The organism is Pseudomonas songnenensis, from assembly GCF_003696315.1.
GTDB classification, from domain to species: domain Bacteria; phylum Pseudomonadota; class Gammaproteobacteria; order Pseudomonadales; family Pseudomonadaceae; genus Stutzerimonas; species Stutzerimonas songnenensis.
Genome location: NZ_RFFN01000006.1, coordinates 54,146 through 167,309, shown reverse-complemented (window position 1 = coordinate 167,309; position 113,164 = coordinate 54,146). Strand labels below are relative to the sequence as shown.

Below are 113,164 nucleotides of genomic sequence, written 5' to 3'. Positions count from 1 at the left end.
GCTGAAGGTGGAGAACGACATCATCGCCAGGGGCAGCGATGGTCATTACAGCAATGGGCTGGAAGTGATCTGGGGCTTCGAGCCGGACGACCAGAGCTGGACGCGGCGCTTCGCCGATCTGCTGCCCGGCTGGTCGGGCGCGGCAGTCGACAACGTCGCCTATCGCTTCGGTCATCAGATTTACACGCCGGAGGAAATCGAAACCCGAGCGCTGATCGATGACGACCGTCCTTATGCCGGCCTGCTGTTCGCCGGCATGTCGATGTTCTCCGACACCCAGCACGACGGCTGGCGGGGCGCGCAGAGCCTGCATCTGGATGTCGGCATCGTCGGCCCGGCCGCCGGAGGCAAGCGCCTGCAACGCGCCGTGCACAAGGCCACCAACAGCGACGAACCCAATGGTTGGGACAACCAGCTGGAAAACGAACCCTTCGTCAACCTGGGTTATCAACACCGCTGGTGGTTGCAGGAACGCTTCGCCGGGCTGGAGCTGGAATATGGCCCGAGCGTGGGCTTCGCCCTCGGCAACCTCTATCGCTATGGCTCTGCCGGGCTGGGCCTGCGCCTGGGGCAGAACCTGCAGCGCAGCTTCAGCATTCCGGCAGTGACGCCGGCGCAGAGCGGCAGCCAGTTCTTCCGGCCGGGTGGGGATTTCGCCTGGTACGGCTTCGCCAATCTTGAAGGCCGCTACATGGCGCACAACATGCTGCTCGACGGCAACACCTTCGAGGACAGCCATTCGGTTGACCGCCGCGAGTGGGTCGGGGATGCCAAGGTCGGCGTGGCACTGACCTGGAGCCGCTGGCAACTGGCATTCGCCAACGTCTGGCGCACCCGTGAATTCCAGAGCCAGCGGGAACACGACCAGTTCGGTTCGATCACCCTGTCCACCGCGCTCTGACACCGTGACGGCGGGCGTTCGCGCCCGCCTTTCAGTTGCGCGAGATGCCGTGCTTGCGCAGCTTGCGATAGAGCGTGTTGCGGCTGATCCCGAGCTGTTCGGCAACCCGGCTGACCTGCCAGTGCCGCTCGCGCAGCACGCTCAGCAAAGCCTCGCGCTCGGCCGACTGCAACGGATCGCGCATTGCATCCACCTCGCCGATCTCGGCCGGCAGCACAGCCAGTACCTCATCGACGGCGATGCGGCCCTGCTCGCTCAGCGCTACCAATGTGCGCAGCAGGTTGCGCATCTGCCGAACGTTGCCCGGCCACCTGTAAGCGAGCAACGCCTGCCGCGCGGCCGGGTCGAGGCAGATCGATTCGCCCTGGGCTTCTTCGCTCAGCAGATGGTCGAGCAGTTGCGCCTTGTCGCTGCGCTCGCGCAGTGGCGGCAACGCGATCATCAGCCCGCCGAGCCGGTAATACAGGTCTTCACGGAACGCGCCGCTGGCGACCAGTGTGCGCAGGTCGTGATGACTGGCGCTGATCAGGCGGATGTTCAATTCGGTCGGTGCGGCTGCCCCCAGTGGCGTGACCTTGCGCTCCTCCAGCACCCGCAGCAAGCGCGTCTGTAGCGCCAGCGGCATGTCGCCAATCTCGTCGAGAAAGAGAATGCCGCCGTTGGCCTGCTCCAGCTTGCCGACCATGCCCTCGCGCCGCGCGCCGGTGAAACTGCCACCGCGATAGCCGAACAGTTCGCTTTCGATCAGCGTCTCGGGAATCGCCGCGCAGTTGAGCGCCACGAACGGCCGGCCGGCGCGGCGGCTGGCGCGATGCAGCGCGCTGGCGAACGCCTCCTTGCCGGTGCCGGTTTCGCCTTGCAGCAGCACCGGCACGTCCCGCTCGAGAACCTTCAGCGCGCGGCCGAAATCTGCGCGCATTGACGGGTCGAGCAGGCACAGACCACCCACCTGCGCTGCCGCTTCTTTCGGCGGCGCGGCCACCACGCGCATCTGCGGTCCGCGCAACTGGCAGTACAACCGCTGACCGTTGTGGGTATGCAGCGGCCAGCAGGTGCCGGGCTGCGGTCTGGCGCGCTGCAGCAATTGCTCCAGACGCACATCCAGAACAGTTTCCAGCGGTTGGCCCAGTAGTGCTTCGCGGTTGCTCGCCAGCAGGTTCAGCGCGGTTTCGTTGATGGTCGTGATGCGCCCGTCGCCATCGAACGCCAGCAGGCCTTCGCTGAGCAGGCCGATGTATTCGGGCTGGGCATGGAAGCGCAGCAGGTAGTCGCCCTCGCAATGCTGCAGGAAGAAGCAGCTCTCGATGAGTTTGGCCGAGAGATTGGTCAGCGCCATGGTGTGAAAACGCCGCTGGCGCGACAGGTCTTCGCGCGCCGACGACACATTGAGCACGGCGAGCAGGCCACCCTCGGCATCGAACACCGGGCTCGCCGAACAGGTCAGCGCCGCATGCCGGCCGCGGAAATGCTCGTCACGCCGGATGGTCAGCGCCTGGCGTTCCAGCAGGCACAGGCCGACGCCATTGGTGCCCTCGGTCGCCTCGTTCCACACCGCCCCGAGCCAGAGCCCGGCGCGCTGGAATTCCGCGCGCTCGGCCTGATCGGCCACGCTGTCGATCACCACACCGCTGGCGTCGGTCAGCAACACCGCATGGCCGCTGCTGCCCAGCTGTTGATGGAGGCTGTTCATCTGCCAGTGGGCGACGGCAATGACCCGATCGAGGCGCTCGCGGTGCTCATTCAGTCGCGGACGCTCGATCACGCAGGGCGCACGCGGGCTGGTCGGGTCGAGCTGATGCTGTTCCAGGCAACGGCGCCAGGAACGCGCAATGGCGGGATCGGCAGCGGGGCCCTGGCTGGCTGCGGTGCCTTCACCGAAGCTGAGGACCTGGTGCGCATGCTGACTGAGGCGAGAGGTCATTCTTGTTGTTCTCCGCAGTGTTTCGAGGCGGTTTCGCGCCCAGCATAGGCCAATCGCCCGGCCACCGCATGCTGTGCCACGGCTGGTACAGAGTGTCACCCCCGCCGCGCCAGGGATGGCGCAGCGCAGTCTCGACCGGCCAGTCCCGATACGACTCCAGGCCAGCCACGACGCGGTGCGCCGCTTGCTGGCCCGCCGCTTGCTCTGCTGCAAGCACGGTATCCCCGTGAATAACAACAATGACCAGGAGAACCACCATGCGTCCCAGCAACGACGTTCCCTTCGATCTGAAAACCGATTACGGCAGCGACCTCGGCGGCGACAGCCAGGCCAGCGTCACCCGCACACCTACCGAACAACTGGCCGCCTGGGTCGAACGCCTCGGCCAGCGACTGGCGCAGCGCGACATCGACGGCACGCTTGAGCTGTTCGCCGACGACTGCCACTGGCGTGACCTGGTGCTGTTCAGCTGGAACCTGGTCACCCTCGAAGGCAAGGCCGACATTCGCGACATGCTGGAAAGCCGTCTGCAAGCCACCCAGCCGGACAACTGGAAGCTCGAAGGCGAGGCGAGCCTGGCTGACGGCGTGCTCGAAGGGTGGATCAGCCTGGAAACCGATGTCGCCCGCGGCAAGGGTTATGTGCGGCTGAAGGACGGCCTGTGCTGGACGCTGCTGACCACCATGCGTGAACTCAAGGGGCACGAGGAACCGCTCGGACGCCGTCGCCCACTGGGCGCCGCACACGGCCACGGCCTGGCCGACAAGCGCAACTGGCTGGAAAAGCGCCGCGACGAGGAAGCCGCGCTGGGCATCACCGAACAGCCCTACTGCCTGGTCATCGGCGGAGGCCAGGGCGGCCTCGGCCTCGGTGCGCGGCTCAAGCGCCTCGGCGTGCCGACGCTGATCGTCGACAAGGCCGAGCGCCCCGGCGACCAGTGGCGCGGCCGTTACAAATCGCTGTGCCTGCACGACCCGGTCTGGTACGACCACATGCCCTACCTGCCCTTCCCCGACCACTGGCCGATCTTCACACCCAAGGACCAGATCGGTGACTGGCTGGAGATGTACGCCAAGGTCATGGAGCTGAACTACTGGGCGAAAACCGAATGCGTGAAGGCGAGCTTCGACGAAGCCGAGGGCCGCTGGACGGTCGAGGTGCTGCGCGACGGCAAACCAATGACGCTCAAGCCCGCGCAGCTGATCCTTGCCACCGGCATGTCCGGCGTGCCCAACGTGCCGGTCTATCCGGGTGCGGAAACCTTCGCCGGCCAGCAGCACCATTCCAGCCAGCATCCCGGCGGCGACGTTTGGCGTGGCAAGCGCGCGGTGGTCATCGGTGCCAACAATTCGGCTCATGACATTTGCGCAGACCTGGTGGAGAACGGCGCGGACGTCACCATGGTGCAGCGCTCCAGCACCCATATCGTGCGCTCCGATACGTTGATGGACGTGGTCTTCGGCCCGCTCTATTCGGAGGATGCGGTCGAGAGCGGACTGACCACCGACAAGGCCGACATGCTGTTCGCCTCGATCCCCTACAAGGTGCTGCCGCAGTTCCATCGCCAGGCCTTCGAGCAGGTCAAGGAGCGCGACAAGGCCTTCTACGATCGCCTGGCTGCAGCGGGCTTCATGCTCGACTTCGGCGATGACGAATCCGGCCTGTTCCTCAAGTACGTGCGCCGCGGATCGGGCTACTACATCGACGTCGGCGCCTGCGAGCTGATCGCCGACGGCACCATCAAGCTGAAAAGCGGGCCTGGCCTCGGCGTCGATCACATCGAGCCGGATGCCGTGGTACTCAACGATGGCAGCCGCCTGCCGGCCGATCTGATCGTCTATGCCACCGGCTACGGCTCGATGAACGGCTGGGCGGCGCGGCTGATCTCCCAGGATGTCGCCGACAAGGTCGGCCGCTGCTGGGGACTGGGTTCCGGCACCACCAAGGACCCGGGCCCGTATGAAGGTGAACTGCGCAACATGTGGAAGCCCACCCAGCAGCAGAACCTGTGGTTCCACGGCGGTAACCTGCACCAGTCACGGCACTACTCGCTGTACCTGGCACTGCAGCTGAAGGCGCGCTTCGAGGGGCTGGATACCTCGGTCTACAAGCTCGCGCCGAGCTATCACCAGGGCTGACAACTCACCCGCCGGACACAACAGGCCCGCGATTGCGGGCCTGTTTGTGCAAGCCGCTAAACGCCCCAGATCCGCACGCACCAGCCGGAGAGGCATGCATCACAGCCGCCGCGCGCAGGCTTCAGCCATGTATGATTCGATCCAGCAGCGCCTGGCTCGCACGATCGACTGGCATTTTCAGCCGGCCGATGCCACGCATGCCTTTCAGAGTACCGGACGCGTTCATGTACAAGCTGGACCTACAGAAACTCACGCTGTTGCTGGCTTTGCTTGCCGGCTTCCTGACGTTCGGCAACAGTTTCTTCGCCGGCTATTTCACCCAGCGTGATCAGCTGTTCGAGCAGACCCTGGAGGCCAACCGCGCCTACGCACGCAAGCTGGCCGACATCACCGACCGCTTTTTCCTCAACAGCCGCCGTGAGCTGGCCTACGCGGCGGAATCGCTGTCGACGCGTTTCGACGACAAGGACTGGCGCGACGCACAAACCGCGCGCCTCAAGCTCAAGGGCGACCAGTTCAGCAGGGCCGTCATCATCAGCGCCAACGGGCAAATCGTTTCGGCATCGCCCGAGAGCGCCTCGCTGGTCGGCATCACGGTCAACAGCGTGGGTGCGACGCAAGCGCTTACCCTGCGCGCTCCGTTGATAACCGACCCCTACGTAGCCACGGATGGCACCTACCTGCTCGCCGTGACGCACCCGATCTTCGCACCGGACGGCAGCTACCTCGGTTACATCAGCGCCTCGCTGTTCCTGCGCGAACGCAACGTACTGCATGAGCTGCTTGGCGTGCATTACCACCGCGATGGCTCGTACCTCTATGTCGTCGATACCCAGGGCAACCTGATCTTCCATGAAGATGGGCAGCGGGTCGGGCAGAACGTGTCGAGCAACGCCGTGGTGCAACGCGTGCTGCTGGGTCACGAAGGGGGTCAGCGCGTCATCAATACGCTGGGAGTGGATATGCTCGCCGGCTATGCGCCAATCCAGAGCACCGGCTGGGGCATCGTCGCGCAGCGACCGACCGCGGCCATCACAGCAAAGCTCGCAGAGCTGGCACGCACGACCCTGCTCAACGCCGTGCCCTTTGCCCTGTTCTCGCTCGCGGTGTTCTGGTGGCTGTCCAGACTCATTTCCGCACCGATCCGCGCACTGGCCGATACCGCCGAACATTGGGGCGCACCGGAGGCAGCAAGCCGGATATCAACCGTCAACTCCTGGTACTTCGAGGTATCGCGATTGAAGGTCGCGATGCTTGCAGGCGTCTCCCTGCTGCAGCAGAAGATGGTCGCGCTGGAGGCTGCATCCATGACCGATCCACTGACCGGCCTGCGTAACCGTCGGGGCATGGCGTTCGCGCTCAAGCAGTTCGATCTGCTCGACCAGCGCTACGCGGCCGTGACGCTGGATATCGATCACTTCAAGCAGGTGAACGATCAGCACGGCCATGACGTGGGCGACGCGGTGCTGCGCTTTCTTGCCGAAATCATGAGGGAATGTTCGCGCCCCACCGACGTGCTGTGCCGAATGGGCGGCGAGGAATTTCTCATGCTGCTGCCCGAAACCGACGCCAGCGGCGCCAGCATCGCAGCAGAACGTCTGCTTGCCCGACTGCGACAGACCGTCAGCCCGACCGGAACCCCGGTAACGGCATCCATCGGCATCGCCTGCAGCGGCAACCATGCATCGCCCGAGGCGACCTTCAAGGCCGCGGACGAAGCGCTCTATCGGGCGAAAAGAGCCGGGCGCGATCGTATCGTCATCGCCGCCACCTGAACACCGGGCAGACGCCGGATCGGACGCCCGAGCCGCTGGGCAGCAGCCTCGAACCCGGTGTGCCTGCGGACCTGAGCTCGCGCTGATCGGCGCCCACCGTGCCCTGCCGCAACCCGCCAAACAGGCGACCAGTTGAGATCACCTTCTATTTGATAATCGTTTTCGTTGCGATTAGGATGCCCGCCCTCGCTCCCTCCGTTCAAGGATCATTCGATGCGGCGCCTTCTCGTCCCGATGCTCGCGGTTCCCGCCCTCACCTGCCATATCACCGCTTCTGCCAGCGACGAGGCGACGACGCCCCTGGCGCTGGAGGAGATGCAAGTCACCGCATCCGCCGAGCGCGCCGACGGGCCTGTGCAGGGTTACCGGGCAACTCGCTCGGCCAGCGCCACCCGCACCGACACCGCCATCCATGAAACGCCGCAATCGATCAGCGTCGTGCCGGCGCAGGTCGTCGAAGACATCGGCGCAACGCGCCTGGAAGACGCGCTCGATTACGCTGGCGGAGTGGAACGCGGCAACAACTTCGGTGGCCAGGGCCTGACCGAGTTCCTGGTGCGCGGCTTCAGCACCCAGGAGTTCTACCGAAACGGTTTTGCGGTGAACCGCGGCTATCCCAACATGCCCGACGCCAGCACGCTGGAACGCATCGAAGTGCTGCGCGGCCCGGCCTCTATGCTCTACGGGCGCGGCGATCCGGGTGGCACCTTCAACATCGTCAGCAAGCAGCCGCAGGCGGAGCGGCGCACGGTACTCGGCAGCCAGGTGAACACCGACGGCCTGCGCCGCGGCACACTGGACACCACCGGGGCACTGGACGAAAGCGCAGCCTTTACCTATCGCCTCAACCTGGTCGCCGAAGGCAGCGACAGCTTCCGCGACCACGTCGAAAGCGAGCGCTACAACATTGCGCCAGTGCTGCGCTGGCAGCTCAGCGACGACACCGCGCTGATCCTCGAAGGCGATTATCTGCACAACCGCCATCCGCTGGACCGCGGTCTGACCCGTTACCCCAACCAGGCCGGCGACCTGTCGCGCGATCGCTTCCTCGGGGAGGAAAGTGCCGGCAAGCTGACCAACCAGAACGCCACCACCCAACTGCGCCTGGAACACCAACTGGATAGCCAATGGATGTTGCGCGGCGGCATCCAGTACCTCGACGGCAGCCTGGACGGCGGTGCAGTGGAGAACAACGGTCTGGCCAGCGATGGTCGAACGGTAGGCCGCAACTACAGCGAGCGCTGGCTGAACTGGAATGACCTGGCGCTGCAGGCCAATCTGGAAGGGCATTTCGACGCCGCCGGTCTGGCGCACACGCTGCTGCTCGGGGTGGAGTTCGATGAATACAACTACGACTCGCTGATCCGTCGCTCCGGCGGCTTGACCAGCGACTTCCCCATCGACCTTTATGACCCGGTCTATGGCCAGCCGCTGCCGGCGCTGACCCGCACTACCACCTACGATGACGAGAACCTGAAGTCCTACGCATTCTTCGTGCAGGATCAGATCGCCCTCACCGAGCGCCTGAAAGCGCAGATCGGAGCGCGTCTGGAGCGCTTCGAGCAACGCTACGACAACAAGCTCACCCCCGCCGGCAGCTGGGATCAGGCGCACAACGCCGTCTCCCCGCGTTTCGGGCTGATCTACGACCTGACCGAGGAGCTGGCCGTGTACGCCAACACCTCGCGCTCGTTCAAGCCCAACCGCGGCGCTGACCGCAGCAGCCAGGCGTTCGACCCGGAAAAAGGCATCGCCCACGAAGTCGGCATCAAGTACGAGCTACCGGAGCATGACCTCAGTGTCACCGCGGCGCTGTTCCATATCACCAAGGAAAACGTGCTGACCAGCGACCCGCTCGACAGCAATTACCAGGTCGCCGCCGGCGAAGCACGTAGCCGTGGCTTCGATATCAGCGTGGCAGGCAACATCACCCCGCAGTGGCGCGTGATCGGCGGCTACGCCTATGTCGATGCCGAGGTTACCGAAAGCTCGAGCGCATCGATGCCGGTCGGCACCCGCCTGGCCAACGTGCCACGCCACAGCTTCAACCTGCTGGACACCTACGAATTCGCCGATGGTCCGCTGGCAGGGCTCGGTGTGGGCATGGGCGTCAAATACGTCGGCGACCGCAAGGGCAGCGCCTCCACTACGGCCTTCGACATGGATGCCTACACCACCGTCGATCTGCTCGCTTACTACCCACTGACCGAACGGGTTCGCCTGAACCTGAACTTGAACAACGTGTTCGACGAAGAGTACGAAGAGCGCGCCTGGGGCAACATCTGGGCCTACCCAGGCGCACCCCGCACGCTGCAGGCAGGCATCTCGGTCACTCTGTAAAAAAGATCGGGGCGCAGCCAGTGCGGCTGTGCCCCGGTCAGGTGTGCCGGTTCCGGCATCCGATTCTCTCCTGCATCGCAGGTAGGCCAGCAACTCACTGCGTCGTGGTCGGTGCTCGGCTCACGCCTCGGACCTGCCAGGCACCCGCGCGCTTCTTCCGTATCGCCCGCTGCCGATCAGGCGGTCAGCTGTCCGGGCGGACCAGCGCGGCAATGTCGCTCATGACATCCGCCCATTCCTCCTCGCCTATATCCATCAGGCGAAAAAAGCGCAGCGTGAAAATCCCTTCCGTAGCGAAAAAGGCGAGCCGGGCACGGCGACCTTCTTCGGTGGAGGTATCGAGCCCCGCAAGACGTTCCTGATACCACGCCTGAGTCGATACCAGGTGCTCGGGGGTCTGCAGTAACGCAGCCATCAGACTCGCCGCCTTGGCGTGCGATCCGGAGTCAGAAGCACGTGTCGCCTCCACGTGAGCACGCACTGCTGTCAGCGCATCGGGCGCATCCCCGGCGATGCGCTGGAACTGCTCGGTGTAACCCTTGCCCCACCGCTCGAACATGGCGTTGATCAAGTCGTCCTTGCTGCCGAAGCTGTACTGCACGCCGCCTTTGGTAATACCCGCCGCCTTGGCGACAGCATCGATGGTCAAGGCTGCAGCGCCCTGGCGATTGACGATGCCTTCGGCCACATCCAGCAGTGCCTCGCGATCGATCGTTTTCTTTCTACCCACGCGCGCCCCTTTCAATTCAATACGTATGTATTTATATTATGCCGCAACGTGTTCCTTCCGCCAATCGAGCTTGTAGCACCAAACCGAGGATTGCACCGTGAACTCCCCTCTTCGCTGGCTGGTCCTGGGCATCCTGTCCAGCGCGCTGCTGCTGATCGTCATCGACATGACGGTAATCTACCTGGCCCTCCCCAGCCTGACCTACGAGCTGCAAGCATCAGCCAATGAAAAGCTGTGGATCGTCAACGCCTACGCCCTCACCGTTGCCGGCCTGCTACCCGGGATGGGGGCACTGGGTGACCGCTTCGGCCACAAACGCATGTTCATCGCCGGCCTGGTGGTATTCGGCTGCGCCTCGCTCGGCGCCGCCTTCTCCCCGACGCCCGAGTTGCTGATCGGCGCCCGTGTCGCGCTAGCCGTAGGTGCAGCGATGATGATGCCAGCAACCCTGGCAATCATCCGCCATGTTTTCGTAGACGCCCGCGAGCGCGCCCTGGCCTTCGGAATCTGGGCGGCCATCGCGTCGGGCGGAGCAGCTTTCGGCCCAGTAGTTGGGGGTGTATTGCTGGAACATTTCTGGTGGGGCTCGGTGTTCATCATCAACGTGCCCATCGTCCTGCTGGCGCTGGTGCTTGCCGTGATCTGGGTGCCGGCCCGTCCCGGTAATCCCGGGCGACCGTTCGATCTTCTGGCCTCCTTGTGGGTCATGGGCGCACTGGTCGGGCTGACGCTGGCCATCAAGGAAGCCGGCAAGGCCGACCCTTCCGCACTGCAAGCCGGCATCGCGGCGATCACCGCTGTCGTTTGCGCCCTGGCCTTTCTGCGCCGCCAGCGCCAGACCGCCGTGCCGATGATCGATTTCGCGCTGTTCCGCGACCGCAGCTTCTCGGCTGGCGTAGTCGCCGCTTCGGTTGCTTCGGCAGCGCTGATGGGCATGGAGCTTGTCGTCAGCCAGCGGCTGCAGCTGGTGGTCGGTCTGTCGCCCCTGCAAGCTGGTCTGACCATACTGCCAATCCCACTCGGCGCCTTCATCGCTGGCCCACTCGCCGGCCTGGCGTTACCGCGCATCGGTGCCGAACGGATTCTGAGCGCGTCCCTCGCACTGTCCGCCGCTGGCGCCCTGCTCTACCTGCTGGGCTATGGGGCTCAGCAATGGGTACAGATACTGTCGTTCAGCCTGCTCGGCTTTGGCGTCGGCGCCGCAATGACTGCTGCCTCCAGCGCCATGCTGCTGCATGCCCCACCCGACCGTGCCGGCATGGCTGCATCGATCGAAGAAGTGTCGTACGAGCTGGGTGGTGCGCTAGGTATTGCCATTCTCGGCAGTCTGATGTCCGCGGTTTACACAGCAGCCATCGTTACGCCGAAGGCGATGGCACTCCCCGATCTGGCACGCGACAGCCTCGACGGCGCACTGATCGCCGCCGAATCCCTCCCCGACGCCATCGCCGCCCCGCTGATCAGCCTGGCGCAAGGCGCGTTCGACAACGCCTTTGTCGCAGTGATGATTGCAGTGGTCGCCCTGCTCGGCATCACCTCGGGCGGCATCGCCCTGTGCACTCGCAGGCCGCGCTAGCGCGCCTGACCACCGGAAACAAAAAAGGCCCGCAGCGATGCGGGCCTTTCAATTTCATTGGTGCCGGAGACAGGAGTCGAACCTGCGACCTTCGCATTACGAATGCGCTGCTCTACCTACTGAGCTACACCGGCGCCGGTGGCGGATTATCGGGGGTTATGCGGTTGGACTCAAGCCCGTGCGCCAGCCTCCCGAAACGGCAATCCGCCTCTCATGCCCTATGCCCTTAGTGCGGCCGCGAAGCCGGTTGGCCGTGGTCGCGCTCGAGGTCGTGCTTGACCTGACTGGCCAGCTGTTCACCCTCGGCAGTGGCCATTTCATAGCCTTCGCGGGCCTTGGCCTTGAGCTTGCCGGTAAGCTCGTCGCTTTTCTGCCCCATGAGTTCGTCTTCGCGACGGGTTGGCGGGACTGATGCGGCGAGCAGAGCGCCCAAGGCGATGCCCATGGCTCCCAGGGCCAGCGGTTGCTCATTGAGCAGCTGCGAAAAGCCGCCACGGGCTCGGTCGGCGGTGTGCCGCAGGCTTTCGGCGGCATGCCGACTGGAGTCACTGACCCGATGACGGGCATTGCCCAGCGTGCTGGAGGCATCGTGGCTCATCTGCGCTGCCTTGTCCTTGAGCCCGGTGCCCTGCTGCTTGAGGCCCGACGCCTTGGCGGACAGCTTGTCGGTCATGGACGGGCCGGTGGACGTGATGCTGGCGCTCTGTTCCGGACGACGGTTCTGCCCGGCCATCAGCCAGACCAGTCCGATGGAGGTCAGCAGAGTCGGCACCGGATTGGCCTTCACCGTATCGGTGAGGTTGTGCAGAAACTCGCCACCGCCGCCTTTGGCATAGCCCAGCGCGGTATCAATCATCTGCCCGGGCGACAACTTGCTTTCCAGTGCATGGACGATGTTGCCGATCTCGGCACGCTGCTGGTCGATCTCCCGCTCCAGGGTGCTCGGGTCTTTCTGCGCTTCTAGGTCTACCTGATTATGTGTACTCATGCGTGCCCCCTGACGGCTTCTTTATCCTTCTGCAGCGAATGGATGGTGCGGTCGGGCTTGAACGAAGAAGCTTCGAACTTCTTCTTGCCGGCCGAAACCATGATCATTCCGATGACCACCACGACGACGCCGACAATCAAGGCGGCGAGCCACAGCTCCATCATCGTGGCGAGGAAGTAAACGGCCGACATAAGCAGAACGATGAAACCCGCCAACAGCACAGCACCGCCTGTGGCGACGCTCGCCGCACCTGTTTTGGTAGCGCGCAGCGATTCGCTCAGTTCGGCTTTGGCCAACGCCAGTTCTTTGGTGAAAAGAGACGGGACTTCCCGGGTCAGCTGCCGCAGCAGCCCGCCGATGGAGCTGTCCTGCTCGGGGTTTACCGGCTCGTAAGGCGTGTTGAGGTTACGTTGCTCGTTCATCGATTTAGCCCTCCGGTTGTGCCCTTGCCATTGGCGCCGATGCCGTTGGTGCTGCCAGTGGTCGACGTCATGTTCGCGTTGCTGACACTGCCGACCGTGCTGCCAGGCGTGCCGCCGGAAACACGCGAATCGATATCAGCCTGGCTAGGCAGGGTCTCGGCAGTGACATCAGCCGGGACGCCCAGTGGCGAAGTGGGATGTGGTCGACTGGCGTCGGAATGGCCGTAGTCGGTCGTGGGCTCGCGAGCGCCGGCGGTGTCTGCGCGATGGCTCGACGCACGGGCGAATCGGGTCAGCCCGAAGCCGAGCGCCACGCTGCCGGCAATGAACAGCGCGGGATTGTTGCGGGCAAGGCGATTGACCTCGCCTACCAGCTCATCGACGCTTTTGCCGCGCAGATTGTCAGCCAGGTTCACCATGCTCTGCGCGACGTCGGAGACGTAGCTGGAAAGTCCGGTACTGTCCTGGTTCTCCAGCTCTGCTGCTGCAGCCTTCGCGCTCTGGGCAACTTTCTCGAGCTCGTCGGCTGCGGTACCGCGGTAGCTGTCCAGCTGCGCCTTGCCCTGGTTCTTGACCTGTTCACCGGCGTCGCGCGCCTTGGCTTTGATGTCTTCGGTGCTGGGCGCGGAGCCGGAAGTGGCGGTACCGGTGGTGTTCGTCTGGGTGGATGGCTGGCCGGACGGAGAGCCCGTCAGCGGGGAATCGGTTCTGGCTTGGCCGCCGTAACCTGTGATCTCTTCATCGGGTGTCGTCATTTTGTCCACCTTTATAGGTTCATAGGATTTGGCCGGATGACCACGGTCCGTGAAGCACAGCAATGCGGGGTTGCCGCGGCCGTGCAGTTTCAGTGCGCACACTAATGGTGACCGGACCCCCAAAATCGAGTTCCGTGATTCTGGCCAGGTGGTCGTGGGCGTTGACGCCAGGTTTACGTGACTGCTTCGAGCGAGACGAAACACCGGGTCTCAGTAGCGGTTGATAGCCATGTGCCTGCGATCAGCGTGCAACCTGCACGCCGCGCGGGTTGCGGGCCGGGCGACTTTCAACAAGCGAAACGGCGAAGGTGACAGGCTGATTGACCGTTCAGTCAGCAGGAGAGCAAAAGCGCCTCATCGGCCAGCCGACGAGCTGCACTGCGCTTGGCAGGCAGAACGCAAAAACGGGCCCGAAGGCCCGTTCCTGTTTTGCTGGGTAGTCCTTACAGCGGACCGATGCTGGTGCAGTTATGTGCAGTCTTGGCGTGCTTCTGCAGTACCGGCAGCTGCGGGCGGTGCTTGCCACTGGTGACGTCCAACGACAGTGCGTACTCACCCCACCAGGGACCAGCAGCCCAATAGGTGCTGGGGATGCAGTTCTGACGCAGGTAGCTCATCAGGTTGTCAGTTGCGACGATGGCCGACGGGGAGAAGTCTGGTACGCCGTGCTCACCGATGTAACCGCGCAGCTTGTTCTGCTTCAGCCATTCAACGAAGGGCTTGACGCGATTGACACCAATCATCGGATCGAACTGCTCGGTCTTGTCGAAGTAGTTACCCGAGAAGTCCTTGTCGACATACATGTGCGCTTCGTACACCAGGTTGTTCTTCGGATCGCGCATCCACGGATTGGTGATCAGCTGAGTGTTGTAGTGCGGCCAGTGGAAGGCACTCGACCAGCGATCACCCGCCACGTAGATCCAGCGCTTGGCGTCGACCGTGCGGATCGCCTGAGCAGCAGCCAGGGCGGCCTGCGGCCAGAGTCCATTGGTGGAGTGCGGCTCGTTCATCAGGCCGTAGCCTTCGACCGCCGGATGGTTGACCACTTCCTGCGCGATCTGCTTCCACACTGCGGCGAAGGAGCTGATGGGTACCTCATTGGAGCCGATCAACTTGCCAAAGTAACGGTAGTAGTTGTGCAGGTCCAGAATCACCTTGACGTTGTGCTTCTGGGCAAAGTCCAGCGACTGCTTCAGGCGCCCCAGCTCTACGGTGTTGAGCGGAGTACCCAGCTTGGGCTGGATGCGCTCCCAGAGGAAGGGCAGGCGAACCAGCGGCATGCCCAGGTCGGCGTACTTCTTGTAGTAGGACTCGGCCGGATAGGTGTAGTTGGTGCCGTGCGTACCCGGAACTACCGACGGACCAAAGCCTGCACCGGAGAGGTTGACGCCGACCAGCAGCGGTTTGCCATTGGTAGTGTCCGGAGCAGAAGGCGCCGGAGCCGGCGTTACAGCAGCGGGCGGCGTGGTGACCGCGGGTGCCGAAGGCGTGGCGGAGGCGCTGACCACGGAGACGGTCTTCGGATAACCGACGGCCGCGCCATTGATGGCCGAACCCTCCAGGAACACGCTCATGTTGCTGCCGACCTGCTGGGCACGAAGGATCTTGCGCACCTGACCGTCAGCGAGTTTTACCGAAGCACCCGCCTTGAACGCTGCGATGTTGGCGCTGGTAGCCTGAATCGAGAAACCCGCAGAAGCGCGGTACACGCCGTTCAGCCACTCGGTGTTGGTAAAGCTGTTCAGATTGCTGGTAGCGACAACTGAAGGCGCTGGAGCAGTGGGTGCAGGAGCGGTCGCAGTAGTAGTAGCCAGCGACAACTTGTTCGGTGCCCCGACCACACTTCCATTCACCGCAGCGCCATCGAGATAGACACTCATATTGGCGCCGGCAACTTGTACTTGAGTAACTTTGCGAACCTGGCCATCGGCCAGTTTTACCGAAGCGCCCACTTTGAATGCATTTTTGTTGGCGTCATTGGCTGGAATGGAGAAACCGGGCGACTTGCGCCATACACCATTGAGCCAATCGGTGTTGGTGAACGCATTAATACTGGTGGAGTGGGAAGCGACCGTGGACGGTGCAGTAAGCGTAGGCGCGGAAGTAGCCGGCGCGGAAGCCGTGGTGCCAACAGTGCTGACCATCTGCGGCGCACCAACCTTGTTGCCGTCCAGCTTGGCGCCTTCCAGGAAGACGCTCATGTTGCTGCCGACGATCTGCTGACGGCTGATCTTGCGAACCTGACCATCCGCCAGCTTCACCGAAGCACCTGCCTTGAATGCCGCCTGGTTGGCAGCGCTGGCCGGAATGGAGAACCCGGCGCCGGTGCGCCATACACCATTAAGCCAATCGGTATTGGTAAAGGCGTTGACCTTGGTGGAGACGGAGGCGGCTGCGACAGCGGTCGAAGCAGCGGCATAAGGAGCCGTTACAACGGTGACGCCACCCATCAGGGCAGCCATGGCGATGGAAGCAACGAGTGCCTTGCGGGCACCGGAAAACAGGTTGGTGGACATTGAGTCTCTCCGGAACTTACTACTTCAAAGGCGGAGCCTTTAAAAAGTGACGGGAGGTCGATAAGTCGTGGGCGATGCTTGAAAGGAAGCCGCGGTGTCACAACAAACGAACCGTTCTACAAGAAAATTCCCGCCGTCCACCCCCTGAACAAACCGGTCAATCGTCTTGCGTGGCGGATTTATAATAGGTTCGAAAAAATAATGGAAATTTTTCTGCCGTTATTAGATCGCCAGAAAATCGGCACTAACGTGCAAATAACATTAGCTTGCCACTATGCAAACAGGGGTAGCTGTCGATCTGATATTACGCTCAGCCCCCCTAGTTTGTATTTTGGCGATATGAAAGCGCCGTTATTTTGAACTTCTGGATCCGGATCCAGCGTTAAGTCCTATGAATTTATCCCGACGAACGGTACATATAAAACCCGGTATTAATCCCCACCTATCCATGCCGTGACGCAAACCGCAGCGCGTCGATCTTCGGAGGCCTGTCGAGGTCCAATTCCGTGAACCCGACACAACGGAGGCCACCATGAGCCAGCGCTATAAAGTGGGCGATCACGTCAGCTGGAATTCCGAAGCGGGACGAGTGAGCGGAACGATCACTCGCGTGCACACGGCAGATACCGAGTACAAGGGTCATCGCCGCCGGGCCAGCCCGGAGGATCCGCAGTACGAGATCAAGAGCGACAAGACCGACCATGTGGCGATGCATAAAGAGTCGGCACTGAAGAAGCTGGGCTGATCCATGAATCAGCCACTGACGATCTGGAGCATCGGTCACTCGACGCGCTCGATCGGTGAGCTCATCGAAGTGCTACACCACCATCAGATCGAAGCCATCGCCGATGTCCGGCGCTTTCCTGGCTCGCGGCGGTTGCCACAGTTCGGCGAGGACTCACTGCGCGAGGCATTAGCCGCCGATGGGCTTGATTACCGCTGGATCGAGGAGCTCGGCGGCCGCCGGCGACCGATCAAGGATTCGCCCAACCTCGCATGGCGCAACAGCTCCTTTCGCGGCTACGCCGATCACCTGCAAAGCGCCGAGTTCGACCGAGGGCTGCATTGCCTGCTGGAGATGGCGGCACGAAGGCGTACGGCGATGATGTGCGCCGAGGTGCTCTGGTGGCGCTGTCATCGCTCGCTGGTATCCGACGTATTGAAAACGCGCGGCATCGAAGTGCTGCACATCCAGGATGACAAGCCGCCCGTGGCCCACCCATTCACCGCGCCCGCCAGACTGCTGGATGGTCAGCTGAGCTATGCGGCGGGTAAGGGCGAGTCGCTGCGCAAGGACGCTGGAAGCCGGCAGATCGATCTCGACCTGTAACAGCGTGTGCTGCATGCGGGGCGGCCATTGCAGCCGCCCCGCTTAAGTTCAGCTGCGCTCGATACGATCCGGATGGATGACGATACGGCCCTGTTTGTACAGGCCGCCGATGGCCTTCTTGAAGTTGCCCTTGCTGACGCCGAAACGGCGTGCGATTTCCTCGGCCGGGCTCTTGTCGCTGACATCCAGTGAACCCTGATTCTCCTCCAGCTTCTGCAGGATCAGCGCCTGCAGGGCGTCGGTCGCCTCGCTGCCGACCGGCTGCAGGCTCAGACTGATCTTGCCGTCGGCACGCAGCTCCTTGATGTAGCCACGCTCGCGCATGCCGCCGCGAAGGAACTTGAAGGCCTCGTTCTTGTGAATCAGGCCCCAATGCTGGCCGTTGATGATGGCCTTGAAGCCCAGATCGGTCGCCTCGACGATCAGCAGGTCCACCGCCTCGCCGACCTTATAGTTGGTCGGAGTCTTGTCCAGATAGCGATCCAGGCGTGCGGTGGCGGTGATGCGCCGGGTGCGCTTGTCGATGTAGACGTAGACCACACAGTAATCGCCGACCTGCAGCGGCCGCTTCTCTTCCGAGTGCGGCAGCAGCAGATCCTTGGGCAGCCCCCAGTCGAGGAACAGTCCCACGCGATTGATCTCGGCGACCTTGAGACTGGCGAACTCGCCAACCTGCACCTTGGGTTTCTCCGTGGTGGCGATCAGCTTGTCCTCGCTGTCGAGGTAGATGAAGACGTTCAGCCAGTCATCCACCTCGGTCGGCGTGTCCTTGGGGATGTAGCGGTTGGGCAGCAGGATCTCGCCGTCCGGACCACCGTCGAGATAGAGGCCGAAACCGGTGTGCTTGACGATTTGCAGGCTGTTGTAGCGTCCGATTGCGGCCATGTGGGCGGTCCCGAATATAAAGGCGGCGATTCTAGCGCCAGTCAGCGTGGCAATGCATAGGCGATCACCGAATCACCGGCCTTGGTCCCCAACGATCCGTGTCCGCCGGCGACCACCACGACCATTTGCCGGCCGGAGCGGCTCTGGTAGGTCATCGGCGTGGCCTGCCCCCCTGCCGGCAGACGCGCCTTCCACAGTTCGCGTCCGGTCATCACGTCGTAGGCGCGCAGGTAGTAATCCAGCGTGCCACTCAGGAACGCGACACCACCAGCGGTCAGCATCGGCCCGCCGAGGTTGGGCACGCCCATCTTGAAAGGCAGCGGAATCGGCGCGCGATCACGCACGGTGCCGTTCTTGCGCAGCCAATGGGTCTTGCCGGTGCGCAGATCGGCCCCGGCCACATAGCCCCACGGCGGCGCGGTGCATGGCAGGCCGAGGGGCGAGACGAAGGCCTTCAGCTCCACCGCAAAGGGCGAACCGAAATTCTCGTTGAGGAATGGCTCCTCCTCGGACACGTAGGTCGTCTCAGCGTCCTCGCGGGGGATCAGTTTCGAGGTGAAGGCCAGATAGGCCGGGGTGCTGAAGACCATCTGCCGCACCGGGTCGACGGCCACGCCCCCCCAGTTGAACACGCCGAAGTTGCCAGGATGCACCAACGTGCCCTGGGTTGAAGGGGGCGTGTAGCGGCCCTCATAGCGCAGGGAGTGGAACTGGATATGGCACATCATCTGGTCGATCAGCGTGGCGCCCCACAGGTCCTTGCCCTGCAGCTTCGGCGGCTCGTAGGACAGCGCCGAGGCCGGCTGCGTCTTGGCAACCCAGTCGCCTTCGGCCGCCCCCTGCGGCGCAGGCACCTCGCGCACCGGCAGGATCGGCTCGCCGGTGCGACGGTCCAGCACATAGATGTCACCCTGCTTGGTGGGCGCCACCACGGCGGGAACCGGGCCGTTCTCGGTCTGGATATCGACCAGGCTCGGCTGTGCCGGCACGTCCATGTCCCAGAGGTCATGACGCACGGTCTGGAACACCCAGCGCAACTGGCCGCTGTCCAGATCCAGCGCGACGATGGAGGAGGAAAAGCGCTCACTGTTCTCGCTGCGTCGACCGCCCCACTGGTCCGGCACCTGATTGCCCAGCGGCACGTAGACCATGCCCAAGGCCTCATCGGCGCTGGAGATGCTCCAGCTGTTCGGGCTGCTGGGGCTGTAGGTCTGCCCGGCGGCAATGGGCTCGGTGGCTTCTGGATTGCCCGGGTCCCAGTTCCATTTCAGTTCGCCGGTATAGACGTCATAGGCACGGATGACGCCTGACGGCTCCTGCGCCCGCACGTTGTCGTTCACCGCGCCGCCAATGATGACCAGATCTCGCGCCACCACCGGCGGCGAGGTGGAGTAATAGAAGCCTTCTTTGGCGTGCGGCATGTTTGCCCACAGGTCGATCTCGCCGTTGTCAGCGAAACCGGGGCAGATCTCGCCGGTCTTGGCATCCAGGGCGATCAGCCTGGCATCGGCGGTCGGCATGAACAGCCGCTGCCGGCAGGCCTGGACATCGCTGCCCTGCGGCGCAGCGTGGTAGGACAGGCCACGGCAGGTCAGGTGCTGGCGGTTGACCGAGTGCGGCACCTTGGGATCGAAGCGCCAGCGCTCCTGCCCGGTTTCGGCATCCAGGGCGATCACCAGATTGTGCGGCGTGCACAGATAAAGGCTGTCGTCGACCTTCAGCGGCGTGACTTCGTAGGTGGTTTCATCCGGATCATCCGGGCCCCGCAGATCACCGGTCTGGTAATGCCAGACCGGTTCGAGGCGCTCGACATTCTGCGGCGTGATCTGCGCCAGCGGCGAATAACGCTGGCCCTGCTGACTGCGCCCATAGGCATGCCAGTCGCCTGCCGGCACGCTATCGTCCGCAGCAGGGGCTTGGGCCAGCGGAGCCGGCAGCATGCCCTTGATGTCGTGGCTGTCGTGTCCCACCGCGTAAACCGCTGCCGCGCCCCAGAGCACGACCGCCAGCATCAGCGGCAGCGCCGCACCACCCCAGGCACGAAAGCCGAAATGCTGCCAGCCGAGACGCCGTGCGATCCACGGCGTCAGCAGCCACAGCCCGAACGGCGCGATGATGCTGCCGCGCGGCGCCAGCTGCCACCAGTCCAGCCCCACCTCGTAAACAGCCCAACCCAGCGCACCCAGCATGAGCAATGCGTAGACCCACAAGGCGGTGCGACGTCGCATCAGCAACAAGGCACCGGTCAGCAGAAATCCCGCCGCCACGATGGCGAAATACCAGGTACCGCCCAGGCTGATGACCTTCGCGCCACCGACGCCGAGCGCAATGCCGACGATGATGCAGAACAATCCGCTGATAACCACAGCCACGGCCCATCTCCCTCGATCTTGTTATCGAACCCGCCAGACTCCGATGGCCAGCAGGAGTGGCCATCAATGAGAGTGGGACAGGCGATGGGCGGGAATGCTCCGTGGGAAACGAAGATTGGCGCGACGCAGTTGGCCGACGGCAGCACCGAAAGCGCCGCCGTGCCTGCAGATCAGTCGGCCTGCAAGCCCACCTGCAGCAGCTTGCCGTCGCCGGCATCGGTCAGCAGATAGACGTAGCCGTCCGGGCCAACCCGGACATCGCGGATGCGCGCGCCGAGATCCTTGAGCAACCGCTCTTCACCGACGACGCGATCGCCATCGAGCTGCAGACGGATCAGCGACTGATCCACCAGCGCACCGATGAACAGGCTGTGTTGCCAGGCCGCAAAGCGCTCGCCATCGTAGAACGCCATGCCGCTGACGCCCGGCGATTTCTCCCATACATGATGCGGCTGCTCGGTCCCCTCGACCGTCTTACCCTTGGCCTCGGGGATCGGCAGCATGCTGTAGTTGATGCCGTGAGTCGCCAGCGGCCAGCCGTAGTTCTTGCCGGCCTGGGGAATGTTCACCTCGTCGCCACCACGCGGGCCATGCTCGTGCGTCCAGAGCACACCGCTCCACGGGTTGAGTGCCGCGCCCTGCTGATTGCGGTGGCCGTAAGACCAGATTTCCGGCCGCACGCCGTCACGCCCCACGAAGGGATTGTCGTCCGGCACGCTGCCGTCCAAGCCGATGCGCACCACCTTGCCCTGGTGCTTGTCGAGGTCCTGCGAGGTCGGTCGCTGATTGTTCTCACCGAGCGCGACGAACAGATGTCCGTCGTTATCGAACACCAGCCGCGAACCGAAGTGGATGCCGGTGGACAGCTTTGGCAGCTGGCGGAAGATCACCTCGAAGTTCTCGAGCTTCGAGTGATCATCGCTCAGCCGTCCACGCCCCACTGCGGTCCCGGCCTTGCCTTGCTCCCCCGCTTCGGCATAGGTCAGATAAACCAGGCGATCATTATCGAACGACGGCGACAGCCGCACATCGAGGAGCCCGCCCTGGGCCTGGGCGAATACCTCAGGTACGCCTTCAAGCGGCTTGGAGCGGCTGCCATCCAGTCCAACCAGCCGCAAACGACCGGGCCGTTCGGTCACCAGCATGTGCTCGCCGTCCGGCAGAAATGCCAGGGCCCAGGGATTCTCGAAGCCCGACGCGATCTCGCGGACCGTGACTTCGCCGGCCTCACTGGGATAGCGCTGCCCCTCGGCGATAACTTGGAACGAAGCGGCAATGGCAAAACCGCAGAGCGTGGTGCGAAAGGCATGACGCAGCATGATGGTCCTCCGGATTGTTCAACGTCGCGAAACCCACGTTCGCGGCTTCATTGAAGACCAGACCGCCGCCTGGGTGGTTGCCAAAAACGCATCAAGAAATGACCGACCACAAATAACTGAACAAAATTTGATCAAATCTGTATAATGCCCGGTTCGACTGATTAAAGGACAAGCGACCCATGGCAACGAAAACCACCAGCGCCAAGCGCAAACCGGAACCCGCCTCTGAAACCAGCCAGTCCCTTGCTGCGCAGATGGCCGCCTTTATCAAGGCCGGCGGCGAAGTTCAAACCATCCCCAACGGCGTCAGTGGCCAGACCAATGGGCCGTCCCGCCAGATCACCATCAGCAAGAAGTGATCATCTGAACCGCTTTCGGCGAGCCTGCAGTTTGGCTCGCCGCGTTCAACCCCTCCTTTCTCGTCTTCGAGCGCACCATGACTGACCCCGTACGCCTTGCCAAACGCCTCGCCGAGCAACTCGGCTGTTCCCGGCGCGAGGCCGAGCTGTATATCGAGGGCGGCTGGGTAACGGTCGACGGCGAACTCGTCGAAGCGCCTTTTCTGAAGGTCAGCCCCAGCCAGCGTGTCGAACTGCGCGACGGCGCTACAGCGCGGGAGATCGCGCCTGTCACCCTGCTGCTGCACAAACCTGCCGGCCTGGCGATCGAGGCCGATCCCGACAGCGTGCGCCGCGCCCTGCTGGCGAGCGAACACTGGGGCGACGACCCCAGCCGCATCGAGCCCCTGCAGCGCCATCTGCTCCAGCAGAACATCCTGTTGCCGCTAGACCCCGAGGCGAGCGGCCTTACGGTATTCAGCCAGCAGCGTGAAGTGATCCGCCTGCTGACCAGCACGCGCGACAAGCTGGAACAGGAGTACGTCGTCGAGGTCAGCGGCGAAGCCGAAGATAACGGCTTCGCGCTGCTTGCCAAGGGCATCGGCCATCGCGGCAAGATCCTGCCCAAGGCCAAGGTCAGCTGGCAGAGCGAGAACCGCCTGCGCCTGGTGATCAAGGAACCTGCGCCCGGCGAAGTCCGCCTCCTCTGCGAAGCCATCGGCCTGCGCGTACTGGGCTGCAAGCGCATCCGCATCGGACGCCTGTCCATGGCCAAGCTGCCGGTCGGGCATTGGCGAATCGTAGGCGAACACGAGCGTTTCTGACGCCTCTGACCACGCCTGCAGCAACACCGATTGGCGGAGCGCACTTGCGTTACAGGCCGCGCTGAATCAGTCTTGAGCGGCTCGTTGCGGCAGATCGCCACGACGGTTCATTCGCCGAACACAGGATCGCGATGCCGAAACTGCTGCTCTTGCTGCTGTCCCTGTTTCCACTGCACATCCTGGCGGCAAAGCCTGTTGCGGTGTGGGCCTATCAGCCTTCACCGCCCTTCGCATCCGAGCACAACCGGGGGCTTTCCGAATCCCTGGTGCAGTTGCTCAACGAGCATCCGACGAACCAGGGCCTCTACGACTTCAAGCTGACCCAGCTGCCGCGCAAACGCCTCGATAGCCGACTCGCCGCCAACGAGCCTGGCGTGCTGCTGTGGGCCACGCCCGAGTTCTTTCCCGAGCGCCTGACCGCCAATGCCAGCTGGACCCGCCCGCTGCTGTGCGACATTCAGGATTTCGTCTCCCGCAGCGACGCGCCTTTCGACTACAAGGGGCCGCGCTCGCTGCACGGCATGCGCCTTGGTGGCGTTCTCGGCCACCGTTACCGGGAATTGCAGAACGACATCGACCGCGGCCTGATCCAGCGCGAGGACGTCCACAGCGATCTGCAAAACCTGAAAAAACTGCTGTCCAGGCGCATCGACGTCGCGCTGATGCCACGCTCTTCCAGGCTCTTCTATGGCCTGACCGAAGTGCCGGAAGCGCAGTTGTACGTATCGCCCAGCCCACTCTACGTTTTCGATCGACATGTGCTGATGACGGCCAGCCTGCCGGCCGAAACCACGCAGTTCGTCCAGCAGCTCATCGCCGACCTGCCGCACAGCGCACGCTGGCAGACGCTGCTCAGGCGCTACGGCCTGCAGCAGATGAACGCGCCCTGCTCCACCTACTGAGCGAACGTAAGCGGCGCTGGCGAATCGAAGCTGGCACGGCCCATACTGGCCAAAAGAAAACGGAGAACGATTCCGCCATGAAAAAGGCAATGCTGTTCGGCCTGCTGCTGACCCTTGGAGGCTGTGCCAGCCAACCCTGTGATGAGTCCCGCAGCGACAGCTGCCGTGCCGAACGCCTGCTCTATCAGAACGATCTGATGCAGGCGAAGATCCTGATTTCCATCGCTGATGAAGACAGCTACGAGCTCGCCCAGGCCCTGCTCGACCGCAGTGCGAAACTGGATCGGCGCGGCGAGATCGAGTTCTACCAGGCCTTGCTGCTGATTCGCCAAGGGCCGGAGACTTCGGAAGTGCTGGAGCTGCTGGAGAAAGCCAAGCGCAAGGGGCATCCCCATGCGGTAGCGCTGCTCTACAAGATCTATCAGGAGCCCTACCTGCTCAACGAAGCCGACCATGCTCGCGCCGAGCGCTACAAGCAGGCCTACGGCGAACTGGATGTCGCCCGCAGCGGGTATCCGTCATTCGACAAATCGCTGGAACTGGTCAACCAGCTGGTCGCGCCGCCGCCTCCATCGGTGCCGTATCAGGCGCCGTGCCCGCAGCACTGCCTGGATCAGTCGCGCTAGCTGCGGGCTGCGGCTTGTGGTGCGGTCAGGGTGCCGGGGTTTGCGAGATGCGTGGTTCTTCCTTGCCCTCGGCCACGGCGCGGGCTTCCTCTTCGGTGGCGTAGGGGCCGCCGACGATGGTGCCGTTCAGCTCCACCACCCAGCACACGGCCCAGGTCGGGCGCCAGGCTTTGGGTACGTCTTCGCCGCTGAGGTGCTTGATCTGAGAGGTCATGGCATTTCTCCATCGTTGCAGGGATAAGACGGCCGCCTCGCCGCGACAAGGCTGGCCCCATGCAATGCAGACCACGGAGCGGCCGTCTTTGCTCGTCCGGTACGACGAAACGGCCCGGCGAACGAACCCCTGGCAGCGTCACTGCTCTACAGAACAGGCGCCGCACAGCGAGGAAAGACGATGCGCACCACCACCCGACTGCTACTGCTGACGCTGCTCACCGCACTGCTGATCTCCGGTTGCAGCCGCGCGACTCTGGTCTATCGCAACCTCGACATGCTGGTGCCCTGGTCGCTCAACGATTACCTCGACCTGGATCGCAGCCAGCAGCGCGAACTGCGCGAACGCTTGCGCCAGCATCTGGCCTGGCATTGCAGCACGCAGCTGCCGGAGCTTCTCTCCAGCCTCCAGCAACTGGAACGCGAAAGCACCAGCGGCCAGCTCGAGCGCGAGGATCTGGAGCCGCACTACCACGGCGTTCGCGAAGCCATGCACAGCATCGCCGTGGAGGTCACGCCCACTGCCACCGACTTGCTGCGTGCACTCAGCGATGCTCAGGTCGACGAGTTGCGCCGCTCTCTCGAAGAAAATCGCCGCGAGCACCGGGAGAAATACCTGGAGCCGCCGCTGGAACAGCAGATTCGTGAGCGCGCCGAGCGCATGCAGGAGCGCCTGCAGTACTGGTTCGGGCCGCTGAACGCGGAGCAACGCCAGCGCGTACTGCTCTGGGCGCACACCCTGGGCGAACAGAACAGGCGTTGGCTGGACAACCGTGAGCGCTGGCAGCAGATGCTGCTCGCTGCCGTCGAGGAGCGTCACGCTGACGACTTCGACGCTCGCATTGCGCGGCTTCTGCAGGAGCGCGAAGCGCTGATGAACGAAAGCGACCGAACGACCCTGCAACGCGCCGAACGGGCCGGTCTGGACCTGGTTGCAGACTTGCATGCGCTCGCCGACGATGGACAACGTGCCCACCTGACCAACCGACTCGCACAGTTGCAGACGGACTTCGGCAGCCTCAAGTGCCTGCCGCCGACGGCCTGACAGCCGTGCTCGGCGCCCTAGCGTCTGGCCGATAGCAGCAGGCGACGCGCCTCCAGCTGCCCGGCTTCGTCCAGCTCGACCAGCCATTGCGGCTTGCCGGCGATCAGCACTGCCAACGGCATTCCGTCACGGTAGAGAATCCGATTGGCCGCGAGCGCTGGCACCTTGCTCCCAGGCAACAAGGTACCGAGCTGATTCAGCGGGTCCACCGCCGATACCGCCAGCATTTCTCCCATCAGCGGCCGCTTGCGCACTTCGCGCAGCAGGCCGACCGCCTCGGGCAGGGCGAACTGCTCACCGGCCACACCGGCGACGAAACGCCCGCCGCGGATCTCTCCCCGTGCCTCCAGCCGGTGGTAGACCCGCAACAGTTCGCGCCAGGGCGGCAGCCAGTCGGCCTCACGCGCCAGCAGGCGCCAGAACACCACGCCGTAGCGGCGCAGTAAGACGCGGGCGATATGCTCCAGCGCCTCGGCATCGACCGCGGCCGGTTGCGATGTATCGTTTGCCGCGCCCGCCTTACGCACCAGCGCCCAGCGGCCGGCATCGTCCATGCCGCCGATGAAGGCGCCGCCACGGCTGCGCCGGGCGGTTCGCGAGCGTTTGCTGGCCGGGGCCAAAAGACTGCGCAGACCGGCAAAGCTGTCCGCATTTACCAGCCCTACCGCCACCAGTTCACCAAGGGCGTCTTCCAGCTCGCTGCGCAGCAGGTGCGCGTCTTGCTGCAGCTCATCGAAGAACAGCGCGCCATGGGTCTGCAGGCAGTCGAACACCCGCTGCGCCCGCGATGACAGTTCCGGCATCGGCGCGTCGCCTGCCAGCGCGTACCAGGTCGACAGCTGACGGCGCGGCAGCAGCACCACCGGCGTGCCCCGCACCGGTCCGCCGCTGGCCTTGAGCCGCCCGGCCAAGCGCGTCCAGACGATACGCCCGGAACGGCACAGCTCGTCCAGCCAGGTGCCGCCATAGTCTTTCAGGCGTGCTGGCAACAGGTCGGCCTCCCAGGCCGCAGCCGCCGCCTGGTAGCCCTCGAGCTGCTCCACCACGCTGACCAGCGCCTCGCGCCCCTGCATCCGCGTGGCGCTGGAAAGATGCTGCCAGTCGGCCAGAAAGCGCATGAAATCGGCACGCTCGACCGGCTCGATCTCCCTGCGCAAACGCTTGACCGTGTAACGATGGATGCGCGCCAGCAGATGGCGTTCGCACCACTCATCCTCCACCGCGCCAGCGCTGAAACGCCCGCGCATCACATAGCCCTGGCCTTCCAGGCGGACCAGCGCCAGCGCAACGGCAGAGGCCGGCAGGGCCAGCGGTCGTGCGATCAACGACACAGGTAGAGGGCCAAAGCCGCTCAACCGGGCGCGAATCAACTCCACCAGCGCATCCTCTTCCGCCAGCAACCCGTCGTACCCGGCAGGTGCCTGCAGATGTGGCTCGATCGGCGCTTGCGGATAAACCGAGCGCAACAGCGCCAGCCGCTCGAGCGGCAACCACAGGACGCGGTCGTGGGCGATCTGCATGCGGGTCGCACGCCGGCCCTGCGCAAGCTCGTCCAGCCACCCGCGCCACTGCGGCTGCACGATAACCTCGGATTCGGCAATGCAGCCCAGCGCCGTCAACGCTTCGTGCAGTTCGTCGGTGTTACGCGCCTCGGGCCAGGCTTGCTCACGCACCGCTGCAATCGCCTCGGGGTCCAGCGCACCAAGATCATCACTGGATTGCGGGTCGCTCCAGCGCCGCGCAAGCACGGCCTGCGTACGTCGCTCTTCCAGCGGCGCGTCGTCAAGAAAGGCATAGGGGCGTGCGCCGAGAATCTCCATTGCCAGCGGCGACGGCGCCGGCAGGTCCCGCGCCAGCAGTTCGACCTCACCGCGTTCCATGCGGCGCAGCAGCGCCAGCCAGCCTTCGCTGTCCATCGCCTCGTGCAGGCAGTCATCCAGGGTCTGGCGCACCAGTGGATGGTCGGGAATTTCGCGCTCCCCGACGATGTTTTCCAGGCAGGCCACCTGATCGGGGAATACCGTCGCCAGCAGGTCCTCGCTTTTCATGCGCTGCAGCTGCGGCGCCACCTTGCGCCCACCTGCCATGCGCGGCAGGGCCAGCGCGGTGGTGGCGATCCAGCGCCAGCGCACACCGAACAGCGGGGCATCCAGCAGTGCCTGGATCAACACCTGCTCCGCGGTGGCGGAGTTCAGGTAGCGCCAGACATCGCCCAGCGGGAAGCTGTGACTGGTGGACAGCGAAAGGATGATGGCGTCTTCGGTGGCCGCCGCCTGCAGTTCGAAGTTGAAGGTGCGGCAGAAGCGCTTGCGCAGCGCCAGCCCCCAGGCGCGGTTGATGCGGCTGCCGTAGGGCGAATGGATGACCAGTTGGGTGCCGCCGGACTCGTCGAAGAAGCGCTCCATGACCAGCCGCTGCTGGGTCGGCAAGGCGCCCAGCGCCGCGCGGGCACGGGCCAGGTAGTCGACGATCTGCCGCGCGGCTTCGTCCGCCAGGCCGAGAGTGCCGGTCAGCCAGTCGACGGCGGGCGAGAGGTCCACGCTGCCCTGCGCCGCCCCCTCAGCCAACCGCCGATCGATCTCGTCACGCAATCGCGCCACGGCAAAGGACAGCTCGTCGCTGCGCCCCGGCGCCTCGCCCAGCCAGAACGGAATGCTCGGCGGCATGCCCTGGGCGTCCTCGACCCGCACCCGCCCGGACTCGATCTTGAGGATGCGATAGGACGTATTGCCCAGCTGAAACACATCGCCGGCCAGGCTCTCCACCGCGAAGTCCTCGTTCACCGTGCCGATGTTCAGTCCCTGCGGTTCCAGCAGCACGGCATAGTCGGCGTTGTCGGCGATGGTGCCGCCGGAGGTCAGTGCAGTCAGCCGGCCACCGCGGCGGCCACGCAGGCTGCGTGTCGCGAGATCACGGTGCAGATAGGCGCCGCGTGTCCCGTGGCGGGTCGTATAGCCCTCGGCAAGCATCCGCAGCAGCGCCTGGAAGGTCGCCTCGTCCAGCGCCGCATAGGGTGCCGCGCGGCGGAACAGCTGGAGCAACGCGGCCTCCTCCCATTCCCGACAGGCCACCTCGGCGACGATCTGCTGGGCCAGCACATCCAGCGGCATCTGCGGAATCTTCAGCGTGTCCAGCTCACCGCGGCGCACGGCGTCGAGCAGCGCGGCGCACTCGATCAGGTCGTCGCGGGAACTGGGGAACAGGCGCCCCTTGGACACCCCAGCCACCTGGTGCCCAGCGCGTCCGACCCGCTGCAGGAAAGCCGAAATCGAGCGTGGCGACCCCAGCTGGCAGACCAGCTCCACGTCGCCGATGTCGATGCCCAGCTCCAGCGAGGCAGTCGCGACCAGTACCCGCAAATCACCACGTTTGAGCTTCTGCTCGGCCAGCAGCCGCTGCTCGCGGGCCAGGCTGCCATGGTGTGCGGCGACCACCTCCGCACCCAGCCGCTCGGCCAGATGCCGGGTGGTGCGCTCGGCCATGCGCCGCGTGTTGACGAACACCAGCGTGGTGCGATGTTCGCCAGCCAAGGCTGCAAGGCGGTCATACACCAGCGCCCAGGCATCGTTGCTCATCACCGCTTCCAGCGGCACCGGCGGCACTTCCAGCGCCAGGTCGCGGGCGCGGCCATGGCCGATGTCGACGATCTCGCACGGCCGCTCGCCGCCGACCAGAAAGCGCGCCACCGCATCGATCGGCTTCTGTGTCGCTGACAACCCGACGCGCACCAGCGGCCGATTGCAGAGCGCTTCGAGCCGCTCCAGCGACAGCACCAGATGACTGCCGCGCTTGTTGCCGGCGATCGCATGAATCTCGTCGACGATCACGCTCTGCACGTCGGCGAGCATTTCGCGCCCCGATGCCGAGCCGAGCAGCACGTAAAGCGATTCCGGCGTGGTTACCAGGATATGCGGCACGCGCTTGCGCATGGCGTTGCGCTCGGCCTGCGGCGTGTCGCCGGTTCGCACTGCGGTGCGGATTTGCAGCGGCGGCAGGCCCAGACGCGCCAGCTCGGCGGTGATCCCGGCGAGCGGCTCCTCCAGGTTGATATGGATGTCATTGGACAAGGCCTTCAACGGCGAGACATAGAGCACGCGCGTCGCGTCGGCCAGGCCACCCTCGGCCAGCCCCTGCTGCACCAGTCCATCGATCGCGGCAAGAAAGGCCGTCAACGTTTTGCCCGACCCCGTAGGCGCGGCCACCAGCGTCGAAAGCCCCGCCCGTATTCGCGGCCACGCCGCCGTCTGGGCTGGAGTGGGTGCGGGAAAGCTGCGGCAAAACCACTCAGCCACGGCGGGATGAAATTGACTCAGCGGATCGGGATAAGAGGCAGTCATGAAACTGAATATGGTGGTGCGTCTGCCGTTGCACAAGCGACAGCCGGTCGGCGACGGGGAAACGGCCGCCAGATATGACGGTCAACTTCAGACATCTGCAACGAAATGGAGATAAACATGACCACTACCCCGCTCAGTCTGGACAACGCCATGCAACTGGCCTCCGAAGCCTTCCTGCCCTGCGGTTGCGTGACCAGCGCCAACGCCGAGGACGACAGCTTCGGCTTCACCGTGATGAACGGCAACGGCGAAGAAATCACCCGCGTGGCACAGGTGCGCGACTACGCCGACCCGATGCGCATGGCACAGGTGATCGAGCAGACCCGCCAGGAGCTGATCGACAAAGGCTGCACGCTGGAACCCTGGAGCATGCCGTTCATCACCGACGACAGCGCCATTCCGGAAACCACACCGAACTACTGAGGAACGACCATGGGTGATCCCGTGCTGCTGATCACCGGCGCTTCGTCAGGTATCGGCGCCGCAAGCGCTCGCCTGGCAGCCGCGGCCGGCTACCGGCTGGCGCTCGCTGCGCGCTCGGCGGACAAGCTGCAGCAGCTGGTCGATGAAATCGGCCCGCAGCGCGCCCTCGCCATTCCCTGCGACGTGACCGATTACGCCGCGCAGCAGGCCATGGTGCAACAGGTGCTGGATCACTATGGCCAGCTCGATGCCGTCTACGCCAACGCCGGCATTCCCGGCAGCGACGGCGGCTTCAGCGGCGCCGATCCAGAAGTGTGGAAAACCATGCTGCTGACCAACATCTACGGCGTCGGCCTGACCCTGCGCTGCACGCTGGCCGCGTTGAAGGCCAGCCGCGGTCATCTGCTGCTCACCGGCTCGGCGGCAGGGCGCTTCGTCATCCCCGGCTCGATGTACAGCGCCAGCAAATGGGCGGTGACCGGCATGGGCCTTAGCGTGCGCGAAGAACTGCGCGGCACGGGCGTACGGGTCACCTTGATCGAACCGGGCATGGTCGACACGCCACTGTTCGACGAGCCGCCGGCCTACGCCCTGCAACCGGAGGACATCGGCCGTGCGGTGGTTTATGCGCTATCGCAGCCGGCACATGTCGACGTCAACGAGATTCTCGTCAGGCCGACGCCGCCCCTCGACCGAAACCACTGATCTCAGCGCTCGCTGCTGCGCTGTTGCTGCTGCAGGCGTCCCGACTCGATGATTTCCGCTCGCCCGGCTCCCTCGCCGTGGCGGTGCTCGCCGGCCCCTCGGACCCGCTGCAGCTGAATGACGTCGCCTTTCTCCCAGGCATTGGCCGCCGGATCGACGCCGGGCTGCGGGATCGACTCACGACTGCGGCGGATCGCCTGGGTATCCACGCCGAGGCGCTGGTCACGGGCCTTTTCCAGCGCCGGGTCCAGCTGGCCATCCGCGGTAAAGCCCATCATCAGCGCCGGGATTCCGTACGGCAGCTCCTTGTCGCGGTCGGTATGCCAGGTGTGCCAGGTCTTGCCGTAAGTGCTGACCACCTGCTCCATCAACTGCTTCTCCGCCACCTGTGGCAGGCCAGGTGCGACCAGCGAGCCGGATTTCACCTCGTAATCGTGGCTGTGCCAAAGCTTTTTCTCGTCCTCGGGCAGCGTCGCGAACAGGCGGGCGCTGATGATGTATTCGACGCCCATGAGCTTGGCATCGCTGCCGTTGCCATCGTAGATCAGCGCCTGCATCACGTCCTCGTTCACCCGCGTGACGTAGTGGTGGGCCTCCATCTGCCCGTTCATGTCGCCGTTGTAGAAGTGAAAGCCGTTGAGATAGGCGCTCACCGCATTCAGCGGCGCCTTGCCCTGCAGCAGCTTTGCACCGGCCTCCAGGGTGCGCGTCTCGGCGCTTTTCGGCGCGCCAGCAGCCTCGGTGTAGGACGCCGTATTGTGTTGCCCGCAGGCAGCCAACAGCACCGTTGAACTCAGAACTAACAACTGTCGCATGGCTCGATCCCCTGCTTTGCTCATAGAGAGTGACCAGGGCGCAGCGACTTCTTCTCCAACTTTGCCGGCCCGGCCGGCAGAAACTTTTGCCCGGCGCACCGGGTCGCTATGGGAGGCCGTTTCGGTCGTCAAACCGTAGGGGGACAGCCATGGGCAACCTGGCAGAGCAGCCACATCCGCATCCGGCACTGGCAGAGCTCGATCTGTTGCTGCAGCGCTACCGACAGATACGCGCGACCAGCGAGGCCATCTGCAGGCCGCTGCAGGTGGAGGACTACGTCATCCAGAGCACGCCGGAAGTCAGCCCGCCGAAGTGGCACCTGGCGCACGTCAGCTGGTTCTTCGAAACCTTTCTGCTGCTGCCCTACCTGCCCGGCTACCGGCGCCTGAACGAGGCCTACGACTACCTGTTCAATTCCTATTACCAGACCCATGGCCTGCCCTTTGCGCGGGCGCGGCGCGGTGTGCTGTCGCGTCCGGGGGTGGACGAGATCTATCGCTACCGCCGGTACGTCGACCAGGCCATGGGCGAGCTGCTGAGCAATCCGCCGCGCGAGCAGGCTGGCGAAATCGTCCGCCGCGTCGGCCTGGGCCTGCAGCACGAGCAGCAGCACCAGGAGCTGCTGCTGATGGACATCAAGCACATCCTCGCGCAGAACCCGCTGCATCCGGTCTATCGCCACGACCTCGCCAAGGCGCAGCCGAGCGGGCCGGAGCGCCCGCGCTGGCACGAATTCGCCGGCGGCGTGCAGCACATCGGGCATGCCGGCAACGATTTCGCCTTCGATTGCGAAACCCCGCGGCATCGTCAGTTCGTCGAGGATTTCCAGCTAGCCGAACGCCTGGTGAGCAACCGCGAATACCTGTCGTTCATCACTGACGGCGGCTACGCCCGTCCGGAGCTGTGGCTGTCCGATGGCTGGGACCTGATCCAGCAGTCCGGCTGGAACGCTCCGCTGTACTGGCTGCGCGAAGAGGCCAGCTGGTACGAAATGACCCTCGGTGGCCTGCGCCCGCTGGACCTGGAAGCGCCTGTCTGCCACATCAGCTATTACGAGGCCGATGCCTATGCCCGCTGGGCCGGGGCACGCCTGCCGAGCGAAGCGGAATGGGAAGTCGCCGCCGCCGACCAGCCGCTGCGCGGCAACTTCCTCGAAAGCGACTACCTGCAGCCGGTCGCCGCCCTGCCCGGTCACGACGGCCCCAGGCAGCTGTTCGGTGATGTCTGGGAATGGACAGCCAGCGCCTACCTGCCCTACCCCGGCTTTCGTCCGCTGGAGGGCAGCCTGGGTGAATACAACGGCAAGTTCATGTCCGGGCAGATGGTGCTGCGCGGCGGCTGCTGCGCCACGCCGGAATCCCACGTGCGCGTCACCTACCGCAACTTCTTCCAGCCGGCGATGCGCTGGCAGTTCGCCGGGCTGCGCCTGGCCAGGGGGCTCTGAACATGGCGCTGGCAATTCACTTTCACGATCAGCTGCAACAGCCACACGACGCCTCGCTGCGCGACGAAACCCTTGCCGGGTTTGCCGCGACGCCGAAATGGGCTTCGCCAAAGTTCTTCTACGATCGGCGCGGTTCCGAGCTGTTCGAGCAGATCTGCCGGCAGCCGGAGTACTACATCACCCGCACCGAGGAGCAGATCCTCGCCGATGCGGCCAACGACATTCTCGACATCGCCGGCCCGCACAGCGACCTGATCGAACTGGGCAGCGGCGCGAGCCGCAAGGTCCGCCTGCTGCTGGAGGCGCTGCACCCGACCAGCTACCTGGGCATCGACATCTCCGAGGACTTTCTGCTCAGCAGCACCCAGCGCCTGGCCGCCGACTATCCCTGGCTGGAGGTGCACGCAGCCTGCACCGATTTTTCCCATGAGCTGAACCTGCCGGATGATTTCACCAGCGAGCACCCGCTGATGTTCTTCCCGGGCTCGAGCATCGGCAACTTCACCCCGGGCGAGGCCGCAGCCTTTCTGCAGCGCCTGCACGATGTGCTACCGGTCGGCGGCGGCCTGGTGATCGGCGTCGATCTGGTCAAGGATCGTGCAGTGCTGGAGGCGGCCTACAACGACCGCGCCCATGTCACCGCTGCGTTCAACCTCAACCTGCTGCAGCGCATCCGCAACGAGCTGGACAGCGACGTCGACCCGTCGCGCTTCGTGCATCGCGCCTTCTTCAACGAGGCCGAATCGCGCATCGAGATGCACCTGATCAGTCCCGATCCCCAGGACGTGACCATCGAAGGCCGGCGCTTCCACTTCGACGCCGGCGAAAGCCTGCACACGGAAAACTCCTACAAGTACACGCTGGAATCCTTCGCCGCCCTGGCCGATACCGCCGGTTTCGACTGCCGCGGTCAGTGGACCGACCCGCGCGGGCTGTTCAGCGTCAACTACCTCGAGCGACGTTGAACCATGCCTGCACGCGTTTGCACCCTGTTCACCCTTGGCCTCGGGCTATTGACCACCCTCATCATCCTTCCGGCAGCTGCTGAAGACCCGATCCGCATCACCCAGCTCAAGCGCTGCGGCGACCTCTTTGCCGAGGATTCGCAGAGTTGGTGTCTGCAGGCAAAAGGCCTGCCCCGCGCCGATGTGCAGCTGTACCTCAACGGCCAGCGCTTGGATGCCGATACGCTCCAGCGCGACGGCGAGCAGCTGCGCCTGACCCTCGCACCGGACGCGGTTCGCAGCGGCCCGCTGTGGCTGGAACACGCCGGCAAACGGAGCAATCCGGTCTGGCTGTCGGCCGGACGCAGCCAGGTACTCGCCGCCAAGCCCGATGAGGTGGCGCGCAACATGGATGACCTGACTACGTATGTCGATCTGGTCAGTCTGATCATCGAGGAGGATCACGAAGGCCTGGAGAAGGCGCGGCAACTCGCCGAGAAATACGGCGCCAAGGTGGTCGGCGCCATCCCGCCGTTGAACACCTATCAGCTGCGCCTGCCGGTGAAGGATCTGACCGAGCGGGACGCCATGGTGCTGCGCCTGGGCAGCGAGGTAGGCGTGGATGCCGTGGTGATCGAGGAATCGGCCGCCGAGAACGACGAGCAGGAGACCGGCAAGCGCGCGGATCAGAAGCGCCCGCAGAACCGCGAATGGGCCGCCAACCGCTTCCTCGATGCAGTGGACTATTACCGCGAACGCATTCCCGCCGGCCAGCGCAGCGGAGAAAAACAGCCGGTGCGTATCGGCATCATCGAGCGCGCAGTGGATTTCGATGCACCGCATTTCACCGAGTACCTCCACCCCTGCGATCCAAGCCAGCAACGCACCTGTCTCTACGCCCGCGATGCCGATCGGCCGGACAACCACGGCAGCAGCGTGGCCGGCATTCTCGCCGCCCACGCCAGCGATGCCCGCGATCAGGGCTTTCTCAGTGCACTGGACGGCACCGGGCCGGGCTTCGAGGTCATCGTCGAGCGCAACTCGGATGCCGGCATCACGGCCAACGTCGCGGCCTCGGTGAATCTGGTCGAGGACGGCGCGCGCATCCTCAACTGGAGCTGGGGCATCCATCGCATCGGCACGGTCGACGTTGCAGGCGAGCCGGTGGATTCGCTGCTGCGCAGCGGCATCGCCATGAGTGGCTACGAGGAGCTGCTGGAAGAGTTCTTCCTCTGGCTGCGCCGCGAGCATCCTGACGTGCTGGTGATCAACTCGGCGGGCAATGGTTCGGCCCACTCTGGCCGCGACGACTATCGACTGCCCTCCTCATTCATCACCGAGCAGCTGCTGGTGGTCGGTGGCCATGAGCGCGACGACCGGAAAAAGGTCTCGGTGGAGCACCCCGACTACGTGCGCAAGCGCAAGTCGTCCAACGTCGATATGCGTGTGGATATCACCGCAGCCGCCTGCACCCGCGCCGCCACGCTCGACCCCGAACAGCGCGGAGACGTGCACTGCGGCACCTCCTACGCCACGCCGCTGGTCGCCGGCGCGGTGGGCGCGATGCTGTCGGTCAATCCCGAGCTGGCACCCGACCAGGTGCGTGAACTGCTACGCCGCAGCGCCATGACCATCGGCCGCGACTCGGATTTCGAACCCGCCGAGGCGGACGACCTGACCGCGCCGATTCTGCCGTCGGAACGCGGCTATCGGCTGGATGATCGCGATGTCGGTCGCTCGGCACGGCTGGACATGCGCAAGGCGCTGGAGCTGACCGTGGAAAGCCTTAAGAACTCGCGCTAGCGGCGCTCACTCCATGTCGCCGCACAATTCGGCGGCACGCAGCAGCGCGGCCGTCAGCGCGTGGCGCTCCCATTGCGGCAGGGCAGCGAAACGCGCGCGGAATTCCGGAGGCAACAGCGCAGGCGCCTGTTGCAACAAGGCGCGGCCGCCATCGCTGAGCAGCAGCCACTGGCGGCGACGGTCCTGATCGTCGCGCTGACGCTGCAAAAGCCCGCGCTCCTCCAGCCGGTCGATCTGACCGGAAAGCGTCGCTGCGGTAAGGCTGACGCGCCGACTCAGGTCACTTGCGGTCAACTGCCCTTCGCCGGCCAGCACCTGCAGGATCATCAGCTGCACAGGGCTCAGCCCGCCGTAACGCGCCAGCCGTTTGGCATGCACTTCGGCGTCCTGCTGCAACCGGCGCATGGCCTGAAACAGCGGCATTTCGAACGCGTCCAGCATTGCATTATTGGTTTCTTCTGAAACTGTCTTTTCGGTCATCCTAAAGCCTTCAGCCGACCAGTAACTTTGACATCAAATCATTTTTTTGCTTTGGTGTAAAAAGCCGACTGAGCCGAACCAGGCCGGAGCGACGCCGCTGCGCTGATCCGAAAAGCTGAACTTCGCCCGTGACGGGTCAGTCACACTCCCCAACGGCTAAACCGGTAAGGATCTTATGTGTGGCATAGCTGGAGAACTTCGTTTCGATAACCGCCCGGCCGATCTGGCTGCGGTTGAACGCATCACCCAACACCTGACTGCACGCGGCCCCGATGCGTGCGGTTTCCACAGCCAGGGCCCGCTCGCCCTCGGCCATCGACGCCTGAAAATCATGGATCTGTGCGAGGCCTCCGGCCAGCCGATGATCGACTCGGCCCTCGGCCTGTCGATGGTCTTCAATGGCGCCATCTACAATTACCCGGAACTGCGCGCAGAGTTGGAAGGCCTGGGTTATCGCTTCTTCTCCGAAGGCGATACCGAGGTGCTGCTCAAGGGCTTCCATGCCTGGGGCGAAGCGCTGCTGCCGCGACTGAACGGCATGTTCGCCTTTGCCATCTGGGAGCGCGATACGCAGCAGCTGTTCATCGCCCGCGACCGTCTCGGCGTCAAGCCGCTGTACCTGTCGCGTACCGGCCAGCGCCTGCGCTTCGCCTCGTCGCTGCCGGCGCTGCTCAAGGGTGGCGATATCGCCGGTGTACTGAATCCGGTGGCGCTGAATCACTACATGAGCTTCCACGCCGTGGTGCCAGCGCCGGACACCCTGATCGCCGGCATCGAGAAATTGCCGCCGGCCAGCTGGATGCGCGTCGACGCCAATGGTGCGACCACCACCCAGCGCTGGTGGGAGCTGCAGTTCGGCGCCCGTGAAGAGGAGCGCAACTACAGCTTCGAAGACTGGAAGCAGCGCACCCTGGACACCATGCGCGAGGCAGTGGCGATTCGTCAGCGCGCCGCGGTAGATGTCGGCGTGCTGCTCTCCGGTGGGGTCGACTCCAGCCTGCTGGTCGGCCTGCTGCGCGAAGCCGGCGTGGCGGACAACCTGCTGACCTTTTCCATCGGCTTCGAAGATGCCGGCGGCGAGCGTGGCGACGAGTTCAAGTATTCGGATCTGATCGCCAAGCACTACAACACGCGCCACCACCAGCTGCGCATCCAGGAAAAGGAAATCCTCGAACAGCTGCCGGCCGCCTTCCAGGCGATGAGCGAGCCGATGGTCAGCCATGACTGCATCGCCTTCTACCTGCTCTCGCGGGAAGTGGCCAAGCACTGCAAGGTGGTGCAGAGCGGCCAGGGCGCCGACGAACTGTTCGCCGGCTACCACTGGTATCCGCTGGTGGACGGCGCCGAAGACCCGGTGGCGGCCTACCTCGCCGCGTTCCGCGATCGCACGTACGAGGAATATGCCGAGACCGTGCAGCAGCAGTGGGTCCAGGGCGACTTCTCGGGCGACTTCGTGCGCCAGCACTTCGCCCAGCCCGGCGCCGATGCGGCGGTGGACAAGGCGCTGCGCATCGACAGCACGGTGATGCTGGTCGATGACCCGGTCAAACGCGTCGACAACATGACCATGGCCTGGGGGCTGGAGGCGCGCACGCCGTTCCTCGACTACCGCGTGGCCGAGCTGTCGGCGCGGATCCCGGCGAAGTTCAAGCTGCCCGACGGCGGCAAGTACGTGCTCAAGGAAGCCGCACGCCAGGTGATCCCCGCCGAGGTGATCGACCGGCCGAAGGGCTATTTCCCGGTGCCGGGCCTCAAGCATTTGCAGGGTGCGACGCTGAACTGGGTGCGCGAGATGCTGCTCGACCCCAGTCAGGAGCGTGGCCTCTACAACCCGCAGGCACTGGAGAAGCTGCTCGCCGATCCGGATGGCCAGCTCACGCCGCTGCGCGGCTCAAAACTCTGGCAGCTGGCGGCGGTCAACCTATGGCTGAGCGAACAAGGCCTTTGACGGTGGCCGATGCAGGCGCCAGGCCACGACGGCCCCGATAACCCGCTCACGAACGGCTGCGGTTGCCAAGCGCCACGGGGGCGAACACATCGCCCCACCGCGTGCCGGTTCGTGACTTAGTATCAAGGAACGCACCATGCAGAAGTCCCAAGCCTACGGCCAGCGTCTGTTGCGCGGACAGGCTCCGACCTACCAGAGGCTGCAGGCACGCTTCGCCGAGGATGGTCAGGAAGAACCCTGCGGCCCGGTGGTCCTGCACTGCGGCTGGGGCCGCATCCTGGTCGGCCACACCTATTCCGACCCTGCACAGCTCGCCGCCGAACTGCTCAACGAGCAGGCTGGCGAGCGCGACATCGCGCTGTATGTCGCCGCTCCGCATCAGGTGTTGTCCTATGCCCCTCAGCAGCTCTTTCTCGATCCCTCCGACACGCTGCGTATCTGGTTCACCGACTATCGCCCTTCGCAGAAGCGCTTCCGCGGTTTCTGCGTCCGCCGTGCCCAGAGCGATGCCGACTGGCACGCCATCAACGGCCTGTACCAGTCGCGCGGGATGATGCCGGTCGATCCGGAGCGCTGCACCCCGCGCGAACAGGGCGGCCCGGTGTACTGGCTGGCCGAGGACGAAACCTCCGGGCAGATCATCGGCAGCGTGATGGGTATCGATCATCACCGCGCCTTCAATGATCCGGAAAACGGTTCGAGCCTCTGGTGTCTGGCGGTTTCGCCAAGCTGCCCGCGACCGGGCGTCGGCGAGGCGTTGGTGCGTCATCTGATCGAACACTATATGGGCCGCGGCCTGGCTTACCTCGACCTGTCGGTGCTGCATGACAACCAGCAGGCCAAGGCGCTCTACGCCAAGCTCGGCTTCCGCGACCTGCAAACTTTCACCGTCAAGCGCAAGAACAGCTTCAACCAGCCGCTGTTCCTCGGCCCGGGGCCGGAAGCCAAGCTCAATCCCTACGCCAAGATCATCGTCGACGAAGCCCGCCGCCGCGGCATCGAGATCGAGGTCAACGATGCCGAGGCCGGACTGTTCACCCTGACCCAGGGCGGGCGGCGCGTGCGCTGCCGGGAATCGCTGTCGGACCTGACATCAGCCGTCAGCATGACGCTCTGCCAGGACAAGCGCCTGACCCACCGCACGCTGGCGCAGGCAGGTATCTGCCTGCCGGCGCAGCAGCTGGCGGGCAGTGCCGCCGAGAATGCCGCCTTCCTCGCCGAGCACGCCAGCGTAGTGGTCAAGCCTGTGGACGGCGAACAGGGCCTGGGCGTTGCCGTGGACCTGCGCGATGCCACCGAAATAGAGGAAGCCATCCTGCGGGCCCGGCAGTTCGACAGTCGGGTGCTGCTGGAGAGTTTTCATCCGGGGCTCGACCTGCGCATCGTGGTAATCGGCTTTGACGTGGTCGCTGCAGCGATACGTCGCCCGGCGGAAGTCATCGGCGATGGCCGCACCAGCATCGGTTCGCTAATCGAGAAGCAGAGCCGTCGTCGCCAGGCGGCGACCGGCGGCGAAAGCTCCATTCCGCTGGACGAGGAAACCCAGCGCTGCCTGCGCGATGCCGGCTTCGACTTCGAAAGCGTATTGCCGGACGGACAGCGTCTGGCCGTGCGGCGCACTGCGAACCTGCACACTGGCGGCACATTGGAGGACGTCACGGCGCAGCTGCATCCCGAGCTGATCGACGCGGCCGTACGGGCCGCCCGGGCGCTCGACATTCCGGTGGTTGGCCTGGACCTGCTGGTGCCGTCCCCGGATCAACCGGAGTACGTCTTCATCGAAGCCAACGAGCGCGTCGGCCTGGCCAATCACCAGCCGCAACCGACCGCCGAACGCTTCATCGACCTGCTCTTTCCGCTCAGCACCGCCGGCTGATCACCATGCGGCCCGGCGGCGAGCCGGGTCGCATGCGCTGCGCGCCGCACCAGCAGGTCGCTGTCCCACATTCACTCCATTCGGTGGCTGAGAAAAGTCGCCGCTCAAGGGAGCTCCCATGACCGCACAACTACCCGAACCCGATCTGAACTACATGCAACGGGTGCTGCTGGAGATGCTCGCCATCCCCAGCCCCACCGGCTTCACCGATACCATCGTGCGCTATGTTGCCGAGCGCCTGACCGAACTGGGCATCCCCTTCGAGCTGACCCGCCGCGGCACCATCCGCGCCACGCTCAAGGGCCGGCGCTACAGCCCGGACCGTGCCGTCGCCGCGCACCTGGACACCATCGGCGCCATCGTCCGCGAGATTCACGATACCGGCCGCCTCGGCCTGGCACCCGTAGGTTGCTGGTCGAGCCGCTTCGCCGAGGGCAGCCGCGTCAGCGTCTTCACCGATACCGGGGTGATCCGCGGCAGCGTCTTGCCGCTGCTGGCGTCGGGGCATGCCTTCAACACTGCAGTGGACGAAGCGCCGGTCAGCTGGGACCACGTCGAACTGCGCCTGGACGCCTACACCTACAGCCGCAATGAAACCTGCGCACTGGGCGTCAATGTCGGTGACTTCGTCGCTTTCGATCCGATGCCCGAATTCACCGAAAGCGGTTATATCAGCGCTCGCCACCTGGACGACAAGGCCGGCGTCGCGGCCCTGCTCGCCGCACTGAAAGCTATCGTCGAAAGTGGCCGCGAACCGCCGATCGACGTGCATCCGCTGTTCACCATCACCGAGGAAACCGGCTCCGGTGCCGCCGGCGCCCTGCCCTGGGATGTCAGCGAGTTCGTCGGCATCGACATCGCCCCCGCCGCCAAGGGCCAGGCATCCAGCGAGCACGCGGTCACCGTGGCGATGCAGGATTCCGGTGGCCCATACGACTTTCATCTGTCACGTCACCTGCTCAAATTGGCTGGCGAACACGAGATCCCGGTACGCCGCGATCTGTTCCGCTATTACCACAGCGATGCACAGTCCGCTGTCGAGGCGGGCCATGACATCCGCACGGCGCTGGTGGCGTTCGGCTGCGACGCAACCCACGGCTATGAGCGCACCCATATCGACAGCCTTGCCGCCATGAGCCGCCTGCTCTGCGGCTACATGCTCAGCCAGCCGGTGTTCGCCAGCGATTCGCAGCATTCGAAGGACTCGCTGGAGCGCTTCAGCCATCAGCTGGAGCACGACGCGCAGATGGAAAACGATACCCGCGTACCGCCGGTGGATACTCTGGTTGGCCGCCAGGCCGACCCGCTCGACCGCAACGGGTGAGCGGCCGGCTTGCGTGACAGATAGCCTGCTTCGGGCAAGCGGTGCTTGCCGCATCACGGGTAACTCGGCAAAGATAACCGGACAAGGACGTGCGGCACTCTGAAGGCGCCATGTAGAGCCCGAAGGAATCGGTACCGTCACATCGCTCTACTAATATGTGTCGCCCCGCCGCGGGGCACACACCCTTCCGGATCGAAACATGTTGCCGCGTTCATGCCTGGCTCTGCTGCTGTTTTGCCTGTCGCTTCAAGTCTGGGCATTCACGCCTGTGGTGGTCGATTCCATCGATTCCCGCCAGTCACTGGGCAGCGGTACCCGCTATCTGGAGGACCCGAATGGCGAGCTGAGCGTCGACGAGGTCATGACGCTGCCATCGGAGCGCTTTCGGCCAGTCATGGGCGGGCACGTCAACGAAGGCAAGAACAGCTCGACCTGGTGGTTGCGCGCCGATCTGAAAAACCGCCTTGCCAGTCCCGTCGGCGGCTTCATCGAAATCAACTATCCCCTGCTCGACCATATCGAGTTGTTCCTGCGCTACCCCGACGGCAGCATCAGTCGCCAGCTCACCGGCGATATCTACCCGTTCGCGGAACGGCCGGTAAAAGTCAGCAATTTCTGGTTTCCGGTCGAGCTGCCACCGGGCGACACCACGCTACTGCTGCGGATAAAGACGACCAGTACGCTCTACGTACCGCTGTACTTCAGCACCTACAACGCCAGCGCCGCCGAAGAGCAGGAGCTGAGTGGTCTGAGTGGTGCGTTCTATGGCGTGCTGTTCGCGATGTTCTGCTACAACCTGTTCCTCTTCGCCTCCCTGCGCGAACCGGCGTACTTCTGGTATCTGGTCTACACCCTCAACGTCGGGCTGTTCGCCCTTTCCTTCGATGGTCTGCTGGTCAAGTGGCTGGCTGACGATGGCGGGCTGGTGGCGCTTGGCATCTATGCCCTGATGTTCAGCCACTGCCTGATCGCCATCCAGTTCAGCCGGCATTTCCTGCACACCCGCGAGCTGTTCCCGCGGCTCGACCTGCTCCTGCGCTGCACCCTGTTGGCTGCATTCGGCAGCATGCTTTCCGGCCTCGTGCTGGACGTGCAGAGCTGGAGCATCCTGGCCAGCGTGACGGTGATCGTCGTGTCTGCCGGGCTGCTGCTGGCCGGCGCCTTCGTCTGGCGCCGTGGCGTGCGCTACGGCGTCTACTACACGCTGGCCTGGGGCGTGCTGCTGGCCTCCTTCATCCTGGTTACCGCCGGCTCGCTGGGGGTCGAACTGTTCGGCCTGTACGGCGCGGCAGTGGTCAAGGCCAGTGTCGCCTTCGAGCTGATCACCCTTTCCATCGGCCTGGCCGACCGCATCAACCTGCTCAAGGAAGAGGGTTACCGTTCGCGTGAGGCTGCCGAGCGGGCCGCCAGCGAGAACGAGGCGAAGAGCCGTTTCCTGGCCAAGATGAGCCACGAAATCCGCACGCCGTTGAATGGCGTGCTCGGCATGCTGCAGTTGCTCCGTGAAACGCCGCTGGACCGCAGCCAGCAGTTCTACCTGGACACCATTTCCAGCTCCGGCAATTCGCTGATGGCGGTGATCAACGACATCCTCGACTACGCACGGATCGGCTCCGGCAAGCTGAGCCTGGAGGACATCGACTTCGACCTGGAAATCCTGATTTCCGAAACCATCAGACTGTTCACCGCTCAGGCGCTGGAAAAGCAGCTGAGTCTGCACGTCGGACTGGAGCCCGGCGTGCCGCGACGCATTCGCGGCGACCCGACGCGCCTCAAGCAGATCCTGATGAACCTGCTGAGCAATGCACTGAAGTTCACCGAGCACGGTCATGTGCTGCTCGAGGTGTCCTGTCGCGAGACACCGGATGGTGCTCCGCGACTGGTGTTCTGCGTGAGCGACAGCGGCATCGGCATGCGCCAGGAGGTGCTGGCGCAGCTCTTCGAATCCTTCTCCCAGGGCGACTCGAGTACCACCCGGCGTTACGGTGGCAGCGGGCTCGGCCTGGCGATCAGCAAGGAGCTGGTGGAAATGATGAACGGCCATATCGAGGTGCAGAGCGCCCCGGGCCGCGGCAGCCGCTTCTGCTTCGAAATTCCCCTGCAGACCGCTACCGACGTTGAGGACCCGCTGACGGGTTTGCTGGCGGGCCGGCCCGCGCTGCTCGCCTCGCAGGACGCTCAGGGACTGGAGGCGCTCAGCCATCTGCTGCGGCGCTGGGGCATGCGCACCGAGCGCTGTCTGACGCCGGATCGCCTGCCGGACTACCTCACCGATTTCACCGCCCCGCCACTGCTGGTGCTGCTGGCGCCATGGCCGGGTAGTCCGAGCCAGTGGCTGGAGCGCCTGCGGCCGCAGCTGGAGCCGAATCAGCGGGTGCTCATGCTCTACTCCCCGATTCACGAGCCGCCGCCCCTGACGCCCGATCTGCGCCTGATTAGTCTGGCGCTCCCGCTGCAGAGCGGACCGCTACGCGAGGCATTGCAGGCACTCTACGAACACGAACCCGCGGCCCTGGCCGAAACCGAGCAGGCTCCGATTGCAACGCCTAGAAGCGAACCCTGCATCCTCGTGGCCGAGGACAATCCGGTGAATCAAATGGTCGTTCGTGGCCTACTGAAGAAGCGCGGCTATGCCGTGCAGCTTGCCGACAATGGACGCCAGGCCGTGGATCTCTACCGTCGCAACCCGAACGCGGTGCAACTGATTCTGATGGACTGCGAGATGCCGGAGCTGGACGGCTTCGAGGCCAGCCGGCAGATACGCAAGCTGGAGGCGGACCAGCAACTGCAGGCCGTACCGATCATCGCGGTGACGGCCCATGTGCTGGCCGAACATCGCCAGCGTGGCCTCGACGCGGGAATGGACGAGTTCATCGGCAAACCGCTGGAGAGCCGGCAGCTGTATGCTTGCCTGGACAGCTACCTGCAGAGCAGCGCGACCTAGGTCGTCCCTGCGCTTATCGAAGAAGTCCCATGCTCATACCCCACGATCAGCTCGAACCGGACACCCTGACCCGCCTCATCGAAGACTTCGTCACCCGCGACGGCACCGACAACGGCGACGAAACCCCGCTGGAAACCCGTGTCGCACGGGTGCGCCGGGCGCTGGACAAGGGAGAAGCGGTGATCGTCTTTGACGCCGACAGTCAGCAATGCCAGCTGGCACTCAGGCGCGACGTGCCACGCGAGTGGCTGGACTGAGCACCCGATTTACCCGAACAGACCGCTTTCCCGTTCCCAGGCGCAGCGCATGCGCAGGTCGCTCTGTTGCGGGCTGTGACTCCCCGCCTCGGTCTGCCAGCGAAAGGTGTGCGTGCCGTTGAGCTCGGTTTCCAGATGCACCACGGCGCTGGTCCAGTACAGCTGCCTGAGCAGCTCTTCGAAGCGCTGCACCCAGAGCGTCCACTCGTATTCCACCGCTCGGTAGCTGGCGCCGAAGTGAATGACCTGGGTCTGATAGAGACCCAGCTCCTCGTTACGGCAGAGGGAAAACATCTCACGCCCGATGAAGGGCCAGGCTTCGCCCTGCGGCAGCGCTTGCACAGCAGCCAGATTGTTTGCCCGGCGTTGGCGGCTTTGCTCGGGGTCGGCGGAAGGCCAATCACGGATGCAGCCATAAACGATGGACTCAGACTCCACTCGAAACTCCGGGAACGCAGGGACAGGACGGCGAGCTTTCTAGCACAGCGTGGCTGGCGGGTCATCCGCGGCTTGGGAAGTGGTGAAACAGGCCACAGCCCTGAATGCCTTCAGCCGCTTGCGTGCCTCGGCCGCAGGCGCATCGCCAGTATCGACATGCACGCGGCCATGCCCGTCAGGACCAGGAATGGCATGCGGTAGTCACCCGCCAGATCTCGCCCGAGCCCGGCCAGTACCGGCGTCAGGCAGGCCAGGCAATAGCCGGTGCAGAGCATCATCGCGGTAAGCCGGCTGACCGCCAGCGGAGTATTGGCTTCGTACATCGGCGAGATCAGCGCCAGGGAAAAGGTACCGTTGAGCGCAACGCCCAGCAGCATGCAGACCAGCAGCGGCTGCCAGCCCGGCCGCAGCGCGATCAGTGCCAGGCACAGGGTCGCCAAGACACCACAGGCCGCCATGATCCGGTGCCGGTTGCCCAGGCGCTGCGCCAACCAGGGCATGGCGAAGGCGCTGGGTAGGCCGATGAGCATGAAGCCACTGAAGAACGCATTGCTTTGCAGCAGGCTGTAGCCCACCTCGTGATAGCGAGCCACCAGCCAGGTGGCCAAGGCATAGAACAGTCCGGCCTGCAGGGCGAAATAGATGCTCAGCAGCCAGGCCCGCGGCTCCTTCCAAGGCAAACCGGCACGACTGTCGCTGGCAGTTTCCGGCTGGTTGGGCAGGCGCAGCCAGATCAGCACTGCCGCCAATGCCGGCAGTGCCCAGAGCGCGAGGCCGCGCGTCCACTCCTGCCCCATCGCCTCGGTGGCCGGTGCTGTCACCACTACCCCGAGAGTGCCGCCAACCGCCATGCTCAGCGAATACCAGGCAGCCGTCTGGCCCATGCGCTCGAGGAAGTAGCGTTTGATGAAACCGGACAACAGCGGCCCGGCAACGGCAATCCCGGCGCCAACCAGCCCGGCGGAGCCGATCAGCAGAACGGCATTGTGCCCGAACAGCCGCAACAGCAATGCCGCAGCGATCAGACCGAGGCACAGCGCGATGCTGCGCTCCAGGCCAAAACGCACGGCGAGCCGCGGCGCCAGTGGCGCCAGCAGGCCCATCAGCAGAACCGGCAAGGCGGTAGTGAGGCTGATCAGGCCGCGGGAAAGCGCCAGTTCCTCGGCGATGCGTTCGATCAGCGGAGCGAAGGAGGTAATGCCGGGGCGGAGGTTGATGGCAGCCAGGACCAGCGCCAACATCAGCAGCCCGCGAGAGGGAAAATTCACAAGCGATCCATAGGGTTACGGCGAACAAAGCCGGACCGCCAACCCTACTCCCCACCCTTGTCGGAGGCAACCGCAGCGGCCGCCGAAGCGGCCGGCCGTTGTCAGAGTGCCCGGCTCTTGGCGCGCTTCTTTTCCGCCAGCATTGCCATCTCGTCGTAGATCGCCTGCGGGTTCTGCTGCTTGACCTTCCAGGCCATGCGCCCTTCTTCGTGCGGCAGGATCATGAATTCGCCCTTGGCGACCTGCTGGTGGATGTAGTCGGCGATGTCCGCCGCGGTGATCGGCGAGGACTCCAGCAGCTTGCCGATCTGCGCCTTCACGTTCGGCGTCGGACCACGGAAGGAGTCCAGCAGGTTGGTCTGGAAGAACGACGGGCAGACCACATGCACACCGACTTCGGCCTGGCGCAGCTCCACCAGCAGACTCTCCGACAGCGCCACCACGCCGGCCTTGGCCACGTTGTAGTTGCTCATGCCCGGCGCCTGCATCAGCGCTGCCATCGAGGCGATGTTGATGATCTTGCCCTTGCTCTTCTGCACCAGCGGCAGGAAGGCCTTGCAGCCCTTGACCACGCCCATCAGGTTGATCGCGATCTGCCATTCCCAGTCTTCCAGCGACAGTTCGTCGAAGAAGCCTCCGGACGCCACGCCGGCATTATTGACGACGATGTCGATGCCGCCGAGCTTCTCCTCGCAGGCCTGGGCGAAGGCGATCAGCTGGCTGTAATCACGCACGTCGCAGCGCATGGTGAAGCCATCACCGCCCGCTTCGCGGACCATCTTAAGGGTTTCCGCCAGGCCGCCTTCGTTGACATCGGAAAGCGCCAGCTGCCAGCCGTCACGGGCCCAGCGCAGGGCAATCTCGCGACCGAGTCCGGAGCCAGCACCGGTGATCATCATGCGGTTATGCATTGTTCTGCTGCCTTTTGTTGTTCGGGTAGTGGCAACGAGTCTAGCGAATGCCGGGACGCGCACCGGCATCCATCAGATTGCTGAATGCCCTTGGCAAACCCGCGGCTCATGGGGCTGACCGCGCGGTTCCGGGCAGGCAATATGAGTGCAGGATGGGGCTGCTGCAGCCAGATGACAGCCCTCCTTGCAGGCATGAAAAAGGGCAGCCCGCAGGCTGCCCTCTTGTGTGCCCGGCTGGACGTCAGTGCGCGACAGCGCCAGTAGCCCCCAGGCCGGTCTGCGAACGGACGAACTGGGCGAAGAAGCGCTCACGCTCTTCCCCGGCACGCTTGGACTTGTCGGTGACCGAGAAGAACCAGATGCCGGCGAATGCCGCAGCCATCGAGAACAGCGCCGGGTACTTGTAGGGGAAGATCGCTTCGGCGAAGCCGAATACGTCGACCCACACGGTCGGGCTGATGATGGTCAGCAGCAACGCGGTGAACAGCCCCAGCGAGCCGCCGAACAGCGCACCACGGGTGCTCAGGCCCTTCCAATACATGGAAAGGAACAGCACCGGGAAGTTGCAGCTGGCGGCGATGGAGAACGCCAGGCCTACCATGAAGGCGATGTTCTGCTTCTCGAAGATGATGCCGAGCAGAATCGCCACCACGCCCAGCGTCAGGGTGGTCAGCTTGGTCACGCGCATCTCGTCCTCTTCCCGCGCCTTGCCCTGCTTGATCACGCAGGCATAGAGGTCATGGGAAACCGCCGAGGCACCGGCCAGGGTCAGACCCGCCACAACGGCGAGAATGGTGGCGAAGGCGACTGCGGAGATGAAGCCGAGGAACAGGTTGCCGCCCACGGCGCTGGCCAGGTGGATAGCGACCATGTTGGTGCCGCCGACGATGGCGCCGGTCACGTCCTTGAAGTCCGGGTTGGTGCTGACCAGCAGGATCGCGCCGAAGCCGATGATGAAGGTCAGGATGTAGAAGTAGCCGATGAAGCCGGTGGCGTAGAACACGCTCTTGCGCGCTTCCTTGGCGTCGGACACGGTGAAGAAGCGCATCAGGATATGCGGCAGGCCAGCGGTACCGAACATCAGCGCGAGGCCGAGGGAGATCGCCGAGATCGGGTCGGAAACCAGGCCGCCCGGGCTCATGATCTGCGCGCCCTTCTCGTGGATCTTCACCGCTTCGGCGAACAGGCTGCCGAAATCGAAGCCCACGCTCTTCATCACCATGATGGCCATGAAGCTCGCGCCGGACAGCAGCAGGACCGCCTTGATGATCTGCACCCAGGTGGTCGCCAGCATGCCGCCGAACAGCACGTACATGACCATCAGCACACCGACCAGTACGACCGCGACGTAGTAGTCCAGGCCGAACAGCAACTGGATCAGCTTGCCCGCACCGACCATCTGCGCGATCAGGTAGAAAGCCACCACGATCAGCGAACCGAAGGCCGAGAGCAGACGGATCTGGGTTTGGCCGAGGCGATAGGACGCCACGTCGGAAAAGGTGAACTTGCCCAGGTTGCGCAGGCGTTCAGCCATCAGGAACAGGATGATCGGCCAGCCGACGAGGAAGCCGATGGAGTAGATCAGACCGTCATAGCCACTGGTGTAGACCAGCGCTGAAATGCCGAGGAAGGACGCCGCCGACATGAAGTCACCGGCAATCGCCAGGCCGTTCTGGAAGCCGGTGATGCTGCCGCCGGCAGTGTAGTAGTCAGCGGTCGAGGTGTTGCGCTTGGCCGCCCACTTGGTGATGCCCATGGTGAAGACGATGAACACCACGAACATGATGATGGCGGTGTAGTTGGTGGCCTGCTTCTCGACCTCGCCGGTAATGGCATCGGCGAGCAGCGCGGGCGAGACTGCCAACAGCAGGGCAGTCATCAGGAAACGCAGGATCATTATTTCTGTGCCTCGTTGAGGATTTCCTGGTTGATGCGATCGAACTCACCGTTGGCACGCTGCACATAGACACCGGTCAGGATGAAGGCCATGAAGATCACGCCGACGCCCACCGGAATGCCCCAGGTGGTCACGGTGTCGGCAGAAAGCGGAACGCCGAGGATCTGCGGTTCGAAAGCGATCAGCAGGATGAACGCCAGGTAAGCACCAAGCATCACGGCCGACAGCAGCCAGGCGAAGCGCCCGCGCTTGGCGACCAGCTCTTGGAAACGCGGGTTGGCATAGATCTGCCGGTAAACATTTTCATTGTTCATTGGAATCTGTCTCCACGGTCACTACCCCCTGGTGGGAGCAGGGCGGCTACTTTAGGGCCGGGCAATGCGAACACCACCCGACTTTGGTCTGAAGACCACCCTCCAGAACGCCCGCACTAGAGCCTTCAGGCCACGCAATCCGGGGCCCTGCAACAATTCCAAATACAAATAGTGTGGCGCTATGCCGCAGATGCAGAACGTTGATTTCAGACATTGCTGGCGCGCAACCACACTGTGCGAAACACGAGAACAATTCTCGATCGCACAAGGAGACAGGCCATGCTCAAGACCGTGACGTTCACCCTGATGCACTTCTGCATCGCCTTTTCGGTCACCTACGCGCTGACCGGTAGCATCGCCATCGGTGGCCTGGTCGCGGCCGTCGAACCGCTGTGCAACTCCGTGGCGTTCTACTTCCATGAAAAGGTCTGGCAGCGCTTCGAGCGCAATCCCGGCGGCGTACGCAGAGTTCCCAAGCACGCCTGGCTGCATCACCAGGCATAAGATGCCGGCCAACACCACTAGCGGCTCGACAACCCATGTCGAGCCGTTCGCATTTCCGCGCCGACCCACGGATCGAATTGCACGCGATGCTGCCAAAGCGATGTTGGCTTGCATGTGAAAGCCGATGCAGTTCTGATTGGAACGGGTGGCAGGCGAAGCACTGTCACCTCGCTACAGGCCGCGAACGGCCTGCAATGGAGAAGTACATGCAGCTGTTGTTGCGCCTGACCGCCCTGCTCGCCCTGATCGTTACGCCGCTGCATGCCGCCGATCTCGGCGTTGAGGAATACGGCTACCCACTGGCCAACCCGTTCGAAGCCACCATCGCAGGTACGCCGGCCGACCTGCGCGCAGAAGTGCCGAGCGACGACGCCATCGATCAGGCCGACTACAGCCTGCGCCTTCGCCCGGAGCGGGAATTCACCCTGCCGGACAACTTCTGGCCGGTGAAACAGTTGCGCTATCGTCTGGCCCGCCAGCGCGGCCCGGCACCGTTGATGTTCATCATCTCCGGGACCGGCGCGCACTACTCTGCCGGCAAGACCGAGGCCCTGAAACGGCTGTTCTACGGCGCCGGCTATCACGTGGTGCAGTTGTCTTCGCCAACCAGCTACGACTTCATGTCCGCCGCCTCGCGCTACGCAACGCCGGGCATCAGCGCCGACGATGCCAAGGACCTGTACCGGGTCATGCAGGCTGTGCGCGCGCAACAGCACAAACTGCAGGTCACCGAGTTCCACCTCACCGGCTACAGTCTGGGTGCCTTGAATGCTGCCTTCGTCAGCCAGCTGGACGAGACGCGGCGCAGTTTCAATTTCAAACGGGTCCTGTTGCTGAACCCTCCGGTGAACCTCTACACCTCGGTCGCCAATCTCGACAAGCTGGTACAGACCAGGGTCGACGGGATCAATGACCACACCACCTTCTATGAAGTGGTGCTGGAAAAGCTCACCCGCTATTACCAGCGCAGAGGCTACATCGATCTCGACGAGGCGATGCTCTACGACTTCCAGCAATCGACGTTGAAGCTCAGCGACGAGCAGATGGCGATGCTGATCGGCTCGGTATTCCGCTTTTCCGCGGCGGACATCATCTTCACTTCCGACCTGATCAACCGCCGCGGGCTGATCGTCCCGCAGGACTACCCCATCAACCAGAGCACCAGCCTCGAGCCCTTCTTCAAGCGTGCCCTGCTATGCGACTTCGATTGCTACATCACCGAGCAGCTGATTCCCATGTGGCGCGCACAGTACGACGGCGGCAGCCTGACTCAGCTGGTACAGCAGGTCAGCCTTTACGCCCTTGAGGACTACTTGCGTCAGAGTCCGAAGATCGCAGTCATGCACAACGCCGATGACGTCATTCTCGGCGCCGGTGATATCGGCTTCCTGCGCCGTACCTTCGGTGATCGCCTGACGCTCTACCCGCGAGGAGGCCATTGCGGCAACCTCAATTACCGGGTCAACGCTCAACATATGCTGGAGTTCTTCCGTGGCTAAAGGAATGCTGCTGCCGTTGCTCCTGGCCAGTGGCCTGGCCTTTGCTGAATCACCGACGGCTGATGAGGATGGCTTCACCCATCCGCTACGCAACCTGGAGTTCAATCCCGGGCTGGACCAACGCGAATTCGAGCGAGCCACGTTCCAGGCGCTGGACGTGTACGACCCGTTCGAATCGATGAACCGACGCATCTACCATTTCAACTACCGGCTCGATCAGTGGGTCATGCTGCCGGTGGTACGCGGCTATCGCTATGTCACACCGCAGCCGGTGCGCACCGGCGTGAGCAACTTCTTCGCCAACCTCGGGGAGATTCCGACGCTGTTCAACAGCGTCGCACAGCTCAAGGGCCAGCGCGCCGCGAATGCCACGGCACGCTTTCTGTTCAACACCATTCTCGGCGTCGGCGGCGTCTGGGATCCGGCCACGCGCATGGGTCTGGTACGCCAGAGTGAGGACTTCGGTCAGACGCTTGGCTATTGGGGAGTGCCGCAGGGGCCCTATCTGATCATTCCGGCCCTGGGGCCATCGAATCTACGCGATGCCACCGGGCGCGTGGCCGACTTTGCCGTCGAACGACAGATGGACTTCTTGCAGTATTCCGAAACCACCGGTGGCGAGATGAGCCTGACAGCGCTGCGCGCCGTCAACGCCCGCCACGTCACCAGCTTCCGTTACGGCCAGCTCAACTCACCGTTCGAGTACGAGAAGGTACGGTATGTCTACAGCCGTGCACGCGACCTGCTGGTCGAGGAATGATCTATTGCTTCGATTCGATATAGCGAAAATCAGCAACCATTGATCGAACGCAGCTACCTATCCTTGGCGTAACAACCAGGAGGCAAGCGATCATGTCCCGAAGGGAAATTCTATCCATCACGACCGGCCGGCCCACCTCCGATGGCGCCGGCGTCAGCCTGACACGTGTTTTTGGCGGCGCAGCACCGGAGCGGTTCGACCCTTTTCTGATGCTCGACGAGTTCGGCTCGAACGATCCGGACGAATACATCGCCGGTTTCCCACCGCACCCGCATAGGGGTTTCGAAACCATCACCTATATGCTCGAAGGACGCATGCGTCACGAGGATCACATGGGCAACGTCGGGCGGCTGGAAAGCGGCGGCGTGCAGTGGATGACCGCGGCACGCGGCGTGATCCACAGCGAAATGCCGGAGCAGGAGGAAGGTCTCATGCGCGGCTTCCAGCTGTGGCTGAACCTGCCGGCCCACGCCAAGCTCGGCGAGCCGGGTTACCGCGACTTCGCACCCGCAGAGATCCCCCAGGTGCGCCTCGAAAACGGCGTACAGGCCAAGGTCATCGCCGGAACATTGAAGACGGAAGGCATCGAGCACCAAGGCGTCGTGCAGCGGCCCGATACCGAGCCCCAGCTATTCGATCTGCACTTGCCCGCCGGTAGCACGTTCTCGCCGCAGATCCCGGACGGCCACCTGTTACTGCTTTATGTATACGAGGGCGCACTGCAGGTCGGCGATCAGCCGGTCGGCAAGGGCCAGCTGGTGCGCCTGTCCGAACAGGGTGAGCTGCAATTACACAGCGAGACCGGCGCACGACTGATGCTGCTGGCCGGCCGACCGCTGCGAGAACCCATCGTGCAGTACGGTCCGTTCGTGATGAACAGCCGCGAGGAGATCGAGCAAGCGCTGCGGGATTTTCGCGATGGGACACTGGCCTGACCGGAGCAGATCGGCGCGCGCCACAAGCGTAGCCTGCTGACCGGCCTATCGCTTCCTGCGTTTCTTATAAAGACCAGGCTCACCGACCGGGCGGGTCTTGAAGCGGCGATGTGCCCAGAGATACTGCTCCGGCAATGCGCTCACAGCCTCCTCGACCCACTGATTGATCCGCAGGCAATCGGCTTCTTCACTCTCGCCGGGAAAATCCTCAAGCGACGGATGAATCACCAACCGATAGCCCGAGCCATCCGCCAGGCGCTCCTGGGTGAACGGCACGACCTTGGCCCTGCCCAGTCGAGCGAACTTAGTGGTGGCGGTCACCGTAGCTGCCTGGATGCCGAACAGCGGTACGAACAAGCTCTGCTTGCGCCCATAGTCCTGATCCGGCGCATACCAGATGGCGCGACCAGCCCGCAGAACCTTGAGCATGGCACGTACGTCCTCGCGCTCGATTGCACTCGCGTCGGGGTTGTGCCGTTCGCGCCCGCGGCGCTGGACGAAGTCGAACACCGGATTCTTGTGCTGGCGGTACATGCCGTCGATGGTGTGCCGTTGGCCTAGCAGCGCCGCACCGATTTCCAGGGTGGTGAAATGCAGCGCCATCAGGATTACGCCCTGCCCCGCCGCCTGGGCCTGTTGCAGATGCTCCAGCCCTTCGATCCGGGCCAGACGCTGCAGGCGCGCCTGCGGCCACCACCAACTCATCGCCATCTCGAAGAAGGCAATGCCGTTGGAAGCGAAATTCTCATGCAGCAACCGTTCGCGCTGCTCCTGGCTGAGTTCTGGAAAACACAGCTCCAGATTGCGCCGGGCGATGTAACGCCGCGAACCGGCGAAACGGAACATCAGTGCGCCGAGACCACGCCCCAGTTTCAGCAGCAGCGGATAAGGCAACTGAACCAGCAGCCATAGCAATCCCAGGCCCAGCCACAGCGGCCAGAAGCGCGGATGCAGGAAGTACGCACGAAACTGAGGACGGTCCATGAATAGCTCAACAGCCGATGAAGCGGCGCATTCTACCGGCAAAAACTCCCATTGACCGAACCCAGGCGCACCAGTGATCGCTCCGCAGGCCGTCGGCGGGTTGCAGGCGGCGGCACACCCCGCTATAAGTCCTCGCCATTTACCGCAGCAGACAGACCATGAGCCAAGCCGACCTCACCGATCAGACCCCAGCCTTCCAGCTCAAGGGCAGCATGCTCGCCATCACCGTGCTGGAACTCGCCAGCAACGATATCGAGCGTCTCGACGAGCAACTTGCGGCCAAGGTCGAGCAGGCGCCGGACTTTTTCAACAATACCCCGCTGGTACTGGCCCTGGACAAGCTGCCGGAGTCGGCCCGCGAGATCGATATCGCCGCGCTGGTCAGCCTGTGCCGCAAGCACCGCCTGCGCACCCTGGCGCTGCGAGCCAGCGAACCGGTGCATCTGGAAGCGGCGGCGGCGCTTGATCTGCCCGTGCTGCCACCTTCCGGCGCGCGTGAACGCAAGGTTGACCTGGGTTCGAAAACCCCACCGAAACCTGCCGAGCCGGCCTACCGCCCGACCCGCGTCGTCACCACGCCCATTCGCGGTGGTCAGCAGGTGTACGCCCAGGGCGGAGACCTGATCGTTCTCGCTCCGGTCAGCCCCGGTGCGGAACTTCTCGCCGATGGCAACATCCATGTCTACGGTCCGCTTCGCGGTCGCGCTCTGGCGGGTATCAAGGGCGATACCAGCGCGCGGATCTTCTGTCAGCAGCTCGCCGCGGAAATGGTCTCCATCGCCGGCCAGTACAAGGTCGCCGAGGACCTGCGACGCGAACCTCTCTGGGCTGAAGCCGTGCAGATCAGCCTCTCTGGCGACGTGTTGAACATCACCCGCCTTTAACGGATACTGCCGCGAATTTTCAAGGACCAAACGGGCAATCCTGACGCTGAAATCAGCGGAAGGTCCCGATTTTTTAATTTTTAGGGTGAATCACCTTGGCCAAGATCATCGTAGTCACTTCCGGCAAAGGTGGCGTTGGTAAAACCACCACCAGCGCCGCCATCGGCACCGGCCTCGCTCTGCGTGGCCACAAGACCGTCATCGTCGACTTCGACGTGGGTCTGCGGAATCTCGACTTGATCATGGGCTGCGAGCGTCGGGTGGTTTATGACTTCGTCAACGTCATCAATGGCGATGCGTCCCTGACCCAGGCCCTGATCAAGGACAAGCGTCTGGAGAACCTGTTCGTGCTGGCGGCCAGCCAGACCCGTGACAAGGATGCGCTGACTCAGGAAGGCGTCGGCAAGGTCATTGACGAACTGAGCAAGAATTTCGAATACGTCATCTGCGATTCACCGGCCGGTATCGAGAAGGGCGCGCACCTGGCCATGTATTTCGCCGACGAGGCCATCGTCGTAACCAACCCGGAAGTATCGTCGGTCCGTGACTCCGACCGCATGCTCGGCCTGCTGGCGAGCAAGTCGCGCCGCGCCGAAAGCGGCGAAGAGCCGATCAAGGAACACCTGCTACTGACCCGCTACAACCCCGAGCGCGTTACCAAGGGCGAAATGCTCGGCGTCGAGGACGTCGAGGAGATCCTTTCCATCCGCCTGCTTGGCGTGATCCCCGAGTCTCAGGCTGTGCTCAAGGCGTCCAACCAGGGTATTCCAGTGATTCTCGATGACCAGAGCGATGCTGGTCAGGCCTATAGCGACGCCGTCGACCGCCTGCTCGGCAAAGAGGTCGCCCACCGCTTCCTCGACGTCAAGAAGCCGGGCTTCCTGCAACGACTTTTCGGAGGCCGCGAATGAACCTCTTCGACTTCTTCCGTGAACGCAAGAAGAAGGAAACCCCAGCCGCGATCGCCAAAGAGCGTCTGCAGATCATCGTTGCCCATGAGCGCGGCCAGCGCACCGAGCCGGACTATCTGCCGGCCCTGCAGAAAGAGCTGGTCGAAGTGATCCGCAAGTACGTCAATATCGACAGCGATCAGGTCCAGGTAGCACTCGAGGATCAGGGCAGCTGCTCGATTCTCGAACTGAACATCACCCTGCCGGATCGCTGAGCGACACCGGCGCACAGAAACGGCGGCCCACGGGTCGCCGTCTTCGTTTGTGGAAAAGCGAATGCCTCTAAGCGCTATCGAGATCGTCCACCAGGACGCCGCCCTGCTGGTCATCAACAAGCCGACCCTGCTGCTGTCCGTACCGGGCCGCGCCGAAGACAACCGTGACTGCCTGGTGACCCGCCTGCAGGAAAACGGCTATCCCGAAGCCCGTATCGTGCACCGACTGGATTGGGAAACCTCCGGGCTTATCGTGCTCGCCCGTGACGCCGATACGCACCGTGAGCTGTCCCGCCAGTTCCATGATCGTGAAACGGAGAAAGCCTACACAGCACTGTGCTGGGGCGAGCCGGAACAGGACAGCGGCAGCATCGACCTGCCGCTACGCTATGACCCTCCAACCAAACCACGGCACGTTGTCGATCACGAACTGGGCAAGCATGCACTGACCTTCTGGCGCGTGCTTGAACGCTGCGGCGACTACAGCCGCGTCGAGCTGACACCCATCACCGGCCGCTCCCATCAGTTGCGAGTCCATATGTTGTCGATCGGGCATCCACTGCTCGGTGATCGCCTGTATGCGCACGAGCAGGCCCTGCAGGCCCATGAGCGCCTGTGTCTGCACGCCAGCATGCTGACCCTGACCCACCCGCAAACCGGCGAGCGACTGCGCTTCGAGTGCCCGGCCCCGTTTTAGTAGTGGCCACCTCTGCCCGCCTGCATCCTGCTCACCCGAAGCGCGAAGCAGTTGCCGGTGCGCTTATTCGCCGGTGGCGAATGCTATAGACTTCGTGGCCTGGCAGTCCGGAGTCCGAAATGCGCAAAGCTCTCAATCAAGGCCTGATCGATTATCTGCAGGCGTCGCCTACCCCTTTCCATGCCACCGAGAACCTCGTCCAGGCACTGCAAGCTGCCGGCTACCGTGCGCTGGATGAACGCGAGGTCTGGCATACCGAGGTCGGCGGGCGCTACTACGTCACCCGTAACGACTCGGCCATCATTGCCTTCCAACTGGGCAGCAAGCCGCTCGTCGAGCACGGTCTGCGCCTGGTCGGCGCGCACACCGATAGCCCTTGTCTACGAGTCAAGCCGCAACCGGAGCTGCAACGTCAGGGCTTCTGGCAACTCGGTGTGGAGGTGTATGGCGGCGCCCTGCTCGCCCCCTGGTTCGACCGCGATCTGTCACTGGCCGGGCGCGTCACCTACAGCCGGGATGGCCGCATCGAAAGCCAGCTCATCAACTTCAAGGTGCCCATCGCGACGATTCCGAACCTGGCGATCCACCTGAACCGGGAGGCCAATCAGGGTTGGGCGATCAACGCCCAGAACGAGCTACCGCCAATCCTTGCGCAGATCGCCAGCCAGGAAAGCCCGGATTTCCGCGCACTGCTGGCCGATCAGCTGGGGCGCGAGCATGGGCTGGTCGCCGATGTGATCCTGGACTTCGAACTGAGCTTTTACGATACCCAGCCTGCAGCGGTCATCGGCCTGCATGGTGACTTCATCGCCGGCGCCCGCCTGGACAACCTGCTCTCCTGCTTCGCCGGGTTGCAGGCGTTGCTGAACGCTGAGCCCGAACACAGCTGCGTGCTGGTCTGCACCGACCATGAAGAGGTGGGTTCCACCTCGCTCTGCGGCGCGGACGGGCCCTTCCTCGAACAGGTGCTGCGCCGCCTGCTGCCGGAAGAAGATGACTTCCAGCGCACGATCAGCCACTCCCTGCTGATCTCGGCCGACAATGCCCATGCGGTGCACCCCAACTACGCCGACAAGCACGACGGCAACCACGGGCCGAAGCTCAATGCCGGCCCGGTGATCAAGGTCAACAACAATCAGCGCTACGCCACCAACAGCGAAACCGCAGGGTATTTCCGCCATCTCTGCCTGGAAAACGAAGTGCCGGTGCAGAGCTTCGTCACCCGTAGTGATATGGGTTGCGGCTCGACCATCGGCCCTATTACGGCGAGCCAGCTGGGCGTGCGCACCGTCGACATCGGTCTGCCGACCTTCGCCATGCATTCAATTCGCGAACTCGCTGGCAGCCAGGACCTGGCACATCTGGTGAAGGTACTCACCGCCTTCTACAACAGCAGCCAGCTGCCCTGAACGGAGCCGCGATGAGCGGGCCCGCCTGCTCATCGCGGTGCAGTGATCCGTCTGGATCAGTACATGGTCGCGTCAGGAAAGTGCGCTATCGATCACCAGCGCCACCTTCCCGGAAACGGTGTTGCTGGCGAGCGCGGCGAATGCCGCCTCTGCGTCTCCAATGGCGAAGGTTTGCTCCAGACGCGGCGAAAGCTTGCCCTGGGCAAACAGCGGCCAGACTTTCTCCTCCATTTCTGCCAGCAGCCCCGCTTTGTAGTCGGCATCCCGGCTGCGCAACGTCGAGCCAATCAACTGGATGCGCTTGGCCAGCAGCCCGGCAAGATCCATCTCGGCCTTGCGTCCACCCATAAGGCCGATCATCACCCAGCGCCCGTCCATCCCCAACAGCTGCATGTTAAGCGCGGCGTACTTGGCGCCCACGGGATCGAGGATCATGTCGAACGGGCCGAAATCGCGCAGCGCTTCAAGCGAGTCGCCACGCAGCACGCCACCCTGAGCACCCAGCGATTCGCAGTACGCCAGACGCTCAGCCGAGCCGACACTGACCCAGCACGGATTGCCGAACGCCTTGCACAGCTGGATCGCCGCCGAACCGACGCCACTCGCGCCAGCATGCAAGAGCACCTTGTCACCGGCCAGCAGCGCGCCAAGCCGATAGAGATTCAGCCAGGCCGTGGCGTATACCTCGGGAATCACCGCCGCTTCGTGCAGCGTCATGCCATCGGGAACCGGCAGTGCGTGGCGCGCATCGACTACCACCTCTTCAGCCATGCCACCGCCAGCCAGCAGCGTGCACACACGATCGCCGACCTTCCAGCGGCTGCGCCCGTTTACTTCAGCAATCACACCCGCACACTCCAGGCCCAGGATGTCGGTAACACCTGCTGGCGGCGGATAATGCCCAGCGCGTTGCAGCAGGTCCGCGCGGTTCAGCCCAGCGGCAGCGACGCGGATACGGACTTCGCCTTCGCCGCACGCCGGAGCCGGTCGTTCGGCCCACTCCAGATGCCCCTCGATACCTTGCAATGCCTTCATGCTGCCTCCATAGTGGTTCATATCTATGCCCACCCAACTGATCGCTCGCTGGCCTTCTTTGACCACCTTTACCATCGGGCTTGTGCTTTCCACCGCCGGACGGAAACCGAACCGGCGCCTACTTTAGATGGCCTAATATGCGTTATTCCCTAGCCTTACGTCGCCCCCAAGCCATGAAACGTACGCTGACCTGCACCGTTCTCGCCGTTCTTTTCGGCCTCCATGCCTCCCTGGCGATGGCCAAAGCCGTCAGCACGCCGGAGAACTGGGACTACCTGCAACCTGATCGTGACCAGGTGATCGCCAGCCTGAACGTCGTCGAGCTGCTCAAGCGTCATCACTACAACAAACCACCGCTGAACGATGCGCGCTCGGCGAAGATCTTCGACAGCTATATTCAGATGCTCGACCCGTCGCGCAGCTACTTCCTGGCATCCGACCTCGAAGAGTTCGGCAAGTGGCGCAACCAGTTCGATGATTTCCTTAAAGGCGGAAATCTCGAGCCAGGCTTTGCCATCTACAAGCGCCACTTGGAGCGGTTGCAGAATCGCCTCAATTACGCGCTAGGCCTGCTCGACAAAGGCGTCGGCAGCTTTGATTTCACCAAGGATGAAGAGCTGCTGATCGATCGCGAGAAAGCCGCATGGGCCAAGAACATGGCCGAGCTCGACGACCTTTGGCGTAAGCGTGTCAAGGACGAGGTTCTGCGTTTGAAGCTGGCCGGCAAGGAGCCCAAGGCCATCGAGGAGCTGCTGACCAAGCGTTACAAGAACCAGCTGGCGCGCCTGAACCAGACGCGCGGCGAGGACGTGTTCCAGACCTACATCAACGCGTTCGCCCAGTCCTACGATCCGCATACTCAGTACCTGTCTCCGGATAATGCGGAGAACTTCGACATCAATATGAGCCTGTCGCTGGAAGGCATCGGTGCGGTGCTGCAGAGTGACAACGAGCACGTCAAGATCGTGCGCCTGGTTCCGGCCGGCCCAGCCGAGAAGAGCAAGCAGCTGGCGCCAGCGGACAAGATCGTCGGGGTTGGTCAGGCCAACGACGAAATGGTCGATGTGATCGGCTGGCGCCTGGACGAGGTGGTCAAGCTCATCCGCGGCCCGAAAGGCTCGGTCGTTCGCCTGGAAGTCATCCCGGCGAGCAATGCGCCGAATGATCAGAGCAGCAAGGTGGTCGCCATTACCCGCGAAGCCGTGAAGCTCGAGGAACAGGCCGCGAAGAAGTCGGTGCTGAACCTTGAGCATCAGGGCCAGAGCTTCAAGCTTGGCGTTATCGAGATCCCAGCGTTCTACCTGGACTTCAAGGCCCTGCGTGCCGGTGACCAGAACTACAAGAGCACCACTCGCGATGTGAAGAAACTGCTCTCGGAACTCGAAGCCGAAAAGGTCGATGGCGTGGTCATCGACCTGCGCAACAATGGCGGCGGCTCGCTGCAAGAGGCCACCGAGCTTACTGGCTTGTTCATCGATCAAGGCCCAACCGTATTGGTGCGCAACAGCGATGGTCGCGTGGACGTGCTCGCCGACGAACAAACCGGCGCCTATTACAAGGGGCCGCTGGCCGTTCTGGTCAATCGCCTCTCTGCATCCGCATCGGAGATCTTCGCCGGCGCCATGCAGGACTATCACCGTGCGCTGATTCTCGGTGGCCAGACCTTCGGCAAGGGCACGGTACAGACCATCCAGCCCCTTAACCACGGCGAACTGAAGCTTACCCTGGCCAAGTTCTACCGTGTCTCCGGGCAGAGCACACAGCATCAGGGCGTGATCCCGGATATCACCTACCCTGCCGATGTCGACACCAAGGAAATCGGTGAGAGTGCGCTGCCGGAAGCGCTGCCGTGGGACAGCATCCGCGCGGCAATCAACCCGGACATGAACCCGTTCAAGCCGTTCCTTGCCGAGCTAAAGGCGCGCCATGAGGCACGCACAGGCGAGAACCCGGACTTCGTCTTCACCCGTGATCGCTTGGCGCTTGCTCAGGAGCTGATGCACGACACCACGGTCAGCCTCAATGAAGATAAACGCCGCGCTCAGCAGGCGGATATCGAGAAGCGCCAGCTGGCGTTGGAGAACGCGCTGCGCCTGGCCAAAGGCGAGCAGCCATTGGCCAAACTGGAGAAGGAAGACGAAACCACGCCGCATAAGGAAACGGACAAACCCAAGCCCGAAGACGATGCGTACCTTTCCGAAAGTGGACGAATCCTTCTGGACTACCTCGGTCTCAGCTCGGCAATGGCCAAGCACTGACAGCAGACAGGGCGTTCAGCTTTACCAAAGCGGCATCGCTCCAGCGCGGGAAAATCTAGGGCCACAGTCGTGGCCCTTTCTCTTTAACGGCAGAGAGCCCCATGAGGGTCACCAAACCGTTGAGCACGCTGAGACCGTTCGATCAATGCAGGCGCGCCGTAGCGCGATATTTACAGCCCCAGCTGAGCCGCCTTCGCCTTGTAACTGTCGGCCTTCTGGGAGTCAGCAGCCAGACCGTGACCTCCGGCGCGATATAACTGCTCGAGTCGAACGGCCGCCAGAGGATGTCCCGCTTCGGCGGCCTGGGACCACCAGCGAGCCGCCTCGCTGCCATCCGGCCCATGTGACGCATCTTCGCTCAGGCTGACAACCCCCATCTGGTAGGCAGCTTTCACGTCGCCCGCCTTGGCCGCAAGGCGCAACAAGCGAACACCCTCCTGCTTGGCGCCATGACCTCGGCCGCGAAAATACAGAATATGCCCGTAGAAGCTTTGCGCACCGACGTCTCCCAGAGCCGCCATACGCGCAAACTGACCCTCCATCCAGCTCCAGAGTTTCGGTTGCTGGACGGCATAACGGGAAGTCATCAACTTGCGAGCGGTGAAGTAACCGAGCCTCGCACGCAGTTTCCACAGCATCAGTCTTCCTCCGGATATTCGAACTCGAACACCCGCGCCACTTCGCCTGCATGCCAGGACGCAGCAGCAGTACCGTCGATGGCTCCGGAGAAGCGCCCCAGGCTCGCGGCGCACTCGAAAAAGCCCGGACGTGGTAAACGGCTAGCGCCCTGACTGATGACCAGCGCGCTACGCAGCGGGCGCCCACTACGGGCATCAAGTGCGGCAAGATGCTCCAGCGCTGCGGTCAGTGTCTGCATTGCGGGAGTTGGCAACTGAAGGCGCTCGACTAGCGCCCGGTAGGTCACCAGATGCCGCTGGCGACGTGCGGCATCAAGCTCACCGAGTAAAGCCTGCCAGTGCTGGCGGCTGATGGATACTGACGTCAAGCGTCCCCCTCCCAACCGGTGATTTCCAATGCGCGGGCCAATGCGCGGCGAATCGCCGTATCGGGCTCGCGCTCGCCTGCCTCGATTAACGCCAGGTAAGCCGGGCTGATGCCTACCGCACGCGCCAGTACTTCCATGGTGAGCCCCTTGGCGTCGCGCAGCATCGGCAATTGGCTCAGCGAAGGACGCGGCTGTGCACCCGGGGAAGCAGGAGCTGCTGCAGGCGGTCGCGCTCCGACAGCGTTGAGGAGTGCCTGGTACTCGTCCCATGGCAGAACGGCGTATTCCGGCGAGCCGTCACGCATGATGACCTGTACATTCATCCGAATTTCCCTTGGCGTCTTCGATAAGAGGGCGGAATCTTAACAGCCCACGCCGCTCCTTGAAGCTACCAAGCTGCCGCACGCATAGCGAATCGGGAATGGTGCCGCAAATGTCCGACGAGCGCCGACCAACGGATGGCCAATGATGTGCTCTGTTTAGACTTGTGGCGAGTTATCACTTTGGGGCTCATCGAGCTTGGGCAACCTGAGCAACCCAGCTTGGCGCTCGGCTGACTGCGCCTGCCTCCATGCTTTGAACGCTTCCATCTCTCCCGACCATTTGCGCATTACCCAGCCCAATACGGCCAGATCGTCAACAAATCCGAGACCAGGCAACCAGTCGGGAATGGCATCGAGGGGCGACAGGAAATACAGCAGGCCAGCCACTACCGCTATCAACGCATTCGGACTAATGGCCCGATACTCACCGCGCCACCACGCCACGCAAAGCGCTTGTAGCAACGCCAGATCCTCTCGAAGGCCCTTCAGCAACCCCCGCTTCGACGATGACTTGCGTGCCACTGCAAGCAACAATGCAGGAATTTTTCCGCGCTTGATAAGGCGCTGTGCCAGCGGCATATATCTCAGGAAATTCCACGGAGCTTTCATCGACTCACCTTCAGCCAGCGTCATCCGTGACCTCGAGGACGTTATCCACCGAACCTGTGGATAACCTTGTGAACAGATTATGGATGACCGCCGCAAAAGCCCTGCCCACGGGGCTGCTCAACAGATCGGCGCTTTTTTATCCAACCCAGTAAGACCTTTCAAATCAATCACTTACGAAAAGGAAAAAACACACACCAAGAGTCAAGGCAGAACATCTATTTTGCTATTCCGAATGTGCATAACCGAGGAATGTCAATGGCTTCACAAGCACTTTGACTGGTGGTTGCACAGGGCGTTCGGCGTTACGGATGGACAAGAGGCCGGTCCTTGCGACCGGCCCTGCGCTGCACGCTTACTGCACGCTGAGCTGGCTACGGATCTTTTCCAGGGTTGCCGAGCCGATCCCTTTCACTTCAAGCAGTTCGTCTACCGAACTGAACGGGCCATGCTCTTCGCGGTAATCGACGATCGCCTTGGCTTTGGTAGCACCGATGCCTTTGAGCTCACGGGTAAGTGTGGCGGCATCAGCGGTATTGAGGTTCACCGACGCCTGGGTGGCGGCGGCAACTGGTGCAGGTGCGGGCTGAGATTGAGTGGCGGCATGAGCGCCAAAGGAAACACTGGCAAGCACGGCAAACGCCGCAGCGGCAAGAAAAGCCTTGTTCATGGAGATGTCCTTATCCGAGAAATGTCTATGCGGGACTTCCTGCTCCGCGTCAGCCAATCTAGCCGCCTGTTTGCCGATGTCAAAAACGAGGCTGCATTTTTGCCAACCTCGTCAAACTTCTCAGCGCATGGCGTTGAACAGGTTCAGACCACTGATTTTGACGTAGCTCTGCTGCGCTGCCTCGAGAATGATGGTCTGGAATGACAATCTGGAAAGGGCTTCGGCGTAATCGAGTTCGCGCAGCTCGGCCTGAACAGACTTGTTCACCAATGTCACATCCTCGTTATCGGTCTGCGTAGTCTCGATTACGTTGAGCCGTGCGCCGATGTTACCGCGCGCCGCGTCGACGCTGATCATGCCGTGATCGAGGTTGGTAAGCGCTACGGCAACGGCGTCGCGAACGCCATTGCCGTTAGTATTAGGATTCTCGAGTGCAGAACGAAGATTTGCAATGGTGTCGAGAATCCCCTGCTTGTTCTGCATCGGATTAATGTCGGGATCGCGAGTAATATTTCCATCGGCATCTATGCCGGAGATCCTGCCGGGCACTATCGCAACCCTGTCTCCGTCAGCTGGTGTCCCGTCAAGGTGTACCGTAACGCCTCGGAACACTAATTTGTCGCTTTTCTGAGGATCACTATCCATCGACAGATTAGTGGCTAAAACGGTGTCAGTCGCGGGAGCAACTGCCCTTGGCAGCTGATAAATGGCATATGTTCCATCTCCTTGGAATTCAAGCTCAATGCCCTCTGCCGGAAACGGCTCCGCTCCCGAAAAAGCCACCTCATCGCTTACTAGCGGCGCTGAGACAGCCAAGGTGCTTGTTACTGGCGCGTTCGCGTTAAAGACTGGAGCGGTTGTCAAACGACCAGCATTGGTAATGTTCTGGAAAATTGCCTTACCGTTGTCGCTGATCGGGATATTGAGCGAACTGGCAATCTGCAGCTTCCGCTGTCCCTCGTCTCCCTGGTAACTATAACTACCAGCACCATCGCGCACAAACGGCTGGGTCTTTCCCTGAAAACCCGAAAACAGATACTCGCCACGGGCGTTACGGGTGTTCATCAGTGAAAGCAGTTCGTCCTCGCGCTCAGTAAGCTCCGCTGCTATCGACTTGCGATCGTCAGCGCTCAAGCCTCCATTACCCGCCTGCACCGCCAGCTCTCGCACTCGCTGCAAAACGGTATTCACCGAATTGAGGGTAACTTCCTCCTGCGTGAGGCTGTTCTTCGCGGCGGTCAGATTGGAGTTGTACTGGCTCAATACGTTCTGTTGCTGCTCCAGCTGCAGCAGGCGTACCGAAGCGACCGGATCGTCTGCCGGCGTGAGAATGCGGTTACCAGTACTGATCTGCTCCTGCGTACGAGTCGCGTTGGCATAGTTACGCTGCAACCCGGCGACGCCGTTATTGAACGCTTGCACGGTAGAAATGCGCATAGGACAGGCCTGTTACCTAAAAGAGCTGATCAATGTATCGAATAGAGAGCGGGCAACTTGAATGATTTGAGCCGAGGCGTTGTAGTACTGCTCGAACTTGATCAGGTTTGCCGCTTCCTCGTCCAGGTTTACCGCAGAGAGCGAATCACGGTTGTCGGTCGCCTGCTTGAGAATTGCCCCAGTCGCTTCGCTGTCCATCCGGGCCTGCGCCGTCAGCGTACCGACACGCTCGACCAGCTCGCCATAACCATCGGTGAAGCTAAAGCCGGAACCAGCGACACCAGGGGTCACGCCTACGGTCTGCTTGGTCTGCAGGTCCACTAGTTTCAAGGCATTGCGGTTGTCCGAGACGCCGTTCTGGTTGAAGCTGAACGAGAAGGTATCGCCCGTCACGGGCCTGCCGCTTACGGTGAACTCGAAACTGTATTGCTGCACATTGGGCGCCGTACCCGTAGTAAGAGTCAGGTTTAGCGTATTGGTCTGTCCGGCGGTGATGTTCGAAGGCGACAGCGTGAGCCCTGCCGGCGCTGGTGTCGGAAGTGCCAGCCCGTTGCCGTCGTAGCTCAGAGTCAGCCCTTCAAACGCCGCCGATAGCGCAGCCGCATCGATGGGCGATGGACCAGATAGCAGATTCGGCTGGCCGATCACTCCTGTCCCGCTGTTCTGCAAGGTGCTCTGGGCACGCACCGGTGCTGCAAACGCCAGCTGGTCGGCCTGATCCAGCGTCGCCTTGATATCAGAAGCGCCACGCCGGGTCGGCTGCAGGCTGAACTTGTCGCCAGGCGCCGGCGGCGGATTGCCCAGCACGATCTGAAAGCCCTGGTCGCGGCCATTCTTGTCAGTGATCGACAACGTACCGACCGGATTCTCCGTAGCCGTCATCAGCTGGTTATCGCTCAGCCGCCGTATCTTGTAGCTGCTACCGTCATACTCCATCAGGTAGTCGCTGGTGCTGAGCTGACTGGTATTGGTGATGTTCAGGACCGGTTGTGCATTGCTGTTGCCAGCAAACGCATTGACACGCAACCTGGCCAGCGCCGGGTCGTTGTAGTTACCAAACAGCGCCGAACCGACCTGCCCCTTGAGATCCAGCCCCTGCCCCAGTTGCGTATTGACCTGGTCGCTCACGGCGAGCGCCAGACGGCCCAAGGAGTTCATGGTGGAATCCAGCACTTCCTCGCGATAGCGAATCAGCCCGCCCAGCTCGCCGCCGGTGATCTGCGACGTGATGCCCTGCCGCGAGCCGCCGCTGATGAACTGCACTTCATGCCGGTTGGGGTCGCCCTGCCCTGGCACGACTTCGAGACGCGCCACCGTGCTGCCGACAACCAGCGGCTGGCCGCTGCCGATGAAGATGTTGAAGCTCTTGTCATCTTGCGGAACGACAGTCACGCCGATGTAGCCCGACAACTGGCGAACCGCCTCGTCGCGAGCGTCGAGCAGATCGTTCGGCTGCTTGCCATTGGCCGCAGCGATGGCGATCGCCTCGTTCAGGCTGCCGATGCTGCCTGCCAGCCGGTTCACCTGATCGGTGACAGCGGACATCTGCTTGTTGGTGAAATTGTTCTGCTCGGAGAGCCGGTCATAGACCGTATTGAAGCGCCGCGCCAGCCCCTCGGCCTCGGCCAGAACCAATTGGCGTGCCGGGATATTCGCCGGGTCCTCGGCGGCAGTCTGCAAGGCCGAGAAGAACTTCTGCAGCGAGGGCGTGATGCCGGTGGTAGTGCCGGCCAGCAACGAATCGAGCTGATTGATCTGGCTCTTGTAAGCCTCCACATCCGCACTCAGCGAAGTACTACTACGCAGCTGGCTGGTGAGGAATTCGCTATAGCTGCGGCGAACTTCCACCAGCGTGGTCCCCGAGCCGATATAGCCGGCACCACTGAACTGTGGTGAGCGGGTGGCCTGGGTCGCATCCTGGCGGCTATAGCCAGGGGTATTGACGTTGGTGATGTTGTGGCCGGTGATCGACAACTGGGTCTTGCTGGCAGCCAGGCCGGAAAGGCCAATGCTCAATAGGTCAGCCATGGTTTAGCCTCTGGTCCGCATCGCGGGCACCGAATTCGCGTCGGCAACGGTCTGATAGGTCTGCATCTTGCGCGCGATCTGGCTGATCTTGCGGGCGTACTGCGGATCGGTGGCATAGCCGGCTTTCTGTAGTTCCTTGACGAAGCGCTCCGAATCGCCGGTGTTGCTCGCAACCTGGATTGCGGTCCGGTAGCGATCATTGTTCTCCAGCAGGCTGACGAAATCGTCGAAGCTCTGCTCGAATGAATCGTAGGCGCGAAAGCCCGCCTTCTCGCGGGTGGCCTTGCCGTTGACGTATTCGGTCGTCGTGACGGTCGCGGACGCACCTTTCCAGCCGGTCGCCTTGATGCCGAACAGGTTGTGGCTGTTGCTGCCGTCCTTCTGGCGAATCATGGATTTTCCCCAGCCGGTTTCCAACGCGGCTTGTGCGACCAGAAAACGTGGCTCGATCCCGAGGCGCTCGGCTGCCTTCTCTGCCATTGGCAGCATGGTGGCGATGAACTCCTGCGAGGAGCTGAAACGCGTCTTGCTGGGCGCGTTCGGAGCACTCTTCTCTACGCCGTTTACGGTCAGCGGCTTGTCCACGGGCGGCACGAACGCGGTGGCCGGCTTCCAGTCGACGTTGACCAACGGCTGCACCGCATCGCCGCCCGGCGGAACCGCTGTGGCTGACACGTTGGCAATCTGGCGATCGCTAAGCTTCCCAGGCAAGGCGAGCCTGCGCTGGTTGAGCAGCCGTGAATCATCTCGAGCAGATTCGACGCCAGCTGCCGGCTTGCTCGGCCAGGCTGCGCCCTCGGTCTGCGCAACCTGGGCGAATGGATTGTTGCGCGTCACCGTTTCTGTCTGTTTGCTCAATTGGCGGACCAGCACATCCGCCAGGCCGATGCCGCCACCTTCCTTGGACAGACTCACCGATAGCTGCTGGTCGTACATGTCCTGATACTGCTTGCTGGCCTGGCTATTCAGAGGATTGTCCTTGGCCAGGACCTCGGTAGCCGCACGCATCGACTTGAGCATCTCGTTGAGGAACAACGACTCGAATTCCTGCGCAACCTTGCGCACGTTCTCCTCGCCATCGCGGTCTTTGCCGACCTTGAGCTGGCTGAGACGATTGAGGTCGGTATAGCTGCCGCTATCGAGACCGCGTGCTCCGCTACCGAGACGATTTTCCATATCGCTACCCTTAGATCACGATCAGGTCGGCTTGCAGCGCGCCGGCCTGCTTCAACGCTTCGAGAATGGCCATCAGGTCGCTGGGCGCAGCGCCCACCTGATTCACCGCCCGGACGATTTCATCCAGCGTGGTGCCCGGGCCGAACTTGAACATCGGCTTGGCTTCCTGCTCGGCTTTGACCTTCGAGTTGGGCACGACCACTGTCTGCCCGTCCGAGAAGGGTTCCGGCTGGCTGACCTGCGGCTCCTCGGTGATGGTCACGGTCAGACTGCCATGGGTGACGGCGGCAGGCTGAACCCGCACGTTCTGGCCGATCACGATGGTGCCGGTACGCGAGTTGATGATGACCTTGGCCACGGCCTGGCCGACTTCGACTTCGAGATTTTCCAGGATCGACAGGTAATCAACGCGCTGGCTCGGGTCGAGCGGTGCGGTCACACTGATCGACCCCCCGTCCAACGCCTGCGCCACGCCAGGGCCGAGCAGGTCATTGATCTGGTCGACGATATTCTTGGCCGTAGTGAAGTCCGGACGATTGAGGTTTAGGGTCAGTGTGTTGCCCTGATTGAAACCACTCGGAACCGGGCGCTCGACGGTCGCGCCACCGGGAATGCGGCCGGCCGACGGAGAATTGACAGTAATCCGCGAGCCATCCGCGCCACCTGCATCGAAACCGCCCACCACCAGATTGCCTTGGGCGATCGCATAGACGTTGCCGTCGATACCCTTCAGCGGGGCCATCAACAGGCTACCGCCGCGCAGACTCTTGGCGTTGCCGATGGACGAGACAGTGATATCGATGGTCTGACCGGGCTTGGCGAACGGCGGCAGTTCGGCATGGATCGACACTGCCGCGACGTTCTTCAGCTGGATATTGCCACCGGCGGGCACCTTGATGCCAAACTGGGCCAGCATGTTGTTGAAGGTCTGCACGGTGAACGGCGTCTGGGTGGTCTGGTCACCGCTACCGTTCAAGCCTACGACCAGGCCATAACCGATCAGCTGGTTGCTCCGTACACCATGGATGGTCGCGACGTCCTTCAGACGCTCGGCCTGTGCGCCAGCGCAGAGCGTGAGCATGCCCGCGAGCAGAAGCAGTTTTTTCCACATGACATCAGCTCCGGTCAGAAGGGCCACATCGGGCTCATGAAGAATCGGTCGAGCCAGCCCGGCTGGCTTGCATCGGCAAAAGCGCCGGTGCCCGAATAAGTGATACGTGCATCGGCGATACGGGTGGACGGAACGGTGTTGTCGGTGGAGATATCGTCCGCGCGAACCAGACCTGCGATACGCACCAGTTCGTCACCGGTATTGAGCGTCATCCACTTCTCGCCGCGCACGGCGAGGATGCCGTTAGGCAGCACTTCGGAAACGGTGACAGTAATGGAACCGGACAGGCTGTTGCTCTGCCCTGCCTGGCCAGAACCGGAGGTGTCGCGCGACGCCTCGTACTCGGCACCCAGGTTCATCGAGTTGCCCGTCAGAGGGTTGGCCATGGATACCGCACCGCCAAACAGCGAGCCGAGACCTATGTTCGCGCTGCTGTCCTTCGACAGTTTCGACGTCGCGTTCTTGCTGGCCTGGGTCCGCTCGTTGAGGGTGATGGTGATGATGTCACCAACCCGATGAGCCTTGCGGTCGTCGTAGAGATTGGTCTCGAAGCCTGCCTGGTAGATCGCGCCATTGTTCTGCGCAGCCGGCAAGGGCGTGCGTGGCAGCACCGGCGCGTAGTACGGGTCGTTCGGTTTCGGCGCGGGAGCAACACATCCGACCAGCGCCAGGGCAGAAGACATCGACACAACAATCAACAAACGGCTCATAAACACCTCAAGCCATGACAGGCCATCGAAACTACTGCGAGCAGCACGAGGCGTGCCTGCCCGTATACAACGGCGCATACGCGATCAGAGCTGCTGCGTGACGAACGACAGCATCTGGTCGGCGGTGGAAATGACCTTGGAATTCATCTCGTAGGCGCGCTGGGTGGTGATCATGTTCACCAGTTCCTCGACGACGCTGACGTTGGAGTTTTCCAGGGTGTTCTGCAGCACCGTACCCAGGCCGTTGAGCCCCGGCGTGCTGACCTGAGGTGCGCCACTGGCAGCGGTCTCGAGGAACAGGTTGCTGCCCATGGCCTGAAGACCTGCCGGGTTGATGAAGTCGGCCGTCTGCAAATTGCCGATGATCTGCGGCTGCGGGTTGCCCACGGTGGTGACCGAAACGGTGCCGTCTTCGCCCACGGTGAATGTCTGGGTTTCCGGCGGAACCACGATGGCCGGCTCCAAGGCGTAACCGTTAGAAGTCACCAACTGGCCATCGGAGCTCAGGTGAAAGCTACCGTCGCGGGTGTATGACACCGTACCGTCCGGCAGTAGCACCTGGAAGAAACCACGGCCATTGATCGCCATGTCCAACGGCTGCTCGGTGGTCTGCAAGCTACCGGCGGTGAAGATCTTCTGGGTTCCGGTCACACGCACACCCGTACCCAGCTGCAGACCGGACGGCAGTTCACTGTCCTGGCTGGATTGTCCGCCAGGCTGCCGGCGAATCTGGTAAAGCAAATCCTGAAATTCGGCACGGTCACGCTTGAAGCCGGTCGTGGAAACGTTGGCCAGGTTGTTGGAAATGGTCGTCAGGTTCATGTCTTGGGCGGACAGACCCGTCTTGCTGACCCAAAGTGCTGGAAGCATGAGCTTTCTCCTCGTGCGCCGCGGGCGCCACGCTATTAGCTGAGTTGCAGTACGCGCGCCATGGCAGCCGCATCATCTTCGGCGGTGCGCATCATCTTTACGTGCAGTTCGAACTGGCGGGACAGCGCCAGGATGGAAGTCATTTCGGAGACCGCATTGACGTTGCTCGCCTCGAGAAACCCCGACACGACTCGTACGTTTGCGTCTGGTTCGATGGGCTGGCCATCTTTCAGGCGAATCAGGCCATCGGTACCCTTTTCCAGCTGCTTCGGATCGGGATTCACCAGCTTGATCCGGTCAACCGTAACCACGATGTTGGGGTTTTCACCCAGCGCCCGGATGCTGATGGTGCCGTCGTGGCCGACATCGACTTTCTCTTCTGGCGGAATGGCGATCGGCCCACCGTTACCCATTACAGGCATGCCATCGGCGGTGCGCAACATGCCCAGCACGTCAATATTCAGGCTGCCGGTGCGCACGTAGGCTTCGCTGCCGTCTGGCGCCTGCACGGCGATCCAGCCCTCACCTTCAATGGCGATATCCAGATCGCGACCCGTTTCCTGCAGTGTGCCGGAGGTGAAGTCAGTGGCGGGACGCTCGGACATGGCATACACCCGAGCCGGATGACTGTCGCCAAAGACCTGCATGGAGCGGGCCTGTTCGAAATCCCGGCGAAAACCCGTAGTGGATATGTTCGCCAGATTGTTGGCATGGGCCTGTTGTGCCCGCGCATTCTGGCTGGCACCGGTCATGGCCACGTAAAGCATCTTGTCCATCGACATCTCCGAGACGCGAGTTTGACACTTGCTGATCTGTTGGAGATGAAAAATGCAAGGCCCGTGCCATAGCCGATCAGATAGACAACAGATTGATTTATAAGAGCTTTATAAAGACAAAGAAGGCCCGAATGGGCCTTCTTTCAGAGGAGTGGCGGAATACTGCCGCCAGCGGCAATCACCCCTGCCGCGCCATTACCGCAGATTTATGATCGTCTGGGTGATCGCACTCTCGGTCTCGATGGTCTTGGCGTTGGCCTGGTAGTTACGCTGCGCAACGATCAGATTGACCAGCTGGTCCGACAACTCGACGTTGGAGTCTTCCAGCGCTCCAGCCTGGAGCGCACCGAGCGTCCCGGAGCCAGGTGTACCCACTACCGGTTCGCCTGATTCGAACGACTGCACCCACTGGGTCTTGCCCACCGGAGTCAGGCCCTGGACGTTGGCGAAGTTGGCCAGGATGATCTGCCCCTGAACCTTGGATTGGCCGTTGGTGTAACGCGCGAAGATCACACCGGTATCGTCGATCTCCAGGCCGGCCAGCTCACCAGTGGTATAGCCATCCTGCGCAACGCTGTTCACGGCGAAAGCACTGGCGTACTGCGACGACTTGGAAAAGTCCAGCACGATGCCGCCCGGATTCGCTAGCGCACCGTTTGGCGACCAGCTAGCAGGCGTAGCACCGTTAGAGATAGCCGGGATCCAACCGCCAGTAGGCGGATTGCCCGTAGCGGAGTTCAGCGTAACTTTCCGATCAGGCGAAACGCTGAAAAGTCCAGAGCCACCATTATCGATAGCTGTCAGCGCACCGGAAGCATCGAAGGACAGCCCCATGACGTAAGGCTGAGGCGGCTCCTGTGCTGGATTGGCCGGATTGCGACCGTCGATGAGCACCTTCATGTCCCAAGTATTGGCACTGGTCTTGACGAAGTACTGCGTCATGACGTGCGCATTGCCCTGGGAGTCGTAGATATTCAGCGAAGTGGAGCTATTGTAGGTCGTGGGGTCGGCAGGGTTAAACGTGCCGTTGGCGGCAGTAAGAGCTGCTGCCTGATTGACAGGCAACGCCCTCGCAGCGTTTCCGGCGGCCTGCGCATTGGAAATATTTGTTGCGTTGACGAGCGCAGCAGCGCGTGCAGCCTCAGCAAGCACTGGGTCGCTGCTCACCGCAAATTCCGCGTCATATGCAGTCTGCCCGGCGGTGGTGAGCGAGGTGTTATAAGCCGCGTCATACGCTGGCTGCAATGAAGCGTCATAGGCAGACTGCCAAGTAACTGGAGGCTTCTGCGTCGAGTTCAGATTGAACGCCGTATCGATCTTGCTGGTCGCTTTCGGTGCCTGATTGGTAGTTTGAATTTGCAGATCACCAACCACACCATTCTGCAGATTGCCATTCCCGTCCACTGGGAACCCTTGCAGCTTATAGCCGAAGTTGTCGACCAGGAAACCGCTGCGATCCGTACCGAAATAACCGGCACGGGTATAACTTACCGCACCGTTGTTGCTGACCTGGAAAAAGCCGTTGCCGTTGATGGCCAGGTCCAGCGCGTTCTGGGTGTAGTTGATATTGCCCTGGTTGAACTGCTGGGAAATGTTGGACATCAACACGCCGCTACCCTGCGGGTTCTTGCCCGTGCCGAGCACGGAAGCCGCATACACATCGGAAAACTCCGCGCGCGACTGCTTGAAGCCCACGGTGCCAGCGTTGGCGATGTTGTTACCGGTGACGTTGAGATCCTTGCTCGCGGCACGCAGGCCGCTCAGACCGATATTGAAGGACATGGAATTACTCCTTTGCCGAGGTGCCGGCGGTTATTGTCCGATGATCTGGACCTGGGAGAGGCCGATGCTGCCGATGCCGGCAAGGTTGAGCATCAGCTCCCCGCCGTTCTGCCCAAGCGTGACGCTGTCGACGTTCGCCGGCAGCAAGGTGTAAAGCCCTTTGGTTTCGCCCTGATAGGTAGCCTGCGCCTCGAAGCGATAGGTACCGGGCGGCAAGACATTGCCGCTGGAATCCTTGCCGTCCCACATGAAGGAAATGTTGCCAGCTTGCTGCTGGCCCATGTTCACACGCCCGACCGAAGCACCCGTACTGTCGTAAATATTGACGAATACGTTGCTGCTGGAAGTCGGCAATACCAGGCTTGCCTTGAAAGTTTCGCTGGTATCGACCACAGCCTTGTCGGTCGGCACGATGACCTTGCGCCCTACCAGCGACGAGGCCTGCAGCGCCTGGGACGACTGGTAGCCGGACAGGATCGTCTGCATGCTCGAGTTGAGCTTCTCGACGCCTTCCACGGTGCTGAACTGCGCCAGCTGACCGATGAATTCGCCGTTTTCCTGCGGCTCCAGGGGGTTCTGGTTGTTCAGCTGGGCCACCAGCAGTTCGAGAAACTCGTTCTTGCCGAGGTCGTTACCCTTTGCTTCGCGCTTTTCGCCGAACTGGTACTGATCCAGTATCGAGCCGGTTCCGCCGACGCCGTTCGTAGTGCTCATAAGTGCGCTCTCGTAACTATCACTGACCCAGCGTCAGCACTTTCTGCAACATGGTCTTGGCCGTGTTCATCAGCTCGGCGTTGGTCTGGAAGGCGCGACTGGCCGAAATCATGTCGGCCATCTCTTCCACCACGTTGACGTTCGGGTAATAGACGTAACCGGCCTCGTCGGCAGCCGGATGATTGGGCTCGTAGCGGGCCTGCAGCTCGCTCTGGTCCTCGACTACACCCAGCACCTGAACACCAACCCCGGCCTGGTCCTGACCGGCGAACAGTGACTGGTCGGGCTGGCCGTTGGCCTGCTGGAAGACCGTGGCGAATACCGGATGGCGCGCCCGGTAGGTCTGATCGACGCTTGACGATACAGTCTCGGCGTTGGCGATGTTGCTGGAAATGGTGTTCAGGCGGGTGCTTTGGGCACTCATGCCGCTGCCGGCAATATTGAATACGCTGCTAAGGGACATGGGCTACTCCTTCATTCGCCGCGCAGGGCGCTCATAAGCCCCCTGAACTTGCTGTTGAGCAGGGTGAAGCTCGCCTGGAAGTCCACGGCGTTCTTCGCATAGTTGGATTGTTCGATCTGCAGATCGACGGTGTTCTGATCAAGCGAGGGGTGTGCGGGCGTTCGAAAGCGCAGGGATGCATCAGCGATTTCCAGCCCTTCGGCTGCGATATGGCGGTCGCTGGTCCGCGTCACGCCGAATCCACCCTGGCTGCGCGCCGACTGCTCCGCCAGCACACTGCCGAAATCCAGATCCCGTGCCTTGTAGTTAGGCGTATCGGCATTGGCGATGTTGTTGGCCAGCACCTCGGCGCGCTGCGAGCGAAAGCCAAGCGCCTTTTCATGGATACCCAATGCCTTGTCGAAACTGATGCTCATGATCTGGACCTCTGCCGGATACAAGTCTGCTTGCGCAAACTCCAGCAAAGCCCATGCCATTACACGCAACCTCTTGATTTACAAGGCTTGGCGTCGCGACAACGAACGTCAGGGTGTCAAAAGCGGCAAGGCTTTACCGCTTGGTTGCCACAACCGCCACCTTGCATGACGGTTTTCTGCCGCGAGGAACAGCAGTCATCTCGCCTTGTAGATGATGCCCGGGCTGCATTGAACCATCTGGTACAGCTCGGGAAGCCCATTAAGGGCTTCCGAAGCCCCCAGAAAGAGATATCCGCCAGGGCGCAGCGTTGCATGAATACGCTTGAGAATGTCTTTCTTCACATCTGCGGAGAAATAGATCAGCACATTCCGGCAGAACACAATGTCGAATTTGCCCAGCGCGGCGTAGCTGTCCAGAAGATTCTGGACCCTGAACTCAACCCGCGAGCGAATCGCCGGCTTTACCGCCCAACGCCCCGGCGCCTTAACGTCAAAATAGCGTTGCAGACGGTCGCTGGACAGACCACGCGCAATAGCCAGACTGTCGTATTCAGCCGCTTTGCACGCGGCGAGCATGGTCCCGGAAAGCTCCGTGGCAACGATCTGCACCCCGGTCTTCGCCTGGCTGGGGTTGCTGCGCTCGTACTCATCGATCGCCATGGATAGCGAATACGGCTCCTGCCCCGAAGAGCAGGCTGCCGACCAGATTCGCAGACGCTGGCCGGAGCCGGTCTTGAGCATTTCAGGCAGAACTCGGCTTTTGAGTACCTCGAACGGGTACGTATCGCGAAACCAGAGGGTTTCGTTGGTCGTCATCGCATCGACGACCAGTTCCCGCAACCCTCCGCGCGGCTGTGCCTGGATTTTCCGCACCAAGTCGCCGAGCGTCTTGATGCCCTGCTGCTCCATCAGCTTGTTCAGCCGGCTGGACACCAAATACTGCTTGTTGCTGCCCAGCAGAATGCCGCACGTTTTCTCAAGAAATACCCGGAACTGCTCGAAATCCAGATCGACTGACACCAATAAAGCCTCACCATCATGAGAGGAGCTAGCCTCAGTTTGCATCCGCCTGCCTGATCCGCTCGGCCACGCGGGCAGCGAGATCGTCAGGCTGGAACTTGGCGAGGAAATCATCCGCGCCCGCCCGCTTAACCATGTTCTGGTTGAACACACCGGAAAGGGAAGTATGCAGGAGTATATGCATACCCTGCATGCGCGGATCGTGTCGCACCTCGGTAGTCAGGGTATAGCCATCCATTTCCGGCATTTCAATATCGGAAATCATCATCAGGAATTCTTCTGCCGGCTTCTTGCCTTCGTCCGCCATCCGCTTGAGATAGTTCAGCGCTTCTCGCCCGTCGTTCAATTTGATCACCTCGATGCCGATATTTTCCAGACAGCGAGTGATCTGCTTGCGCGCTACCGATGAGTCGTCGACGATCAGTACGCGGCAGGAGAGCGCCTTGGCCCGGGTGTCCGCATCAACCACCTCAGGGGAGACTTCCTCCGAGGTAGGCGCCACTTCCGCCAGCACTTTTTCCACGTCGATGATCTCGACCAGCTTGTTGTCGATGTGGGTGACCGCCGTCAGATAATGATCGCGCCCCGCGCCTCTTGGCGGTGGCAGTATCGCCTCCCAGTTGAGGTTGACGATCCGTTCGACTGAGCTCACCAGAAAACCAAGTGTTCGATTGTTGTATTCCGTGATGACTGCAAAGGAGTTCTGCAGGTCCATCAGCGCCGACTTGCCTGTTGCCAGCGAGAGATCGAGGATCGGCAGCGTAGTGCCGCGAATGCTCGCGACCCCGCGCACCACCCGTCCACATTTCGGCATGATGGTCAGACGCGGGCACTGCAAAACTTCGCGCACCTTGAACACGTTGATCCCATAAAGCTGCTCGCCCTCGAGACGAAACAGCAACAACTCCAGACGGTTCTGCCCCACCAATTGGGTACGCTGGTTAACCGAATCCAGTACACCGGCCATGCCAGTATTCCTCTCTGCTTGCAGATAATTGGGGCCAGACGAATATTAGACGCGGCACGCCCCTTGCTTTGGTTGGGATATGAACGTCCATATGACCATTTTCCGGCGCAGTCGCCAGATGCTGTGCGGCTACTTGCTACTCACAGCGCTGTGCGCGATGAGTCAATTCGCGCACGCATCAACCATGTCACACCCTGATCAGCTTATCGACGTGACTGAGCAGTTTCTTGAGCGCGCAGTGGTGGACTATTTAAGTCGCAGCAGCATCGACGCGCGCCACGAAATCGCGGTCAGCCGCCTGGACCCCAGACTACGCCTGAATCAATGCGACCAGCCGCTCGCAGCGAGCTTCGCCAACTCTGCGCCCCCCATAGGACGAGTCACGATACGGGTAAGCTGCGAAGGGAATAGCCCCTGGTCAGTGTTCGTCCCGGCGCAGGTCCGACTCTACCGCGAGGTGGTCGTCGCCAATCGATCATTACTGCGTGACACGGTATTGGCCGACGCGGACGTGAGTCTCGCCGAGCGCGACGTGTCGAACCTCAGCCAGGGCTATCTGACGCGCCTGGATGAAGTGCTGGGCAACAAGCTCACCCGCCCCGTACAGCCGGATCAGGTGATCGCACCCAATCTGATGGAACTGGCGAAGGTAGTACGAAAGGGCGATCAGGTCGTCATTACAGCCAGGAGCGGATCCATCAGCGTCCGAATGCCTGGCGAGGCCATGACGGATGGCGTACCGGGCAAGCAGATCCCCGTTAAAAACCAGCGCTCTGGTCGAATCATCAAAGCCCGCGTCACTGGCCCCGGCCAGGTTGAAGTCGCAATGTAGCTGCAACGTGCCTGACGCACTTTTTCGGTGTGCCATCCGGAAAAAAAAGCTAAAGTTTGCTCCATTGTTGCCGAACACATGGCAAGCGTCCTGATTCCTTCGAGGTTTGCATCATGGTCATCGACTTCAATCGACCGAACAGCCCATTGAACGCCCCCAGCGGGCGCAGCAGTGTGCAAGGTAACGAGCGTACCACCGGCACCCCAGCAGAGCCTGCTGGCAACACGCCAAAAACCGGCAACGCGAGTGCCAGCATTGGTGACACCGTACAACTGAGCCCTGAAGCCCAGCGCCTGCAACAGGCGACCGACAAGCTCAACGAGCAACCTGCGGTCGATCAGGAGCGGGTTTCCAAGCTTAAGCAGGCCATTGCTGACGGTTCCTATCAGGTCGACAGCAAGCGTGTTGCAGCCAAGCTATTGGCTTTCGAAACGCAGCGCTGAGCCTGTCACACTCGCGAAGATGCCCAGAGCCTGAAATGAACGAAACCACCCTGCTTGAGCAGCTGACCGATGATATCGGCATAGCCCGCGAACTCCTTGAGCTGATCGACCAGGAATTCAAGGCGCTGAGCGACCGCAACCTGGCCGAGCTGGAAGTGCTGCTCACCAAGAAGCAGCCGTTGCTTGCCCTGCTCGGCCAGCACGGAGCCCAACGCAGCCAGTGGCTGATAGATCAGCAGCTGAGCGCTGATCGTGCGGGGCTGGAAAACGCCGCCAGCAGATCTCGAGAAGGCACCAGCATTCTGGAGAAAGCCCAGCTGCTCGAAGCTGAGCTCGAGAACTGTCGCAGCGCCAACGAGCGCAACGGCCGATTGATCCGCGCGAATCAGGGGGCACTTGGAAGCATGCTAGGCATCCTCCAAGGCAAGGACGACACGCCCAGCCTGTATGACAATCGCGGCGGAGCCTCCAGAAACAAGCAGCAGCGGCCCCTGAGCCAAGCCTGAATCAACGCCACCAGGACGTAACGTGATGGTTATGAATATGCGCCAGGGATCCTCGGACCGTGTCTAGCCTATTTCTGGATGAAGAGGGTCCGCAGCCGCCTAAACTTCTTACGGCCCCCCTGGAGATATACGCCAACCTGCGGCCTCTCATCGATAACAACACCCCCCTCACCCTCCGGTTTCACGAGCGAAGCCAGCGCTACCAGACCTTCCTTGTGGAAATGAACCGCGAGACCGGCTGGATCGCGCTCGACGAATTGATTCCGAACGACGGCGAGCGCTTCTTGCTGCAGGGCGAAACCTTTCATATCGAAGGCTTCTATGAGGGGGCACGGGTTTCCTGGACAAATGATGAGAAGGCGCACTTAGGCGAAATAGATGGCGCTCGCTGTTACTGGATACCCACCCCAGCGGAACTGACCTACCATCAGCGCCGCAACGCCTATCGCGCGCAGCTGAAAGAGCCAGCCGTTACCGCGCAACTTGGTGGCGCCGCTTTACGCAAAGCACTGGAAGGCAGGCTGCTCGACATCTCAGCTACTGGCTGCAAGCTCAGCATCAAAGGCAATCAACAAGCCAGCCTCCAAACCGGACAGGTGTACGAGCTGTCAGCCAGATTATCGATAGGGACCATCCAGACAGCAGTCGAGCTGCGACATCTGGTAATTGATGAGAAGCTCGATGCTTCCCTATGCGGACTGCGCTTTCACCGCCTCAGCGGCCTCACACAGCGCCAGATCGAGCGACTGGTGTATCAACTGCAGCGCGACGCACGTCGCGAGACGGCCGAAAGTCCTTTCGGCTAACACATCAGCAGATCCTACCGCGCGAGCGCGGCGCCCCTGCCCTGCCCAGACTAAAGCAATTCGCCTGAGCCGACGCCACGAACGAGGAGAAAATGGCGTCCCAGAGAGGGGTCGAACCTCCAACCTTCCCCTTAGGAGGGGGATGCTCTATCCGATTGAGCTACTGGGACGTAACTGCGCGCCGAATGTTAGCGAGCCGAGCACCGTTTGTCATGCCAAAGGCCGCTAATTGCTGAGCATTTGATAGCACCCACCCCAGCTCAGCGACGCCATGCTTGCATATTGCACGACGCGACGACGCCTGCCGTGCAAAGCGCACGTCAAACGCATCCAGCATCCAACATATGTGATTGATTTTAAACGATTTTTTTTATAATCATTCTTGGCATATCTGCTGCAAAGGAGAAGCAACCTAAACGTGACGCGAAGGATGACGCCTCATGAAAAAGCCGGTTTATCTCCTCACCGCAGGCTTCGCACTCGCTGCCTTAACCGTCTTGCAATTGCCAGCTGCAGAAACCGCATCGCCACGGCTCGAGCTGAATGCGCACCCGACCCTGCAGCGCACCAGTGCAAATGAAGGGGTTCGGATTATTACCCTCAGCGGCAGTGAAACCAGCGCACTCTCGCAACCTCAACGCTGGGTTTTTTAACGCCCCCCCCGAAACGCAATCGTTCCAAAAAGGAGAGAGGTTCGATGTCCAAATACGCACTATCCTGCTTAGTCCTGACTGTCGGATGCGTGTACGGTGCCTTCCTGGCCCCCGAGCTTACGACCAGCCTCGTCCAGGCAAGCCGGGCCGGAATAGGTGTCTTTGGCACGCTATTCATTGTGGCCATGCTTATCGGGCGCAGGATCAAATTCGATCCAGTGCTTCGCTAGGTGACGGAAGGTCCGCATCCGCACAGGGCACTGCATCACAATAGAGGCACATTGACAGCACAACAGCTTTACTAATTACTCATACGACGTACAATTGGCGCCATCAAGCCGTCTAGAGATTTTTCGGTGAAGAGACGGAACAGCAAGTACTGTTGGTTGTCAGACCGGTGACTACCCCGGCAATACGCCAGCACGCCCACCTGACTAACCGGTTAATTATGCGCCCTATGAAACAGGCAGTTTATTCCAGCCGCACGGCTGACAAGTTTGTCGTTCGCCTTCCCGATGGCATGCGCGAGCGCATCGCTGAAGTCGCACGCAATCACCATCGAAGCATGAACTCAGAGATCATTGCGAGGTTGGAACAGAGTCTTTTGCAGGAAGGTGCACTCGACGATGATCTCAGCATGCGCCTGGACAGCCCTGAACTTTCTCTGCATGAGCGAGAGCTTTTGCAGCGCTTCAGACAGCTAGCGCACCGCCAGCAGAACGCGTTGATCGCCCTGATTGCGCAAGATACCGAGCTGAACAAAGAAGACGATTGAACGCATGGCGTGAGAGGCAATTGCCTCCTCACGCCGCCTGCTTTGCCGCTCGAAGAACGTAGCCCCCTCACCCTCGCCACGCCCAAAACGACCCAGCCTCATCACGGCGCCGACCGATGCCGTCGCCTACCGTGCCGACTAAGGCAGCGGCCGCATTCACCGCACCCAATTGTCGAACACAGCAATGTGCCGTGCACGCCGCCAGCTGCGGTCATGCGCCCACCGAATGAGTGGTATCTGAGGACTGATAATTCACTCCAAGCGAGCCCGCTGAGCCGCCTGGATGTGATTGAGCAAGTTCAACCGACGAAGTTGAGCAGAACGCCCGCCGCAACGGCAGAGCCGATGACACCCGCCACATTTGGCCCCATGGCATGCATCAGCAGGAAATTTTGAGGGTTCGCCTCCAAACCTACCTTGTTAGAGACGCGGGCTGCCATCGGAACCGCCGAAACTCCCGCAGAACCAATCAGCGGATTGATCTTGTTGTGGCTAAAGCGGTTCATGATCTTGGCCATGAATATCCCAGCCGCGGTACCACCACAGAACGCGACCATTCCCAGAACGAGAATGCCCAGGGTTTTAATCTGCAAAAACGCCTCAGCAGAAAGTTTCGACCCCACCGTCAGACCAAGCGCGATGGTGACGATGTTGATCAGCGCATTGCGTGACGTGTCGGCCAGACGGTCTACCACACCGCATTCGCGCAACAAGTTGCCAAACGCGAACATACCTACCAGTGGAGCCGCATCCGGAAGTAACAGACCCACCAGAAGGCAGAGCACCAACGGAAAGACGATTTTCTCGACCTGACTGACATGACGCAGCTGCGTCATGACGATCGCGCGTTCTTCCTTGGTGGTAAGTGCGCGCATGATGGGCGGCTGGATCAAGGGCACCAGCGCCATATAGGAGTAGGCAGCCACTGCGATCGGACCGAGAAGCTCCGGCGCCAGCTTGGACGTCACGAAGATGGACGTAGGGCCATCCGCACCGCCAATGATGGCTATCGATGCCGCTTCACGCAGGGTGAACTCCATACCCGGAATCCCAGCAGCTGTGAGAGCCAGAGCACCGAGCAGCGTAGCAAAGATACCGAACTGCGCAGCCGCGCCGAGCAACAGGGTCTTAGGATTGGCAAGCATCGGACCGAAGTCCGTCATGGCGCCGACGCCCATGAAAATCAGCAGTGGAAAGACGCTGGTCGGCAATCCCACTTCATAAAACAGATGAAGGATTCCCGCGCCCTCTCCCATGTTAGCCACTGGAATATTGGCCAGAATGCCGCCGAAACCGATCGGTATCAGCAGCAGAGGCTCGAATCCTTTGCGGATGGCCAGATAGATCAGACCAAGGCAGACCAGGATCATCAGCGCCTGCCCTGGCTCCAGATGATAGAGACCGGTCCCCTGCCACAGCTTGAGCAACTTATCCATGCAACTCCCCTTAAGCGATGCTCAATAAGCTGTCGCCGACCGAAACCGCGTCGCCAACCTTTACATTGACCGAGGCAACCGTGCCGGCCTTGAAGGCCCGGATTTCGGTTTCCATCTTCATGGCCTCGAGGATGATCACCAGGTCGCCTTCCTGAACCAACTGTCCCGGCTGCACAAGCACCTTGAAGATATTTCCAGCCAACGGCGCCGCCTGAGGCTCGCCACTGGTTGGCGCAATCGCAGCGGTGCTGGCGGCACTCGCCGCAGCGCCACCAAGGGGTTTGATACCCTCGATATCACCGCCGTCCGAAACCTGCACAACGAACGACTTGCCATTGACGTCTACGGTGTACACCTCCGGCTTGCCAGGTTCGCGCGCCGGCAAATCACTACCATTTGGCGCGGGTTCGAACGCAGCGGGGTTACCTCGGTTCTCAAGGAACTTCAGACCGATCTGAGGAAACAACGCATAGGTCAGAACATCATCAATCGAGTCCGCAGCCAGGGTAATGTTCTTTTCTTGCGCCAGCCCTTTGAGCTCGATGGTCAAGCGCTCCATCTCTGGCTGCAGCAAGTCGGCAGGACGGCAGGTGATCACCTCGGCACCGTCCAGTACGCGCGCCTGCAGCGCCGAATTGAACGGAGCCGGTGCCGCTCCGTACTCTCCCTTGAGTACGCCAGCCGTCTCCTTGGTAATCGACTTGTAGCGCTCACCGGTCAGGACGTTGATGACGGCCTGCGTGCCGACAATCTGCGAGGTCGGAGTCACCAGCGGAATGAAGCCCAAGTCCTCACGGACTCGCGGTATCTCGGCGAGGACGTCATCGAACTTGTCCAGCGCGCCCTGCTCCTTGAGCTGGCCTTCCATATTAGTCAGCATGCCGCCTGGGACCTGAGCCACCAGGATCCGGGAATCGACACCTCGCAGCGTCCCTTCGAACTTTGCGTACTTCTTGCGCACCTCACGGAAGTACGCTGCGATTTCTTCGAGCAGCTCCAGATCCAGACCGGTATCGCGGTCCGTCCCTTGAAAAATCGCCACAACCGACTCGGTCGGCGAGTGGCCATACGTCATCGAAAGCGACGAAATAGCGGTATCGACATTGTCGATACCGGCCTCGACGGCCTTCAGAATCGCGGCTGTGGACAGGCCTGCGGTGGCGTGGCACTGCATATGGATCGGGATGGAAAGACTGGCCTTCAAACGCGAGACAAGCTCGAATGCCATATACGGCGTGAGGATGCCGGCCATGTCCTTGATCGCGACAGAATCTGCCCCCATGTCTTCGATCTGCTTGGCCAGGTCAACCCACATTTCCAGGGTATGCACCGGACTGGTGGTATAGGAAATGGTGCCCTGGGCATGCTTGCCTTGCTGCTTGACAGCGCGCAGAGCGGTTTCCAGGTTACGCGGATCGTTCATCGCATCAAAAACACGGAACACGTCGACGCCGTTGACAGCGGCTCGCTCGACGAACTTCTCCACCACATCGTCGGCGTAGTGGCGGTAGCCCAGTAGGTTCTGTCCACGCAGCAGCATTTGCTGGCGGGTGTTGGGCATGGCTTTCTTGAGTTCTCGGATACGCTCCCAGGGGTCTTCTCCCAGGTAACGGATACATGCATCAAAGGTCGCCCCACCCCAGCTCTCGACCGACCAGAAACCGACCTGATCGAGCTTGGCAGCGATCGGCAGCATGTCTTCCAGGCGAACACGGGTGGCGAGTATGGATTGGTGCGCATCACGCAGCACCACGTCGGTAATACCGAGCGGCTTTTTAGCAACAGTCATGGAAGGAACTCCCTGTCCAGAGTCAACCGCGTCGCGCGCGGTGTTGATGAATCGCGGCCTGGATGGCTGCAATAGTATCCGCATCTGTTTCAGCACTCGCAGCCTGGGCAGCCGCTACCTTAAGCGGCTGCTCGCTTACGAAGCGACCGGTCAGATAGGACATCAGGCGAATGCAAAGGATCAACAGTACGAGGAAGGCGAAGACAAAACCGATGCCGAACAGCATAAGTTCGACGCCTTCGAGCAGGAGTTGGCTGGGGGTCATCGGGAGTTCCCTTGTCAGCAGCTCAAGCTGCTTGTTATTCGCTGCGTTAGTTCGGACACGTTTCGCGACACACGAAACGGCCGAACCTTAGCCCGAAACAGCGAAACAAGGCAAACCCCAATAAAGCGCGAAAACGCCAGTTACAGCAGAAAAATTGTCGCCAATCCGAGGAAAATGAAGAACCCGCCACTATCGGTCATGGCAGTGATCATCACGCTGGCCCCCATCGCCGGGTCGCGCCCCAGCCGTGCCAGTGTCATCGGAATCAGCACGCCCATCAACGCCGCGAGCAGCAGATTCAACGTCATCGCCGCCGTCATGACCACGCCTAGAGACCAGCTACCGTAAAGCCACCAGGCCACCGCCCCTATCACGCCCCCCCACACCAGACCATTGACCAGACCCACCCCAACTTCCTTGCGCAGCAGCCTGGCGGTATTACCCGTACCCACCTGATCAAGAGCCATGGCCCTTACGATCATGGTGATCGTCTGGTTACCTGAGTTGCCGCCGATGCCTGCGACAATTGGCATCAGGGCTGCCAGGGCCACCAGCTTCTCGATAGAGCCATCGAAAAGGCCGATCACCCGCGACGCGATGAAAGCGGTAACCAGATTGACTGCCAGCCAGGCCCAACGGTTACGGACGGATTTCCAGACCGAGGCAAAGATATCTTCCTCCTCGCGCAGACCCGCCATGTTGAGCACTTCGGTTTCGCTCTCTTCACGGATCAGGTCGACCATCTCGTCGATAGTCAGACGGCCGATGAGCTTGCCACTCTTGTCGACCACCGGAGTCGATACCAAGTCATAGCGTTCGAATGCCTGGGCGGCGTCATAGGCATCTTCATCCGGATGGAATGTCACCGGATCACTGGCCATGACCTCCGCGACCTGTTTTTCCGGATCATTCACCAGCAGCCGCTTGATGGGCAGCACACCCTTGAGCACGCCGTCGTAATCGACCACGAACAACTTATCGGTGTGGCCGGGTAGCTCCTTGAGCCGCCGAAGATAACGAAGCACAACTTCCAGGCTGACATCCTCCCGGATCGTCACCATCTCGAAGTCCATCAGCGCCCCAACCTGATCCTCTTCGTAAGAGAGAGCCGAGCGGACTCGCTCACGCTGCTGAGCATCGAGGGTTTCCATCAGCTCATGGACGACATCACGCGGCAGCTCAGGCGCCAGGTCAGCCAGCTCGTCCGCGTCCATTTCCTTAGCAGCGGCAAGCAGCTCGTGATCGTCCATATCGGCGATCAGCGTTTCCCGAACAGCATCGGACACCTCGAGCAGGATGTCGCCGTCGCGCTCGGCCTTGACGAGCTGCCAGACGGTCAGTCGCTCTTCAAGCGGTAGCGCCTCGAGGATATGTGCGACGTCTGCAGGGTGTAGCTCGTCGAGCTTGCGCTGCAGCTCAACGAGTATCTGTCCCGGGTCTTCGCCAGGCTCGCTCTGCAGGCCGTCTTGGCGATATTCGAGGCCCTCACCAAGGCGGTAGCGCTGGAGCAGTTCGACCACCTGCGCCAGGCGGTCTTGCAACGTCTCTTGAGGTTTTTTTGCTTCTACTTCTGTCATGGCGCACTCCACCCCCGGCCGGGGAATGCGCCAGGGGAATCAATCAATCAGTACGTGATTGGCAAACTGGAAACTTGAGCGACTACTGGGTAAGTCCATAAGGGAAGGTTGTTCCACAGACCCTAGGGGGCAGATGCGGCAATCATAACATTGCGCTCGCCGGCACGACGCGCTCAAGCACAGCCATTGCAGAAGGCATGGGTTGAACAGCGAAAAAAACCGCCGGTGGCAAAGCCGACATTCTGTCGACGCCTTCACGCCGCGGCGAGACACGAATGAACGGGCAGCTTTTATTGAGTAGCCTGAGCGACCAGCCGTTCAGTCAGGGAGGACGAACATGAAAGCACTGATCATTGGCGCAAGCCTTTTACTAATCGCCACCCCGGCATTTCCAGCGAGCGTGTTCCGCTGTATTGACCAATCGGGGCACGTCACCTTCAGCCAGCAGGGATGCCCGGAAACACAACACCAACAGCGACAACACACAGCAAACCCAACACCCGGGTCCGGCAAAGCCGTGCAGATGGCACACCCTCGGAGCAAAAGCGATGCGGGTCGCAGCACGAACGCCGGCTTGGCCATCGTCGCAGAGAAAGATGACGGATGCGGCAACCGGGTGAGCGGCAGCGAACGACGCAGCGCGATCATCAGCAAACAGATCCGGACTGGCATGACGCGCCGGGACGTCGAAAGCGCCTTGGGTCGACCGGAGAATATAACCAGCAGCAACGGCCGGGACCGCCTGCGCTTTCGCGATAGCAGCGGCCAGGTGCGCACGGTCAGTTTCGACGAGCACGGCTGCGTGCAGGGCAAGCGCTGACCCGGAAACGAAAAAGGGCCTGCATCGCTGCAGGCCCTTCTCGTTATTGGCGCACTCAGGAGGATTCGAACCTCCGACCGCTCGGTTCGTAGCCGAGTACTCTATCCAGCTGAGCTATGAGTGCGCTGAGCGTGCGCATTATAGGGAGTAAACATTGAGGGTCAAGCACTTTGCCGTAACGCTTTCTCAGTGAAAACAGGCTGCCGCGAGAATCAAAAAACCCTAGAACGCAAAATGGCGGAGAAGGGGGGATTCGAACCCCCGACACCCTTTTGAGGTGTACTCCCTTAGCAGGGGAGCGCCTTCGGCCACTCGGCCACCTCTCCGCAACACGGGGCGCATAATACCCATCTTTACCCCGTTTGCAAAGCCAAAAATTACAGAAAAATTAGTGGCTTGGTTCCTGATCCTTCTCTTTCTGGATCCGCTGGTAAATCTCCTCGCGATGCACCGCCACCTCCTTGGGCGCATTGACGCCGATACGTACTTGGTTTCCTTTCACACCCAACACGGTGACAGTCACGTCGTCACCCACCATGAGGGTTTCTCCAACCCGGCGAGTCAGAATCAGCATTCCTTTCTCCTTAAACGGATTCAGTTCAGTAAACAGTCTGCAAAGAAAAATACGGAAAATATCCGTAAAACATTGAAGCTAGAGCCTTTCACCAGTTATTGACCCGCACGGGTGAACCTAAAGTTCCTTTTCGCACGGCCCAATACGACAGAAGGCGCGGACTAGCGCGCCTTCTGCGAATCATTCCGCAGTATTGCCGGCCGGAGCGTCCAATTCAAATGCGGTATGCAACGCACGCACGGCAAGTTCGAGGTATTTCTCCTCGATTACAACGGACACTTTGATCTCCGACGTCGAAATCATCTGGATGTTGATGTTTTCCTTGGCCAACGCCTCGAACATCCGACTGGCAACGCCGGCATGTGAGCGCATCCCGACCCCCACAATGGACACCTTGGCAATGTCCGTGTCACCGATGACCTCGCGAGCGCCCATTTCCGCCGCGATGCCCTGCAGCACCTGGAGGGCGTTGTTGTAATCGTTGCGATGCACAGTGAAGGTGAAATCGGTGGTGTTATCGTGCGCCACGTTCTGCACGATCATATCCACTTCGACGTTCGCCGCACTGATCGGCCCGAGGATCTTGAAGGCGACGCCGGGTGTATCTGGCACACCACGGATGGTCAGCTTGGCCTCGTCACGATTGAAGGCGATGCCGGAAATGATGGGCTGTTCCATGGATTCCTCTTCATCAAGGGTAATGAGGGTACCCGGACCCTCCTGAAAGCTGTGCAGTACACGCAGCGGGACACTGTACTTGCCGGCGAACTCAACCGCGCGGATTTGCAGCACCTTGGAGCCAAGGCTGGCCATTTCCAGCATTTCCTCGAAGGTGATCTTGTCTAGTCGCTGAGCTTTGGCAACCACGCGGGGATCGGTGGTGTAGACACCGTCCACATCGGTGTAGATCTGACACTCATCAGCCTTCAACGCTGCGGCCAGCGCCACGCCAGTAGTGTCGGAGCCACCGCGGCCCAGTGTGGTGATATTGCCCTTCTCATCCACACCCTGGAACCCTGCAACCACAACCACGCGACCGGCCTTGATATCACGCTGGATGCGCTGCCCATCTATCTGCAGGATTCGTGCTTTGGTGTGCGCGCTGTCGGTGAGGATCCGGACCTGATTGCCAGTGTAGGAAACAGCCGGAACGCCGCGCTTGATCAGCGCCATTGCCAGCAGGGCGATCGTCACCTGCTCGCCCGTGGACACCATGACGTCCAGCTCGCGCGGAACCGGCTGCTCGCTGATCTGCTTGGCCAGATCGATCAGACGGTTGGTTTCGCCGCTCATTGCCGAGACGACCACGACAATGTCATCGCCACCCTCGCGGAATTTCTTGACCTTTTCGGCCACCTGCTCGATTCGCTCGACGGTGCCGACCGAGGTGCCTCCAAACTTCTGTACGATCAAAGCCATTGTTAGCCGCCTAGAGCCCGCAAAGGGCATTCATTAAACAAACAACCTGCAGATACCGGAGGCGCCTCCGGTAGCGTAATTACAGGGCCTGCTGAGCGAACGACAGAGCCAGGGCCAGCGCCTCGTCCAGCTTGGCCGCATCGTTACCGCCACCCTGGGCCATGTCCGGACGACCACCGCCCTTGCCTCCCACCGCCGCAGCGGCCTGTTTCATCAGATCCCCCGCCTTCAGGCGCGAGGTCAGGTCCTGCGTCACGCCGGCAACCAGGACGACCTTATCGTCCTGAACTCCGCCCAACAGAATGACCGCACTGCCCAATTTGTTCTTAAGCTGGTCGACCAGTGCCAGCAATGCCTTGCCATCAAGCCCATCCTGACGCGCAGCCAGCACGCGGATGCTGTTCACCTCAACCGCCGACGCCGCCAGATCATTACCCGCTGCGCTGGCCGCCTTGGCCTTGAGCTGCTCGAGCTCCTTCTCCAGCTGACGATTGCGTTCCAGGATGCCACCGAGCCTGTCCAGCAGATTATCGCGACTGCCCTTGACCAGGCTGGCCGCCTCTTTCAGCTGCTCCTCGGCGTCATTGAGGTACGCCAGCGCCTGCGCGCCAGTCACCGCTTCGATCCGCCGCACACCGGCCGCCACGCCGCCTTCACTGGTGATCTTGAACAGACCAATGTCACCTGTGCGGCTCACATGGGTGCCGCCGCACAGCTCCACCGAGAAACCACCGCCCATGGTCAGCACCCGCACGGAGTCGCCGTACTTTTCGCCGAACAGCGCCATCGCGCCCTTGGCCTTGGCGGTATCGATATCGGTTTCCTCGATCTCCACCGCGGAATTGCGGCGAATCTCGGCGTTTACGCGATCTTCCAGCACGCGCAGCTGCTCGGGCTTGATCGCCTCGAAATGGCTGAAGTCGAAGCGCAGGCGCTGACTGTCCACCAACGAGCCCTTCTGGCTCACGTGCTCGCCGAGAATTTCCCGCAGCGCCGCATGCAGCAGATGCGTTGCCGAATGGTTGAGCGCGGTAGCCTGGCGTACCGTCGCGTCGACCGTGGCCTGAACATCCGCACCCACGCGCAGCGTGCCGCTGTCGACGACGCCGTGATGCAGGAACGCGCTGCCAGCCTTGCTCGTGTCGCGAACATCGAAACGCAGCCCTTGCGCCTCGAGGTAACCGCAGTCACCGATCTGACCACCGGATTCGGCATAGAACGGCGTCTGGTCGAGCACCACAACGCCCTCCTCTCCGGCGCTCAGGCTGTCGACCACCATGCCCTCCTTGAACAGGGCCAGGACCTTGCCGGCGCCCGATGTGCCCTGATAGCCGATAAAGCGCGTTTCGCCCTCGACCTTGACCAAGCTGTTGTAGTCCATGCCGAAGGCGCTGGCCGAACGCGCACGCTCGCGCTGGGCCTGCATCTCGCGCTCAAAGCCTTCTTCATCAAGAGTCAGATTGCGCTCACGCGCGATGTCGCCGGTGAGATCGACCGGAAAGCCGTAGGTGTCATACAGCTTGAACACCACATCGCCCGGAATGACGGTGCCGGTCAAGCCTGCCAGATCCTGCTCGAGAATCTTCAGGCCCTGCTCCAGGGTCTTGGCGAACTGCTCTTCCTCATTTTTCAGCACACGCTCGATATGCGCCTGCTGTTGCTTGAGTTCGGGGAAGGCATCACCCATCTCAGCCACCAAAGCGGCGACGATCCGATGGAAGAAGCTGCCCTTGGCGCCGAGCTTGTTGCCGTGACGGCAGGCGCGGCGAACGATGCGGCGCAACACGTAGCCACGGCCTTCGTTGGACGGCGTCACGCCATCGGCGATGAGGAAGCCGCAGGAACGGATATGGTCGGCAACGACCTTCAGCGAAGCCTGGCCTTCGTTGGCGCAGCCGATGGCGTCCGCCGCCGCGTTCAGCAGGCTCTGGAACAGGTCGATTTCATAGTTCGAGTTGACGTGCTGGAGCACGGCGCTGATGCGCTCCAGGCCCATGCCGGTGTCAACGCTCGGCGCCGGCAGCGGGTGCAGTACCCCGTCCGCGGTGCGGTTGAACTGCATGAACACGTTGTTCCAGATCTCGATGTAGCGGTCGCCGTCTTCCTCCGGCGAACCGGGCGGGCCGCCCCAGATATGTTCGCCGTGATCGAAGAAGATCTCGGTGCAGGGACCGCAAGGGCCGGTATCGCCCATCGCCCAGAAGTTGTCCGAAGCGTAAGGGGCGCCCTTGTTGTCACCGATGCGCACCATGCGCTCGGCCGGCACGCCAACTTCCTTGGTCCAGATGTCGTAGGCCTCGTCATCGGTGGCATAGACCGTGACCCAGAGTTTCTCCTTGGGCAGGTTCAGCCACTTGTCGCTGGTCAGAAACTCCCAGGCGTAGTGAATCGCGTCGCGCTTGAAGTAGTCGCCGAAGCTGAAGTTGCCCAGCATCTCGAAGAAGGTGTGGTGACGCGCGGTGTAGCCGACGTTCTCCAGGTCGTTGTGCTTGCCGCCGGCACGTACGCACTTCTGGCTGGTGGTGGCACGGGTATAGGCGCGCTTCTCCAGGCCGAGGAAGCAGTCCTTGAACTGGTTCATGCCGGCGTTGGTGAACAGCAGGGTCGGATCGTTCGCCGGAATCAGCGAACTGGAGGCCACGCGAGTGTGGCCCTTCTCTTCGAAGAAGCGGAGGAAGGCTTCACGGATTTCTGCGCTTTTCATAGATTTCTTCCAGAGGACTGCGGCCGAACGGCTGCAAAACGACACGGCGAGGCGGGACCACCGAAAGCCGGTTCGCAACTATCCAAACGGATAGCCGGCAAAGGGCCGCATTATATCGGGCCTGCGCGCCGGGTATAGGGGATAAAGGCGATTGAATCAAGCAATTCGACGTCAGTTGCGGCCCATGTTTTCGGCAAATTCAGCAAAAGCGCTGACTACCTGAGGGACATGCTCGTCGTGCACATCCATATGGGTGACCAGCCGCAGCCGCGCCGCAGGCGTCAGTCGAATACCCCGCTGCGCGCAAAAGGCCGTCAGCGCCGTCGCATGCGTACCCATCTCGACGTAGACCATGTTGGTCTGCACGGGCTCCACCGCAAAGCCCAGCGCCGCCAGCTCGTTGCCCAACCATTCTGCGCGCCGATGATCGTCGGCTAGCCGATCGATATTGTGCTCCAGCGCGTACAGCCCAGCCGCCGCGAGAACCCCGGCCTGGCGCATGCCACCGCCGACCATCTTGCGCAAGCGCCTGGCCCTGGCGATGAAGGCGTCATCGCCGCACAACACCGAGCCGACTGGAGCGCCCAGCCCCTTGGACAGGCAAACCGACACCGTATCGAAATGCCGGGTGATCTCCCGCGCATCGCAACCGAGCTTCACCGCGGCGTTGAATAGCCGCGCGCCATCCAGATGCAACGCCAGATCGCGCTGGCGGGTGAAATCGCGTGCCGCAGCCAGATAGTCCAGCGGCAGCACCTTGCCGTGCATGGTGTTTTCCAGCGCGAGCAGGCGGCTGCGGGCGAAGTGGAAGTTGTCGGGCTTGATCGCAGCCTCGATACGCCGGAGATCCAGCGTGCCGTCGGCCTCCATTTCAATGGGCTGAGGCTGGATCGAGCCGAGCACAGCCGCACCGCCACCCTCGTATTTGTAGGTATGCGCCTGCTGCCCGACAATGTACTCGTCGCCACGCTCGCAGTGCGCCATCAATGCCAGCAGATTGCTCATGGTTCCGGACGGCACGAACAGCGCTGCGCTGAATCCGAGATCGCCCGCCAACTGGCGTTCCAGGCGGCTTACCGTCGGGTCTTCTCCGTAGACATCATCGCCGGTTTCGGCACGAAACATCGCCTCGCGCATCTCGGCGGAGGGCTGCGTTACGGTGTCGCTGCGTAGATCGATGTCGCTCATGAGCTCACCTCTGTAAGGGATCAGACCAACGGTGACATCCGCGAAGCAATCAGCGCAGCAGGCGCGTGTTGAGCACTTTCGAGCCACCGCCCAGCAGCGTTTCGGTCATAGCGATGAAGTCGTCGGTGCTGACGGCATCCATGCGCATCAATCCACGACTGACATCGTCGAGAGAATGACGGCTCTTGCTGCGCTGACGGATCTCCTTGTCCAGATCCTGCAACAACAGGACCGCACGGGCAGTCACTGGCCCAGTGGAATTTTCGGTGCGCAGACTGTCGACCTTGCGGCTCCATTTGGTCAGGTGCTCGCGCACCGCCTGGTAGCGATCCTCACTCATGCCGCCGGCACGTCGCACCAGTTCAATGGCGTAATACTCCGCCAACCCTTCGCTGATCCAGTCACTGCGATCGGTGTCCTTGATGCGGCTGAATACATGCACCAGCTCATGCACCAGCGAACTGGTACCGTTCTCGCTTACCAGTGGACGATCGGCATGCATGTACAGGGAATTCGGCCCGGACAAGCCGCCCCGCCACATGGGGTCGCCAGCGCCAACGATCAGCAGCTTTGCCGGGTCGCGGGGGAATACGCTCTGCACCTGCGGCCAGACGAACGTCAGCATCGTCAGGATATCCATGCGCCGCACGCCCTCGCCCACCGGGGCAGCGACGGTGACCTCCGTTTCGCCAAGCCTGGCGCGACGGGTGCCAAGCTTGCCGGCGAGCATCCAACCGGTCGGGCGGTCGAACAATCGCTCGCGGTTCTCCACACGGAAACGGTTCTTGCCGATACGCGGCCAGCCGGTTTCGATACTTTTCCAGCCCTCGGGTAGCTCGAACGTGATTCGCGATACCAGCTTCACGCCATCCAGCTGATCGAGCCGCGCCGGCGGCACCAGATCATCGCCACGGAACAACGCCCAGTCGCTGGTCATCCGCGCATCGAAGCGCCCGTTGTCACGAGGGTGACTGATGCGTACGCGATAGCTGAGGCGAGCCTTGCCAGGAGCAGGCAACCACGTGCCCTGCTCCGGCGCCTCCTGCTGCCACTCGCCGTCTGCCTGAAAGTCGCTGTAGTAGCCCTCGTCGCCCAGATTGAACTGCAGTCGACGAACCACCTCGCCCTTTTCCAGGATCAACTGCACCACAGCCTGATCTTCCTCGGGAAGAAAGCGCACGTGGTAGTCCAGATCCACCGACTTGGCAGCCTGCGCGTGCGCGCCGGCAAAAAGAACGAGAGCGAACAGCGACAGCAGTCGAGCGAGCATCGAAGAGAACTCCAAGGATCGGTAAACGCGGGGTATTGGTCTTGAGACGATGCAAACGAGGCTTAGATTCAACCGGCGCGGAAAATCAGATGGTCTTCCCAGTTTTCCTCGGCAATGCTGCCCTCGGCGAGCATCCGGCCCGCCTGGGAGATTCGCTCGACATGAACGGCTTCTCGGTCACCACAGACCAGATGATGCCAAAGCGGCAGATCCTTACGCTCGGCCACCAGGCGATAGGCGCAAGTCGGCGGCAGCCACTTGAATTGAGCGGCATCGGAAGCGTTCAGCTGAATGCAGTCCGGCACACTGGCACGCCGGTTCGGATAATCGCTGCACTGGCAGGTCTTCAGGTCGAGCAGCTTGCAGGCGATGCGCGTGTAATACACTGCGCCATCGTCCTCGTCCTCGAGCTTCTGCAGGCAGCAGAGGCCGCATCCATCGCACAGCGACTCCCATTCGACCGGGTCGAGCTCGGCAAGAGTTTTACGCTTCCAGAAAGGTTCGACTTTGGCCGCCATGAGGGATGTCACTACCGATAAAACTGGCAAGTCTAGCCATTGGCGGATATCCGGCCAATAGCCGGCAGGCGGATGCCTGCGGCCGTCCGCCATGGGAGGACGGCCGCGCCCGGATTATTGCTTGTCGAGCATCTGTCGATGGCTACGCATTTGCTCGAGCATCTGCTCCATGTGCTGAATGCGCATGTCCAGCATCTCCTTGGAGGGGTTGCCCATCATGCGACCACCGCCCATTGCGCCGGGCATCTTGCCGCCCTGCTTGCCCATACCGGGTCCGGGGCCACCCATAGGGCAGCCGCCCATCGCGCCCATTCCGGACTGCATGCTCTGCCAGTGCTCTTCACGCAGCTTCTGCCGCTCCTCCGGCGTCTTGGCAGACTGCCAGGCCTGCCGATATTCCTGCATTTGCTGCCAATGCTGCTGCCAGGCTGCATTGTCATCGGCGGGTGTTTGCTGAGCACTGGCCGACATCGCCAGACCTACCAGCATCGAACCGACAATCAAAGAACGCGCTTTCATGAACCGTCTCCTTATGCATGTGCAGTCAGAGGAGAATAGTCCCGCCCCGCTCCTTAAACCTTGTCTTTAATCAGTCCAGCAGTGGCGGATTTACATCGGGTCGTTCATACGCAGCAACTCTTCGGGGAGATGCTCGATGTAATCGTCTTCGGCCGGCGGCATCTGCAGGTGGTACCCCTGCTCCTTGATATTGGCGAGCACCTTGGTGATGTCCTCGCGCGCCAGCTGGCGCTCGGGCGTAAGCACCATTTCGAACGCCAGCTGTGGCGCACCGAAAGCGGCAATCAGCCCCTCGGGGACACGCTTGAGCGCATCGCGCTTTTCCACGTAGAGGTACATGCCGTCCTTGCGTGGACTTTTGTAGATGGAACAGATCAGCTTCATGGTCATTCTTCCAGAACTTCAAGCAGGGCCTGCCCCATCCGCTCGCGGCGCCAGCCTCGGAGCGAATCGGGCAGTTGATAGGGACCATCGGGGTATCCGCTTTTCAGCAACGCCTCGAGGGTTTTCTTGCGCAGCATCAGCTCCGGAGCAATATCCAGTGCCTTTGCTTCGCGCTGGCCGACCGCACGCAGCTTTTTCAGTAGGGTGGAGACTTCCAATGGCAATGGCTCCGGCAGTGGCGCGGGCCAGTCCTGCTCGGGCGCAGCGGCCGCCTGGCCGATCATCTGCAGCAGCACCTCACCATCCTGGCGAACCGTACGCGGATGCATGTCTTCGATGCGCGCAAGAGTCACCAGATCTCGTGGCTGGGTGCGCGCCAGCGGCCACAGGCTGGCCTCGCGCAACACACGATTGCGCGGCTGATTACGGGCCCGCGCCTGTCGCTCGCGCCATGCCGTGAGCGCTTTCAGCACGGCCAGTTGCTGAGGTTTCAACCTCCAGGCCTGCTTCACCTCACGATAGGCCTCCTCGGGGTCGGACTCGCGTTGCAGATTGGCGACCAGTTCCGCCCCATCCTCCAGAACCCAGGCGCGCTTGTCGTCGGAGAGTTTCGGCAGCAGCGCCTCGTAGAGTTCGGCCAGATGTTGCGCATCCTCGGCGGCGTACTGCACCTGCATGTCGCTCAGGGGCCGCTGCAGCCAGTCCGAGCGCGTTTCGCCCTTGGGCAGCTCGATACCAAGCACGGCCTGTACCAAGCGCGAATAGCCCATGGAAAAGCCGATATTCAGGTACCCGGCCGCCAACTGGGTATCGAACAGCGGCTGGGGCAGGCTGCCGGTGAGGCGCAGCAGCACTTCGAGATCCTCGCTGCAGGCGTGCAGCACCTTCACCACCGCAGTGTCTTGCAGCAATGCGGCGAACGCGCTCCAGTCACGTACCGCCAGCGGATCGATCAGGTAGGCGCGCCGACCATCGCCGACCTGCACCAGCCCGGCGATGGGGTAGAAGGTATCGACCCTCATGAATTCGGTGTCCACCGCCACATAGGGCAGTTGGCGCCACTCGGCGCACAGGCGGGTCAGATGCTCATCATCCAGAACCCATTGAGTTTCGATGGCCACACGGCCCTCCTTTTCGGCTGACGACCGGCGCGCGGCCGAACGAGGCGCGCAGTATATATCGAGCATCCGACCAGCCGGGGCATTCATGGCCGGCGTGCACGCTGGTAGTGTTCGCCAACAACCTCTGCGGAGTCGTCCGATGCCACTCGCCCAACTCATCACCACCAAACAGCTTGCCAAGCGCCTGCATGAGCCCGATCTATTGATTCTCGACTGTCGCTTTGCGCTGGAAGATCCGACCTATGGCGAAGGCAGTTACCAGCAAGGTCACATCCCAGGTGCTCACTTCGCCGATCTGGAAACGGACCTGTCCGATACGGTGGTTCCCGGCGTGACTGGCAGACATCCACTACCCGACCCACAGCGGTTGCTGGCACGCCTGCAGCAGTGGGGCCTCGAAGAGCACAGCGACGTGGTGCTCTACGACGACGGGCCCGGCGCATTTGCTGCGCGGGCATGGTGGCTGCTGGTTTGGCTGGGTAAACGCGACGGCATCCACCTGCTCGATGGCGGATTGAAAGCCTGGCGGGAAGCCGGACTGCCGCTGGACGACGCCATCCCGACCAACGAGCCCGGCAGTTTTTCCGGAATGCCCGATAGCAGCATGACTGTGGACGCAACCTGGCTGCAGGATCGCCTGGAAAGCACAACGCTGACGATGCTCGATGCCCGTGCCCTACCGCGATTCCTCGGCGAGGTAGAGCCCATCGACCCGGTTGCCGGGCATATTCCCGGCGCGATCTGTGCACCGTTTACCGAGAACCTGGACCACACTGGCCGCTTCCTCTCGCCAGAACAGCTACGGCAGAGGTTCGCTCTGCTATTCGGCAACAGGTCGCCTGAAGCCGCTGTGGCCTATTGCGGCTCAGGCGTCACGGCCTGCCACAACCTCTTCGCGCTGTGCCTGGCCGGATACCCGCTGGCGAAGCTGTATCCAGGGTCCTGGAGCGAATGGATTACTGATCCGACCCGACCGCGCGGCTGATATACGTACCACGCTGCGCGTGATGCGCAGCGTGGCTAATCAGTCAGAAAGCGCCCAGACAGTTTTCTCCGAAGTTACATTTGTTTTCACAACCGTTAGTCGCCATCTTTACGAAAAATTGCAATTCATTGTCTTGCTACCTGTCCGAGAAAGTTGCTAGGTTCCGACCCGCTTTTATCCCGGAGTAGTAGAACAATGAAAACAACATGGTTGAAGACCGCTCTCGCGGTAGCCGTAGGCGCCCTGTCCAGCCAGGCCATGGCCGCCGGTTTCGCCCTTAACGAGCAAAGCATCAGCGGCATGGGCACCTCTTTCGCGGGCCGCTCATCTTCCGCCGACGACGCCACCACCCTGTTCGGCAACCCGGCCGGCATGTCCCGTCTGAAGCGCGAAGAAGTCAGCTTCGGCATGGCCGCGATTCATGCGAAGACGGAGATCAAGAACGCTTCCGCTGCGACTCCGCAAATAGACGCTCTCGGCGGTGCGCGCCTGCCGCTAGATGGCAGCAACGACGGCGATATGGTCCCGTTTACTGCCGTGCCGATGGGTTACTACGTCAAGCCAATCGATGAAAAGTGGGCCGTCGGTGTCGGCCTTTATGTACCGTTCGGCATGATCACTGACTACGAAAACGGCTTCCAAGGCCGCTATCACGGCGACTACAGCGAAGTACGGGTGATTACCGTACAACCCACGGTCAGCTATCGCTTCAATGAGCAGCTATCGATTGGCTTTGGCCCAACGATCAACCGCATCGACGGCCAACTGGAGAGCGCAGCACTTAACCGCGCTTCGCCAGGCGTAGGTGACGGCCGCGTCAAAGTGAAAGGCGACGACACCGCGCTCGGCTTCAACGCGGGCCTGCTCTACGAGTTTTCCCCGCAGACACGCGCCGGAATCACCTATCACTCGAAAGTCAAATACACCCTTGAGGGTGATACCAAGCTGTCCGGAGCCGGATTTGCAGGTGCTACCGGCAAGTACGACGCCTCTCTTGACTTGGATACCCCGGAGTCTGTGGACGTCTCCTTGACGCACGAACTCAATGATCAGTGGACGCTTTATGCAGGCGCCATGTGGACTCGCTGGAGCCGTTTCGAGGCCATCATCATCGAAAATGACGGTATCCCGGGGCCGCTACAAGGCAGCCTCTCTCCCATCATCGAAGACCAAGAATGGCATGACACCTGGTCCTACGCGATTGGAGCAGCCTACAAGCTGAACCGCCAATGGACCCTGCGTACAGGCCTGGCTTTCGACCAAAGCCCGACCAACAATGTTGATCGTTCGCCGCGCATTCCGACCGGAGACCGTACCGCGGTGAGCTTCGGTTTGGGCTGGAACCCGACCGACGACATCACCGTCGATCTCGCCTACTCCTACCTTTGGGAAGAAGATACCAAGGTGCGCCGCGAACACCCCACCAAGGGTGTTTACAGCGCGGATTACGAAAACAGCGCCCACGGTTTCGGCGCTGCGCTCAGCTACCGCTTCTGATGTAAGCGACACAAAAACGCCCCGGTTCTCCGGGGCTTTTTCTTTTCTACCTTGCCAGCGCTTTTTCCACCGCAGCGATCACCCGCGGGTCATCGGGCTTCACCTTGCTGGAAAAATGCGCAACGACGCGCCCTTCCCGATCGACCACATACTTGTAGAAATTCCAGCGCGGCGCTGCCCCGGCCTGCTCTGCCAGCTCGCGAAACAGTGGCGTAGCGTCACGCCCGCGCACCGGCTGGGTCTGGGTCATGGTGAACGTCACGCCATAGTTCACGTAACAGACCTCGGCCGTCTCGGCCTCGTCGTCTGACTCCTGAAAAAAATCGTCTGACGGCACGCCAAGCACCTCCAGGCCTTCCTCCTTGTAACGCTGGTAGAGCGCTTCAAGCCCCTTGAACTGCGGCGTGAATCCGCAATGGCTGGCCGTGTTGACCACTACCAGTGCCTTGCCCTGGAACTGGCTGCACAGATCGACGGTGTCCTTGGAGCGCAGCTTGGGTAGCTCGTGTTGCAACAGTGCCGGACATTCGGCGGCAACCACCGAGGCGCTGGCGAAGGCCAACATCAGAACTACCAGTGGGCGGGTGATATTCATGGTCAGCTCTCCGATCACTGATTCAACACGCTACTCCCCCGGCGTGCTCGCGACAATGCCGGTGAGCGTCGAAGCGTGCCCGGTCAATCACAGCCTGGCCAAACTGCAATATGATGCGGCCAGCCGCTTTGCACCGAACGAGGCCGTATGACGCTATCTCGACTGTTCCACTCTGCCATGGCACTGCTTCTGCTACACGGCAGCACTGCCTTTGCCGCCCAGGTACAGGTTGCCGTCGCCTCCAATTTCACCGCGCCGATGCAGGAGATTGCAGCACGCTTCGAGCGCGACACAGGCCACCAGGCGCGCCTTGCCTTCGGCGCCAGCGGGAAGTTCTACGCTCAGATTCGCAATGGCGCGCCATTCGAGGTGCTGCTTTCAGCGGATGACACCACGCCGCAACGGCTTGAGCAGGAAGGCGCGGCCGTACGCGGCAGCCGCTTCACCTATGCCGTGGGTCGGCTGGTGCTGTGGTCGCCGATCACCGGGTGGGTCGAGGATGGCCCTGCGCAGCTGAAGGCCGGCGATTTCCGTCACCTCGCCGTGGCCAATCCGAAGACCGCGCCCTATGGCGCTGCCGCCGTGGCCACACTGGAGCAGCTCGGCCTTGCCGAAACCCTCCGCGGTCGACTGGTGCAGGGTGAAAACATCGCCCAGACCTACCAGTTCGTCGCCAGCGGCAATGCACAACTGGGGTTCGTTGCGCTGTCTCAGGTGGCGAAGGATGGCGAGATCACCACCGGCTCGGGCTGGATCGTGCCCACCGACTATCACGCGCCGATTCGTCAGGACGCCGTGCTGCTGACCAAGGGCAAGGACAATCCGGCTGCCAAGGCTTTGATGGTTTACCTGGCCCAGCCGCAGATCCGCGAGCTGATCCAGTCCTACGGCTACGGGCTGGAGTAGCCGCATGCCGCTGGACAGCGTCGACCTGGCAGCAATCTGGCTGACCTTCAAACTGGCCAGCGTGACCACGCTGATCCTGCTGCTGATCGGCACGCCCATCGCCTGGTGGCTGGCACGCACCCCTTCGCGCATGAAAGGGCCGATCGGGGCCGTGGTCGCTCTGCCGCTGGTGCTGCCGCCGACGGTGCTCGGCTTCTACCTGCTGGTGGCCATGGGGCCCAATGGCTTCATCGGCCAGTTCACCCAGAGTCTTGGCCTGGGCACCCTGCCCTTTACCTTTGCCGGGTTGGTGGTCGGTTCGGTGTTCTACTCACTGCCGTTCGTGGTGCAACCCTTGCAGAACGCCTTCGAAGCCATTGGCGAGCGCCCACTGGAAGCCGCCGCTACGCTGCGCGCCGGCCCCTGGGACACTTTCTTCAGTGTGGTTCTGCCACTCGCCCGTCCCGGCTTTATCACCGCCAGCATCCTCGGTTTCGCCCATACCGTCGGCGAGTTCGGCGTGGTGCTGATGATCGGCGGCAACATTCCCGGCCAGACGCGCGTGGTGTCAGTGCAGATCTACGATCATGTCGAAGCCATGGAGTATGCCCAGGCGCACTGGCTGGCCGGCGGCATGCTGCTGTTCTCATTTCTGGTGCTGTTGGTGCTTTATGGCAGCCGGTTGAAGCAAGGATGGCGCGGATGAGCGACGCTGCAAGCAACAGCGGAATTCAGGCACGTTTTCGCCTCGACTATGCCGACTTCAGCCTGGATGTCGATCTGCAGCTGCCCGGCCGCGGGGTGACCGCGCTGTTCGGTCACTCCGGCTCGGGCAAGACCACCCTGCTGCGCTGCGTGGCGGGCCTGGAGCGCTCAGGTCGGGGCGAGCTGACCGTCAATGGCGAACGCTGGCAGGACAGCATGCAGAATCTGTTCGTGCAACCGCATCGCCGTTCCATCGGTTACGTGTTTCAGGAAGCCAACCTGTTCGCCCACCTGTCGGTAAGGCGCAATCTCGAATTCGGCATGCGCCGCGTGGCGGCAGCGCAGCGCCGTGTAGCGCTGGAACAAGCAGTGGAACTGCTGGGCATCGATCACCTGCTCGAGCGCATGCCGGATCGGCTTTCCGGCGGCGAGCGCCAGCGTGTCGGCATCGCCCGCGCGCTGCTGACCAGCCCGCGCCTGCTGCTGATGGACGAACCGCTGGCTGCGCTCGACCTCAAGCGCAAGAGCGAGATCCTGCCTTTTCTGGAACGCCTGCACGACGAGCTGGATATTCCCGTGCTCTACGTCAGCCACTCGCCGGACGAAGTGGCGCGGCTGGCCGATCACGTGGTGCTGCTGGAACAGGGCCGGGCCATCGCTCAGGGCGAACTGCGCGAGACCCTGGCGCGACTTGACCTGCCAACCGCCTTCAGCGATGACGCCGGCATCGTGGTGGAAGGCGAGATCGCCAGCCACGACGCCCACTACCACCTCACCCGGCTGACCTTCCCCGGCGGAGAAGTGCTGGTCTCGCAGCGCCCGGAAGCCCTGGGCCAGCGTCTGCGCTTTCGTGTGCATGCTCGCGACGTGAGCCTGGCGCTGCAGCGCGCCGAAGGCAGCAGCATCACCAATCTCCTGCCGGCGCGGGTCGAGGCCATGGTCGCAGCCGATACACCGGCGCACGTGCTGGTCCGCCTCGATGCCGGCGGCACGCCGCTGCTGGCGCGGATCACCCGGCGTTCCGCGGATCAGTTGGCGATCACCCCGGGCCAGCAGCTGTGGGCGCAGATCAAGACGGTGGCGCTGCTGGGCTGAGGCGGATCAAGCCTCGGCCGGTTCCGGCAGCTTGGCGATCACCTTGATCTCGAACTGGAAGCCATAAAGCCAGGTAACCCCGACCGCGGTCAGCGTCGGATGCGGCGCAGCGCCCCAGTAGTCGGGCACGACGCTCCAGACCCGCTCGAAGATCGCTTGCGGATCGACCATGAACACGGTGACGTCGATGACGTCGTCGAAGGTGCAGCCTGCAGCCCCGAGAATCGCATTCAGGTTATCGAATGCGCGCCGGACCTGCGCCTCCAGCTCCGGTTCGGGTGAGCCGTCCTCGCGGCTGCCGACCTGGCCGGAGACGAACAGCAAGCCATTGGCACGGATGGCCGGGGAATAACGATTGCGCTCGTAGAGCGCCTGGCGGCCAGGCGGAAAAACAACGTCACGCGGTGTCATGTGCAACCTCCAGCAAGGGTCGGAGCGACCCGTTGAATAGAGGCCTCACTGTAGAAGTCGCAAGGCGCTGGATAAACGCGCCGGGTCGCTCAACACTATTTGCATAATCCAAACAATCCGCGGGAGTTCAGATGGACCGTTTCGATGCGATGCAGGCCTTCGTTCGCGTGGTGGAGACCGGCAGCTTCACCAAGGCCGCCGAGACCCTGCGCATCAGCAAGACCAGCGTCACCCAGCAGGTCCAGCAACTCGAGGCGCGGCTTCGCGTCAGGCTGCTCAACCGCACCACGCGCAAGGTCAACGTGACCGCCGACGGTGCCGCCTATTACGAACGGGCGCTGCGGCTGCTGGCGGATCTGGACGACGCCGAAACCAGTCTGTCCGCCGCTGCGGCAGTACCGCGAGGACGCTTGCGCGTGGACGTCCCCAGCCCACTGGCGCGGATGATCCTGATTCCGGCATTGCCGGCCTTTTATGCGAAGTATCCGGACATCCAGCTGGACATGGGTGTCAGCGACCGGCGGGTGGACCTGATCGGGGAGAACGTGGACTGCGTCGTGCGTGGTGGGGAGATCACCGACCAGTCACTGATAGCCCGCCACGTCGGCGACCTGCGCCTGGGCGTCTATGCGGCGCCCGGCTACCTCGAACGCGCCGGCGTGCCGACACACCCGAGCGAGCTGGAAAACAGCCACCACCGTGTCGTCGGCTTTCTCTGGGCGCGCGCCGGCAAACCGACGGCGTACGTCATGCAGCGACAGGGCGAGCAGGTTCAGGTGCACGGCCGCTACGCGCTTGCCGTAGACGATGGCAACGCCTGCCTGGCCGCGGGGCTGGCCGGGCTGGGCATCATCTGGCTGCCGGAGTACATGGTCAGAACGCACCTGGCCAACGGCGAGCTGTTGCCACTGCTGGAAGACTGGCGGCTCGACGAAATGCCGCTGTATCTGGCATTCCCACCGAATCGCCACGTCAGCGCCAAGCTGCGCGTGTTCATCGATTGGGTCATCGAACTGATGGCGCAGCATGCGCCCGTGCTCGACCGTCGACCGCTGGCCGACCGCTAGAGCTGCAGCGCCAGCCCTACCAATACCGTGCACTCCACCAGCTCCAGCAGCGCGCCGGCGGTATCGCCGGTGGTGCCGCCGAGTCGGCGCAGCATGGCGCGACGCGCCAGCAGGAAGATCACGGCAGCCAACGACAGGGCGATCAGCCCGCTGCTGCCGGACAGCACACAACCCATCGCGACCAGCGCCAGTACGCCACGCGCCCCGCCATGCGGCAGATTCGCTGCCAGCGCATGACCAAGGCCGTTGGGCCGCACATATGGCGTCAAGAGAAACAGCGCCGGCAGCGCGGCCCGCCCCAGCACCGGCGCCAGCAACAGTGCGGAGTACTGTTGCGCCTGGAGCAACGCCAACAGCGCGCTGAATTTAAGCAACAGCAAAAGCACCAGAACCACCACGGCGACCGGGCCGCTGCGCGGGTCCTTCATGATTTGCAGCGTGCGCTCGCGGTCGCCGAAGCCACCCAGCCAGGCGTCGGCACTGTCGGCCAGCCCATCGAGGTGCAAGGCGCCGGTCAGCGCAACCCAGAGGGTGAGGAGCAAGGCCGCCTGTAACAGCCGCGGCGTCCCATCCAGTACAAATGCGGCCAGACAGAGCAACGCGCCGAGCAACAGACCGACCACGGGGTAATACAGTAACGAACGACCCTGCTGCTCGGGCTCCGGCATTGCCGGCAAGCGGATCGGCAAGCTGGTGAGAAATTGCAGGGCGATCAATAGCGGCAGCATCGGCAGGTCCTATTCCTCGACGGCGACCGGTTCGCCCGCCGGATGAGCGTCGAGCGGCAGCAGTTCGCCGTGGGCCACCACCACCTCCAGCAGCTGCTCCCTTGGCAAGCCCCGCGCGTGCGTCAGCAGCAGGCGCATCACGCCGGCATGACAGATGACCAACAGTCGCTGGCCGGCAAAGCGCTGCCTAAGACAGTCGATGGCAGCCAGCACGCGCGCCTCGAACTGCACCAGCGGTTCGCCACCGGGTGGCGTAAAACCGTAGGGATCGGCCCAGAACAGGCCGAGCGCCTCGGCACTGTCCTGCATCAGATCGGCGGCGCTACGGCCTTCCCAGTCGCCGAAATGCAACTCGCGCAGGTCCGGCTCCAGCTGCAGCGGCAAACCCTGCTGCGCGGCCAGCTCCCGCGCGAAGGCGGCACAGCGCTGCAGCGGCGAGCTGACCAGCACGTCCCAAGGGCCGGCAAGTGCCACCGCATCGCGCATCTGCTGCCAGCCATGAGCGGTCAGGGCATCGTCGAGACTGCCGCGAAAGCCGCCGCCCTGCTCGGTCTCGCCATGGCGCAGCAGATCGATGCGCGTGATCATGCAGTTCGGTCCGACACTGCGGCTTCAGCGAACGTCGCCATGTCGTTGTGCAGCGCGCAGGCCTGCTGCAACAACGGCACCGCCAACGCCGCCCCGCTGCCTTCACCCAGGCGCAAGCCGAGATCGAGCAACGGCACGGCACCGAGCGCTTCCAGGACGGCCAGATGACCAGGCTCGGCAGAACGATGGGCGAAAATCAGCCACGGCCGGCAGGCCGGATTCAGCCGCACCGCACAGAGTGCGGCAGCGCTGCAAATAAAGCCGTCGACCAGCACCGGAACACCCAGCTGCGCGCAGCACAGGTAAGCACCCGCCAAGGCCGCGATTTCGAATCCGCCTAGACGGCGCAAGGCTTCCAGCGGCTCGCCACAGTACGCAGCATGCAATCGGACCGCGCTCTGGATCACCTGAATCTTGTGGCGAACGCCAGCCAGATCGAGGCCGGTGCCCGGCCCGACCAGGGTCAACGGCGAGCGCGGCAGCAGCACGGCAGCCAACGCGCTGGCGCTGGTGGTATTGCCGATGCCCATTTCGCCACCGATGAACAGCTGGGCAGAACCTTCCGCAGCACGCTGCGCACTGTCGCGGCCGGCTGCAAGGGCCAGACGCAATTGTTCGCCGCTCATTGCCGCTTCGCGAATGAAGTTCGCCGTGCCAGGGCCAAGGCGCAGGTGATTTACGCCCTCCAACTGCAGCGGCTCCACGGTGCCCAGATCGGTTACCTCCAATGGCGCACCCAGGCGTCGCGACAGCACGCTAAGCGCAGCGCCACCACCGACGAAGTTGCGCAGCATCTGTCCAGTCACTGATTGCGGATACGCCGAAACCCCCTCTTCCACCACCCCGTGGTCGCCGGCGAACACACTGACATGCACACGCTCGACTTGTGGGCGCTCACTGCCCTGCATGGCCGCCAGCAGCACCGCCAGACTTTCGAGCTGACCAAGCGCGCCGCGTGGTTTGGTCAGCTGGTCCTGGCGCGCCAATGCCTGGCCGCGAACGGTTTCGTCCAACGCTCGACAAGTCTCGTTCCACCAATCGTGCATCATTGCGCTCCTTTCAATGTCATCGGCAGCCCGGCGACCATGAAGGTCACCCGCTGCGCCCGTTCCGCCACGGCCTGGTGCAGCCAGCCGGCCTCGTCCACATAGCGGCGGGTCAGCTCGCCCAGCGGCACCACCCCGAGGCCGGTCTCGTTGCTGACCAGCAGGACTCGCCCCGGCAACCCATCCAGGCATTCGAGCAGGGCATCACGCTCCTCGGTGAGGCGCGCCGGGTCGTCCAGCATCAGCAGGTTGGTCAGCCAGAGGGTCAGGCAGTCGACCAGCAGGCAGCGATTCGCGGCAGCCTGCTCGCGAAGCACCCGAGCGAGTTGCAGGGGTTCTTCGACCAGTGTCCAGTGCGCCGGGCGCCGCTCACGGTGATGGGCGATGCGCTCAGTCATCTCGCCGTCCAGCGCCTGGCTTGTGGCGATATAGGTAACTGACAGGCCGCTTTCGGCAGCCAGCCGCTCGGCAAAGCGGCTCTTGCCTGAGCGGGCACCGCCAAGGATCAGTTCCAGCATGTTCAGCCTCCCAGCCCGCAGAGTCGGCGCAGGTGCGCGGTATCCAGATGCGTCTCGACCAGGTCGGCGAGGCGCTCGATGTCACGCTCGCGCAACCCGTGGTAATCGACGGTTTGTACCGCCTCAAGCCCAGCCCAGCGCAGCAGCGCGGCACAGGCCTCGGGGCCTTCGAACAGGCCGTGCAGGTAGGTGCCGAGAATCTGGCCATCGGTGCTGATGGCGCCATCGCAGCGTCCGTCGTCGAGCCGCACGGCTGGCTGCTCAAGGGCCGGGCCATTGCTGACGCCGGCATGGATCTCGTAGCCGCTGACCGGCACGCCGCCCGGTAGCAACCGGCCGGTGACGTTGCGCAACTGCTTGTCGGTCTCAAGAACCGTGTCGAAATCCAGCAGCCCAAGCGCCTCGCTCTCCCCCGCCGGACCTTCCAGCCCGAGCGGATCGGCAATGCGCGTGCCGAGCATCTGCAGGCCGCCGCAGATGCCCAGCAATTTGCCGCCGTAGCGCAGGTGCTTGCGGATCGCCCCTTCCCAGCCGTTGGCGCGCAGCCAGGCAAGGTCGGCGCGCACGCTTTTCGAACCGGGCAGGATGATCAGATCGGCAGCCGGGATCGCCTGTCCGGGACCGACGAATTGCAGATCGACCTGCGGGTGCAGGCGCAACGGATCGAAATCGGTGTGATTACTGATGCGCGGCAGCACGGGCACCACCACCTTCAGCGTCTCGCCGGCCCTGCCGGACTGGCGCACGTCGATGGCGTCCTCGGCTTCCAGATGGAAATCCATCAGATACGGCAGCACGCCCAGCACCGGCTTGCCGGTGCGTTGTTCCAGCCAGTCGAGGCCGGGCTGCAACAGCGCGATATCGCCGCGGAAACGGTTGATGACGAAGCCCTGCACCCGCGCCTGCTCGCTTTCGGAAAGCAACGCCAGGGTGCCGACCAGATGGGCGAACACGCCCCCCTTGTCGATATCGGCGATCAGTATCACCGGGCAGTCCGCCGCCTCGGCGAAGCCCATGTTGGCGATATCACCGGCGCGCAGATTGATCTCCGCAGGCGAGCCTGCGCCCTCGACCATCACCACGCGATAAGCCGCTGACAGCCGCCGGTACGAATCGAGCACCGCCTGCATCGCCACGCGCTTGTAGTCGTGGTAGGCAACGGCATCCATGCTGGTTACCGCGCGGCCGTGGATGATCACCTGGGCACCGATGTCGCTGTTGGGCTTCAGGAGCACCGGGTTCATGTCGGTGTGCGGCGCAAGGTTCGCCGCCTGCGCCTGTACGGCCTGAGCCCTGCCGATTTCACCGCCATCTGCAGTCACCGCGCTGTTGAGCGCCATGTTCTGCGGTTTGAACGGCACGACGGCAACGCCCTGGCGTGCCAGCCAGCGGCACAGCGCAGTCACCAGCGTGCTCTTGCCGGCATCCGAGGTGGTGCCCTGCACCATCAGCGTGGTCATGGATGTTGCTCCCTGAAGGATTGCAGTGCCTGCTCCAGGCGCGCCCAGCCGACATCGGTCGGCAGGCCGAAGCGAACGCTGGAAGGCTGCGCGAAAAGCCGGGTGAGAATGCCGCGACGGGCGAGAAAGTCATGCAAGAGCGCGGCGTCGGCGCTGACCCGCCACTGGAACAGTGCGCAGCCACCGAGCGGCGCCAGCTCGTGGCGCCGCAGCAGATCAACCAGGCGCTGGCCGTCGCAGTGCAGGCATTCGCGCTGGCGCTGTTGAGCGGACTGATCGGCCAGCAGCTCGGCAGCGAGCTGCCGGGTCGGGCCATTCACCGTCCAGGGGCCGAGCAGCCTGGCGAGGGAACGCAACAGGCCGGCATGAGCCAGCACGAAGCCCAGTCGCGCGCCAGCCAGGCCGAAGAACTTGCCGAACGAGCGCAGCACGACCAGTCCCGGCAGGTGGCTGTGCGCGGCCAGGCTGTGCTCGGGCGTGCAGTCCATGAACGCCTCATCCACCACCAGCCAACCGCCGTACGCCGCCAGATCGCTGCGCCATTCCAGCAGACGCTGCGGCGCGATCATCTGGCCGGTGGGATTGTTCGGGTTGACCACCACCAGCACGTCGAGCTGATCCAGCGCGCGCGGCACGCTGGCCTCGCAGAGCTCGACGACCCGATGGCCGAGGCGGCGCCAGGCCTCGGCGTGCTCGGCATAACAGGGCGACACGATGCCGACCCGCGCCTGCCCGCGCAGGCGCGGCAAGGCCTGAATGGCACTCTGCGAACCGGCCACCGGCAACACCGCACGCGCGCCGTAGTACTGCCGCGCCGCCTCCTCCAGGCCATCGTCAGGCTCTGGCAGACGTGTCCAGGCGCAGCTGGAAATGCTCGGCAACGGCGGGTGATAAGGGGCGATACCGGTGGAAAGGTCGAGCCAATCCGAAAGCGGAATGCCGTAGCGCTGTGCGGCTGCGCGCAGTCGTCCACCGTGCTCAAGCATAGAGCCAGCCACCGAACAGCAGCGCCAGCAGCCAGACACCGACGCCCCCCCAGACCAGGTCCAGCGCATGTTCGATATGCCGCGCCTGCGGGGCGCTGCCCCGGCCCAGCTCGGGCCGTGCATGCACTTCGCCGTGATAAATGGCAGAGCCGCCCAACACCACACCCAGCGCCCCAGCTCCGGACGCCATTACCGGACCGGCGTTGGGGCTGTCCCACAGCGGTGCCTGGGTGCGCCAGCAACGCAGCGCGCGGCGGGTGCGCCCGAGCAGTGCGTAGGTCAGCGCGACCAGCCGTGCCGGCACGTAATTGAGCACGTCGTCGATGCGCGCCGCGGCCCAGCCAAAGCGCTCGAAGCGCGCGTTGCGATAGCCCCACATGGCGTCCAGCGTGTTGCTCAGGCGATACAGCACCACACCCGGCGCGCCCGCGACGGCGAACCAGAACAGCGCGGCGAACACCGCATCGCTGCCGTTCTCCAGTACCGACTCGGTGGCCGCGCGGGCCACGCCCTCCTCATCCAGCTGCGTGGTGTCGCGGCTGACGATCCAACCGACGCGGCGGCGTGCCTCGGGCAGATCATGCCGCCACAGCGCCTGCGCCACCGGCAGTGCATGCTCGCCGAGGCTGCGCAGGCCCAGGGCCAGATAGAGCAGCACGATCTCCACCAGCCAGCCGATGCCCGGCAACAGGCTGAGCAGCCAGGCCAGCACGGTCAGTGGCAACACCGCCAGGCACCAGGCGGTCACCCCGTGGCTGCGCCAGCCGCGCGCCGCAGCCCCGTTGAAATGCTGTTCCAGGCGATCGGCCAGGCGACCGAAGGCCACCAGTGGATGTGCCCGCTTCGGCTCGCCTAGCAACGCATCCAGCAGCAGCGCCGCGCCAACGGTGAGGAACAGACTCACTCGGCCCTCTGCGCGCAGGCACTGATCAGCGCATGCAGCTGGCGTACGCCGTCGGTCAGCACCGCCGGGCCGGGGTTGAGGATGTCCGGCGACTTGATCTCGTACAGCTGGCCCGTGCGCACCGCCGGAATCGCCTGCCAGCCTGGCCGGGCCGCCACCTGTTCCGGCCGGAAACGGCGGCCACACCAGGAGCCGACGATCAGCTCCGGCGCGCGGCGCACCACGTCCTGCGGGTCCTCGATGATGCGTTGCTTGGCGCGCTTGAATGGCGCGAGCTCGGCGAAGCAGTCCTCGCCACCGGCCAGTTCGATCAGCTCGCTGACCCAGGCGATGCCGGATATCAGCGGCTCATTCCACTCCTCGAAATACACCCGCGGCCGGCGCGGCAAAGTTGCCGCGCTGGCGCGGATGGCATCCAGCCCCGCCTGCAGCTCGGCGATCAGCGCCCGCGCACGCTCGCCGGCATGCACCAGCGCACCGAGGGTCTCGATCATGCGCAGGATGCCGGCGATATCGCGCTGGTTGAACAGGTGCACTTCCAGCCCTTCACGCGCCAGCTCGGCGAGCATGTCGCCCTGCAGGTCGCTGTAGCCGAGCACCAGGTCCGGCTCCAGGGCGAGAATCTGCTCATGCTTGACGCTGGTGAAGCCGCTGACCTTGGGCTTCTCCTTGCGGGCCTGCGGCGGACGCACGGTGAAGCCGGAAATGCCGACGATGCGCGCCTGCTCGCCCAGCAGGTAAAGCGTTTCGCAGGTCTCGGTGGACAGGCAGACGATGCGCTGCGGCCCCTTGCTCATTTCGCCTCCCAGGCATTCTCGAAAACCAGTTCGTGCAGCGGTCGCGGCGTGGTCCAGCCCTCCAGTGCCAGCATCGGCACCGGGTAGAACTCCTGCACCGGCCCGAGACAGAGTATCGCCACCGGCTTGGCACCTTCCGGCATACCGAGCAAGGCGGCCAGCGCAGCGGGATCGAACAGTGACACCCAGCCCAGCCCCAGGCCTTCCGCCCGCGCCGCGAGCCAGAGATTCTGGATCGCGCAGGCCAGCGAGGCGAGGTCCATCTCCGGCAGCGTGCGGCGGCCGAAGATATGTTGCTCGCGGCCATCCATCAACGCGGCAACCAGCAGCTCGGCACAATCCTCGATGCCCTCGACCTTGAGCCGCATGAACTCGGCGGAACGCTCGCCGAGCGCCTGGGCCGTGCGTTGACGCTCCTCGCCGACCAGATCGGCGATGGCCGTGCGCAACTCGGCGCGGGTGATGCGGATAAAGCGCCACGGTTGCATCAGGCCGACACTGGGTGCCTGATGCGCCGCGTTGAGCAGCCTCGACAGCAGCTCCGGTGCCACCTCGCCGCCGGCGAAATGGCGCATGTCGCGACGCTCGCCGATGGCGCGATAGACCGCCGCGCGCTCCTGCGGGCTGAAGGCATGCGCGCTCATGGCCGGAACAGCGCCGCGGCGGCTGCCGGATCGGACGGTAGGTAGAGGTGGATGTAGGACGCCGTCAGCCGGCCCCGGCGATAGACCGCTTCGGCAGTGCGCTTGTAGTTCGGGCACTCGCCGCGAGCTAACGGCTCGAGTGGCGACTCCAGCGCGGAATGGTGGAAGGTGTGCCCGCGCAGCCGCCCTTCCGGCAGCTCCACTTCCTGCAGCGCCAATGCCGTCAGGCGCTTGTGCATGCGCGCCTCGCCGGGCAGCAGGCCGAGCATCTGCGCGCGCTCGTCGCCGCGGTCGGTCAGCCCGTCGAGCAGGTAGAGCATGCCGCCGCACTCGGCCAGGATCGGCTTGCCCGCCTCATGATGCGCGCGGATCGCCTCGGCCATCGGTCCGTTGCGCGACAGTGC

General features: G+C 62.7%; 110 protein-coding genes and 4 tRNA genes (2 of these 114 cut by a window edge). 47 read left to right on the top strand and 67 right to left on the bottom strand.

All coding sequences use genetic code 11. The annotated features are described in order from the left end of the window. Positions 1–901, top strand: the 3' portion of a protein-coding gene (locus EA798_RS16455) for a lipid A deacylase LpxR family protein (protein ID WP_122099619.1). The gene continues 83 nt to the left of window position 1, outside the view; 901 of the gene's 984 nt are visible here — the last part of the coding sequence; the start codon falls outside the window, past its left edge; the stop codon is at positions 899–901. Positions 902–932: 31 nt separating this feature from the next. On the opposite strand, the gene EA798_RS16450 is transcribed toward EA798_RS16455, so the two are convergent. Beyond that, positions 933–2,822: a sigma-54-dependent Fis family transcriptional regulator gene (locus EA798_RS16450; RefSeq protein ID WP_122099618.1), complete on the bottom strand. Its 1,890-nt coding sequence runs from the start codon at positions 2,820–2,822 to the stop codon at positions 933–935. Between the two features lie 257 nt (positions 2,823–3,079). On the opposite strand from EA798_RS16450, the gene EA798_RS16445 reads away from it, so the two are divergent. The 3 genes from EA798_RS16445 to EA798_RS16435 all read left to right on the top strand — a co-directional run bounded on the left by EA798_RS16445 (position 3,080) and on the right by EA798_RS16435 (position 9,075). After that, complete coding sequence (locus EA798_RS16445) at positions 3,080–4,960, top strand: NAD(P)/FAD-dependent oxidoreductase (protein ID WP_244221288.1); 1,881 nt, start codon at positions 3,080–3,082, stop codon at positions 4,958–4,960. Between the two features lie 224 nt (positions 4,961–5,184). Further along, positions 5,185–6,735, top strand: coding sequence for a GGDEF domain-containing protein (locus EA798_RS16440; RefSeq protein ID WP_122099617.1), 1,551 nt, complete (start codon positions 5,185–5,187; stop codon positions 6,733–6,735). Between the two features lie 213 nt (positions 6,736–6,948). Next, positions 6,949–9,075 (top strand): TonB-dependent siderophore receptor, encoded by a 2,127-nt coding sequence (locus EA798_RS16435; RefSeq protein WP_122099616.1) that lies wholly within the window; start codon positions 6,949–6,951, stop codon positions 9,073–9,075. Between the two features lie 184 nt (positions 9,076–9,259). On the opposite strand, the gene EA798_RS16430 is transcribed toward EA798_RS16435, so the two are convergent. Further along, the gene (locus EA798_RS16430; RefSeq protein ID WP_122099615.1) at positions 9,260–9,805 is read right to left on the bottom strand and encodes a TetR/AcrR family transcriptional regulator; all 546 of its coding nucleotides are present in this window, start codon (positions 9,803–9,805) and stop codon (positions 9,260–9,262) included. A gap of 97 nt (positions 9,806–9,902) precedes the next feature. On the opposite strand from EA798_RS16430, the gene EA798_RS16425 reads away from it, so the two are divergent. After that, complete coding sequence (locus EA798_RS16425) at positions 9,903–11,381, top strand: MFS transporter (RefSeq protein ID WP_122099614.1); 1,479 nt, start codon at positions 9,903–9,905, stop codon at positions 11,379–11,381. A gap of 58 nt (positions 11,382–11,439) precedes the next feature. Here EA798_RS16425 and EA798_RS16420 read toward each other — a convergent pair. The 5 genes from EA798_RS16420 to EA798_RS16400 form a co-directional block, all read right to left on the bottom strand. After that, a tRNA-Thr gene (locus tag EA798_RS16420) sits at positions 11,440–11,515 on the bottom strand. Between the two features lie 92 nt (positions 11,516–11,607). After that, the gene (locus EA798_RS16415) at positions 11,608–12,369 is read right to left on the bottom strand and encodes a DUF3618 domain-containing protein (protein ID WP_122099613.1); all 762 of its coding nucleotides are present in this window, start codon (positions 12,367–12,369) and stop codon (positions 11,608–11,610) included. Continuing rightward, on the bottom strand, positions 12,366–12,791 hold the full coding sequence (locus tag EA798_RS16410) for a phage holin family protein (protein ID WP_122099612.1): 426 nt from the start codon (positions 12,789–12,791) through the stop codon (positions 12,366–12,368). The genes EA798_RS16415 and EA798_RS16410 overlap by 4 nt, the downstream gene beginning before the upstream one ends. After that, positions 12,788–13,546 (bottom strand): hypothetical protein, encoded by a 759-nt coding sequence (locus EA798_RS16405; protein ID WP_106155432.1) that lies wholly within the window; start codon positions 13,544–13,546, stop codon positions 12,788–12,790. Before EA798_RS16405 ends, EA798_RS16410 begins: the two co-directional genes overlap by 4 nt. Positions 13,547–13,989: 443 nt before the next feature. Next, positions 13,990–16,062, bottom strand: a complete 2,073-nt coding sequence (locus tag EA798_RS16400) for a glycoside hydrolase family 5 protein (RefSeq protein WP_122099611.1) — start codon at positions 16,060–16,062, stop codon at positions 13,990–13,992. 532 nt (positions 16,063–16,594) lie between these two features. Here EA798_RS16400 and EA798_RS16395 point away from each other — a divergent pair. Next, a complete protein-coding gene (locus EA798_RS16395) occupies positions 16,595–16,807 on the top strand; it encodes a hypervirulence associated TUDOR domain-containing protein (protein WP_122099610.1) in 213 nt (70 codons plus the stop codon). A 3-nt stretch (positions 16,808–16,810) separates the two neighbouring features. Then, on the top strand, positions 16,811–17,392 hold the full coding sequence (locus tag EA798_RS16390; RefSeq protein WP_122099609.1) for a DUF488 domain-containing protein: 582 nt from the start codon (positions 16,811–16,813) through the stop codon (positions 17,390–17,392). Between the two features lie 48 nt (positions 17,393–17,440). On the opposite strand, the gene EA798_RS16385 is transcribed toward EA798_RS16390, so the two are convergent. The 3 genes from EA798_RS16385 to EA798_RS16375 form a co-directional block, all read right to left on the bottom strand. Beyond that, on the bottom strand, positions 17,441–18,277 hold the full coding sequence (locus tag EA798_RS16385) for a CvfB family protein (protein WP_122099608.1): 837 nt from the start codon (positions 18,275–18,277) through the stop codon (positions 17,441–17,443). A gap of 41 nt (positions 18,278–18,318) precedes the next feature. Further along, positions 18,319–20,649, bottom strand: a complete 2,331-nt coding sequence (locus EA798_RS16380) for a glucose/quinate/shikimate family membrane-bound PQQ-dependent dehydrogenase (protein ID WP_122099607.1) — start codon at positions 20,647–20,649, stop codon at positions 18,319–18,321. A 170-nt stretch (positions 20,650–20,819) separates the two neighbouring features. Continuing rightward, complete coding sequence (locus tag EA798_RS16375; RefSeq protein ID WP_122099606.1) at positions 20,820–21,968, bottom strand: PQQ-dependent sugar dehydrogenase; 1,149 nt, start codon at positions 21,966–21,968, stop codon at positions 20,820–20,822. 179 nt (positions 21,969–22,147) lie between these two features. On the opposite strand from EA798_RS16375, the gene EA798_RS16370 reads away from it, so the two are divergent. From EA798_RS16370 to EA798_RS16355, 4 genes are all read left to right on the top strand, one after another. Next, positions 22,148–22,327 (top strand): hypothetical protein, encoded by a 180-nt coding sequence (locus EA798_RS16370; protein WP_106155438.1) that lies wholly within the window; start codon positions 22,148–22,150, stop codon positions 22,325–22,327. A gap of 77 nt (positions 22,328–22,404) precedes the next feature. Then, positions 22,405–23,130: an RNA pseudouridine synthase gene (locus EA798_RS16365; protein ID WP_122099605.1), complete on the top strand. Its 726-nt coding sequence runs from the start codon at positions 22,405–22,407 to the stop codon at positions 23,128–23,130. 131 nt (positions 23,131–23,261) lie between these two features. Next, positions 23,262–24,032, top strand: coding sequence for an ABC transporter substrate-binding protein (locus tag EA798_RS16360; protein WP_122099604.1), 771 nt, complete (start codon positions 23,262–23,264; stop codon positions 24,030–24,032). A gap of 77 nt (positions 24,033–24,109) precedes the next feature. Beyond that, a complete protein-coding gene (locus EA798_RS16355; protein ID WP_122099603.1) occupies positions 24,110–24,658 on the top strand; it encodes a hypothetical protein in 549 nt (182 codons plus the stop codon). 25 nt (positions 24,659–24,683) lie between these two features. Here the strand turns inward: EA798_RS16355 and EA798_RS16350 are convergent, their stop codons facing one another. Continuing rightward, positions 24,684–24,872 (bottom strand): hypothetical protein, encoded by a 189-nt coding sequence (locus EA798_RS16350; RefSeq protein WP_106155442.1) that lies wholly within the window; start codon positions 24,870–24,872, stop codon positions 24,684–24,686. Between the two features lie 180 nt (positions 24,873–25,052). On the opposite strand from EA798_RS16350, the gene EA798_RS16345 reads away from it, so the two are divergent. Continuing rightward, positions 25,053–25,916, top strand: a complete 864-nt coding sequence (locus EA798_RS16345) for a DUF6279 family lipoprotein (RefSeq protein WP_122099602.1) — start codon at positions 25,053–25,055, stop codon at positions 25,914–25,916. Positions 25,917–25,933: 17 nt separating this feature from the next. Here the strand turns inward: EA798_RS16345 and EA798_RS16340 are convergent, their stop codons facing one another. After that, a complete protein-coding gene (locus tag EA798_RS16340; RefSeq protein WP_122099672.1) occupies positions 25,934–30,253 on the bottom strand; it encodes a DEAD/DEAH box helicase in 4,320 nt (1,439 codons plus the stop codon). A 117-nt stretch (positions 30,254–30,370) separates the two neighbouring features. On the opposite strand from EA798_RS16340, the gene EA798_RS16335 reads away from it, so the two are divergent. Further along, positions 30,371–30,676 carry a hypothetical protein gene (locus EA798_RS16335; protein WP_106155445.1) on the top strand — a complete coding sequence of 102 codons (306 nt, stop codon included), beginning with the start codon at positions 30,371–30,373 and terminating at the stop codon, positions 30,674–30,676. 9 nt (positions 30,677–30,685) lie between these two features. Continuing rightward, positions 30,686–31,381, top strand: coding sequence for an SDR family oxidoreductase (locus EA798_RS16330; RefSeq protein ID WP_122099601.1), 696 nt, complete (start codon positions 30,686–30,688; stop codon positions 31,379–31,381). A 2-nt stretch (positions 31,382–31,383) separates the two neighbouring features. Here the strand turns inward: EA798_RS16330 and EA798_RS16325 are convergent, their stop codons facing one another. Continuing rightward, positions 31,384–32,196, bottom strand: coding sequence for an OBAP family protein (locus tag EA798_RS16325; protein WP_122099600.1), 813 nt, complete (start codon positions 32,194–32,196; stop codon positions 31,384–31,386). A 149-nt stretch (positions 32,197–32,345) separates the two neighbouring features. Between EA798_RS16325 and egtB the strand changes: the two genes are divergently transcribed. From egtB to EA798_RS16310, 3 genes are read left to right on the top strand one after another with little or no spacing between them, the layout of a single operon-like run. Continuing rightward, positions 32,346–33,641: an ergothioneine biosynthesis protein EgtB gene (gene egtB, locus EA798_RS16320; RefSeq protein WP_122099599.1), complete on the top strand. Its 1,296-nt coding sequence runs from the start codon at positions 32,346–32,348 to the stop codon at positions 33,639–33,641. Positions 33,642–33,643: 2 nt separating this feature from the next. Continuing rightward, positions 33,644–34,606 (top strand): L-histidine N(alpha)-methyltransferase, encoded by a 963-nt coding sequence (gene egtD, locus EA798_RS16315; protein ID WP_122099598.1) that lies wholly within the window; start codon positions 33,644–33,646, stop codon positions 34,604–34,606. Between the two features lie 3 nt (positions 34,607–34,609). Beyond that, complete coding sequence (locus tag EA798_RS16310) at positions 34,610–36,388, top strand: S8/S53 family peptidase (RefSeq protein WP_122099597.1); 1,779 nt, start codon at positions 34,610–34,612, stop codon at positions 36,386–36,388. 6 nt (positions 36,389–36,394) lie between these two features. Here EA798_RS16310 and EA798_RS16305 read toward each other — a convergent pair whose 3' ends face one another. Next, complete coding sequence (locus tag EA798_RS16305) at positions 36,395–36,868, bottom strand: MarR family winged helix-turn-helix transcriptional regulator (RefSeq protein WP_122099596.1); 474 nt, start codon at positions 36,866–36,868, stop codon at positions 36,395–36,397. A 175-nt stretch (positions 36,869–37,043) separates the two neighbouring features. Between EA798_RS16305 and EA798_RS16300 the strand changes: the two genes are divergently transcribed. The 5 genes from EA798_RS16300 (at position 37,044) to EA798_RS16280 (ending at position 45,217) form a co-directional block, all read left to right on the top strand. Beyond that, a complete protein-coding gene (locus EA798_RS16300) occupies positions 37,044–38,816 on the top strand; it encodes an N-acetylglutaminylglutamine amidotransferase (RefSeq protein WP_122099595.1) in 1,773 nt (590 codons plus the stop codon). Positions 38,817–38,952: 136 nt separating this feature from the next. Next, positions 38,953–40,692, top strand: coding sequence for an N-acetylglutaminylglutamine synthetase (gene ngg / locus EA798_RS16295; protein ID WP_106155453.1), 1,740 nt, complete (start codon positions 38,953–38,955; stop codon positions 40,690–40,692). Between the two features lie 118 nt (positions 40,693–40,810). Further along, a complete protein-coding gene (locus tag EA798_RS16290; protein ID WP_106155454.1) occupies positions 40,811–42,016 on the top strand; it encodes an osmoprotectant NAGGN system M42 family peptidase in 1,206 nt (401 codons plus the stop codon). 199 nt (positions 42,017–42,215) lie between these two features. Beyond that, positions 42,216–44,960 carry a hybrid sensor histidine kinase/response regulator gene (locus tag EA798_RS16285; protein ID WP_122099594.1) on the top strand — a complete coding sequence of 915 codons (2,745 nt, stop codon included), beginning with the start codon at positions 42,216–42,218 and terminating at the stop codon, positions 44,958–44,960. A 29-nt stretch (positions 44,961–44,989) separates the two neighbouring features. Further along, positions 44,990–45,217, top strand: a complete 228-nt coding sequence (locus EA798_RS16280) for a YheU family protein (protein WP_122099593.1) — start codon at positions 44,990–44,992, stop codon at positions 45,215–45,217. A gap of 9 nt (positions 45,218–45,226) precedes the next feature. Here EA798_RS16280 and EA798_RS16275 read toward each other — a convergent pair whose 3' ends face one another. The 5 genes from EA798_RS16275 to EA798_RS16255 form a co-directional block, all read right to left on the bottom strand. Continuing rightward, positions 45,227–45,655, bottom strand: coding sequence for a hypothetical protein (locus EA798_RS16275; RefSeq protein WP_106155457.1), 429 nt, complete (start codon positions 45,653–45,655; stop codon positions 45,227–45,229). A 110-nt stretch (positions 45,656–45,765) separates the two neighbouring features. After that, a complete protein-coding gene (locus EA798_RS16270) occupies positions 45,766–46,896 on the bottom strand; it encodes an MFS transporter (RefSeq protein WP_122099592.1) in 1,131 nt (376 codons plus the stop codon). A 128-nt stretch (positions 46,897–47,024) separates the two neighbouring features. After that, positions 47,025–47,834 (bottom strand): SDR family oxidoreductase, encoded by an 810-nt coding sequence (locus EA798_RS16265; RefSeq protein ID WP_122099591.1) that lies wholly within the window; start codon positions 47,832–47,834, stop codon positions 47,025–47,027. Between the two features lie 241 nt (positions 47,835–48,075). After that, the gene (locus EA798_RS16260; RefSeq protein WP_106155460.1) at positions 48,076–49,731 is read right to left on the bottom strand and encodes a cation acetate symporter; all 1,656 of its coding nucleotides are present in this window, start codon (positions 49,729–49,731) and stop codon (positions 48,076–48,078) included. Then, positions 49,731–50,045, bottom strand: a complete 315-nt coding sequence (locus EA798_RS16255) for a DUF485 domain-containing protein (protein ID WP_106155461.1) — start codon at positions 50,043–50,045, stop codon at positions 49,731–49,733. Before EA798_RS16255 ends, EA798_RS16260 begins: the two co-directional genes overlap by 1 nt. A 279-nt stretch (positions 50,046–50,324) precedes the next feature. Between EA798_RS16255 and EA798_RS16250 the strand changes: the two genes are divergently transcribed. The 4 genes from EA798_RS16250 to EA798_RS16235 all read left to right on the top strand — a co-directional run bounded on the left by EA798_RS16250 (position 50,325) and on the right by EA798_RS16235 (position 53,743). After that, positions 50,325–50,549, top strand: coding sequence for a DUF2061 domain-containing protein (locus EA798_RS16250; RefSeq protein ID WP_122099590.1), 225 nt, complete (start codon positions 50,325–50,327; stop codon positions 50,547–50,549). Positions 50,550–50,755: 206 nt separating this feature from the next. Then, the gene (locus tag EA798_RS16245; RefSeq protein ID WP_106155463.1) at positions 50,756–52,048 is read left to right on the top strand and encodes an alpha/beta fold hydrolase; all 1,293 of its coding nucleotides are present in this window, start codon (positions 50,756–50,758) and stop codon (positions 52,046–52,048) included. A gap of 4 nt (positions 52,049–52,052) precedes the next feature. Continuing rightward, positions 52,053–52,808, top strand: a complete 756-nt coding sequence (locus EA798_RS16240) for an MlaA family lipoprotein (protein WP_106155464.1) — start codon at positions 52,053–52,055, stop codon at positions 52,806–52,808. Between the two features lie 92 nt (positions 52,809–52,900). Beyond that, positions 52,901–53,743, top strand: a complete 843-nt coding sequence (locus EA798_RS16235; RefSeq protein ID WP_122099589.1) for a pirin family protein — start codon at positions 52,901–52,903, stop codon at positions 53,741–53,743. A gap of 45 nt (positions 53,744–53,788) precedes the next feature. Here EA798_RS16235 and EA798_RS16230 read toward each other — a convergent pair whose 3' ends face one another. After that, the gene (locus EA798_RS16230) at positions 53,789–54,727 is read right to left on the bottom strand and encodes a lipid A biosynthesis lauroyl acyltransferase (RefSeq protein WP_122099588.1); all 939 of its coding nucleotides are present in this window, start codon (positions 54,725–54,727) and stop codon (positions 53,789–53,791) included. 158 nt (positions 54,728–54,885) lie between these two features. Between EA798_RS16230 and minC the strand changes: the two genes are divergently transcribed. From minC to EA798_RS16205, 5 genes are all read left to right on the top strand, one after another. Then, on the top strand, positions 54,886–55,611 hold the full coding sequence (minC, locus tag EA798_RS16225; protein ID WP_122099587.1) for a septum site-determining protein MinC: 726 nt from the start codon (positions 54,886–54,888) through the stop codon (positions 55,609–55,611). A 95-nt stretch (positions 55,612–55,706) separates the two neighbouring features. Further along, positions 55,707–56,522, top strand: coding sequence for a septum site-determining protein MinD (gene minD, locus EA798_RS16220; protein ID WP_015277697.1), 816 nt, complete (start codon positions 55,707–55,709; stop codon positions 56,520–56,522). Continuing rightward, complete coding sequence (gene minE / locus EA798_RS16215) at positions 56,519–56,776, top strand: cell division topological specificity factor MinE (protein ID WP_003301267.1); 258 nt, start codon at positions 56,519–56,521, stop codon at positions 56,774–56,776. Before minD ends, minE begins: the two co-directional genes overlap by 4 nt. Positions 56,777–56,837: 61 nt before the next feature. Beyond that, complete coding sequence (locus EA798_RS16210; RefSeq protein WP_015277698.1) at positions 56,838–57,473, top strand: RluA family pseudouridine synthase; 636 nt, start codon at positions 56,838–56,840, stop codon at positions 57,471–57,473. Between the two features lie 119 nt (positions 57,474–57,592). Continuing rightward, on the top strand, positions 57,593–58,882 hold the full coding sequence (locus EA798_RS16205) for a M18 family aminopeptidase (RefSeq protein ID WP_122099586.1): 1,290 nt from the start codon (positions 57,593–57,595) through the stop codon (positions 58,880–58,882). Positions 58,883–58,954: 72 nt separating this feature from the next. On the opposite strand, the gene EA798_RS16200 is transcribed toward EA798_RS16205, so the two are convergent. Then, complete coding sequence (locus EA798_RS16200; protein ID WP_106155470.1) at positions 58,955–59,917, bottom strand: NAD(P)H-quinone oxidoreductase; 963 nt, start codon at positions 59,915–59,917, stop codon at positions 58,955–58,957. Between the two features lie 173 nt (positions 59,918–60,090). Between EA798_RS16200 and EA798_RS16195 the strand changes: the two genes are divergently transcribed. Next, positions 60,091–62,175 (top strand): carboxy terminal-processing peptidase, encoded by a 2,085-nt coding sequence (locus tag EA798_RS16195; protein ID WP_122099585.1) that lies wholly within the window; start codon positions 60,091–60,093, stop codon positions 62,173–62,175. A 170-nt stretch (positions 62,176–62,345) separates the two neighbouring features. Here EA798_RS16195 and EA798_RS16190 read toward each other — a convergent pair whose 3' ends face one another. From EA798_RS16190 to EA798_RS16105, 18 genes are all read right to left on the bottom strand, one after another. Then, the gene (locus tag EA798_RS16190) at positions 62,346–62,813 is read right to left on the bottom strand and encodes an SEL1-like repeat protein (protein WP_106155472.1); all 468 of its coding nucleotides are present in this window, start codon (positions 62,811–62,813) and stop codon (positions 62,346–62,348) included. Then, complete coding sequence (locus tag EA798_RS16185; protein WP_106155473.1) at positions 62,813–63,181, bottom strand: hypothetical protein; 369 nt, start codon at positions 63,179–63,181, stop codon at positions 62,813–62,815. The genes EA798_RS16190 and EA798_RS16185 overlap by 1 nt, the downstream gene beginning before the upstream one ends. Beyond that, complete coding sequence (locus tag EA798_RS16180; RefSeq protein WP_122099584.1) at positions 63,178–63,504, bottom strand: helix-turn-helix domain-containing protein; 327 nt, start codon at positions 63,502–63,504, stop codon at positions 63,178–63,180. Before EA798_RS16180 ends, EA798_RS16185 begins: the two co-directional genes overlap by 4 nt. 156 nt (positions 63,505–63,660) lie before the next feature. Next, complete coding sequence (locus EA798_RS16175) at positions 63,661–64,113, bottom strand: YkvA family protein (protein ID WP_122099671.1); 453 nt, start codon at positions 64,111–64,113, stop codon at positions 63,661–63,663. 352 nt (positions 64,114–64,465) lie between these two features. Then, positions 64,466–64,780, bottom strand: coding sequence for a ComEA family DNA-binding protein (locus EA798_RS16170; protein WP_122099583.1), 315 nt, complete (start codon positions 64,778–64,780; stop codon positions 64,466–64,468). A gap of 120 nt (positions 64,781–64,900) precedes the next feature. Further along, on the bottom strand, positions 64,901–66,217 hold the full coding sequence (gene flgL / locus EA798_RS16165; protein WP_122099582.1) for a flagellar hook-associated protein FlgL: 1,317 nt from the start codon (positions 66,215–66,217) through the stop codon (positions 64,901–64,903). Positions 66,218–66,229: 12 nt separating this feature from the next. Continuing rightward, positions 66,230–68,245, bottom strand: a complete 2,016-nt coding sequence (gene flgK, locus EA798_RS16160) for a flagellar hook-associated protein FlgK (protein WP_122099581.1) — start codon at positions 68,243–68,245, stop codon at positions 66,230–66,232. A 3-nt stretch (positions 68,246–68,248) separates the two neighbouring features. After that, the gene (gene flgJ / locus EA798_RS16155) at positions 68,249–69,421 is read right to left on the bottom strand and encodes a flagellar assembly peptidoglycan hydrolase FlgJ (protein WP_122099580.1); all 1,173 of its coding nucleotides are present in this window, start codon (positions 69,419–69,421) and stop codon (positions 68,249–68,251) included. A 10-nt stretch (positions 69,422–69,431) separates the two neighbouring features. Next, the gene (locus EA798_RS16150) at positions 69,432–70,532 is read right to left on the bottom strand and encodes a flagellar basal body P-ring protein FlgI (RefSeq protein ID WP_106155479.1); all 1,101 of its coding nucleotides are present in this window, start codon (positions 70,530–70,532) and stop codon (positions 69,432–69,434) included. A 14-nt stretch (positions 70,533–70,546) separates the two neighbouring features. Next, entirely contained in the window at positions 70,547–71,242 is a 696-nt protein-coding gene (gene flgH / locus EA798_RS16145) for a flagellar basal body L-ring protein FlgH (protein ID WP_013982234.1), read from the bottom strand. An 84-nt stretch (positions 71,243–71,326) separates the two neighbouring features. Continuing rightward, a complete protein-coding gene (gene flgG, locus EA798_RS16140; protein ID WP_015277713.1) occupies positions 71,327–72,112 on the bottom strand; it encodes a flagellar basal-body rod protein FlgG in 786 nt (261 codons plus the stop codon). Positions 72,113–72,147: 35 nt separating this feature from the next. After that, the gene (gene flgF / locus EA798_RS16135; RefSeq protein WP_122099579.1) at positions 72,148–72,888 is read right to left on the bottom strand and encodes a flagellar basal-body rod protein FlgF; all 741 of its coding nucleotides are present in this window, start codon (positions 72,886–72,888) and stop codon (positions 72,148–72,150) included. Between the two features lie 195 nt (positions 72,889–73,083). Then, positions 73,084–74,670: a flagellar hook protein FlgE gene (locus EA798_RS16130; protein ID WP_122099578.1), complete on the bottom strand. Its 1,587-nt coding sequence runs from the start codon at positions 74,668–74,670 to the stop codon at positions 73,084–73,086. Between the two features lie 30 nt (positions 74,671–74,700). Next, on the bottom strand, positions 74,701–75,384 hold the full coding sequence (gene flgD, locus EA798_RS16125) for a flagellar hook assembly protein FlgD (protein ID WP_106155483.1): 684 nt from the start codon (positions 75,382–75,384) through the stop codon (positions 74,701–74,703). A 19-nt stretch (positions 75,385–75,403) separates the two neighbouring features. Further along, positions 75,404–75,847 carry a flagellar basal body rod protein FlgC gene (gene flgC, locus EA798_RS16120; RefSeq protein ID WP_013982229.1) on the bottom strand — a complete coding sequence of 148 codons (444 nt, stop codon included), beginning with the start codon at positions 75,845–75,847 and terminating at the stop codon, positions 75,404–75,406. An 11-nt stretch (positions 75,848–75,858) separates the two neighbouring features. Further along, complete coding sequence (gene flgB / locus EA798_RS16115) at positions 75,859–76,263, bottom strand: flagellar basal body rod protein FlgB (RefSeq protein ID WP_106158740.1); 405 nt, start codon at positions 76,261–76,263, stop codon at positions 75,859–75,861. Between the two features lie 195 nt (positions 76,264–76,458). Beyond that, positions 76,459–77,328, bottom strand: a complete 870-nt coding sequence (gene cheR / locus EA798_RS16110) for a protein-glutamate O-methyltransferase CheR (RefSeq protein ID WP_420849561.1) — start codon at positions 77,326–77,328, stop codon at positions 76,459–76,461. Continuing rightward, positions 77,318–78,250 (bottom strand): chemotaxis protein CheV, encoded by a 933-nt coding sequence (locus EA798_RS16105; RefSeq protein WP_106155485.1) that lies wholly within the window; start codon positions 78,248–78,250, stop codon positions 77,318–77,320. Before EA798_RS16105 ends, cheR begins: the two co-directional genes overlap by 11 nt. Before the next feature lie 91 nt (positions 78,251–78,341). On the opposite strand from EA798_RS16105, the gene flgA reads away from it, so the two are divergent. The 4 genes from flgA to EA798_RS16085 all read left to right on the top strand — a co-directional run bounded on the left by flgA (position 78,342) and on the right by EA798_RS16085 (position 80,837). Further along, on the top strand, positions 78,342–79,082 hold the full coding sequence (gene flgA, locus EA798_RS16100) for a flagellar basal body P-ring formation chaperone FlgA (protein ID WP_106155486.1): 741 nt from the start codon (positions 78,342–78,344) through the stop codon (positions 79,080–79,082). A gap of 113 nt (positions 79,083–79,195) precedes the next feature. Then, complete coding sequence (gene flgM, locus EA798_RS16095; protein WP_106155487.1) at positions 79,196–79,525, top strand: flagellar biosynthesis anti-sigma factor FlgM; 330 nt, start codon at positions 79,196–79,198, stop codon at positions 79,523–79,525. Between the two features lie 35 nt (positions 79,526–79,560). Next, complete coding sequence (locus EA798_RS16090; RefSeq protein ID WP_106155488.1) at positions 79,561–80,031, top strand: flagella synthesis protein FlgN; 471 nt, start codon at positions 79,561–79,563, stop codon at positions 80,029–80,031. 59 nt (positions 80,032–80,090) lie between these two features. Beyond that, positions 80,091–80,837, top strand: coding sequence for a flagellar brake protein (locus EA798_RS16085; protein WP_122099577.1), 747 nt, complete (start codon positions 80,091–80,093; stop codon positions 80,835–80,837). 93 nt (positions 80,838–80,930) lie between these two features. Here EA798_RS16085 and EA798_RS16080 read toward each other — a convergent pair. Beyond that, positions 80,931–81,007 (bottom strand) — tRNA-Arg (locus tag EA798_RS16080). A 270-nt stretch (positions 81,008–81,277) separates the two neighbouring features. Between EA798_RS16080 and EA798_RS16075 the strand changes: the two genes are divergently transcribed. The 3 genes from EA798_RS16075 to EA798_RS16065 all read left to right on the top strand — a co-directional run bounded on the left by EA798_RS16075 (position 81,278) and on the right by EA798_RS16065 (position 82,265). After that, the gene (locus EA798_RS16075; protein WP_106155490.1) at positions 81,278–81,490 is read left to right on the top strand and encodes a hypothetical protein; all 213 of its coding nucleotides are present in this window, start codon (positions 81,278–81,280) and stop codon (positions 81,488–81,490) included. A gap of 44 nt (positions 81,491–81,534) precedes the next feature. Continuing rightward, positions 81,535–81,720: a PA3371 family protein gene (locus tag EA798_RS20780; protein WP_122099576.1), complete on the top strand. Its 186-nt coding sequence runs from the start codon at positions 81,535–81,537 to the stop codon at positions 81,718–81,720. Positions 81,721–81,938: 218 nt separating this feature from the next. Further along, positions 81,939–82,265 (top strand): Arc family DNA-binding protein, encoded by a 327-nt coding sequence (locus EA798_RS16065; protein ID WP_041756717.1) that lies wholly within the window; start codon positions 81,939–81,941, stop codon positions 82,263–82,265. A 299-nt stretch (positions 82,266–82,564) separates the two neighbouring features. Here the strand turns inward: EA798_RS16065 and EA798_RS16060 are convergent, their stop codons facing one another. From EA798_RS16060 to mgtE, 4 genes are all read right to left on the bottom strand, one after another. Continuing rightward, a complete protein-coding gene (locus EA798_RS16060) occupies positions 82,565–83,701 on the bottom strand; it encodes a sodium ion-translocating decarboxylase subunit beta (RefSeq protein ID WP_122099575.1) in 1,137 nt (378 codons plus the stop codon). Positions 83,702–83,711: 10 nt separating this feature from the next. Next, entirely contained in the window at positions 83,712–85,490 is a 1,779-nt protein-coding gene (gene oadA, locus EA798_RS16055) for a sodium-extruding oxaloacetate decarboxylase subunit alpha (protein WP_106155493.1), read from the bottom strand. Positions 85,491–85,512: 22 nt separating this feature from the next. After that, positions 85,513–85,755: an OadG family protein gene (locus tag EA798_RS16050; protein WP_122099574.1), complete on the bottom strand. Its 243-nt coding sequence runs from the start codon at positions 85,753–85,755 to the stop codon at positions 85,513–85,515. Between the two features lie 140 nt (positions 85,756–85,895). After that, positions 85,896–87,332, bottom strand: coding sequence for a magnesium transporter (gene mgtE, locus EA798_RS16045; RefSeq protein WP_122099573.1), 1,437 nt, complete (start codon positions 87,330–87,332; stop codon positions 85,896–85,898). 337 nt (positions 87,333–87,669) lie between these two features. Between mgtE and EA798_RS16040 the strand changes: the two genes are divergently transcribed. Beyond that, positions 87,670–88,152: a DUF4124 domain-containing protein gene (locus tag EA798_RS16040; RefSeq protein ID WP_122099572.1), complete on the top strand. Its 483-nt coding sequence runs from the start codon at positions 87,670–87,672 to the stop codon at positions 88,150–88,152. A gap of 47 nt (positions 88,153–88,199) precedes the next feature. On the opposite strand, the gene EA798_RS16035 is transcribed toward EA798_RS16040, so the two are convergent. The 11 genes from EA798_RS16035 to rnd form a co-directional block, all read right to left on the bottom strand. Then, positions 88,200–88,276 (bottom strand) — tRNA-Arg (locus EA798_RS16035). A 111-nt stretch (positions 88,277–88,387) separates the two neighbouring features. Then, positions 88,388–88,478, bottom strand: a tRNA-Ser gene (locus EA798_RS16030). A 62-nt stretch (positions 88,479–88,540) separates the two neighbouring features. Beyond that, positions 88,541–88,726 (bottom strand): carbon storage regulator CsrA, encoded by a 186-nt coding sequence (csrA, locus tag EA798_RS16025; RefSeq protein WP_003283978.1) that lies wholly within the window; start codon positions 88,724–88,726, stop codon positions 88,541–88,543. A gap of 180 nt (positions 88,727–88,906) precedes the next feature. After that, the gene (locus tag EA798_RS16020; protein WP_015277732.1) at positions 88,907–90,145 is read right to left on the bottom strand and encodes an aspartate kinase; all 1,239 of its coding nucleotides are present in this window, start codon (positions 90,143–90,145) and stop codon (positions 88,907–88,909) included. A 79-nt stretch (positions 90,146–90,224) separates the two neighbouring features. Continuing rightward, entirely contained in the window at positions 90,225–92,849 is a 2,625-nt protein-coding gene (gene alaS, locus EA798_RS16015) for an alanine--tRNA ligase (RefSeq protein WP_122099571.1), read from the bottom strand. 171 nt (positions 92,850–93,020) lie between these two features. Further along, positions 93,021–94,037 carry a low-specificity L-threonine aldolase gene (gene ltaE / locus EA798_RS16010; RefSeq protein WP_122099570.1) on the bottom strand — a complete coding sequence of 339 codons (1,017 nt, stop codon included), beginning with the start codon at positions 94,035–94,037 and terminating at the stop codon, positions 93,021–93,023. Positions 94,038–94,086: 49 nt separating this feature from the next. Next, entirely contained in the window at positions 94,087–95,307 is a 1,221-nt protein-coding gene (locus EA798_RS16005) for a M61 metallopeptidase family protein (RefSeq protein WP_122099569.1), read from the bottom strand. Between the two features lie 68 nt (positions 95,308–95,375). Further along, the gene (locus tag EA798_RS16000) at positions 95,376–95,825 is read right to left on the bottom strand and encodes a YcgN family cysteine cluster protein (RefSeq protein WP_106155501.1); all 450 of its coding nucleotides are present in this window, start codon (positions 95,823–95,825) and stop codon (positions 95,376–95,378) included. A 114-nt stretch (positions 95,826–95,939) separates the two neighbouring features. Then, positions 95,940–96,344, bottom strand: coding sequence for a hypothetical protein (locus EA798_RS15995; protein ID WP_106155502.1), 405 nt, complete (start codon positions 96,342–96,344; stop codon positions 95,940–95,942). 90 nt (positions 96,345–96,434) lie between these two features. Further along, on the bottom strand, positions 96,435–96,728 hold the full coding sequence (locus EA798_RS15990; RefSeq protein WP_015277738.1) for a YcgL domain-containing protein: 294 nt from the start codon (positions 96,726–96,728) through the stop codon (positions 96,435–96,437). A 2-nt stretch (positions 96,729–96,730) separates the two neighbouring features. Continuing rightward, entirely contained in the window at positions 96,731–97,849 is a 1,119-nt protein-coding gene (gene rnd, locus EA798_RS15985; protein WP_122099568.1) for a ribonuclease D, read from the bottom strand. Between the two features lie 139 nt (positions 97,850–97,988). On the opposite strand from rnd, the gene EA798_RS15980 reads away from it, so the two are divergent. Both EA798_RS15980 and EA798_RS15975 read left to right on the top strand, forming a co-directional pair. After that, the gene (locus EA798_RS15980) at positions 97,989–98,834 is read left to right on the top strand and encodes a sulfurtransferase (RefSeq protein ID WP_122099567.1); all 846 of its coding nucleotides are present in this window, start codon (positions 97,989–97,991) and stop codon (positions 98,832–98,834) included. A 195-nt stretch (positions 98,835–99,029) separates the two neighbouring features. Continuing rightward, positions 99,030–100,331, top strand: coding sequence for an OmpP1/FadL family transporter (locus EA798_RS15975; RefSeq protein ID WP_106155506.1), 1,302 nt, complete (start codon positions 99,030–99,032; stop codon positions 100,329–100,331). 46 nt (positions 100,332–100,377) lie between these two features. Here the strand turns inward: EA798_RS15975 and EA798_RS15970 are convergent, their stop codons facing one another. Beyond that, on the bottom strand, positions 100,378–100,926 hold the full coding sequence (locus EA798_RS15970; protein ID WP_122099566.1) for a glutathione peroxidase: 549 nt from the start codon (positions 100,924–100,926) through the stop codon (positions 100,378–100,380). On the opposite strand from EA798_RS15970, the gene EA798_RS20650 reads away from it, so the two are divergent. The 4 genes from EA798_RS20650 to modC are packed head-to-tail and all read left to right on the top strand — an operon-like array spanning position 100,925 to position 103,611. Further along, positions 100,925–101,077, top strand: a complete 153-nt coding sequence (locus tag EA798_RS20650) for a hypothetical protein (RefSeq protein ID WP_013982202.1) — start codon at positions 100,925–100,927, stop codon at positions 101,075–101,077. The genes EA798_RS15970 and EA798_RS20650 overlap by 2 nt on opposite strands. Beyond that, a complete protein-coding gene (modA, locus tag EA798_RS15965) occupies positions 101,074–101,832 on the top strand; it encodes a molybdate ABC transporter substrate-binding protein (RefSeq protein ID WP_122099565.1) in 759 nt (252 codons plus the stop codon). The genes EA798_RS20650 and modA overlap by 4 nt, the downstream gene beginning before the upstream one ends. 4 nt (positions 101,833–101,836) lie before the next feature. Continuing rightward, complete coding sequence (modB, locus tag EA798_RS15960; RefSeq protein WP_003283954.1) at positions 101,837–102,517, top strand: molybdate ABC transporter permease subunit; 681 nt, start codon at positions 101,837–101,839, stop codon at positions 102,515–102,517. Beyond that, a complete protein-coding gene (gene modC, locus EA798_RS15955) occupies positions 102,514–103,611 on the top strand; it encodes a molybdenum ABC transporter ATP-binding protein (RefSeq protein ID WP_122099564.1) in 1,098 nt (365 codons plus the stop codon). Before modB ends, modC begins: the two co-directional genes overlap by 4 nt. Before the next feature lie 6 nt (positions 103,612–103,617). Here modC and EA798_RS15950 read toward each other — a convergent pair whose 3' ends face one another. Further along, a complete protein-coding gene (locus tag EA798_RS15950) occupies positions 103,618–104,022 on the bottom strand; it encodes a RidA family protein (protein ID WP_122099563.1) in 405 nt (134 codons plus the stop codon). Positions 104,023–104,153: 131 nt separating this feature from the next. Between EA798_RS15950 and EA798_RS15945 the strand changes: the two genes are divergently transcribed. Then, on the top strand, positions 104,154–105,089 hold the full coding sequence (locus EA798_RS15945) for a LysR family transcriptional regulator (protein ID WP_122099562.1): 936 nt from the start codon (positions 104,154–104,156) through the stop codon (positions 105,087–105,089). Here the strand turns inward: EA798_RS15945 and EA798_RS15940 are convergent. The 10 genes in view from EA798_RS15940 to EA798_RS15895 are tightly spaced (at most 9 nt apart) and all read right to left on the bottom strand, a layout consistent with a single transcriptional unit that may run on beyond the window. After that, positions 105,086–105,817, bottom strand: coding sequence for an adenosylcobinamide-GDP ribazoletransferase (locus EA798_RS15940; protein ID WP_122099561.1), 732 nt, complete (start codon positions 105,815–105,817; stop codon positions 105,086–105,088). The two genes, EA798_RS15945 and EA798_RS15940, sit on opposite strands and share 4 nt — an antisense overlap. 9 nt (positions 105,818–105,826) lie before the next feature. Continuing rightward, positions 105,827–106,405, bottom strand: a complete 579-nt coding sequence (gene cobC, locus EA798_RS15935; RefSeq protein ID WP_122099560.1) for an alpha-ribazole phosphatase family protein — start codon at positions 106,403–106,405, stop codon at positions 105,827–105,829. Beyond that, on the bottom strand, positions 106,402–107,454 hold the full coding sequence (gene cobT, locus EA798_RS15930; RefSeq protein ID WP_244221287.1) for a nicotinate-nucleotide--dimethylbenzimidazole phosphoribosyltransferase: 1,053 nt from the start codon (positions 107,452–107,454) through the stop codon (positions 106,402–106,404). The genes cobC and cobT overlap by 4 nt, the downstream gene beginning before the upstream one ends. Beyond that, positions 107,451–107,969 (bottom strand): bifunctional adenosylcobinamide kinase/adenosylcobinamide-phosphate guanylyltransferase, encoded by a 519-nt coding sequence (gene cobU / locus EA798_RS15925; protein ID WP_122099558.1) that lies wholly within the window; start codon positions 107,967–107,969, stop codon positions 107,451–107,453. The genes cobT and cobU overlap by 4 nt, the downstream gene beginning before the upstream one ends. Positions 107,970–107,971: 2 nt before the next feature. Further along, on the bottom strand, positions 107,972–109,429 hold the full coding sequence (locus EA798_RS15920) for a cobyric acid synthase (RefSeq protein WP_122099557.1): 1,458 nt from the start codon (positions 109,427–109,429) through the stop codon (positions 107,972–107,974). Further along, the gene (cobD, locus tag EA798_RS15915; protein ID WP_122099556.1) at positions 109,426–110,415 is read right to left on the bottom strand and encodes a threonine-phosphate decarboxylase CobD; all 990 of its coding nucleotides are present in this window, start codon (positions 110,413–110,415) and stop codon (positions 109,426–109,428) included. The genes EA798_RS15920 and cobD overlap by 4 nt, the downstream gene beginning before the upstream one ends. Beyond that, a complete protein-coding gene (gene cbiB, locus EA798_RS15910) occupies positions 110,408–111,319 on the bottom strand; it encodes an adenosylcobinamide-phosphate synthase CbiB (RefSeq protein WP_122099555.1) in 912 nt (303 codons plus the stop codon). The genes cobD and cbiB overlap by 8 nt, the downstream gene beginning before the upstream one ends. After that, positions 111,316–112,116 carry a cobalamin-binding protein gene (locus tag EA798_RS15905; RefSeq protein ID WP_122099554.1) on the bottom strand — a complete coding sequence of 267 codons (801 nt, stop codon included), beginning with the start codon at positions 112,114–112,116 and terminating at the stop codon, positions 111,316–111,318. Before EA798_RS15905 ends, cbiB begins: the two co-directional genes overlap by 4 nt. Further along, complete coding sequence (gene bluB, locus EA798_RS15900; RefSeq protein ID WP_122099553.1) at positions 112,113–112,760, bottom strand: 5,6-dimethylbenzimidazole synthase; 648 nt, start codon at positions 112,758–112,760, stop codon at positions 112,113–112,115. The genes EA798_RS15905 and bluB overlap by 4 nt, the downstream gene beginning before the upstream one ends. Further along, positions 112,757–113,164, bottom strand: partial view of a cobyrinic acid a,c-diamide synthase CobB gene (locus EA798_RS15895; protein ID WP_122099552.1) — the 3' end only. The gene runs 885 nt beyond the window's last position; the window shows 408 of its 1,293 coding nt (coding positions 886–1,293); its start codon lies off the right edge, out of view — the gene reads right to left on this strand; the stop codon is at positions 112,757–112,759. The genes bluB and EA798_RS15895 overlap by 4 nt, the downstream gene beginning before the upstream one ends.

Bases quoted from the DNA above. Each gene is read 5' to 3' on its own strand.
- EA798_RS16450 (WP_122099618.1), bottom strand. From the start codon at position 2,822: ATGACCTCTCGCCTCAGTCAGCATGCGCACCAGGTCCTCAGCTTCGGT.
- EA798_RS16445 (WP_244221288.1), top strand. From the start codon at position 3,080: ATGCGTCCCAGCAACGACGTTCCCTTCGATCTGAAAACCGATTACGGC.
- EA798_RS16440 (WP_122099617.1), top strand. From the start codon at position 5,185: ATGTACAAGCTGGACCTACAGAAACTCACGCTGTTGCTGGCTTTGCTT.
- EA798_RS16435 (WP_122099616.1), top strand. From the start codon at position 6,949: ATGCGGCGCCTTCTCGTCCCGATGCTCGCGGTTCCCGCCCTCACCTGC.
- EA798_RS16415 (WP_122099613.1), bottom strand. From the start codon at position 12,369: ATGAGTACACATAATCAGGTAGACCTAGAAGCGCAGAAAGACCCGAGC.
- EA798_RS16410 (WP_122099612.1), bottom strand. From the start codon at position 12,791: ATGAACGAGCAACGTAACCTCAACACGCCTTACGAGCCGGTAAACCCC.
- EA798_RS16405 (WP_106155432.1), bottom strand. From the start codon at position 13,546: ATGACGACACCCGATGAAGAGATCACAGGTTACGGCGGCCAAGCCAGA.
- EA798_RS16400 (WP_122099611.1), bottom strand. From the start codon at position 16,062: ATGTCCACCAACCTGTTTTCCGGTGCCCGCAAGGCACTCGTTGCTTCC.
- EA798_RS16395 (WP_122099610.1), top strand. From the start codon at position 16,595: ATGAGCCAGCGCTATAAAGTGGGCGATCACGTCAGCTGGAATTCCGAA.
- EA798_RS16390 (WP_122099609.1), top strand. From the start codon at position 16,811: ATGAATCAGCCACTGACGATCTGGAGCATCGGTCACTCGACGCGCTCG.
- EA798_RS16385 (WP_122099608.1), bottom strand. From the start codon at position 18,277: ATGGCCGCAATCGGACGCTACAACAGCCTGCAAATCGTCAAGCACACC.
- EA798_RS16375 (WP_122099606.1), bottom strand. From the start codon at position 21,968: ATGCTGCGTCATGCCTTTCGCACCACGCTCTGCGGTTTTGCCATTGCC.
- EA798_RS16370 (WP_106155438.1), top strand. From the start codon at position 22,148: ATGGCAACGAAAACCACCAGCGCCAAGCGCAAACCGGAACCCGCCTCT.
- EA798_RS16365 (WP_122099605.1), top strand. From the start codon at position 22,405: ATGACTGACCCCGTACGCCTTGCCAAACGCCTCGCCGAGCAACTCGGC.
- EA798_RS16360 (WP_122099604.1), top strand. From the start codon at position 23,262: ATGCCGAAACTGCTGCTCTTGCTGCTGTCCCTGTTTCCACTGCACATC.
- EA798_RS16355 (WP_122099603.1), top strand. From the start codon at position 24,110: ATGAAAAAGGCAATGCTGTTCGGCCTGCTGCTGACCCTTGGAGGCTGT.
- EA798_RS16350 (WP_106155442.1), bottom strand. From the start codon at position 24,872: ATGACCTCTCAGATCAAGCACCTCAGCGGCGAAGACGTACCCAAAGCC.
- EA798_RS16345 (WP_122099602.1), top strand. From the start codon at position 25,053: ATGCGCACCACCACCCGACTGCTACTGCTGACGCTGCTCACCGCACTG.
- EA798_RS16340 (WP_122099672.1), bottom strand. From the start codon at position 30,253: ATGACTGCCTCTTATCCCGATCCGCTGAGTCAATTTCATCCCGCCGTG.
- EA798_RS16335 (WP_106155445.1), top strand. From the start codon at position 30,371: ATGACCACTACCCCGCTCAGTCTGGACAACGCCATGCAACTGGCCTCC.
- EA798_RS16330 (WP_122099601.1), top strand. From the start codon at position 30,686: ATGGGTGATCCCGTGCTGCTGATCACCGGCGCTTCGTCAGGTATCGGC.
- EA798_RS16325 (WP_122099600.1), bottom strand. From the start codon at position 32,196: ATGCGACAGTTGTTAGTTCTGAGTTCAACGGTGCTGTTGGCTGCCTGC.
- egtB (WP_122099599.1), top strand. From the start codon at position 32,346: ATGGGCAACCTGGCAGAGCAGCCACATCCGCATCCGGCACTGGCAGAG.
- egtD (WP_122099598.1), top strand. From the start codon at position 33,644: ATGGCGCTGGCAATTCACTTTCACGATCAGCTGCAACAGCCACACGAC.
- EA798_RS16310 (WP_122099597.1), top strand. From the start codon at position 34,610: ATGCCTGCACGCGTTTGCACCCTGTTCACCCTTGGCCTCGGGCTATTG.
- EA798_RS16305 (WP_122099596.1), bottom strand. From the start codon at position 36,868: ATGACCGAAAAGACAGTTTCAGAAGAAACCAATAATGCAATGCTGGAC.
- EA798_RS16300 (WP_122099595.1), top strand. From the start codon at position 37,044: ATGTGTGGCATAGCTGGAGAACTTCGTTTCGATAACCGCCCGGCCGAT.
- ngg (WP_106155453.1), top strand. From the start codon at position 38,953: ATGCAGAAGTCCCAAGCCTACGGCCAGCGTCTGTTGCGCGGACAGGCT.
- EA798_RS16290 (WP_106155454.1), top strand. From the start codon at position 40,811: ATGACCGCACAACTACCCGAACCCGATCTGAACTACATGCAACGGGTG.
- EA798_RS16285 (WP_122099594.1), top strand. From the start codon at position 42,216: ATGTTGCCGCGTTCATGCCTGGCTCTGCTGCTGTTTTGCCTGTCGCTT.
- EA798_RS16280 (WP_122099593.1), top strand. From the start codon at position 44,990: ATGCTCATACCCCACGATCAGCTCGAACCGGACACCCTGACCCGCCTC.
- EA798_RS16270 (WP_122099592.1), bottom strand. From the start codon at position 46,896: ATGTTGGCGCTGGTCCTGGCTGCCATCAACCTCCGCCCCGGCATTACC.
- EA798_RS16265 (WP_122099591.1), bottom strand. From the start codon at position 47,834: ATGCATAACCGCATGATGATCACCGGTGCTGGCTCCGGACTCGGTCGC.
- EA798_RS16260 (WP_106155460.1), bottom strand. From the start codon at position 49,731: ATGATCCTGCGTTTCCTGATGACTGCCCTGCTGTTGGCAGTCTCGCCC.
- EA798_RS16255 (WP_106155461.1), bottom strand. From the start codon at position 50,045: ATGAACAATGAAAATGTTTACCGGCAGATCTATGCCAACCCGCGTTTC.
- EA798_RS16250 (WP_122099590.1), top strand. From the start codon at position 50,325: ATGCTCAAGACCGTGACGTTCACCCTGATGCACTTCTGCATCGCCTTT.
- EA798_RS16245 (WP_106155463.1), top strand. From the start codon at position 50,756: ATGCAGCTGTTGTTGCGCCTGACCGCCCTGCTCGCCCTGATCGTTACG.
- EA798_RS16240 (WP_106155464.1), top strand. From the start codon at position 52,053: ATGCTGCTGCCGTTGCTCCTGGCCAGTGGCCTGGCCTTTGCTGAATCA.
- EA798_RS16235 (WP_122099589.1), top strand. From the start codon at position 52,901: ATGTCCCGAAGGGAAATTCTATCCATCACGACCGGCCGGCCCACCTCC.
- EA798_RS16230 (WP_122099588.1), bottom strand. From the start codon at position 54,727: ATGGACCGTCCTCAGTTTCGTGCGTACTTCCTGCATCCGCGCTTCTGG.
- minC (WP_122099587.1), top strand. From the start codon at position 54,886: ATGAGCCAAGCCGACCTCACCGATCAGACCCCAGCCTTCCAGCTCAAG.
- minE (WP_003301267.1), top strand. From the start codon at position 56,519: ATGAACCTCTTCGACTTCTTCCGTGAACGCAAGAAGAAGGAAACCCCA.
- EA798_RS16210 (WP_015277698.1), top strand. From the start codon at position 56,838: ATGCCTCTAAGCGCTATCGAGATCGTCCACCAGGACGCCGCCCTGCTG.
- EA798_RS16205 (WP_122099586.1), top strand. From the start codon at position 57,593: ATGCGCAAAGCTCTCAATCAAGGCCTGATCGATTATCTGCAGGCGTCG.
- EA798_RS16200 (WP_106155470.1), bottom strand. From the start codon at position 59,917: ATGAAGGCATTGCAAGGTATCGAGGGGCATCTGGAGTGGGCCGAACGA.
- EA798_RS16195 (WP_122099585.1), top strand. From the start codon at position 60,091: ATGAAACGTACGCTGACCTGCACCGTTCTCGCCGTTCTTTTCGGCCTC.
- EA798_RS16190 (WP_106155472.1), bottom strand. From the start codon at position 62,813: ATGCTGTGGAAACTGCGTGCGAGGCTCGGTTACTTCACCGCTCGCAAG.
- EA798_RS16180 (WP_122099584.1), bottom strand. From the start codon at position 63,504: ATGAATGTACAGGTCATCATGCGTGACGGCTCGCCGGAATACGCCGTT.
- EA798_RS16175 (WP_122099671.1), bottom strand. From the start codon at position 64,113: ATGAAAGCTCCGTGGAATTTCCTGAGATATATGCCGCTGGCACAGCGC.
- EA798_RS16170 (WP_122099583.1), bottom strand. From the start codon at position 64,780: ATGAACAAGGCTTTTCTTGCCGCTGCGGCGTTTGCCGTGCTTGCCAGT.
- flgL (WP_122099582.1), bottom strand. From the start codon at position 66,217: ATGCGCATTTCTACCGTGCAAGCGTTCAATAACGGCGTCGCCGGGTTG.
- flgK (WP_122099581.1), bottom strand. From the start codon at position 68,245: ATGGCTGACCTATTGAGCATTGGCCTTTCCGGCCTGGCTGCCAGCAAG.
- flgJ (WP_122099580.1), bottom strand. From the start codon at position 69,421: ATGGAAAATCGTCTCGGTAGCGGAGCACGCGGTCTCGATAGCGGCAGC.
- EA798_RS16150 (WP_106155479.1), bottom strand. From the start codon at position 70,532: ATGTGGAAAAAACTGCTTCTGCTCGCGGGCATGCTCACGCTCTGCGCT.
- flgH (WP_013982234.1), bottom strand. From the start codon at position 71,242: ATGAGCCGTTTGTTGATTGTTGTGTCGATGTCTTCTGCCCTGGCGCTG.
- flgG (WP_015277713.1), bottom strand. From the start codon at position 72,112: ATGCTTCCAGCACTTTGGGTCAGCAAGACGGGTCTGTCCGCCCAAGAC.
- flgF (WP_122099579.1), bottom strand. From the start codon at position 72,888: ATGGACAAGATGCTTTACGTGGCCATGACCGGTGCCAGCCAGAATGCG.
- EA798_RS16130 (WP_122099578.1), bottom strand. From the start codon at position 74,670: ATGTCCTTCAATATCGGTCTGAGCGGCCTGCGTGCCGCGAGCAAGGAT.
- flgD (WP_106155483.1), bottom strand. From the start codon at position 75,384: ATGAGCACTACGAACGGCGTCGGCGGAACCGGCTCGATACTGGATCAG.
- flgC (WP_013982229.1), bottom strand. From the start codon at position 75,847: ATGTCCCTTAGCAGCGTATTCAATATTGCCGGCAGCGGCATGAGTGCC.
- flgB (WP_106158740.1), bottom strand. From the start codon at position 76,263: ATGAGCATCAGTTTCGACAAGGCATTGGGTATCCATGAAAAGGCGCTT.
- cheR (WP_420849561.1), bottom strand. From the start codon at position 77,328: ATGCAAACTGAGGCTAGCTCCTCTCATGATGGTGAGGCTTTATTGGTG.
- EA798_RS16105 (WP_106155485.1), bottom strand. From the start codon at position 78,250: ATGGCCGGTGTACTGGATTCGGTTAACCAGCGTACCCAATTGGTGGGG.
- flgA (WP_106155486.1), top strand. From the start codon at position 78,342: ATGACCATTTTCCGGCGCAGTCGCCAGATGCTGTGCGGCTACTTGCTA.
- flgM (WP_106155487.1), top strand. From the start codon at position 79,196: ATGGTCATCGACTTCAATCGACCGAACAGCCCATTGAACGCCCCCAGC.
- EA798_RS16090 (WP_106155488.1), top strand. From the start codon at position 79,561: ATGAACGAAACCACCCTGCTTGAGCAGCTGACCGATGATATCGGCATA.
- EA798_RS16075 (WP_106155490.1), top strand. From the start codon at position 81,278: ATGAAAAAGCCGGTTTATCTCCTCACCGCAGGCTTCGCACTCGCTGCC.
- EA798_RS20780 (WP_122099576.1), top strand. From the start codon at position 81,535: ATGTCCAAATACGCACTATCCTGCTTAGTCCTGACTGTCGGATGCGTG.
- EA798_RS16065 (WP_041756717.1), top strand. From the start codon at position 81,939: ATGCGCCCTATGAAACAGGCAGTTTATTCCAGCCGCACGGCTGACAAG.
- EA798_RS16060 (WP_122099575.1), bottom strand. From the start codon at position 83,701: ATGGATAAGTTGCTCAAGCTGTGGCAGGGGACCGGTCTCTATCATCTG.
- oadA (WP_106155493.1), bottom strand. From the start codon at position 85,490: ATGACTGTTGCTAAAAAGCCGCTCGGTATTACCGACGTGGTGCTGCGT.
- EA798_RS16050 (WP_122099574.1), bottom strand. From the start codon at position 85,755: ATGACCCCCAGCCAACTCCTGCTCGAAGGCGTCGAACTTATGCTGTTC.
- mgtE (WP_122099573.1), bottom strand. From the start codon at position 87,332: ATGACAGAAGTAGAAGCAAAAAAACCTCAAGAGACGTTGCAAGACCGC.
- EA798_RS16040 (WP_122099572.1), top strand. From the start codon at position 87,670: ATGAAAGCACTGATCATTGGCGCAAGCCTTTTACTAATCGCCACCCCG.
- csrA (WP_003283978.1), bottom strand. From the start codon at position 88,726: ATGCTGATTCTGACTCGCCGGGTTGGAGAAACCCTCATGGTGGGTGAC.
- EA798_RS16020 (WP_015277732.1), bottom strand. From the start codon at position 90,145: ATGGCTTTGATCGTACAGAAGTTTGGAGGCACCTCGGTCGGCACCGTC.
- alaS (WP_122099571.1), bottom strand. From the start codon at position 92,849: ATGAAAAGCGCAGAAATCCGTGAAGCCTTCCTCCGCTTCTTCGAAGAG.
- ltaE (WP_122099570.1), bottom strand. From the start codon at position 94,037: ATGAGCGACATCGATCTACGCAGCGACACCGTAACGCAGCCCTCCGCC.
- EA798_RS16005 (WP_122099569.1), bottom strand. From the start codon at position 95,307: ATGCTCGCTCGACTGCTGTCGCTGTTCGCTCTCGTTCTTTTTGCCGGC.
- EA798_RS16000 (WP_106155501.1), bottom strand. From the start codon at position 95,825: ATGGCGGCCAAAGTCGAACCTTTCTGGAAGCGTAAAACTCTTGCCGAG.
- EA798_RS15995 (WP_106155502.1), bottom strand. From the start codon at position 96,344: ATGAAAGCGCGTTCTTTGATTGTCGGTTCGATGCTGGTAGGTCTGGCG.
- EA798_RS15990 (WP_015277738.1), bottom strand. From the start codon at position 96,728: ATGAAGCTGATCTGTTCCATCTACAAAAGTCCACGCAAGGACGGCATG.
- EA798_RS15980 (WP_122099567.1), top strand. From the start codon at position 97,989: ATGCCACTCGCCCAACTCATCACCACCAAACAGCTTGCCAAGCGCCTG.
- EA798_RS15975 (WP_106155506.1), top strand. From the start codon at position 99,030: ATGAAAACAACATGGTTGAAGACCGCTCTCGCGGTAGCCGTAGGCGCC.
- EA798_RS20650 (WP_013982202.1), top strand. From the start codon at position 100,925: ATGGTCAGCTCTCCGATCACTGATTCAACACGCTACTCCCCCGGCGTG.
- EA798_RS15970 (WP_122099566.1), bottom strand. From the start codon at position 100,926: ATGAATATCACCCGCCCACTGGTAGTTCTGATGTTGGCCTTCGCCAGC.
- modA (WP_122099565.1), top strand. From the start codon at position 101,074: ATGACGCTATCTCGACTGTTCCACTCTGCCATGGCACTGCTTCTGCTA.
- modB (WP_003283954.1), top strand. From the start codon at position 101,837: ATGCCGCTGGACAGCGTCGACCTGGCAGCAATCTGGCTGACCTTCAAA.
- modC (WP_122099564.1), top strand. From the start codon at position 102,514: ATGAGCGACGCTGCAAGCAACAGCGGAATTCAGGCACGTTTTCGCCTC.
- EA798_RS15950 (WP_122099563.1), bottom strand. From the start codon at position 104,022: ATGACACCGCGTGACGTTGTTTTTCCGCCTGGCCGCCAGGCGCTCTAC.
- EA798_RS15945 (WP_122099562.1), top strand. From the start codon at position 104,154: ATGGACCGTTTCGATGCGATGCAGGCCTTCGTTCGCGTGGTGGAGACC.
- EA798_RS15940 (WP_122099561.1), bottom strand. From the start codon at position 105,817: ATGCTGCCGCTATTGATCGCCCTGCAATTTCTCACCAGCTTGCCGATC.
- cobC (WP_122099560.1), bottom strand. From the start codon at position 106,405: ATGATCACGCGCATCGATCTGCTGCGCCATGGCGAGACCGAGCAGGGC.
- cobT (WP_244221287.1), bottom strand. From the start codon at position 107,454: ATGATGCACGATTGGTGGAACGAGACTTGTCGAGCGTTGGACGAAACC.
- cobU (WP_122099558.1), bottom strand. From the start codon at position 107,969: ATGCTGGAACTGATCCTTGGCGGTGCCCGCTCAGGCAAGAGCCGCTTT.
- EA798_RS15920 (WP_122099557.1), bottom strand. From the start codon at position 109,429: ATGACCACGCTGATGGTGCAGGGCACCACCTCGGATGCCGGCAAGAGC.
- cobD (WP_122099556.1), bottom strand. From the start codon at position 110,415: ATGCTTGAGCACGGTGGACGACTGCGCGCAGCCGCACAGCGCTACGGC.
- EA798_RS15905 (WP_122099554.1), bottom strand. From the start codon at position 112,116: ATGAGCAAGGGGCCGCAGCGCATCGTCTGCCTGTCCACCGAGACCTGC.
- bluB (WP_122099553.1), bottom strand. From the start codon at position 112,760: ATGAGCGCGCATGCCTTCAGCCCGCAGGAGCGCGCGGCGGTCTATCGC.